Source organism: Streptomyces sp. NPDC031479 (assembly GCF_055581065.1).
The window spans coordinates 53,814-167,343 of the sequence record NZ_JBVIKC010000001.1; the positions used below are offsets into that span (position 1 = coordinate 53,814).

Annotated in this window: 98 protein-coding genes, 2 tRNA genes and 1 pseudogene; 52 read left to right on the forward strand and 49 right to left on the reverse strand. The window is 71.5% G+C overall.

What is annotated here, in order from left to right:
* Nucleotides 1-119: 119 nt before the first annotated feature.
* A tRNA-Ser gene (locus ACZ5D2_RS00310) sits at nt 120-210 on the reverse strand.
* A 177-nt stretch (nt 211-387) separates the two neighbouring features.
* Between ACZ5D2_RS00310 and ACZ5D2_RS00315 the strand changes: the two genes are divergently transcribed.
* The 3 genes from ACZ5D2_RS00315 (at nt 388) to ACZ5D2_RS00325 (ending at nt 4,935) form a co-directional block, all read left to right on the forward strand.
* Complete coding sequence (locus tag ACZ5D2_RS00315) at nt 388-813, forward strand: SSI family serine proteinase inhibitor (RefSeq protein ID WP_371677557.1); 426 nt, start codon at nt 388-390, stop codon at nt 811-813.
* Nucleotides 814-932: 119 nt separating this feature from the next.
* On the forward strand, nt 933-4,346 hold the full coding sequence (locus tag ACZ5D2_RS00320; RefSeq protein WP_468926120.1) for a response regulator: 3,414 nt from the start codon (nt 933-935) through the stop codon (nt 4,344-4,346).
* Nucleotides 4,347-4,359: 13 nt separating this feature from the next.
* Nucleotides 4,360-4,935 carry an antibiotic biosynthesis monooxygenase gene (locus ACZ5D2_RS00325; RefSeq protein ID WP_371677559.1) on the forward strand — a complete coding sequence of 192 codons (576 nt, stop codon included), beginning with the start codon at nt 4,360-4,362 and terminating at the stop codon, nt 4,933-4,935.
* On the opposite strand, the gene ACZ5D2_RS00330 is transcribed toward ACZ5D2_RS00325, so the two are convergent.
* From ACZ5D2_RS00330 to ACZ5D2_RS00400, 15 genes are all read right to left on the reverse strand, one after another.
* Entirely contained in the window at nt 4,936-6,585 is a 1,650-nt protein-coding gene (locus ACZ5D2_RS00330; RefSeq protein WP_468926124.1) for a long-chain fatty acid--CoA ligase, read from the reverse strand.
* Nucleotides 6,586-6,797: 212 nt separating this feature from the next.
* Entirely contained in the window at nt 6,798-7,331 is a 534-nt protein-coding gene (locus ACZ5D2_RS00335) for a SigE family RNA polymerase sigma factor (RefSeq protein ID WP_371677561.1), read from the reverse strand.
* A 134-nt stretch (nt 7,332-7,465) separates the two neighbouring features.
* Nucleotides 7,466-8,632, reverse strand: a complete 1,167-nt coding sequence (locus ACZ5D2_RS00340) for a lipid-transfer protein (protein WP_371677562.1) — start codon at nt 8,630-8,632, stop codon at nt 7,466-7,468.
* Entirely contained in the window at nt 8,629-9,018 is a 390-nt protein-coding gene (locus ACZ5D2_RS00345; protein WP_285538693.1) for a MaoC family dehydratase, read from the reverse strand. Before ACZ5D2_RS00345 ends, ACZ5D2_RS00340 begins: the two co-directional genes overlap by 4 nt.
* On the reverse strand, nt 9,015-10,055 hold the full coding sequence (locus ACZ5D2_RS00350) for an acyl-CoA dehydrogenase family protein (RefSeq protein WP_371677563.1): 1,041 nt from the start codon (nt 10,053-10,055) through the stop codon (nt 9,015-9,017). The genes ACZ5D2_RS00345 and ACZ5D2_RS00350 overlap by 4 nt, the downstream gene beginning before the upstream one ends.
* A gap of 1 nt (nt 10,056) precedes the next feature.
* The gene (locus tag ACZ5D2_RS00355) at nt 10,057-10,992 is read right to left on the reverse strand and encodes a bifunctional MaoC family dehydratase N-terminal/OB-fold nucleic acid binding domain-containing protein (protein WP_371677564.1); all 936 of its coding nucleotides are present in this window, start codon (nt 10,990-10,992) and stop codon (nt 10,057-10,059) included.
* On the reverse strand, nt 10,989-12,140 hold the full coding sequence (locus ACZ5D2_RS00360; RefSeq protein ID WP_468926677.1) for an acyl-CoA dehydrogenase family protein: 1,152 nt from the start codon (nt 12,138-12,140) through the stop codon (nt 10,989-10,991). Before ACZ5D2_RS00360 ends, ACZ5D2_RS00355 begins: the two co-directional genes overlap by 4 nt.
* Nucleotides 12,141-12,686: 546 nt before the next feature.
* Complete coding sequence (locus ACZ5D2_RS00365; protein ID WP_371677566.1) at nt 12,687-13,097, reverse strand: DUF6344 domain-containing protein; 411 nt, start codon at nt 13,095-13,097, stop codon at nt 12,687-12,689.
* Between the two features lie 257 nt (nt 13,098-13,354).
* Entirely contained in the window at nt 13,355-13,549 is a 195-nt protein-coding gene (locus ACZ5D2_RS00370; protein ID WP_468926129.1) for an antitoxin, read from the reverse strand.
* 144 nt (nt 13,550-13,693) lie between these two features.
* Nucleotides 13,694-13,778, reverse strand: a tRNA-Ser gene (locus ACZ5D2_RS00375).
* A 72-nt stretch (nt 13,779-13,850) separates the two neighbouring features.
* Entirely contained in the window at nt 13,851-14,795 is a 945-nt protein-coding gene (locus tag ACZ5D2_RS00380; RefSeq protein WP_371677571.1) for a trypsin-like serine peptidase, read from the reverse strand.
* 244 nt (nt 14,796-15,039) lie between these two features.
* Complete coding sequence (locus ACZ5D2_RS00385; RefSeq protein WP_371677572.1) at nt 15,040-16,098, reverse strand: YeiH family protein; 1,059 nt, start codon at nt 16,096-16,098, stop codon at nt 15,040-15,042.
* Complete coding sequence (locus ACZ5D2_RS00390; RefSeq protein WP_468926134.1) at nt 16,098-16,655, reverse strand: cysteine dioxygenase family protein; 558 nt, start codon at nt 16,653-16,655, stop codon at nt 16,098-16,100. The genes ACZ5D2_RS00385 and ACZ5D2_RS00390 overlap by 1 nt, the downstream gene beginning before the upstream one ends.
* A 99-nt stretch (nt 16,656-16,754) precedes the next feature.
* Nucleotides 16,755-17,660 (reverse strand): LysR family transcriptional regulator, encoded by a 906-nt coding sequence (locus ACZ5D2_RS00395; protein ID WP_356212117.1) that lies wholly within the window; start codon nt 17,658-17,660, stop codon nt 16,755-16,757.
* A gap of 82 nt (nt 17,661-17,742) precedes the next feature.
* Nucleotides 17,743-19,233 carry a S1C family serine protease gene (locus ACZ5D2_RS00400; RefSeq protein WP_468926138.1) on the reverse strand — a complete coding sequence of 497 codons (1,491 nt, stop codon included), beginning with the start codon at nt 19,231-19,233 and terminating at the stop codon, nt 17,743-17,745.
* A 270-nt stretch (nt 19,234-19,503) separates the two neighbouring features.
* On the opposite strand from ACZ5D2_RS00400, the gene ACZ5D2_RS00405 reads away from it, so the two are divergent.
* From ACZ5D2_RS00405 to ACZ5D2_RS00415, 3 genes are all read left to right on the forward strand, one after another.
* On the forward strand, nt 19,504-20,292 hold the full coding sequence (locus ACZ5D2_RS00405; RefSeq protein ID WP_371681211.1) for a glycerophosphodiester phosphodiesterase: 789 nt from the start codon (nt 19,504-19,506) through the stop codon (nt 20,290-20,292).
* Between the two features lie 85 nt (nt 20,293-20,377).
* The gene (locus ACZ5D2_RS00410; RefSeq protein WP_371677575.1) at nt 20,378-20,977 is read left to right on the forward strand and encodes an ATP-binding protein; all 600 of its coding nucleotides are present in this window, start codon (nt 20,378-20,380) and stop codon (nt 20,975-20,977) included.
* A 184-nt stretch (nt 20,978-21,161) separates the two neighbouring features.
* Nucleotides 21,162-22,136: a DUF5926 family protein gene (locus ACZ5D2_RS00415; RefSeq protein WP_371677576.1), complete on the forward strand. Its 975-nt coding sequence runs from the start codon at nt 21,162-21,164 to the stop codon at nt 22,134-22,136.
* A 182-nt stretch (nt 22,137-22,318) separates the two neighbouring features.
* Here the strand turns inward: ACZ5D2_RS00415 and ACZ5D2_RS00420 are convergent, their stop codons facing one another.
* Complete coding sequence (locus ACZ5D2_RS00420; protein ID WP_266840433.1) at nt 22,319-22,882, reverse strand: hypothetical protein; 564 nt, start codon at nt 22,880-22,882, stop codon at nt 22,319-22,321.
* A 91-nt stretch (nt 22,883-22,973) separates the two neighbouring features.
* A complete protein-coding gene (locus ACZ5D2_RS00425) occupies nt 22,974-23,693 on the reverse strand; it encodes a bifunctional DNA primase/polymerase (RefSeq protein ID WP_371677577.1) in 720 nt (239 codons plus the stop codon).
* A 419-nt stretch (nt 23,694-24,112) separates the two neighbouring features.
* On the opposite strand from ACZ5D2_RS00425, the gene ACZ5D2_RS00430 reads away from it, so the two are divergent.
* Together ACZ5D2_RS00430 and ACZ5D2_RS00435 are read left to right on the forward strand one after the other, a co-directional pair.
* Nucleotides 24,113-25,687 carry a PP2C family protein-serine/threonine phosphatase gene (locus ACZ5D2_RS00430; protein ID WP_468926143.1) on the forward strand — a complete coding sequence of 525 codons (1,575 nt, stop codon included), beginning with the start codon at nt 24,113-24,115 and terminating at the stop codon, nt 25,685-25,687.
* Nucleotides 25,688-25,856: 169 nt separating this feature from the next.
* Complete coding sequence (locus tag ACZ5D2_RS00435; protein ID WP_371677579.1) at nt 25,857-27,323, forward strand: aminopeptidase P family protein; 1,467 nt, start codon at nt 25,857-25,859, stop codon at nt 27,321-27,323.
* A gap of 181 nt (nt 27,324-27,504) precedes the next feature.
* Here ACZ5D2_RS00435 and ACZ5D2_RS00440 read toward each other — a convergent pair whose 3' ends face one another.
* Nucleotides 27,505-28,008 carry an ATP-binding protein gene (locus tag ACZ5D2_RS00440; protein WP_371677580.1) on the reverse strand — a complete coding sequence of 168 codons (504 nt, stop codon included), beginning with the start codon at nt 28,006-28,008 and terminating at the stop codon, nt 27,505-27,507.
* Between the two features lie 252 nt (nt 28,009-28,260).
* On the opposite strand from ACZ5D2_RS00440, the gene ACZ5D2_RS00445 reads away from it, so the two are divergent.
* The 9 genes from ACZ5D2_RS00445 (at nt 28,261) to ACZ5D2_RS00485 (ending at nt 38,117) form a co-directional block, all read left to right on the forward strand.
* The gene (locus ACZ5D2_RS00445) at nt 28,261-29,076 is read left to right on the forward strand and encodes a hypothetical protein (protein WP_371677581.1); all 816 of its coding nucleotides are present in this window, start codon (nt 28,261-28,263) and stop codon (nt 29,074-29,076) included.
* Nucleotides 29,077-29,185: 109 nt separating this feature from the next.
* Nucleotides 29,186-29,920 carry a YcnI family copper-binding membrane protein gene (locus ACZ5D2_RS00450; RefSeq protein WP_371677582.1) on the forward strand — a complete coding sequence of 245 codons (735 nt, stop codon included), beginning with the start codon at nt 29,186-29,188 and terminating at the stop codon, nt 29,918-29,920.
* A 69-nt stretch (nt 29,921-29,989) separates the two neighbouring features.
* Entirely contained in the window at nt 29,990-30,643 is a 654-nt protein-coding gene (locus ACZ5D2_RS00455) for an SCO family protein (RefSeq protein ID WP_468926149.1), read from the forward strand.
* Nucleotides 30,640-31,149: a copper chaperone PCu(A)C gene (locus ACZ5D2_RS00460; RefSeq protein WP_468926152.1), complete on the forward strand. Its 510-nt coding sequence runs from the start codon at nt 30,640-30,642 to the stop codon at nt 31,147-31,149. The genes ACZ5D2_RS00455 and ACZ5D2_RS00460 overlap by 4 nt, the downstream gene beginning before the upstream one ends.
* Before the next feature lie 22 nt (nt 31,150-31,171).
* Nucleotides 31,172-33,235 carry a copper resistance CopC/CopD family protein gene (locus tag ACZ5D2_RS00465; protein ID WP_468926154.1) on the forward strand — a complete coding sequence of 688 codons (2,064 nt, stop codon included), beginning with the start codon at nt 31,172-31,174 and terminating at the stop codon, nt 33,233-33,235.
* A 5-nt stretch (nt 33,236-33,240) separates the two neighbouring features.
* Nucleotides 33,241-34,524, forward strand: a complete 1,284-nt coding sequence (gene efeB / locus ACZ5D2_RS00470; RefSeq protein ID WP_371677586.1) for an iron uptake transporter deferrochelatase/peroxidase subunit — start codon at nt 33,241-33,243, stop codon at nt 34,522-34,524.
* Nucleotides 34,525-34,566: 42 nt separating this feature from the next.
* On the forward strand, nt 34,567-35,502 hold the full coding sequence (gene pheA / locus ACZ5D2_RS00475; RefSeq protein WP_371677587.1) for a prephenate dehydratase: 936 nt from the start codon (nt 34,567-34,569) through the stop codon (nt 35,500-35,502).
* A 528-nt stretch (nt 35,503-36,030) separates the two neighbouring features.
* Complete coding sequence (serS, locus tag ACZ5D2_RS00480; RefSeq protein ID WP_371677588.1) at nt 36,031-37,308, forward strand: serine--tRNA ligase; 1,278 nt, start codon at nt 36,031-36,033, stop codon at nt 37,306-37,308.
* Entirely contained in the window at nt 37,305-38,117 is an 813-nt protein-coding gene (locus ACZ5D2_RS00485; RefSeq protein WP_371677589.1) for an HAD family hydrolase, read from the forward strand. Before serS ends, ACZ5D2_RS00485 begins: the two co-directional genes overlap by 4 nt.
* A 199-nt stretch (nt 38,118-38,316) precedes the next feature.
* Here ACZ5D2_RS00485 and ACZ5D2_RS00490 read toward each other — a convergent pair whose 3' ends face one another.
* From ACZ5D2_RS00490 to ACZ5D2_RS00510, 5 genes are all read right to left on the reverse strand, one after another.
* Nucleotides 38,317-38,964 (reverse strand): rhomboid-like protein, encoded by a 648-nt coding sequence (locus ACZ5D2_RS00490; protein ID WP_371677590.1) that lies wholly within the window; start codon nt 38,962-38,964, stop codon nt 38,317-38,319.
* Nucleotides 38,965-39,046: 82 nt separating this feature from the next.
* Nucleotides 39,047-39,766 carry an ABC transporter permease gene (locus ACZ5D2_RS00495; RefSeq protein ID WP_468926160.1) on the reverse strand — a complete coding sequence of 240 codons (720 nt, stop codon included), beginning with the start codon at nt 39,764-39,766 and terminating at the stop codon, nt 39,047-39,049.
* Nucleotides 39,767-39,780: 14 nt separating this feature from the next.
* Nucleotides 39,781-40,692: an ABC transporter ATP-binding protein gene (locus ACZ5D2_RS00500; protein ID WP_356212177.1), complete on the reverse strand. Its 912-nt coding sequence runs from the start codon at nt 40,690-40,692 to the stop codon at nt 39,781-39,783.
* Complete coding sequence (locus ACZ5D2_RS00505; protein ID WP_371677592.1) at nt 40,689-41,576, reverse strand: ABC transporter permease subunit; 888 nt, start codon at nt 41,574-41,576, stop codon at nt 40,689-40,691. The genes ACZ5D2_RS00500 and ACZ5D2_RS00505 overlap by 4 nt, the downstream gene beginning before the upstream one ends.
* Complete coding sequence (locus ACZ5D2_RS00510; RefSeq protein ID WP_468926163.1) at nt 41,566-42,579, reverse strand: ABC transporter ATP-binding protein; 1,014 nt, start codon at nt 42,577-42,579, stop codon at nt 41,566-41,568. Before ACZ5D2_RS00510 ends, ACZ5D2_RS00505 begins: the two co-directional genes overlap by 11 nt.
* 254 nt (nt 42,580-42,833) lie before the next feature.
* Here ACZ5D2_RS00510 and ACZ5D2_RS00515 point away from each other — a divergent pair, with 254 nt between their 5' ends.
* From ACZ5D2_RS00515 to ACZ5D2_RS00530, 4 genes and pseudogenes are all read left to right on the forward strand, one after another.
* The gene (locus ACZ5D2_RS00515) at nt 42,834-43,703 is read left to right on the forward strand and encodes a M24 family metallopeptidase (protein ID WP_371677594.1); all 870 of its coding nucleotides are present in this window, start codon (nt 42,834-42,836) and stop codon (nt 43,701-43,703) included.
* Between the two features lie 5 nt (nt 43,704-43,708).
* Complete coding sequence (locus tag ACZ5D2_RS00520; protein WP_371681212.1) at nt 43,709-45,481, forward strand: SDR family oxidoreductase; 1,773 nt, start codon at nt 43,709-43,711, stop codon at nt 45,479-45,481.
* Between the two features lie 13 nt (nt 45,482-45,494).
* A pseudogene (locus ACZ5D2_RS00525) lies at nt 45,495-45,680 on the forward strand (metal-dependent hydrolase); the annotation flags it as partial.
* 10 nt (nt 45,681-45,690) lie between these two features.
* Nucleotides 45,691-46,605, forward strand: a complete 915-nt coding sequence (locus ACZ5D2_RS00530; protein WP_371677595.1) for a MerR family transcriptional regulator — start codon at nt 45,691-45,693, stop codon at nt 46,603-46,605.
* Between the two features lie 104 nt (nt 46,606-46,709).
* Here ACZ5D2_RS00530 and ACZ5D2_RS00535 read toward each other — a convergent pair whose 3' ends face one another.
* Nucleotides 46,710-47,513, reverse strand: a complete 804-nt coding sequence (locus ACZ5D2_RS00535) for an aquaporin (protein ID WP_468926166.1) — start codon at nt 47,511-47,513, stop codon at nt 46,710-46,712.
* 133 nt (nt 47,514-47,646) lie between these two features.
* On the opposite strand from ACZ5D2_RS00535, the gene ACZ5D2_RS00540 reads away from it, so the two are divergent.
* The 3 genes from ACZ5D2_RS00540 to ACZ5D2_RS00550 all read left to right on the forward strand — a co-directional run bounded on the left by ACZ5D2_RS00540 (nt 47,647) and on the right by ACZ5D2_RS00550 (nt 53,267).
* A complete protein-coding gene (locus ACZ5D2_RS00540) occupies nt 47,647-48,186 on the forward strand; it encodes an RNA 2'-phosphotransferase (RefSeq protein WP_468926169.1) in 540 nt (179 codons plus the stop codon).
* A 141-nt stretch (nt 48,187-48,327) separates the two neighbouring features.
* On the forward strand, nt 48,328-50,250 hold the full coding sequence (locus tag ACZ5D2_RS00545; protein ID WP_468926172.1) for an HSP90 family protein: 1,923 nt from the start codon (nt 48,328-48,330) through the stop codon (nt 50,248-50,250).
* Nucleotides 50,247-53,267, forward strand: a complete 3,021-nt coding sequence (locus ACZ5D2_RS00550) for a tetratricopeptide repeat protein (RefSeq protein WP_468926175.1) — start codon at nt 50,247-50,249, stop codon at nt 53,265-53,267. Before ACZ5D2_RS00545 ends, ACZ5D2_RS00550 begins: the two co-directional genes overlap by 4 nt.
* Before the next feature lie 63 nt (nt 53,268-53,330).
* On the opposite strand, the gene ACZ5D2_RS00555 is transcribed toward ACZ5D2_RS00550, so the two are convergent.
* Nucleotides 53,331-54,233 carry an LLM class flavin-dependent oxidoreductase gene (locus tag ACZ5D2_RS00555; RefSeq protein ID WP_371677600.1) on the reverse strand — a complete coding sequence of 301 codons (903 nt, stop codon included), beginning with the start codon at nt 54,231-54,233 and terminating at the stop codon, nt 53,331-53,333.
* Nucleotides 54,234-54,361: 128 nt separating this feature from the next.
* Between ACZ5D2_RS00555 and ACZ5D2_RS00560 the strand changes: the two genes are divergently transcribed.
* Complete coding sequence (locus tag ACZ5D2_RS00560) at nt 54,362-55,240, forward strand: Cof-type HAD-IIB family hydrolase (RefSeq protein ID WP_371677601.1); 879 nt, start codon at nt 54,362-54,364, stop codon at nt 55,238-55,240.
* Nucleotides 55,241-55,288: 48 nt separating this feature from the next.
* Here the strand turns inward: ACZ5D2_RS00560 and ACZ5D2_RS00565 are convergent, their stop codons facing one another.
* The 4 genes from ACZ5D2_RS00565 to ACZ5D2_RS00580 all read right to left on the reverse strand — a co-directional run bounded on the left by ACZ5D2_RS00565 (nt 55,289) and on the right by ACZ5D2_RS00580 (nt 63,208).
* Nucleotides 55,289-57,025 (reverse strand): sensor histidine kinase, encoded by a 1,737-nt coding sequence (locus ACZ5D2_RS00565; RefSeq protein ID WP_371677602.1) that lies wholly within the window; start codon nt 57,023-57,025, stop codon nt 55,289-55,291.
* Nucleotides 57,026-57,049: 24 nt separating this feature from the next.
* The gene (gene cydD / locus ACZ5D2_RS00570; RefSeq protein ID WP_468926180.1) at nt 57,050-60,595 is read right to left on the reverse strand and encodes a thiol reductant ABC exporter subunit CydD; all 3,546 of its coding nucleotides are present in this window, start codon (nt 60,593-60,595) and stop codon (nt 57,050-57,052) included.
* 87 nt (nt 60,596-60,682) lie between these two features.
* Entirely contained in the window at nt 60,683-61,684 is a 1,002-nt protein-coding gene (cydB, locus tag ACZ5D2_RS00575) for a cytochrome d ubiquinol oxidase subunit II (RefSeq protein ID WP_371677604.1), read from the reverse strand.
* Nucleotides 61,685-61,702: 18 nt separating this feature from the next.
* Entirely contained in the window at nt 61,703-63,208 is a 1,506-nt protein-coding gene (locus ACZ5D2_RS00580) for a cytochrome ubiquinol oxidase subunit I (RefSeq protein WP_468926183.1), read from the reverse strand.
* Between the two features lie 188 nt (nt 63,209-63,396).
* Between ACZ5D2_RS00580 and ACZ5D2_RS00585 the strand changes: the two genes are divergently transcribed.
* Nucleotides 63,397-63,765, forward strand: a complete 369-nt coding sequence (locus ACZ5D2_RS00585; RefSeq protein WP_371677606.1) for a cyclophilin-like fold protein — start codon at nt 63,397-63,399, stop codon at nt 63,763-63,765.
* A gap of 42 nt (nt 63,766-63,807) precedes the next feature.
* Here the strand turns inward: ACZ5D2_RS00585 and hisC are convergent, their stop codons facing one another.
* Nucleotides 63,808-64,890 (reverse strand): histidinol-phosphate transaminase, encoded by a 1,083-nt coding sequence (gene hisC, locus ACZ5D2_RS00590; protein WP_371677607.1) that lies wholly within the window; start codon nt 64,888-64,890, stop codon nt 63,808-63,810.
* A gap of 362 nt (nt 64,891-65,252) precedes the next feature.
* Between hisC and ACZ5D2_RS00595 the strand changes: the two genes are divergently transcribed.
* The 3 genes from ACZ5D2_RS00595 to ACZ5D2_RS00605 all read left to right on the forward strand — a co-directional run bounded on the left by ACZ5D2_RS00595 (nt 65,253) and on the right by ACZ5D2_RS00605 (nt 68,801).
* A complete protein-coding gene (locus tag ACZ5D2_RS00595) occupies nt 65,253-66,368 on the forward strand; it encodes a LacI family DNA-binding transcriptional regulator (protein ID WP_371677608.1) in 1,116 nt (371 codons plus the stop codon).
* Between the two features lie 215 nt (nt 66,369-66,583).
* A complete protein-coding gene (locus ACZ5D2_RS00600) occupies nt 66,584-67,840 on the forward strand; it encodes a metallophosphoesterase (RefSeq protein ID WP_371681213.1) in 1,257 nt (418 codons plus the stop codon).
* A gap of 148 nt (nt 67,841-67,988) precedes the next feature.
* Nucleotides 67,989-68,801: a hypothetical protein gene (locus tag ACZ5D2_RS00605; protein ID WP_468926188.1), complete on the forward strand. Its 813-nt coding sequence runs from the start codon at nt 67,989-67,991 to the stop codon at nt 68,799-68,801.
* Nucleotides 68,802-68,906: 105 nt separating this feature from the next.
* Here ACZ5D2_RS00605 and ACZ5D2_RS00610 read toward each other — a convergent pair whose 3' ends face one another.
* On the reverse strand, nt 68,907-69,956 hold the full coding sequence (locus tag ACZ5D2_RS00610; RefSeq protein ID WP_371681214.1) for an aldo/keto reductase: 1,050 nt from the start codon (nt 69,954-69,956) through the stop codon (nt 68,907-68,909).
* A 175-nt stretch (nt 69,957-70,131) separates the two neighbouring features.
* Nucleotides 70,132-71,919, reverse strand: a complete 1,788-nt coding sequence (thiC, locus tag ACZ5D2_RS00615) for a phosphomethylpyrimidine synthase ThiC (protein WP_468926191.1) — start codon at nt 71,917-71,919, stop codon at nt 70,132-70,134.
* Between the two features lie 211 nt (nt 71,920-72,130).
* On the opposite strand from thiC, the gene ACZ5D2_RS00620 reads away from it, so the two are divergent.
* On the forward strand, nt 72,131-73,534 hold the full coding sequence (locus ACZ5D2_RS00620; RefSeq protein WP_371677610.1) for a YibE/F family protein: 1,404 nt from the start codon (nt 72,131-72,133) through the stop codon (nt 73,532-73,534).
* Between the two features lie 12 nt (nt 73,535-73,546).
* Here ACZ5D2_RS00620 and ACZ5D2_RS00625 read toward each other — a convergent pair whose 3' ends face one another.
* From ACZ5D2_RS00625 to ACZ5D2_RS00640, 4 genes are all read right to left on the reverse strand, one after another.
* Nucleotides 73,547-73,996: an SsgA family sporulation/cell division regulator gene (locus ACZ5D2_RS00625; RefSeq protein WP_371677611.1), complete on the reverse strand. Its 450-nt coding sequence runs from the start codon at nt 73,994-73,996 to the stop codon at nt 73,547-73,549.
* Between the two features lie 96 nt (nt 73,997-74,092).
* Entirely contained in the window at nt 74,093-74,830 is a 738-nt protein-coding gene (locus ACZ5D2_RS00630) for an IclR family transcriptional regulator (protein WP_371681215.1), read from the reverse strand.
* Nucleotides 74,831-75,120: 290 nt separating this feature from the next.
* Complete coding sequence (locus ACZ5D2_RS00635; protein WP_371681216.1) at nt 75,121-75,339, reverse strand: DUF5326 family protein; 219 nt, start codon at nt 75,337-75,339, stop codon at nt 75,121-75,123.
* A gap of 171 nt (nt 75,340-75,510) precedes the next feature.
* Nucleotides 75,511-75,828 (reverse strand): cupin domain-containing protein, encoded by a 318-nt coding sequence (locus ACZ5D2_RS00640; RefSeq protein WP_468926195.1) that lies wholly within the window; start codon nt 75,826-75,828, stop codon nt 75,511-75,513.
* 93 nt (nt 75,829-75,921) lie between these two features.
* Here ACZ5D2_RS00640 and ACZ5D2_RS00645 point away from each other — a divergent pair, with 93 nt between their 5' ends.
* From ACZ5D2_RS00645 to ACZ5D2_RS00665, 5 genes are all read left to right on the forward strand, one after another.
* Nucleotides 75,922-76,302, forward strand: coding sequence for a phage holin family protein (locus ACZ5D2_RS00645; RefSeq protein WP_266840372.1), 381 nt, complete (start codon nt 75,922-75,924; stop codon nt 76,300-76,302).
* A gap of 11 nt (nt 76,303-76,313) precedes the next feature.
* On the forward strand, nt 76,314-76,823 hold the full coding sequence (locus ACZ5D2_RS00650; RefSeq protein WP_371677613.1) for a low molecular weight protein-tyrosine-phosphatase: 510 nt from the start codon (nt 76,314-76,316) through the stop codon (nt 76,821-76,823).
* A 77-nt stretch (nt 76,824-76,900) separates the two neighbouring features.
* Entirely contained in the window at nt 76,901-78,004 is a 1,104-nt protein-coding gene (locus ACZ5D2_RS00655) for a cystathionine gamma-lyase (RefSeq protein ID WP_468926685.1), read from the forward strand.
* A 176-nt stretch (nt 78,005-78,180) separates the two neighbouring features.
* Entirely contained in the window at nt 78,181-79,077 is an 897-nt protein-coding gene (locus ACZ5D2_RS00660; protein ID WP_371677615.1) for a LysR family transcriptional regulator, read from the forward strand.
* Nucleotides 79,078-79,137: 60 nt separating this feature from the next.
* On the forward strand, nt 79,138-79,617 hold the full coding sequence (locus ACZ5D2_RS00665; protein ID WP_266840365.1) for an NUDIX domain-containing protein: 480 nt from the start codon (nt 79,138-79,140) through the stop codon (nt 79,615-79,617).
* A 51-nt stretch (nt 79,618-79,668) separates the two neighbouring features.
* Here ACZ5D2_RS00665 and ACZ5D2_RS00670 read toward each other — a convergent pair whose 3' ends face one another.
* Nucleotides 79,669-80,769: a globin domain-containing protein gene (locus tag ACZ5D2_RS00670; protein WP_371677616.1), complete on the reverse strand. Its 1,101-nt coding sequence runs from the start codon at nt 80,767-80,769 to the stop codon at nt 79,669-79,671.
* A 225-nt stretch (nt 80,770-80,994) separates the two neighbouring features.
* Nucleotides 80,995-81,645, reverse strand: a complete 651-nt coding sequence (locus ACZ5D2_RS00675) for an HAD family hydrolase (RefSeq protein WP_468926202.1) — start codon at nt 81,643-81,645, stop codon at nt 80,995-80,997.
* Between the two features lie 214 nt (nt 81,646-81,859).
* Between ACZ5D2_RS00675 and ACZ5D2_RS00680 the strand changes: the two genes are divergently transcribed.
* From ACZ5D2_RS00680 to ACZ5D2_RS00690, 3 genes are read left to right on the forward strand one after another with little or no spacing between them, the layout of a single operon-like run.
* Complete coding sequence (locus tag ACZ5D2_RS00680; protein ID WP_371677618.1) at nt 81,860-82,741, forward strand: GNAT family N-acetyltransferase; 882 nt, start codon at nt 81,860-81,862, stop codon at nt 82,739-82,741.
* Nucleotides 82,742-82,759: 18 nt separating this feature from the next.
* A complete protein-coding gene (locus tag ACZ5D2_RS00685; RefSeq protein WP_371677619.1) occupies nt 82,760-83,221 on the forward strand; it encodes a GNAT family N-acetyltransferase in 462 nt (153 codons plus the stop codon).
* A 54-nt stretch (nt 83,222-83,275) separates the two neighbouring features.
* Nucleotides 83,276-84,451, forward strand: a complete 1,176-nt coding sequence (locus tag ACZ5D2_RS00690) for a winged helix DNA-binding domain-containing protein (protein WP_371677620.1) — start codon at nt 83,276-83,278, stop codon at nt 84,449-84,451.
* 5 nt (nt 84,452-84,456) lie between these two features.
* Here ACZ5D2_RS00690 and ACZ5D2_RS00695 read toward each other — a convergent pair whose 3' ends face one another.
* Together ACZ5D2_RS00695 and dnaB are read right to left on the reverse strand one after the other, a co-directional pair.
* Nucleotides 84,457-85,842: a serine hydrolase domain-containing protein gene (locus ACZ5D2_RS00695; protein ID WP_468926206.1), complete on the reverse strand. Its 1,386-nt coding sequence runs from the start codon at nt 85,840-85,842 to the stop codon at nt 84,457-84,459.
* Between the two features lie 9 nt (nt 85,843-85,851).
* A complete protein-coding gene (dnaB, locus tag ACZ5D2_RS00700; RefSeq protein ID WP_266841760.1) occupies nt 85,852-87,315 on the reverse strand; it encodes a replicative DNA helicase in 1,464 nt (487 codons plus the stop codon).
* 452 nt (nt 87,316-87,767) lie between these two features.
* Here dnaB and ACZ5D2_RS00705 point away from each other — a divergent pair, with 452 nt between their 5' ends.
* Nucleotides 87,768-89,105 (forward strand): MATE family efflux transporter, encoded by a 1,338-nt coding sequence (locus ACZ5D2_RS00705; protein ID WP_468926209.1) that lies wholly within the window; start codon nt 87,768-87,770, stop codon nt 89,103-89,105.
* Between the two features lie 171 nt (nt 89,106-89,276).
* Here ACZ5D2_RS00705 and rplI read toward each other — a convergent pair whose 3' ends face one another.
* From rplI to rpsF, 4 genes are all read right to left on the reverse strand, one after another.
* Nucleotides 89,277-89,723, reverse strand: coding sequence for a 50S ribosomal protein L9 (rplI, locus tag ACZ5D2_RS00710; RefSeq protein ID WP_371677623.1), 447 nt, complete (start codon nt 89,721-89,723; stop codon nt 89,277-89,279).
* A gap of 18 nt (nt 89,724-89,741) precedes the next feature.
* Nucleotides 89,742-89,978, reverse strand: a complete 237-nt coding sequence (gene rpsR / locus ACZ5D2_RS00715) for a 30S ribosomal protein S18 (protein WP_005315025.1) — start codon at nt 89,976-89,978, stop codon at nt 89,742-89,744.
* Nucleotides 89,979-90,021: 43 nt separating this feature from the next.
* Nucleotides 90,022-90,612 (reverse strand): single-stranded DNA-binding protein, encoded by a 591-nt coding sequence (locus ACZ5D2_RS00720; protein ID WP_030225236.1) that lies wholly within the window; start codon nt 90,610-90,612, stop codon nt 90,022-90,024.
* 72 nt (nt 90,613-90,684) lie between these two features.
* A complete protein-coding gene (gene rpsF / locus ACZ5D2_RS00725; protein ID WP_007265254.1) occupies nt 90,685-90,975 on the reverse strand; it encodes a 30S ribosomal protein S6 in 291 nt (96 codons plus the stop codon).
* Between the two features lie 252 nt (nt 90,976-91,227).
* Between rpsF and ACZ5D2_RS00730 the strand changes: the two genes are divergently transcribed.
* The 3 genes from ACZ5D2_RS00730 (at nt 91,228) to ACZ5D2_RS00740 (ending at nt 93,896) form a co-directional block, all read left to right on the forward strand.
* A complete protein-coding gene (locus tag ACZ5D2_RS00730) occupies nt 91,228-91,548 on the forward strand; it encodes a hypothetical protein (protein WP_468926213.1) in 321 nt (106 codons plus the stop codon).
* Between the two features lie 132 nt (nt 91,549-91,680).
* The gene (locus ACZ5D2_RS00735; RefSeq protein ID WP_266840346.1) at nt 91,681-92,799 is read left to right on the forward strand and encodes a lipid II:glycine glycyltransferase FemX; all 1,119 of its coding nucleotides are present in this window, start codon (nt 91,681-91,683) and stop codon (nt 92,797-92,799) included.
* 65 nt (nt 92,800-92,864) lie between these two features.
* Nucleotides 92,865-93,896 carry an alanine racemase gene (locus ACZ5D2_RS00740; RefSeq protein ID WP_266840345.1) on the forward strand — a complete coding sequence of 344 codons (1,032 nt, stop codon included), beginning with the start codon at nt 92,865-92,867 and terminating at the stop codon, nt 93,894-93,896.
* A gap of 37 nt (nt 93,897-93,933) precedes the next feature.
* Here the strand turns inward: ACZ5D2_RS00740 and ACZ5D2_RS00745 are convergent, their stop codons facing one another.
* Both ACZ5D2_RS00745 and ACZ5D2_RS00750 read right to left on the reverse strand, forming a co-directional pair.
* On the reverse strand, nt 93,934-95,418 hold the full coding sequence (locus ACZ5D2_RS00745) for a glycosyltransferase family 87 protein (RefSeq protein WP_371677624.1): 1,485 nt from the start codon (nt 95,416-95,418) through the stop codon (nt 93,934-93,936).
* Between the two features lie 87 nt (nt 95,419-95,505).
* Entirely contained in the window at nt 95,506-98,109 is a 2,604-nt protein-coding gene (locus ACZ5D2_RS00750; protein ID WP_371677625.1) for a transglycosylase domain-containing protein, read from the reverse strand.
* A 270-nt stretch (nt 98,110-98,379) separates the two neighbouring features.
* Here ACZ5D2_RS00750 and ACZ5D2_RS00755 point away from each other — a divergent pair, with 270 nt between their 5' ends.
* The 3 genes from ACZ5D2_RS00755 (at nt 98,380) to ACZ5D2_RS00765 (ending at nt 101,496) form a co-directional block, all read left to right on the forward strand.
* Entirely contained in the window at nt 98,380-98,982 is a 603-nt protein-coding gene (locus ACZ5D2_RS00755; RefSeq protein ID WP_266840339.1) for a PadR family transcriptional regulator, read from the forward strand.
* 50 nt (nt 98,983-99,032) lie between these two features.
* Nucleotides 99,033-100,115 carry an inositol-3-phosphate synthase gene (locus ACZ5D2_RS00760; RefSeq protein ID WP_266840337.1) on the forward strand — a complete coding sequence of 361 codons (1,083 nt, stop codon included), beginning with the start codon at nt 99,033-99,035 and terminating at the stop codon, nt 100,113-100,115.
* A 106-nt stretch (nt 100,116-100,221) separates the two neighbouring features.
* Entirely contained in the window at nt 100,222-101,496 is a 1,275-nt protein-coding gene (locus ACZ5D2_RS00765; RefSeq protein WP_468926221.1) for an MFS transporter, read from the forward strand.
* Between the two features lie 100 nt (nt 101,497-101,596).
* On the opposite strand, the gene ACZ5D2_RS00770 is transcribed toward ACZ5D2_RS00765, so the two are convergent.
* Nucleotides 101,597-103,057: a CCA tRNA nucleotidyltransferase gene (locus ACZ5D2_RS00770; protein WP_371677627.1), complete on the reverse strand. Its 1,461-nt coding sequence runs from the start codon at nt 103,055-103,057 to the stop codon at nt 101,597-101,599.
* 184 nt (nt 103,058-103,241) lie between these two features.
* Here ACZ5D2_RS00770 and ACZ5D2_RS00775 point away from each other — a divergent pair, with 184 nt between their 5' ends.
* The 7 genes from ACZ5D2_RS00775 to trxA all read left to right on the forward strand — a co-directional run bounded on the left by ACZ5D2_RS00775 (nt 103,242) and on the right by trxA (nt 112,774).
* A complete protein-coding gene (locus ACZ5D2_RS00775; RefSeq protein WP_371677628.1) occupies nt 103,242-105,509 on the forward strand; it encodes a DUF6049 family protein in 2,268 nt (755 codons plus the stop codon).
* A gap of 46 nt (nt 105,510-105,555) precedes the next feature.
* Nucleotides 105,556-107,730, forward strand: coding sequence for a murein biosynthesis integral membrane protein MurJ (gene murJ / locus ACZ5D2_RS00780; protein ID WP_468926225.1), 2,175 nt, complete (start codon nt 105,556-105,558; stop codon nt 107,728-107,730).
* A gap of 126 nt (nt 107,731-107,856) precedes the next feature.
* Nucleotides 107,857-109,581, forward strand: a complete 1,725-nt coding sequence (locus ACZ5D2_RS00785) for a protein kinase family protein (protein WP_468926228.1) — start codon at nt 107,857-107,859, stop codon at nt 109,579-109,581.
* Between the two features lie 26 nt (nt 109,582-109,607).
* The gene (gene sigM / locus ACZ5D2_RS00790; RefSeq protein WP_468926231.1) at nt 109,608-110,318 is read left to right on the forward strand and encodes an RNA polymerase sigma factor SigM; all 711 of its coding nucleotides are present in this window, start codon (nt 109,608-109,610) and stop codon (nt 110,316-110,318) included.
* Nucleotides 110,315-111,283: an anti-sigma factor gene (locus ACZ5D2_RS00795; RefSeq protein WP_468926234.1), complete on the forward strand. Its 969-nt coding sequence runs from the start codon at nt 110,315-110,317 to the stop codon at nt 111,281-111,283. The genes sigM and ACZ5D2_RS00795 overlap by 4 nt, the downstream gene beginning before the upstream one ends.
* Before the next feature lie 146 nt (nt 111,284-111,429).
* Nucleotides 111,430-112,389, forward strand: a complete 960-nt coding sequence (gene trxB / locus ACZ5D2_RS00800; protein WP_371677633.1) for a thioredoxin-disulfide reductase — start codon at nt 111,430-111,432, stop codon at nt 112,387-112,389.
* Between the two features lie 49 nt (nt 112,390-112,438).
* A complete protein-coding gene (gene trxA, locus ACZ5D2_RS00805) occupies nt 112,439-112,774 on the forward strand; it encodes a thioredoxin (RefSeq protein ID WP_371677634.1) in 336 nt (111 codons plus the stop codon).
* Between the two features lie 90 nt (nt 112,775-112,864).
* Here trxA and ACZ5D2_RS00810 read toward each other — a convergent pair whose 3' ends face one another.
* Nucleotides 112,865-113,488: a GNAT family N-acetyltransferase gene (locus ACZ5D2_RS00810; RefSeq protein WP_030225201.1), complete on the reverse strand. Its 624-nt coding sequence runs from the start codon at nt 113,486-113,488 to the stop codon at nt 112,865-112,867.
* Nucleotides 113,489-113,530: the final 42 nt, after the last annotated feature.

Here is a 113,530-nt window from a genome sequence, read left to right on the forward strand (position 1 = left end):
GGTTACCCACCGGGGGCCGTTCGAAACCCCCAAACCCGCGAGCCCGGCGGTACGGACCCCGCGTCCGACCCCTGAACGCACCGAAGCCCCGGTCCGTGAGGACCGGGGCTTCGTGAGTGCGGAGGCGGAGGGATTTGAACCCTCGATGGGGTGTAAGCCCCAAACCGCATTAGCAGTGCGGCGCCATAGACCGGACTAGGCGACGCCTCCAGCACACCCTCGCGTACGAAGGTGCGTGCAGATGATGACACAGCCGCAGGGCCGGTCACCAATCCGCTCCCACGGTACAAGGCGCCGGGCCCGCAGGGCAAAGCCTTAAGGCACGGAACGTCGGAGCGGGCGCGTCGTTGGTGAGACGTACGACGTACGGACGACCTGGAGTGCCCCATGCTGCGTCTCGCCGCCTTCGCCGTCACCTCCGCCCTGGCCGCCGCGGCCGTCGGCCCACTGCCACCGCTGCCCCTCGGACGGCTGCTGGCGTCCCCCGACCGCCTCACCGTCGCCGTGTCCGACACCGGCAACCGCCGGATCGACGGCGAATACCGGCTGGAATGCCGCCCGGTCGGCGGCGACCACCCCGAGGCCAAGGAGGCCTGCGCCCGCCTGGAGCAGCTCTCCAGGGAGGGCAAGGACCCCTTCGCCGCCGAACCCGGGCGCGGGCTGTGCACCTTCCAGGACGGCGGGCCGGCCAAGGCCCGCATCACGGGAACCTGGCACGGGCGGAAGGTCGACAGCACGTTCCACCGGAAGAACGGATGCGACATCGCCCGTTGGAACGACCTGGAACCTGTGCTTCCGAGTGCGCGTTCCTGACCTGGGAGGATGCGGCGGATGCGTGGTTTCCCCCGCACATCCGCCACCTCGCCGCGGGACGGTGCCCTTAGACTCCTCCCGTGACATGCCGGTAGTCGTGGTCAGGGAGGAAGCTCGTCGTGAGCAGCAGGCCATCCCGAGGCGCTGCTCGCCTCGCAGCAATACTCGACGCGCTTCCGGACGCGCTGTTGCTCGTCAACGCCAACGGCACGGTCGTCAACGCGAATTCGATCGCCCTTGAGGTCATGGAGAGCCCCGGCACGGGTCTCGTCGGCCGCGGGGTGCTCGACCTCCTGCCGGAGTTCGACTCCAAGCTGATCCCCGGTTCGATGCGCCGTCCCGGTGACGACGAGGACGGCCGCGCCCGGCCCAAGCGGATGACCGCGCGCCGCACCGACGGCAGCGAGTTCCCCGTCGAGGTCACCAGTGCCCACCTCGACGGCCGTGACGCCTACCGCGAGCCCCAGCCCGCCTACACCGGCGACGAACTGCTGATGCTCGTCGTACGGGACCTCTCCGAGACCGTGGACACCGAGGCCGAGCTGGCCCGCTCCCAGCGCCAGACCGAGATGATCCTGCGCGCCGCCGCCGAAGGCGTCGTGGGCACGGACACCGACGGCCGGGTCGTCCTGGTCAACCCCGCCGCCGCGCAGATCCTCGGGTACCGCGCCACCGACCTCGGTAACCGCGAGCTCCACGGGCTGATCCAGCACTCGCGCGCCGACGGCTCCCCCTTCCCCTTCGACGAGTCCCCGCTCGCCGACACCCTGCGCAGCGGGCGCAAGCACCGGGTCCGCGGCCAGGTGCTGTGGAACAAGGCCGGCCAGCCCGTCGCCGTCGACCTGACCACCTCGCCCGTACGGGACGGGGAGCTGCTCGTCGGCGCCGTCATGACCTTCACCGACCGGCGCCCCTACGACGCCCTCGCCGCGCGCCACGCCCAGCTGATCGCCGTCCTCGGCGAGTCGCTGCGCGGCCCGCTGGAGGAGCTGCGCGGGGAACTGGCCACCCTGGCCGCCGACGACGCGGGACAGCTGTGGCCCGAGGCCAACCAGCTGCTGCACCATCTGGCCGCCGGCTACTCGCGGATGACCACCCTGGTGGACAACGTGCTCGGCTACCAGCGGCTGGACGCGGGCGGCGACAAGCTCAAGAAGAAGAACGTCCTGATCAACACGGTCGTCGCGGCCGGTATCGACGGGGCCGTCGAGCTGATCGGCCCCGGGCGGGTGCAGTTCGCCGTCCACGCGCCGACCATCGAGGCCGAGGTGGACGCGCAGCGGATCTCCACCGCCCTCGCGCACCTGGTCGCGGACGTCGCGGGCGTGGACGCCACCGGCAAGACCCCCCAGGGCAGCGGCTACATGGACTCCACGATCGTGGTGGCCGCCGCGCAGCGCGGTGACGTCGTACGGATCGAGGTGCGCGGCCCCTACGAGGGCGGCGACCCCGTGCACGAACCGATCGTGCGGGGCATCGTCGCCGCGCACGGCGGGGTCCTGCAGACGGTGGAGGTGCCGGGCGCGCCCGGCGGGGCCTTCGTGCTGGAGCTGCCGCTGGGTTCGGGAGCCGGGACGGTGACCCTGCCCGAGCCCGAGCCCGAACCGGAACCGGAGCCGGACGCGGCCGACGGCCGCGGGGAGGCCTCCGGAGAGGGCGGACCCGGCCGGACCGGTGCTCCCACCGGCCCCGGCGCTCCTGCCGGGCGGCGGGCCCGGCGCGGGGTGGACGCCTTCCTGGAGGACGACGGGGACCGGGAGAAGCCCTCCGGAGCCCGTGAGGCCGGGGGCGCGCTGGCGCTGCCGTCCGGGCGGCGCCGCGCCGACGGCAGCCCCGCCGACGGCCCCTCCGGCCCCGCGGAACTCGCGCAGTCCCCGGTGAACCCGGCCGGGCTGGGCACCGGGCGCCGACGGGGCCGCGACGGCGACGGCAGCGAGGCCCCGGGCGGGCTCGAACTGCCGGGCGCGGGGCGTCCCGTACCGCCCCAGGGCACCGCCATGCCGGCGCTGCCGCCCGTGCCGGCGGTGCCCCCGGTTCCGGTGACCGAACATCCCGCCGGACGCCGCCGGGCGCTGGGTACCGCCGCCGCGTCGGCGCGGCCCGGCACCGGTCCGGTGCCGGCCTCCGGGCTCGGGGCCCCCGTCGCGCAGCGGCCGGTCGCTCCCGAGGGCGGCTTCGCGCTGCCCGCGGGTCCGGCTCCGGCCGGCCCTGCCGTCCCTCCCGCTTCCTCTTCCGCTTCCGCTTCCGCTACTCCCTCCGCTTCCGCCCCCGCGGCGGCGTCCCCCGGCTCCGGTGAGACCGACGGGGACTCCGACGGCCCGGGCGGGCGTCGGGGCCGGCGGGTGCTCGGCGCGCCCGGCGGCAGCGAGCCCCAGACCCCCGCCGCCACCACGGACGAGGGGGAGGCCGTACCTCCGACCGGGCGGCGGCGTGCGCTGCCCGCTCCCGCCGCGTGGCCCGTTCCGGCGGCCCGGACCGCCCCCGAGGACACCGACGGCGCCGGCCAGGCCGCGGCCGTTCCCGCCGCCCGGCAGGCCGCTGACGCCCCGGCGGGCGCGGGGCAGCCGATCAGCGTGCGCGCGCTCGGCACCCTGGGCCAGGGCATCTCCGTGGACCCCTCCGCCGCGGGCCCCGGTGGGTCCGGGTCCGGCCGTCGCCGCCGGCTCTCCGAACCGGCCCCCCAGGGACGCACCTTCGCCATAGGGGCCCCCGAGGCGGGCTCCGCCGAGGGTCCCGAGCCGCTGGACGGCCCCGGTGGCGCCGTCGAGGTGGTCAACCGTCCCGTTCCGGTTCCCGTGGACGACGAGCTGCCGCCCGAGCCGCTGGACAACCCGCGCCGGCTGCTGGTGTGGCCCGCGCCGGACGCCCAGACGCAGCAGGCGCTCAGCGACCGCGGCTACCGCCCGGTGATCGTGCACTCCCGCGAGGAAGTGGACGCGCAGATCGCGGCGTTCCCCGCCGCACTGTTCGTCGACCCGCTGACCGGGCCGATCACCCGGACCGCCCTGCAGTCCCTGCGCCAGGCCGCGGTGGCCGCCGAGGTGCCCGTACTCGTGACGGCCGGGCTGGGACACGCCACGCGGGAGGCCGCGTACGGCGCCGATCCGGCCGTGCTGCTGAAGGCCCTCGCGCCCCGCGACAGCGAGCAGCACCCGTCCCGGGTACTGCTCATCGAGGAGCACGAGGAGATCGCGACCGCGCTGACCGCCGCGCTGGAGCGGCGGGGCCTCCAGGTTGCGCGGGCCGGCGCGGACAACGACGCCGTGGAGCTGGCGACCCGGATGCGGCCCAACCTGGTGGTCATGGACCTGATGCAGGTGCGGCGGCGGCGGGCCGGGATCGTGGACTGGCTGCGCGCCAACGGGCTGCTGAACCGCACCCCGCTGGTCGTCTACACGGCCACCGGGATCGAGCCGGCCCAACTGCCGCGGCTGGCCTCCGGCGAGAGCGTGCTGTTCCTCGCCGAGCGGGCCACGACGGCCGACGTACAGGGCCGCATCGTGGACCTGCTGGCCAAGATCGGGACCAACTAGTCATCCTGGCCCGATGGCCATCACCAGCACGTCCGAGCAGACCGTACCCGCCGACAACGGAGAGGTGAACCTGCTCATCGCGCGGCAGGTGGAGCCCGGGCACGAGGAGGCCTTCGAGGCCTGGGCCCACGGGATCCTGGAGACCGCCGCCGGATTCCCGGACCACCTCGGGTACGGACTCTTCCGGCCGGCGGCGGAGGGCGGGCCCTGGTTCCTGGTGCACCGCTTCCGCAACCAGGCGGCGTTCCAACGCTGGCAGGACTCCCCGGAGCGGGCGCAGTGGTTCTCGAACTGCCTCGGCCACCACCACACCGAGATAGCCCGGCGCGAGCTGCAGGGGATGGAGACCTGGTTCGCCAAGCCGGGTACGACCCGGCCCGCGCCGCCGCGCTGGAAGATGGTGATCAGCTCGGGGCTGGCCATCTTCCCGATCTCGCTCGCGGGCAACGCGGTGCTCGGGCCGTACCTGGTGGACGTGAACTTCGTGCTGCGGACCGCCGCCTTCGCGGTGGTCTTCAGCACCCTGATGACCTACGTGGCCATGCCCGCGGTCAGCAGGCTGCTGCGGCCCTGGCTCACGCGCGGCTGATCAGGCCAGGGTGGTCACGTCGAGGTCGCCGTCGGCGTACTGCTTGCGGATCACCTTCTTGTCGAACTTGCCGACGCTCGTCTTCGGTACCGCCTCCACGACCGTCCAGCGCTCCGGCAGCTGCCACTTGGCGATCGACTCGGAGAGGAAGGCGCGCAGTCCCGCGTAGTCCACCGTGGCGCCCTCCTTGAGGACCACCGTGGCCAGCGGGCGCTCGCCCCACTTCTCGTCCGGGACCGCGACGACGGCGGCCTCGGCCACCTCGGGATGCGCCATCAGCGCGTTCTCCAGTTCCACGCTGGAGATCCACTCGCCGCCGGACTTGATGACGTCCTTGGCCCGGTCGGTCAGGGTGAGGTAGCCGTCGGGGCTGATCACGCCGACGTCCCCGGTCTTGAGCCAGCCGTCGGCGCTGAACTTGTCCTCCGGGCGCAGGGGTTCCCCGGCCGCGCCCCCGTAGTAGGCGCCCGCGATCCAGTTGCCGCGCACCTCCAGCTCGCCCGCGGCCTCCCCGTCCCAGGGCAGGCGGTCGCCGCCGGGTCCGATGAGGCGGGCTTCGACGCCCGCCGGGAAGCGGCCCTGGGTGACCCGGTACGGCCACTCCTCCTCGGCGCTCAGCCCGGCCGGCGGGTGCGCCATGGTGCCGAGCGGGGAGGTCTCCGTCATGCCCCAGGCGTGGCAGAGCCGGACGCCGAGCTTGTCGTAGGCCTCCATCAGGGAGGGCGGACAGGCCGCGCCGCCGATGGTGACCTGCTTCATCGAGGTCAGGTCGCGCGGGCGGGCGGTGACCTCGGCGAGCAGGCCCTGCCAGATGGTCGGGACGGCCGCGGCGTGCGTGGGCTTCTCGCGCTCGATCATCTCGGCGAGCGGGGCGGGCTGCAGGAACCGGTCCGGCATCAGCATGTTGATGCCGGTCATGAAGGTGGCGTGCGGCAGGCCCCAGGCGTTCACGTGGAACTGGGGAACCACGACGAGGCTGGTGTCCCGGTCGGTAAGGCCCATCGACTCGGCCATGTTCACCTGCATGGAGTGCAGGTAGATGGACCGGTGGGAGTAGAGGACGCCCTTGGGCTCCCCGGTGGTGCCGGATGTGTAGCACATGGCCGCGGCCTGGCGCTCGTCCAGCTCGGGCCAGTCGTAGTGGTCGGAGCGGCCCTCCAGGAGCTCCTCGTACTCGTGGACCCGTACGTCCAGTCCGTCGAGGACGGAGCGGTCGCCGATGCCCGTGACCACCACGTGCTCGACGGTCGGCAGGTGCGGCAGCAGGGGGGCAAGCAGCGGCAGCAGGGTGCCGTTGACCAGCACGACGCGGTCGGCGGCGTGGTTGACGATGAAGACCAGCTGCTCGGGCGGGAGCCGCAGGTTGAGCGTGTGCAGGACGGCGCCCATGGACGGGATCGCGAAGTACGCCTCCACGTGCTCCGCGTTGTTCCACATGAGGGTCGCGACCCGGTCGTCCTGCCGGACGCCGAGTTCGTCGCGGAGTGCGCCCGCGAGCCGGGTGGCGCGGGTACCGATCTCGGCGAAGCTGCGGCGGTGCGGCTCGGCCTCCCCGGTCCAGGTCGTGACCTGGGACTTCCCGTGGATCGTCATCCCGTGCTGCAGTATGCGGGTGACGAGGAGTGGTACGTCCTGCATGGTGCTCAGCAAAGCGTCCTCCCGGTGAGCGCTGCGGCGCTGCGGCGGCTGTCGGATGCTGCCGATTCTGTGCACATACCGGTCGGCATGTCACTACCCGGGAGTACAACAGCGGGGCGGATCACTGTCCGGAGCTGCGGGCGGGTCCGTGTTTCACGTGAAACGACACCGGTGTCCGGCGTCGGTGTTTCACGTGAAACATCGCGGGGCCGGGCGGGTCGGGGTCAGCGGACCGGGGTCAGTTCCGGGTCCTCGCGGAGCTTGACGAGCGCGCGGGAGACGGCGCTCTTGACCGTTCCGACCGAGACCCCGAGGAGCTCCGCGGTCTGGGCCTCGCTCAGGTCCTCGTAGTAGCGCAGGACGACCATGGCCCGCTGCCGGTCGGGCAGCCGCGTCACCGCGCGCCACATCGCGTCGCGCAGCGCCTGGGCCTCGGCGGGGTCGGCGGCCGGCGACTCCTCGACCTCCGGGATCTCGTCGCAGACGAACTCGTCGACCTTGCGCTTGCGCCACTGCGAGGTCCGGGTGTTGACCAGGGCCCGCCGGACGTAGCCGTCCAGAGCCCGGTGGTCCTCGATCCGGTCCCAGGCGACGTAGGTCTTGGCGAGGGCCGTCTGGAGCAGGTCCTCGGCATCGCAGGGATTGGCGGTGAGGGACCGCGCCGTGCGCATCAGGACCGTGCCCCGCGTCCGGACGTACGCCGAGAACGACGGGTACGGCGTCGGGTTCGAGGCGAGTGTGCACACAGGCGTGGTCATGACTCCACGCTAGGAGCGGACGGCGCCCGTGGGATCGGCCGCAGGTGCCGAAGGCGGGTCCATCTCAGGTTGTAGGGCCGGGCCGCGACCCACCTCCTGTAGGTGGAGGAGGCGGGCGCGGACCGGGACCGCGGTCAGACGTCGGCGCCCAGGATCAGCCCGGAGGTGGGCACCCCGGTTCCGGCCGTGACGAGCACGTGCCCGGCGCCGGTGACCTGGTTGACGGAGGTGCCGCGCAGCTGGCGGACGGCCTCGGCGATGCCGTTCATGCCGTGCAGGTACGCCTCCCCGAGCTGGCCGCCGTGGGTGTTGAGCGGGAGCGCGTCGGCGGCGACGAAGTCGGCGGCCTCGCCCGGTCCGCAGAAGCCGAACTCCTCCAGCTGCATGAGCACGAAGGGGGAGAAGTGGTCGTAGAGGACGGCCACGTCGATGTCCGCGGGGCCCAGGCCGCTGGTGCGCCACAGCTGGCGGGCGACCACGTCCATCTCCGGGAGCCCGGTGAGGTCGTCACGGTAGAAGGAGGTCATCGCCTCCTGGCGGCGGCCAGCCCCCTGCGCGGCCGCGGTGATCACGGCGGGTCGTTGGCGCAGGTCCCGGGCCCGCTCGGCGGTGGTGACGACGAGGGCCTGGCCTCCGTCCGTCTCCTGGCAGCAGTCCAGGAGCCGTAGGGGCTCCACGATCCAGCGGGAGGCGGCGTGGTCGGCGAGGGTGATGGGCTTGCCGTGGAAGTAGGCGGCGGGGTTGTTGGCCGCGTGCCGCCGCCCGGTGACCGCGACGTGGCCGAAGGCCTCGGGGGTCAGGTGGTACGCGTGCAGGTAGCGCTGGGCCGCCATGGCCACCCAGGAGGCCGGGGTGAGCAGGCCCCAGGGCAGGGCCCAGCCGAGGGCCGCGCCCTCCGCCGAGGGCTCGCGCTGCTGGACCCCGGAGCCGAAGCGGCGCCCGGAGCGCTCGTTGAAGGCGCGGTAGCAGACCACCACCTCGGCCACCCCCGTGGCGACGGCGAGGGCGGCCTGCTGGACGGTGGCGCAGGCGGCGCCACCGCCGTAGTGGATGCGGGAGAAGAAGGAGAGGTCCCCGATGCCGGCCGCCTGGGCCACCGTGATCTCGGGGCTGGTGTCCATCGTGAAGGTCACCATGCCGTCGACGTCGGCGGGGGTGAGGCCCGCGTCGTCGAGGGCGGCGTGGACCGCCTCTACCGCCAGCTTGAGCTCGCTGCGGCCGGAGTCCTTGGAGAACTCGGTCGCGCCGATGCCGGCGATGGCGGCCCGACCACCGAGGTCGTCCCGGGTACGGACGCTCATGCCCCGGCCCCCAGGGTGACGGTCACGGTGCCCGTGACGTGGTGGCCGATGCGGTTGGCGCCGACGACCCGGATCTCGGCCGTGTCCCCGTCGAGGGCGCTGACGGTACCGGTGAGGGTCATGGTGTCGCCGGGGTGGTTGGGGGCGCCCAGGCGGATGGCGACCTTGCGCAGGACGGCGTGCGGGCCGAGGTGGTCGGTGACGTAGCGGCCGACCAGGCCGTTGGTGGTCAGGATGTTCATGAAGATGTCCGGGGAGCCCTTCTCGCGGGCGAGTTCCGCGTCGTGGTGCACGTCCTGGTAGTCACGTGAGGCGATGGCGCCCGCGACGATCAGGGTGCGGGTGACCGGGATCTCCAGGGGCGGCAGTGCGTCGCCGACGTTCATGCGCTCTCCTCCTGCGTCACGGCGAGGGTGTCGCCCAGCTCTGCCAGCAGTGCGCTGCCGCACCCCAGGTAGGCGTCCAGCTGGCGCCCCCACAGGAAGTGCCGGTGGACGGGGTGGTCCAGATCGGCGCCCATGCCGCCGTGCAGGTGCTGGCCGGTGTGGACGACCCGCTTGCCCGCTTCCGAGGCCCACCAGGCCGCCGTGAGCGCGTGCTCGCGGGCCCCGAGCCCCTCGTCGATGCGCCAGGCCGCCTCGTACGCGGTGACCCTGATCGCCTCGGTGTCCATGTACGCGTCGGCGGCGCGGAGCATGACTCCCTGGTTCGTGGACAGCGGCCGGCCGAACTGCTCGCGGGTGGAGGTGTACTCGACCGCGCGGGCCAGCGAGCCGGCGCAGACACCCGCCTGGAGGCCGGCGAAGGCGGTGCGGGCGCCGGCGAGCACCCGGTCGTAGGCGTCCTCGCCGCCGAGCCGCTGCGCGACGGCGCCGGTCAGGGTCAGCCGGCCCGCCGACCAGGGGGCGGTCGTCTCCACCGGCGCCGTGGCCACGCCGGGCGCGTCCGTCCGTACGAACCACAGGGCCCGCTCCGCGTCGGGGACCAGTACGTGCGTGGCGTCGCGCAGCCAGGGGACAGCGGGCGCGGTGCCGGTGAGCCGGCCGTCGGGCGTGGCGGTGATCCGGCCGCGGTCCGGGAACGCGCCGGTGGCGACGGCCTCGCCGGAGCCGAGGGCGGGCAGCAGGGCGGCGCGCTGGGCGGGGCTGCCGTGGGCCGCGACCGGCAGGATGCCGTACGCGCAGGTCGCGGCGTACGGGACCTGCGCGGTGGTGCGGCCCTGTTCCTCCAGCAGCAGGACCAGGCCGAGGAGGCCGACCTCCTCGACGGCCGCGGTCAGTCCGGCGGTGGTGAGGGCCTTCCACAGCTCGGCGTCGCTGCCGGTGCCCGCCGCGGCGAGGCGTTCGTGGGTGGCCAGGTCGCGGAAGATGCGGGCCGCGAGTCCGGCCGCCGCGGTCTGTTCCTCTGTGGGGTGGAAGTCCACGTCAGCCCGCCTCTCCGCGGAAGACGGGGAGTTCGAGCGTGTCGTCGACGCGCAGGAACTCCAGCCGGACGGGCAGGCCGATGCGGACCTTGTCGTAGGGGACGCCGGTGATGTTGCCGATCACGCGCACGCCCTCGGCGAGCTCGACGAGGGCCACCGCGTACGGCGGGTCGAAGGCCGGGAAGGGCGGATGGTGCATGACGACGTAGCTGAAGACCGTGCCGGTGCCGACCGCCTCGACGGTGTCCCACGCGGGGGAGGCGCAGGCGTTGCAGCCGGGCAGCCAGGGGAAGCGCAGGGTGGCACAGGCGGTGCAGCGCTGGATCAGCAGCTTGTGCTCGCGCACGCCGTCCCAGAACCCCTGGTTGTCGCGGTTGATCACGGGACGGGGGCGCGGCGGCTTGGGCGGGGCCTGGGGGGGCGCGGCGGCCGGGGCGTACTTGAGGATGCGGAAGCGGTGCGTACCGGCGGGCTGGCCGTTGGCGTGGACGTCCATCCGGGTCGTCACGAAGTGCCCGGTGCCGAGTCTGGTCGTCTTGCGCGGGGAGACCGATTCGATGACGGCGTCGAAGGTCACCGTGTCCCCGGGCCGCAGCGGGCGCAGGTACTCCTGCTCGCAGTCGGTGGCGACGACGGAGGTGCAGCCGGCGGCGTCGAGGAGCGCGAGGAGCTCGTCGTAGGCGGAGGAGCGATCGGTGTGGCCGGAGAGCCCGCCCATGGTCCAGGCCTGGAGCATGGTGGGCGGGGCGATGGCGTCCGGGCCGGTGTAGGCCGGGTTGGTGTCTCCCATCGCCTCGCACCAGTGGCGGATCATCGGCTCGTTGACGGCGTCCTTGGCGCGGCCGGCGGTGGCGGCGGGGCGCCCTTCGAAGGTCTTGAGCAGGTGGTGGAACCGGCTGTCCCGCTCGGGGCTCCCGGTCGCCTCGTCCCCCGTCATCGCTTCCTTCCCTTCATCCCGAGCCGCATCATGGCGACGATCTCCCGCTGTACCTCGCTGACGCCTCCGCCGAAGGTGTTGATCTGGGCGGCCCGGTTCATCCGCTCCAGCTCGCCCCCGGCGAACGCGTCCGGGCCCCTGAGCAGGGCTTCCTCGCCCACCACCTCCTGGCAGATCCGGTACACCTCGACGGTGGACTCGGTGCCGAGGAACTTCACCCCGCTGGCGTCGCCGGGGGCCAGGCTGCCCGCGCCGACGTCCTGGACGAGGCGCCAGTTGAGGAGGCGTACGGCGGCCAGGCGGGCGTGGGCCTCGGCCAGCCGGGACCGTACCCAGGGCAGGTCGGCCGGGCGCTCGCCGGTGGCGGGGTCGGGGGTGCGGGCGTGGGCGAGCGCCCCCGCGTAGAAGTCCTCGGCCTGCATGCCGATGGCGGCGAGGGCGACGCGTTCGTGGTTGAGCTGGTTGGTGATCAGGCCCCAGCCGCCGTGTTCGGGGCCGACGAGGTGGCCCACGGGGACGCGGACGCCGTCGTAGTAGGTCGCCGTGGTGGTGAGGCCGCCGACCGTGTCGATGGGGGTCCAGGCGAAGCCGGGGCTGTCGGTGGGCACGAGGACGATGGAGATGCCCTTGTGCTTGGGCGCCTCGGGGGCGGTTCGGCAGGCCAGCCAGATCCAGTCCGCGTTCTGGGCGTTGGAGGTGAAGATCTTCTGCCCGTCGATCACCCAGTCCCCGCCGTCGCGGACGGCCCGGGTGCGCAGCGAGGCGAGGTCCGTGCCGGCCTCGGGCTCGGAGTAGCCGATGGCGAAGACGATCTCGCCCCGCAGGATCCGGGGGAGGAAGTAGTCCTTCTGCTCCGGGGTCCCGTACTTCATGAGGGTGGGGCCGACGGTGTTCAGGGTGACCATGGAGACGGGGGCGCCGGCCCGGTAGGCCTCGTCGAAGAAGACGAACTGTTCGTCGGGGCCGCGGCCCCGGCCCCCGTATTCGACGGGCCAGCCGAGGCCGAGCAGGCCGTCGGCGCCGATGCGGCGCAGGAGCGCGCGCTGGGCGTCCGGGTCCTCGGGCACCCCGTCCGACAGCAGGTTCCGGAAGTACTCCCGCAGTTCGGTGCGCAGCCTCAACTGGCCTTCGGACGGGGCGAGGTGCACGGCACTGGCCTCCCGGCATCGCATCGGACGAGTGGATCTGACTGTCCGTCAGATCCACCGCCGATGTCAAGGTCGGGAGGGGCCGGGACCGGCGCACGCGGAAGGCCGCCCGCACCACCGGACTCCAGCCGGTGAGGTCGTACGGGCGCCACAGAAGGCGAATCGTTCCGCCAAGTCGATCGGTCCCGGACATGCCGAAGAGGGCCGCGTCGTCCGGGAACCCCGCCGTCTCCCGGTCCTGCGGCCCTGCCGTACCAAGCTTCACGCCCCCGCACGCCCCCGGCGCCCGCCGGGGCCATTCCACCGTGCCCCACTCCCGGGGGCACTCCGCGGCGCGATCCACGGCCACGAAGACCGGGCTCCAGCGCCTGCGCACCTACGTCTCGTACGTTCCCTACCGTCTCGTACGTTTCCTACTCGTCCTACTCGTCCTACTTGCCCTACCTGCCCTGCCAGTCCTGCCAGTCCTGCCTGCCCTGCCTGCCCTGCCTGCCCTGCCTGCCCTGCCTGCCCTGCCTGCCCTGCCGGGCCACCACGGTCCCGCCACTACGCCGCGAGCGCCATCCGCCCCTGCTCCACGCCACCACCGCGCACACTCACCACATCCGCGCCCACACCCACACCCACGTCCGTACCACTCGCTCCCGCACCGCGCACCGCGTCGGCCGCGAGCGCTGCCGCGGTGGTGGAACGCCGGACGGAAGGGTTCTTGCCGTGCGCCTCGGCGCGGATCCGCTGCTTGATGGTCGGCGGGAGCGAACCGCCCCGCATCATCGCCCGCCACGTCCGTCGCGCAACCGGAACCGGCCGGCGCACGGCGGGGGCCATCGGAGTGGTGACGGTGGCGGCGGCCTCGACCGGAGCCGCCTTCCCGCCGAAACCGAGGGCGGTCAGGACCGCCACGAGTGCTGCGAGGAGGGTGGTCCAGATCGACGTGATGCTGCTGCGGTGGGTCATGACGAGCGCCTCGTTCCTCGATGTTCCGACGGGCGGATCTGCATACATTCGTCATGATGTGGCCGCAACCGCACCGCCCCCACCACGCGCGCCGTTCTTCCGACAAACACCACTCGTATGAACCAAAGCCGCGTTCCGGCCGCTGAAAGGATCATGCGAACAACCAGAGGGCGGGCCCGTAGGGGCCCGCCCTCTGACCTGGGGATCAACCGCCAGGGGAATCGGAAGGACGAAGGAACCGCGGGGGCGCCCCCGCGCTACGGCTGCGGCGGCTGACCCTCACCACCGGGGCGCCCCAGCTGGTCCTTGATCTTGTCCTGGGCCATGTCGACCTGGCCGGCGTACTTGCCCTGGGTCTTCCCGTCGGCGTAGTCACCGGCCTTGTCGACGGCCTGGCCGGTCTCTTTCTCGTGGCCCTTCAGCATCTGCTTGAGCTTGTCCATCATGGACATGGATGCTCCTTCCGCTGTGTTCCGTCCCTTCCAGGATCGCGGCCCACCCCGCACACCGCATCCGCGCGGCACCGCGCCCGACGACGTGCCCGGGAACGACGAACGGCCCCTGACCGGGTTTCCCGGTCAGGGGCCGTTCTTCTGCGGTGGGTGTGGGATTTGAACCCACGGTGACTCGCGCCACGACGGTTTTCAAGACCGTTCCCTTAGGCCGCTCGGGCAACCCACCTGGCCGGTACAGAGTACCGGGATGTGGGGGTGGGTGGGGTGGGTGTTTCCGGGGCGGCGGGGGTGGTCGGGATCAGGAGGTCTGGGCCTTGTCGTAGGCCGCTTTGGCCTCGTTGCCGAAGTAGGGGCCGAACATCCGGTTCGGCAGGAAGTTGTAGCCGAAGCTGTTCACCGAGACCTGCGTGCCCAGGCCGGTGGCCTCGTCGAAGTCCTGGAGCCAGGGGCCGCCGCTGGAGCCGCCCGTCATGTTGCAGCCCAGGCTGTGGTCCTTGGTGAGCAGGAAGTCCTTGCCCGTGGTGCCGCTGCAGTAGACGAGCCTGGTGCCGTCGTAGGGCGCGGCCGCCGGGAAGCCGAAGGAGTACATCTTCTTGGTGTAGCCGCCGTTGAAGAGGATGCCCTGGGCCCCGACGACCTCGCTGAGCTTCCGGCCGTTCAACGGGGCCACCACCGCCAGGCCGACGTCCATGTTCATGTCCTCGCTCGCCGCCCACTGGTCGGTCGCGAGGGTCTTGGTCGCCGGCCACTGGCCGTAGGGCGCGTTCCCGTTGTCGTAGGCGGGGACGAAGACCCAGTTGGTGTGCCAGGCGCCCTGGTACTTCACGCAGTGGCCGGCCGTGATGACGGTGCTGCCGTTGGCGCTCGTGATCGAGTCGCCCGAGCAGGATGCCGTCCGGTCGCCCATGGTGAAGAAGACCCGGCCCGACGTCCTCACGATCGCCCCGCCGCCGGTCCAGGCCCCGCCGGCCTGCGGGAACGAGGTGGGGGAGGCCGCCGTGGGGGCCACCCGGAGGGAGGGGCCGGCCGCGGGCCGGCTCGTACGGGCGGCGCCGGGGGCGGCCGTCACGTCCAGCGGGGTGGCCTGCCGCATCCGTTCCGGCGTCCAGAAGCCGGCCGTCTGCGAGGGCCGGAACGAGGCGGGCGGCTCCGCGGCGACCGAGGGGGAGGCCGCCGTCAGGGCCCCCGCGAACAGGGCGCCCGCGGCGAGGAGGACGGACAGCGCCGTGCGATGACGATTCACGCAGGACTCCTTCTGCCGTGCCCGGACCCGTGTGACCCGGGCAGGGTGGGGTGAAGAGCTGTCGGTGCGGATCGGCTGTGCGGCCGTACGGGTGAACTGCCGTACGGATGAGCGGCCGTACGGGTGAGCGGGTGAGCACGCGTGCGGGGGCACCGTCGCACGCGCGCTCCGAAATGTCAGCGGGCAGCCCGGACGTTCGGTCGGTTCCGGCCAGGAAATGGCCAACTCCCGCTGGAACAGGGGGTCATACGGTGAGCAGGACTCCGACGTACGAGACCCCGGCCACCATCACCCACGCCCCCAGCCCCAGCAGGGCCGCGCGCCCCCCGGTCCGGGCCAGGGTGGGGAGGTCGACCGCGCTGCCCAGCCCGAACAGGGCCGCCGCCAGCAGCAGTCCCTGTGCCGTGTGCGCCCACTCCAGGGCCACGTCGGGCAGCACACCCGTGGCGCGCAACGCGGACGCCGCCAGGAACCCCGCCACGAACAGGGGCACCGGAGCGGGCCTGCGCCCCGAGGAGGTACGCGCCCCGCGCCGCCGGGCGCGCATCGAGAAGGCCACGGCCGCCACCAGGGGAGCCAGGAGCGCCACCCGCATCAGCTTGACCAGCACCGCCTCGCCCAGCGCCCCGGGCCCGGCGGTCTGGGCCGTCGCCACGACCTGTCCGACGTCATGGACGCTGGCCCCCACCCATCGCCCGAAGCCGAGGTCGGAGAGCCCCAACGGGCCGTGGAGGAGAGGAAGTACGGCGATGGCGAGCGTCCCGCAGAGGGTCACCAGCGCCACCGAAGTGGCCACGTCCTCCTCGTCGCTGCCGGATACCTCGCTCACCGCGCCGATGGCCGAGGCGCCGCAGATCGAGTAGCCGGTGGCGATCAACAGCGGCTGGTCTCCGGGGAGTCCGAGGCGTCGGCCCAGCCAGACGGTGCCGAAGAAGGTGGCCGCGACGACTCCGCTCACCATCGCCACCGTCGCCCAGCCCAGCCGGACCACCTGGTCCAGCCCCAGGGCGAGGCCCAGCAGGACGATGCCGATGCGCATCAGGCGCCGGCCGGCCAGCGACAGACCCGGGCGGGCCGGGCCGCGCACCACGCCCCGTAGACCGGGAAGGTGGGCCGCTGCGATGCCGAGCACCACCGAAGCGGTCAGCATCGGTACCGCCGGGACCACCTCGTGCACGCACCACGCCACCAGGGTGCCGGCGGCGGCCAGGCCCAGTCCGGGCCAGGAGGTGGATGTTTCACGTGAAACACGGGGCAGTCGCGGCCGCACCGGTCGGTGGACAGTGCGGTTCAGGAGGGCCATCAGCCGGTCGGTTCCGGGTAGACGCGGCGGACGCTGCTGCCCAGACGGCCCACGTCGGCTCCGTAGACGTGCAGGGATATCGCCGTCGTACGACAGGAGTTGCGCACCTTGTGGATGTCACCGGGCGGGGCGAACCCGCAGACGTCCCCCTGGCCGTTGACCACCTCCTCGGTCGCCACGAGCCGCGCCGCACCACCGGGTGCCGTGGCGGGGGCCAGTCGGTAGCGGACCTCGCTCTCGGCGCCCTCGTGCACCCCGGCCACGCACCAGGAGACGTGGTCGTGGATGGAGGTCTCCTGGCCGGGCAGCCACACCAGGGCCACCACGGAGAAGCTCCCGTCGGGCTCGGTGTGCAGGATGTGCTGCCGGTACCGGTCGGGGTGCCCTTCGCGCTGTTCGGGAGTGAGCAGCTCGGGCTCCCCCAGGTGCGGCGCGAGGCGCTCGCCGACGAGGTAGGCGGTCAGGTCGGGGGCCAGCCCCCGGTCCACGACCTGGCGGATCTCACTGACGAGGGCGGCCATCCTCGCGGTCGTACGGGCCGGCGTGGTGGTGGTCATGGGAGCAGCGTCCGTCGCCGCATCCATCACGTCCAACGACAGTTCTTCCCTGAAATCCCAAGCTGAGCTTATGGATCGAGGGTGGGTGGAGCCGGAGGCTCAGCAGCCGATCCGGTTCGCGGCAACGCGCTTGAGCTCGTCCAGCACCACGGCGGTCGCCGGGATCCGCAGGTGGTCGCGGTAGACGTAGGCGGCGATGTGGCGGCGGGCCGCGGGCTCCAGCACCCGCCCGCAGACACGGCTGAGGGAGAGCGACGGCAGCACCAGCGCGGGCATCATCGCGACCCCCAGCCCCTGCGCGACGAGGCTCTGGACCACCAGGTTGTCGTCGGTGGCGAACCTGATGTCGGGGACGAAGCCCAGCTCGGCGCATTCGTGCAGCAGGTTGGCGCGACATCGGGGGCAGCCCGCGATCCAGCGTTCCTCGGCCAGGTCGGCCAGGTGCACGGCGCGGCGCCGGGCGAGCGGGTGGCCGGTCGGGAGCAGCACGGTCAGCTGGTCCTCCAGGAGCCTGACCTCGGCCACCTCCTCCGGGATCTCCTCGTGCAGCCCGGGATAGGTGAAGGCGAGGGTGATGTCGCACTCGCCGCGCTGGAGGCGGCGCAGGGACTCCGGGGGCTCGCCCTCCAGCAGCTCGACCTGGACGCCCGGGTGGTCCTTCGCCAGCCCGCTGAGGGCCTCGGGAACGAGGGTGACGTTGGCGCTGGGGAATCCGCAGACCCGGACCCGCCCGGTGCGCAGCCGGGTGTACGCCTTCAGCTGGGCCTCGGCCGCCGAGAGGGAGCCGAGGATGGACTCGGCGTGCCGGGCCAGGGACTCACCGGCCTCGGTGAGTTTCATCTTCCGGCCCACCCGGGTGAACAGCGGTGTGCCGACGGCGCGTTCGAGCGCCTTCATCTGCTGGGTGATCGCGGGCTGGGTGTAGCCCAGGACGCGAGCGGCCGCCGAGTACGAGCCCGCGGCGACCACTTCATGGAATGTCCGTATGTGCCGTGAATCGAACACGAGCGAAGCATAAGCAGATATTGGGAGGGGCCGTAGACGGAATCCCGCCCACGGCCCCTCCCATCAAGCCAGTGTCCAGCGGCTACTTGTCGCCGACCCGCGAGCCGAGGGTGATGTCGACCGTGTTGGGCTTGCCGTCCCGCAGGTAGGTCAGCTTCACGGTGTCACCCGGCTTGTACGTCCAGATGAGGCTGATCAGCGTCGGACCGCTGTCGACCTGCCGGCCGCCGAACTCGGTGATGACGTCGCCGGGCTTGAGGCCCGCCTTGCCGGCCGGGCCGTTGGGGTCGACCAGCTCGTTGGCGGCCGCGCCCTGCTCGGAGATCTTGGCGCCGTCGGTCTTGGCCTGGAGGTCGACGGAGACCGAGATCACCGGGTAGACCGGCTTGCCGGTCTTGATCAGGGAGTCGGCGACGTTCTTGGCCTGGTTGATCGGGATGGCGAAGCCGAGGCCGATCGAGCCGGCCTGTCCGCCGCCGAAGCCGCCGTTGCCCGCGGACTGGATCGCGGAGTTGATGCCGATGACCGCGCCGCGGCCGTCGAGGAGCGGACCGCCCGAGTTTCCGGGGTTGATGGAGGCGTCCGTCTGGAGGGCGCTCATGTAGGAGTTCTTGCCGCCGGAGCCGTCGCCGGAGGCCACCGGACGGTTCTTCGCGCTGACGATGCCGGTGGTGACCGTGTTGGACAGGCCGAACGGGGCGCCGATCGCGATGGTCGAGTCGCCGACCGCGACCTTGTCGGAGTCACCGAGGGCCAGCGGCTTGAGGCCCGCGGGAGGGTTCTTCAGCTTGAGCACGGCGACGTCGTAGCCCTGGGCGCGGCCGATCACCTCGGCGTCGTACTTCTTGCCGTTGGAGAAGGTCGCCGAGAGCTTGCCACCGTTGGCGGCGGAGGCCACCACGTGGTTGTTGGTGAGGATGTGGCCCTGCTCGTCGTAGACGAAGCCGGTGCCGGTGCCGCCCTCGCCGTCCCCGGCCGAGGCCTCGATGGTGACGACGCTGGGCAGCGCGGACGCGGCGAGGCCGGCGACGGAGCCGGGCTCGCGCTTGACGTCCTTGGGGGTGGCGGCGGTGATGGTGGTCGAGCCCGAGGCCTCGTCGCCGCGCTGGGCCGCCCAATAGCCGACGCCACCGCCGATGCCGCCCGCGAGGAGGGCCGCCGCCAGGACGGCGGCGACCAGGCCGCCCTTGCCCTTCGGCTTGGGCTGCGGCGCGCCGTCGGTGTGGAGCGGGGTGCCCCAGCCGCCTCCGTGGCCGCCCTGGCCGCCGTACGCGGGCACCGCGGGCGGCGGCGGGGGCCAGCCCTCGGCGCCGTACGCCGTCGGGGCGCCGGCCGGGGGCTCGGGCTGGGGCAGCGGCTGGGTGTGCCCGTAGACCGGGGGCTGGTCCTGCGGCTGGGCGTACGCAGGGGGGCCGGCCGGGGTGGGCGGCAGCTGCTGGGTCTGCTCGGCGCCGGGCACGGGCTGCGCGACGGACGGGGCCGGGTCGGGGGTGGAGGCGGCCACGGGCACGGGGGGTGCGGACGGGGCCGCGGGGGGTGTCGGGGCCGCGGTGCCCTCGTTCTCGGTGCTCACAGCGCTCTCTCCTCAGTCACACACGGCCTACACGGCTACTGTAAAACGGGCGATTCCGGGCTCTTCGCCGATCCGGCATCGGTCCGACTGAACGTTCGACGTGCCGCACAAGTTCCAGGACGAAGCCTTTCCCATGCCCCGTCAGAGCACTGTAAGCCGGACCTGTGCGTCTCCCCCCATCCTTTATCTCCGACATATCAGGCGCATCCTCAGGACTCACCCCGACGCAGGACGGCCCCTCGGTGGCACCATGACCGGGTGACCCACGCAATGCCGCGCCCCATCCAGGTCGTCGCCCACCGCGGCGCCTCGGAGGACGCCCCCGAGCACACCCTGGCCGCCTACCGCAAGGCCATCGAGGACGGCGCCGACGGCCTCGAATGCGACGTCCGGCTGACCGCCGACGGCCACCTGGTCCTGGTCCACGACCGCCGGGTGAACCGCACCTCGAACGGCCGCGGCGCCGTCTCCGCCCTGGAGCTGGCCGAACTCGCCGCCCTCGACTTCGGCTCCTGGAAGGACCGCGAGGAGTCCCCCGACTGGGACGCCGACCCCGAGCGCACCTCCGTGCTCACCCTGGAGCGGCTGCTGGAGCTGGTGTCCGACGCCGGGCGCCCCGTCCAGCTGGCGATCGAGACGAAGCACCCCACCCGCTGGGCCGGACAGGTGGAAGAACGCCTGCTCTTCCTCCTCAAGCGCTTCGGACTCGACGCCCCGCCCGCCGAGGGACCCCACCCCGTCCGGGTCATGAGCTTCTCCGCCCGGTCCTTGCACCGGGTACGGGCGGCCGCCCCCACCATCCCGACCGTGTACCTGATGCAGTTCATCTCGCCCCGGATGCGCGACGGGCGACTGCCGGCCGGCGTGCGGATCGCCGGGCCCGGCATGCGGATCGTGCGCAACCATCCGGGCTACGTCCGCAAGCTCCAGGCCTCCGGGCACTCCGTCCACGTATGGACCGTGAACGAACCCGAAGATGTTCAGCTATGCGCTGATCTGGGTGTAGAGGCGATCATCACGAACAGGCCACGCCAGGTTCTGTCACAGCTGGGACGCTGACGTCCCGTTTTGCGCACGCGTCACACACACCCCGTCCGTGACAGGGTGTGCCCCGGCGCATCCGCTCCGCGTTCACTGGTCATGAATGCGTCAGAGGTCCTCGTCAGGGCGGTTTCCGGTCCAGGCCAGTGGGGCATCCAGACCATGGCGTGGGGCTAAGGAGGTTCCGGGGGTGACGTTGGTGATGGCACAGGAAGTGCCCACGTCGTGCATGGACATTCGCCATGGGCCGGCGGGAGTGGGCGAGGCGAGACACCGCATGCGCGAACAGCTGCGCATCAGCGGCCTGTCCGAATCGGTCGTGGACGATGCCGTGCTGATCCTTTCCGAGCTGCTCAGCAACGCCTGCCGGCACGGCCGGCCGCTGGGCGCACGGGAGGTCGGCGACGGGGAGATACGCGCCGCCTGGCGCGTCGACAAGGCGGGGCGGCTGACGGTCGAGGTCACGGACGGTGGCGGTCCCACGCGCCCCGTCCCGGCCACGCCTTCGGTCACCGCGCGCGGCGGCCGGGGGCTGAACATCATCAGCGCCCTGGCCCAGGACTGGGGCGTCCGGGACGGAGCGGCGGGTGAGGTCACCGTGTGGGTGATCGTCGCCCACGGGCCCCGGCACGACGATTTCGCTACGCGCGTCACCGCCCCGGCGATCGACTTCGTATCGGCCTTCGACGACCTGGATCCCTGAAGCGGATCCCCGAAGCGGACCCCCGGACCGGAACCCGACCGCGGCACGGGTCATGCGTACGGGCGGCCGTCCGGGAGCGCACGCCGACCGCGCTCCCGGCCGCACCCCACCGGTTCCGGCGGTACGAACGGCTAGGCTCGCGCCAGAGACACCGCCGTACCGCCGCAACCGGGAGACACCCACGATGGCCAAGAAGCGCCCCGCCGCGAAGACCGCGAAGCCGCAGATCCAGAACGGGGAAATCCCGGTGGTGGGCGCCCGCGAGCCCTGCCCCTGCGGATCCGGGCGCCGCTACAAGGCCTGCCACGGCGCAGCCGCCTCGCACGCGGTGACCGAGCACGTCCGGCGCCCCTTCGAGGGACTGCCGGGCGAGTGCGACTGGGTGGCGTTGCGCGAGCTGGTGCCCGCGGCCACCATCCCCCTGACCCTCAAGGGCGGCCTGCCCGAGGGCGTCCCGTCCGTCACGCTGGTGACCGTACTGCCCATGGCCTGGCCGGCCCTGCGCCGCGAGGACGGCTCCGTCCTGATCGGCCTGCAGAACGACTCGTCGTCCGGGGACCTGGCCCGCGACATGGCCGACACCCTGGAGCGCGCGCTCGTCGCGGAGCCGGGCACCCCGGTTCCGGCCCGGCGGGTTCCCGCCGAGGGCAGCCGACTCCAGGACCTCCTGGACCTCGACGGCGTTTTCGAGCCGGTTGTGCACAGCGGCTTCGAATTCTGGATTCCGGAGTCGGAGAACGCCCAGAACGCCTCCCCGGAGATCGCCGCCTCGCTGGAGCGGGCCAACGCCGCCGCCATCCCCACCGTCAAGCTGGCCTCCGTGGACGCGGCCTACTGGTGCGAGACCCCGGACAAGAACCACCTGCGCTGGGTCATGCCGCACCCCGAGGAGAAGCTGCTCGACGCCCTCGCGCGGCTGCACGCCGCCGGTACCTCCTCGCTCGGCGAGGGCACGAAGCTCGTCGGCTCCTTCCGCGCGCACGGCCTGATGGTCCCCGTCTGGGACCTGCCCACGGGGGTCACCTCCGAGGACGTGGAGAAGCCCGCCGCGGAGTTCGCCGAGCGGCTGGCCGGGGCCCTCGCCACGGATGCCCCGCTGACCACGGAGGAGCGCCGGGCGCGCGGCGGTCTCACCAACCGCCAGGTGACGCTCAGCTGACGTCCGCACAGCCCGCGAGGCCGGTGACCGGAGTCACAACTCCCGCTAATCGCCTGCAAATCGATGTCTGAATATCAGAGATCGAATTTGCGAACAGGCGATCTCTTGTTACCGTTCTTGTAGCCCGGTCGCTGGTGCATCCCCCGTCGCCAGCGACCGGGCGCTTCCTTTTCAGGTGGTGCTCAACCCTCTCGCGGTGCCGGTGAGTTGCTCCCGGACCGCAGCAGCAGTCGCCCTTCATCATCCGGAACTGCAAACTCCGCAACAGCCGAGTAGCCGTCGGGCGCACCCACCGATTCACCCCGGGGCGTCTCGCACAACCCCGGCTCGTCCCCCGGACCGACGGCGCAGCGGATCTGCACCGTGCGGCCGGCCGGCCCCATGACGGTCAGTACGGCGTCCAGGGCCCGCCCGCTCGTGTTGCGGTAGTAACTGCGGCCCCAGGTCTGCCCGTCACCCTCCAGCACGCAGGTCTGCGCCTCCAGACCCTGCGGAGCGGTGAGCTCGGGTCCGCAGTGGGAGTCCGTGCGGGGCTGTTCGGCCGGCCCGGGGCTCGCGGCGCGGTCCGCGGCGCGCGCGGCCGCGTCCGGCGCACGGGAAGGGCCGGACAGGCCGAGCGAGGAGAGCAGCCCTCCGCCCTTCCCGTCACCCTGACCGGCGAAATCCGGCCCGGCGATCGCTCCGGCCAGGGGGAGCGACAGGATGGTCAGCACGCCGGCACCGATGGCGATCAGACGGAGATTCATTCGCCGAAGATAGCGACGCGGGAATGGGGCCCGGAGATCCCCGCGCCCAATTCCCTTGGAAACCCGTCGCGCCGACACCCGTACGAGTGACTCAGTAGGCGAGCCGACTGCCCCCGCCGGGAGCCCCGCTGCTCGCCTCGACGAGCGCGTCCACGACCGCCTCGACCTCCGGCAGCCACAGGCCGTCGCGTCCCGCCGCGGGCTCCCGCTCCCAGCGGACCTGACCGCCGCCGGAGGCCGCCGAGGGCGGCAGCAGCAGGTACCCGCCCTCGCCGTGGAAGCGCAACGAGGACGGGACGTGGTCCTTGGCGTAGAGGAGTTCGCCGAGCCGCTCCAGCGAGTACGGCGCCACCAGCAGGGACCAGCGGGTGGGCGTGGCGACGATCGGGCCGAGCCGCATGCCCAGCGCGTCCAGCCGTACGACGGCACGCGCGGCCGCCCCGGCCGGCAGGCTCACCGCGCACGGCGCGGTCCCGCCGGTGGCCAGCAGCACCGGGGCGGCGGGCCGCCGGGCCCACCACCAGGCCACCATCCGGGCGTCGGCCGTCGCCGCGAGCAGCCCGGGATCGAAGGGATGGGCTCCGGGCACCACGCAGTCGGGGTCGGGGCAGGCACAGCGGGCGCTGTCCGCACCGGCCCGGCCGACGCCGGGCAGTACGGGCCACTGCCAGAGGGTGGCGCAGGTCAGGGCGCCGTCGAGGAGGGACGGAACCGCCGGGTCCGCGGCTGCCGCGGTGGAGCGGGAGGCGGCGCGCGGGAATTTGAAGCGATCGCGGAGCCGCTGGAGACGCCTTCCGAGGATCTCGCGCATGAGCGCTCGTTCCTTTCCGTTGAACGCCGAGGGCCACATCACACCATGTAACCGGTGTCTCACCACACGTACACGTTTCGCGTCACTGTTCGCCGGAAGCAGGTTCACACGGTTCGTGCAGTTTTCTTATCGGGTCCGTCAAACGTCCGGCGGGGTCCGGCGCCAACCCCCCGGACGGCCCGCACCGGTACCGAGACCGGCTGCCGCCGCTAAGGACGACGGCCCACACCGGGCGGTTCCCGGCGGTGCCGGGAGGCGTCAACTGGCCCCGGCCACTGCCGATTACGTACCCGGAGTGCCCGTGACGCCCGTCCAGTCGATCGCAAAAACCGTCCGCTTCCCGCGTTTTCCGGCCAAGTTTTAGCCCTGGCTCGACCGTGAGTTGCCGTCCCACGGACACCAGGATTCCCGCCTGGGCAATGCTGGACATCGCTCCTCGTGTGCGTGTAGATGTGGATCCATCGATGGCGGCGCAGCACGATCTGGGGGTTTGCGATGCTATATGGCGAATCGCACCAGGTGGAAAGGCGGACGCCATGAGCGCCCCGCATCTGCCGAAAGTGGCTGGAATCGATCCAGCAGTTACAGCGTCAGCGCACACTCCGGCGCCCACGCCCGTTTCCACGTCACCCTCCACCCCGCCCCGAACCGCCCCCGCCCAGGCCGTACCGCCTGCCGCGAGCAGCGTCATCCAGGACCGGCTGGCGGGCATGGTCTCCGACCTCACCACCCTCCACGAGCTCACCGAGCGCCTCACCCGCGCCAGTGACCTCGCCTCCTCCCTCCAGGAGTTCCTGCGCGCCGGCGCCGCACTCGTCGGCGCCCGCCGAGGACTCGTCGTCCTGGAACCCTCCGACGGCCTCGGCCCCAGCACCACGATCGGCCTCGGCCTGGGCCGCGCGGACCTCGGCCACATCGAGACGGTGCCGCGCAGCGCCACCTCCTACGGCCGCATCCTCGACGGGCTCCCCGACGCCCACGGCGGCTCCGAGGTGCTCCCCGAACCCGGCGCCCCCGTGCCGTCCCCCTCGGCCGGCGGCCACGAACCCGCCGTCGACCCCCGCCAGCGCGAGGTCGCGGCCCGGCTCGGCTACGCCGCCAGCTACGCGCTGCCGCTGACCGCTGACGCCACAGGCCGGCTCGGCGCCGCCGTCTGGCTCTACGACGAACAGGCCGAGCCGGACGACCGCCAGCGCGACCTCGTCGGGCTCTACGTCCGGCACGCCGCCGAGCACCTGGCCCGGATGCTGGAGGTGGAGCGCTCCCGCGCCCGGCTCGCCACCGTCTCCGAGGAGCTGCTGCCCAGCCGGCTGCCCCGGATCCCCGGCGTCCAGCTCGCCGCCCGGCACCACACCGGGCCGCGGGGCGGTGGCGACTGGTACGACGCGCTCCCGCTGCCCGAGGGCGCCATGGGCCTGGCCGTCGGCTCCGTCACCGGCTCCGGGCCCAGCGCCGTCGCCGCGATGGGCCGGCTGCGGGCCTCGCTGCGCGCGTACGCCGTCATGGAGGGCGAGGACCCCGTCGCGGTCCTGTCCGACCTGGAGCTGCTGCTGCGCCTGACCGAGCCCGCGCGTTCGGCCACCGCGCTCTTCGCGTACTGCGAGCCCGCCGCCCGGAAGATCATCCTCGCCGGGGCCGGGCACACCCCGCCCCTGCTCATCGGCGAGCGGCGCACCGAGTACGTGGAGACCTCCCTCTCCGCGCCGCTGGGGATGCTGGCGTGCTGGGAGGCGCCGAGCGTGGAGATCGAGCCCGCGCCCGGAGAAACGGTGCTGCTGTACACGGACGGCCTGCTGCGGCGAACCGGCGACCCCATGGACCGGGCGTACGCCCGGCTGCACGCGGCGGCGGCGGGGGTGCCCCGTAGCGCCCGGGACGACCCGGCGGCCCTCTGCGACCACATCCTGCGCACCGTGCTGCCCGGGGAGGACCCGGACGCCGTGGCGGCCGACCCGGCCGAGGACATCGTGCTGCTCGCGGCCCGGTTCGACTGACGCGGGGCGCGCGCGATCGCCGCCGTCGGCCCCCGGCACCCGGCCGACGTAGGACCGTCGCCCGGTATGACTGATATGTCACAGACATCGCCGGGCGCCGCCTCCCCCCACATACGATGAACGGGGTCCGTACCCGGACCCTGCATGTCGTAGCGGCTGAGGAGAAGACGTGGCGGACGAGCTCACCCCGGAGACCCCGGCAGAAGAGCAGCCCCAGAAGAAGCACAAGCAGCGCAAGAACGGCCTGTACCCGGGCGTCAGCGAGGAACTCGCGGAGAACATGCGCACCGGCTGGGCGGACACCGAGCTGCGCGGTCTGGAGCCCGTCGCCCAGGCGGGGCACACCGCCGACCGCCGCGCCGCCCTTTCCGCACGCTTCCCCGGCGAGCGCCTGGTCATCCCGGCCGGCCGACTGAAGACCCGCTCGAACGACACGGAGTACCCCTTCCGCGCGTCGACCGAGTACGCCTACCTCACCGGTGACCAGACCGAGAACGGCGTGCTGGTCCTGGAGCCCGCGGGCCCGGCCGGCCACACCGCCACCATCTACCTGCTGCCCCGCTCCGACCGCGAGAACGGCGAGTTCTGGCTGTCCGGCCAGGGCGAGCTGTGGGTCGGCCGCCGCCACTCCCTGACCGAGGCCGAGCAGCTGCTCGGGATCCCCGCCAAGGACGTGCGCGAGCTGGCCGACGCCCTCACCGAGGCCGAGGGTCCGGTGCGCAACCTGCGCGGCCACGACGCCGTGGTCGACAAGGCGCTGACCGACAAGGTCACCGCCGAGCGCGACGAGGAACTGCGCGTCTACCTCTCCGAGACCCGCGCCGTGAAGGACGAGTTCGAGATCGGCGAGCTCCAGAAGGCCGTCGACTCCACCGTCCGCGGCTTCGAGGACGTCGTGAAGGTCCTCGACAAGGCCGAGGCCACCTCGGAGCGCTACATCGAGGGCACCTTCTTCCTGCGCGCCCGCGTCGAGGGCAACGACGTCGGCTACGGCTCCATCTGCGCCGCCGGCCCGCACGCCTGCACCCTGCACTGGGTCCGCAACGACGGCGACGTCCGCCCGGGCGACCTGCTGCTGCTCGACGCTGGCGTGGAGACCCACTCCCTCTACACCGCCGACGTCACGCGCACGCTGCCCATCAACGGCACGTACACCGACATCCAGCGCAAGATCTACGACGCGGTCTACGAGTCCCAGGAAGCCGGCATCGCCGCCGTCAAGCCGGGCGCGAAGTTCCGCGACTTCCACGACGCCTCCCAGCGCGTGCTCGCCGAAAAGCTCGTCGAGTGGGGCCTGGTCGAGGGCCCCGTCGAGCGCGTCCTCGAACTGGGCCTGCAGCGCCGCTGGACCCTGCACGGCACCGGCCACATGCTCGGCATGGACGTCCACGACTGCGCCGCCGCCCGTACCGAGGCCTACGTCGACGGGACGCTGGAGCCGGGCATGTGCCTGACCGTCGAGCCCGGTCTGTACTTCCAGGCCGACGACCTGACCGTGCCCGAGGAGTACCGCGGCATCGGGGTCCGGATCGAGGACGACATCCTCGTCACCGAGGACGGCAACCGGAACCTGTCGGCCGGTCTGCCCCGCACCTCGGTCGAGGTCGAGGCCTGGATGGCGCGGCTCAAGGGCTGACGCGTTCCTCATGTGACGGTGGGCGGGGACCGGACCGGTTCCCGCCCACCGGCGCGAGCGCTCCCGCGCGTGCGCCGCACGGGGCGTGCCGCGTGCCGACCACCGCGTGCGGTTTCGCCTGCCGCCTACCGCCTACCGCCTGCCGCCTGCCGCCTGCCGCCTGCCGCCTGCCGCCTGCCGCCTACGACACCTTCAGCAGCGCGTCGTCGCGCCACTTCAGCATCTTGTCGAAGCTCACCACCGCTCCCCGCCCCGGCCGGTTGCGGAGGCGGACGTGGTCGGAGAGCTCGGCGATCAGTCCCAGGCCCCGGCCGTGCTCGGCCAGGGGGGGTCTGCGGCGGGACACCGTGGCGGGCGGGAACCCGGGACCCGAATCGGTCACCTCGATGCGGCAGCGGTCCCCGTCCAGATAGGCCGTGACGTGGTACGCCTCGGTCCCGTCCGGGACACCGACGGCACGGGCACCCCCGCCGGAGGCCCCGCCGTGACCGCCGTGATCACGGCGGTGTCCGTGGCCACCACCGTGCTCCACCGCGTTCGCGCAGGCCTCGGTCAGGGCGACCGACAGGTCGAAGGAGATGTCCGGATCCACCCCCGCGGTCTCCATCGCCCCCAGCAGCAGTCGCCGTGCGAGCGGCACGCTCGCGGCTTCGCGCCTCAAGTGGAGAGACCACCAGATGCTCATACGGATACCTATTGCCGCCCGAGGGCGGGCGTAAGCCCCCGAGCGCCGGGAGAGCCCTCATTCGGCCGATGGCGACACTCCCGGAAGCCGGTGTATGCCCGGCCCGCACGACGTTTCCGGCCCGCCGCCGACTACGCACCGTGCCCGCGCCGACGGCACGCCGTGCGCGCGCTGACCTTGGACCGGAACCCTATGGTCCCTCCAGCACCTGCCGTATGCAGGGCCTAAGCGCAGTGCGATGATGGCCCGGCCATGACTACCACCCACACGACACGCGCCGGAGCAGGCCTCCGGACGACCCGGGCCGCGGTGTTCACCGCGGTCTGCGTCGCGCTGTCCGCAGCCGGCCACGCCGTGGCCTCCTGCGCGACCGTGCCGTGGTGGGCACTGGCCCTGGCCTTCGTCGCCGTCTTCGCGGTCGCGGCACCCCTCGCGGGGCGCCGCCGTCCGCTGCCGGGCATCGCCGCCGGGCTCGTCGTCGGCCAGCTCGGACTGCACGTGCTGTTCGGACTCGGCCAGCACGGCGCCACCGCCGCCCAGGCCCCGGCCCAGGGGGCCGACGCCTCGCTCGCGGCGCTCGCCGCCCGGCTGGTCTGCGGGGGCAACTCCGTACCCCTCAGCCCGGCCGACGCCCGGCAGATCCTGGAGACCGCCGGACTGGACCCGGCCGCCCTGGCCGGGGAGGCCGCCGCGCAGGCCCACATGGCCCACGCGCACATGGCCTCCGCCTCCGCGGAGCCCACGACCGGACTGTTCAGCCCGGCCATGCTGGCCGGCCACCTGCTGGCCGCGCTCGCGGCCGGCTGGCTGCTGGCCCGCGGTGACGCCGCGCTGTTCCGGCTGATCGAGCTGTCCCGGCTGTCCCGCGAGGCCGACCCGGTACGTCCGCTGCGCGCCGCGCTGGCCTTCGTACGCGCCCTCGCGGCCGGACTCCCCGACGCGCCCGCCCGCGGCCCCCGGGCCCGTCGCACCACAGCGGCACCCGCCGTCGCGACCGGATGCGACGCGCTCCTGCACACGGTCATCAGGCGCGGACCGCCCGCGGCTGCGTTCGCCCTCGCAGCCTGACGCGGCACCCCCACTCCCCGTACGCACAGCGGGAGCACCGGTGCCGCGACCTCCGCGCGCGCCTGTGCGCGGAGCCACCGTCACCCCTGCACCCTGGAGTGTTCCCGCCGTGAAGACCTCTCGCGTCTCCCTCGTCGCCGCCCTCGCCGCCGGCGCCGTCCTCGTCCTGTCCGGTCCCGCCTTCGCGCACGTCAGCGTGCAGCCCTCGGGCGAGGCGACCAAGGGCGGGTACGCGGTCATCAACTTCAAGGTGCCCAACGAGCGCGACAACGCCTCGACCACGCAGCTCGAAGTGAACTTCCCCGTGGACCAGCCGCTCACGTCGGTCATGCCGCAGGACATCCCCGGCTGGACCGTGACCGTCGAGAAGAGCAAGCTCGACAAGCCGCTGACCGTGCACGGCAAGCAGGTCAACGAGGCCGTCACCAAGGTGACCTGGACCGGCGGCAAGATCGAGCCCGGCAGGTTCCAGCAGTTCCCGGTCTCCGTCGGCAAGCTCCCCGACAACGCCGACCAGATGGTCTTCAAGGCCATCCAGACGTACGACAACAACGAGGTCGTGCGCTGGATCGAGGAGAGCAAGCCGGGCGCGGCCGAGCCGCAGACCCCGGCGCCCGTGCTGAAGCTGACCGCCGCCAAGGCGGCCGACGACCACCACGACGACGCGGCCGCCAAGCCCGCCGCCGGGGCCACCGCCACCGAAGGCGACAAGAAGGACGCGCACGACGAGGCCTCTGCCAAGAGCGACTCCGACACGACGGCCCGTGCCCTCGGCATCGCCGGCATCGTGATCGGCCTCGGTGGCGTCGCCTTCGGCATCGCCTCGCGCCGCCGCGCCTCCTGACACCGCGCGCCCACGGGCGCTGTCGTTACGAGTACGTCCGCATCATCCCCGATCCCAGGACACCCCTTCATGCGCACCACACGTGTGACGGTCGCCGCCCTCGCGGTGGCGACCGCCCTCTCCCTCACCGCCTGCGGCGGTGAGACGGCCAAGAACACCGGGACGGTCACGCAGATCTCCGGCCAGAAGAAGGCCGGAGCCGCCACCGTCCTCGACCGCCCCTTCGACAAGCCGGAGCTGGTCCTCACGGACACCACCGGCAAGCCGTGGAACCTGCGCGAGCAGACCAAGGGCCGCCCGACGCTCATCTACTTCGGCTACACGAACTGCCCGGACGTCTGCCCCCTGACGATGAGCAACATCGCCGTGGCCAAGAAGGCGCTCCCCCAGGCGGACCGGGACAAGCTCCAGGTCGTCTTCGTCACCACCGACCCCGAACGGGACACCCCCGACTCCCTCGGCGCGTGGCTCAGGGCCCAGGACCCGTCCTTCACCGGACTGACGGGGGACTTCGCCACCATCCAGGCCGCCGCACGCTCACTCGGCATCGGTATCGAGGCACCCAAGAAGGAGGCCGACGGCAGCGTCGTCTCCATGCACGGGGCCCAGGTCATCGCGTTCTCGCCCAAGACCGACGAGGGCTACGTCCTCTACGGCGAGGGCACCACCGTCGATGACTACACCAAGGACCTGCCGAAGATCGTCAAGGGGGAGAACCCGTGAACACCCGCACCACCCGCACCCTCGCCGTCGCCCTCTCCCTGACGGCGGCGCTCGCGATATCCGGCTGCTCGTCCTCCGACTCCTCCAGCTCCTCCGGCTCCTCGGACGCCGCCGGGGAATCGGCCAAGCCGAAGATGACGGTCAGCGGGGCCTTCATGCCCGAACCGGTCAACGACAAGATGGCCGGCGCTTTCATGGTCATCAAGAACGACTCGAAGACGGCCGACAAGCTGACCGCGGTCACGAGCCCGCTCTCGGACGATCTGCAGATCCACGAGACCAAAGACCAGAAGATGCAGCAGGTCCAGGCCATGGACGTGCCCGCGAACGGTGAGCTGAAGCTGGAGCGCGGCGGCAGCCACGTCATGTTCATGGGGCTCAAGAGCACGCCGAAGGTCGGCGACAAGATCACCATCGAGCTGCGTTTCGAGAAGGCCGACCCCGTCAAGGTCGAGCTGGACGTCAAGGAACGGACGTACAACGCGCAGAACTCCAATGCCCACTGACGGACCGAGGAACTGACACGCCATGACGGCCACCGCCCCCGCTCCTTCACCGGCCCGCGCCGCCCGTGCCACGGCATACCTGCCGCGGCTGGCGCTGGTCCTCGCAGCCCTGCTGGCATCCCTGTTCACCGCGGCCTCCCCGGCCACGGCACACGCCGCACTCACCGCGAGCGACCCCAAGGACGGGGCGGTGGTCGCCACGGCACCCGCCCAGGTCACCCTCTCCTTCTCGGAGCAGGTCGCCATGGGTGACGACTCCATCCGCGTCATGGACCCGCAGGGCAAGCGGGTCGATACCGGGGAACTGCGGGACATGTGCAGCGGATCGACCGTCCGCTACGGCACGGCCCTGCACACCGGCCTGCCGAACGGCACCTACACCGTCGCCTGGCAGGCCGTCTCCGCCGACAGCCACCCGGTCTCCGGCGCCTTCACCTTCTCCGTCGGCGCCCCGTCGGCCACCAGCGTCTCCCTCCCCGACCGGCAGGTGGGCGGCGGACCCGTCGGCGTCGTGTACGACATCGCCCGCTACGCCGCCTACGCCGGGTTCACCGTCCTCGTCGGCGGCGCCGCCTTCATCCTGCTGTGCTGGCGCCGGGGCTCCGCCGAACGGCCGCTGCAGAAGCTGGTGGTGCGCGGCTGGGTCACCCTCACGGCCGCCACCCTGGCGATGCTGGTGCTCCGGACCCCGTACACCGGCTCCGGGAAGTTCGCGGACGCCTTCGACCTCGACGGGCTGCAGGCGGTCCTGGAAACCAAGACCGGCGCCTCGTTCGTCTCCCGGCTGCTGCTCCTCGGGGCGGCCGCCCTGTTCATCGCCGTGCTCTTCGGGGCTTACGCCCGGCGCCAGAACGTTGCCGCCGAGACCGGATCCGAAGGCACCGACCGCACCCGCTCCGCCTCCACCGAAGCCGAAGCCGAAGCCGGAGCCGGAGCCGACGAGGCCACCGACGCCGAAGCCGCCGACGAGGCGAAGAAGGAGACGAGCGACCTCGCCTTCGGGCTCGCCATCGGCGGCACCGTCGTGGCCGGCGGCATCGCCGCCACCTGGGCGCTCGCCGAACACGCCTCCACCGGAATCCAGCCCGGCATCGCGATGCCGGTCGACATCCTGCACCTGCTCGCCGTGGCCACCTGGCTCGGTGGCCTGGTCGCGCTGCTGGTCGCGCTGCACAAGGTGCCGGACATCGAGCGGGAGGCCGTCCAGCGCTTCTCCAAGGTCGCCTTCATCAGCGTCCTGGTCCTCGCCGTGACCGGCGTGTACCAGTCCTGGCGCCAGCTCGGCAGCTGGTCGGCCCTGACCGACACGAGCTACGGCCGGCTCCTCATCATCAAGGTCTCGCTGGTCGCCGTCCTGGTCGCCATCGCCTATCTCTCGCGGAAGTGGACGGGGCGGCTCGGGGAGGTCCGTTCCACCGGGGGCGCCGAGGCCGGGGCACCCGTGGAAGAGCCCGCCGAGGTGCTCGCGGGGGCCGATGTTTCACGTGAAACATCGAGCGGCTCCGACGCCGACCCCCGACGGGCCGCACAGCTGGCACGTCAGCGCGCCGCCCGTGAGAAGGCCCGCGACAAGCAGGTCCGCGACGCCGATCCCGGCCGCGCCGGGCTGCGCCGCTCGGTACTCGCCGAGGCTGGTGTGGCCGTGGTCCTGTTGGCCGTGACCACGGTCCTGACCAGCACCGAACCCGGCCGCGCCGCACAGCTGGAGACGAACCGCAGCGCGGCCGGCCCGGCGGTGCCCAACCGGGCCGTCAAGATCACCCTGCCGTTCGACACCGGCGGCCAGAACGGCAAGGGCACCGTCCGGCTGGAGCTCGACCCGGGCCGGGTCGGCGCCAACACCCTGCACCTGTGGGCCGACGGCGAGGACGGCAAGCCCCTCGACCTCCCCGAGATCAAGATCGCATTCACCCTCCCGGCCAAGGAGATCGGCCCGCTGCCGGTCGCCCCGGACCGCGACGCTCCGGGACACTGGAGCGCGTCCGGGGTCCAGCTGCCGCTCGCGGGGGAATGGCGCATCGACGTGACCGTACGTACCTCCGACATCGACCAGACGACCGTCCAGAAGAACGTGAAGATCGGCTGAAGAGCGTGACCGAAAGCACCGGGAGCAACCCCGACATCGAGATCTCCCGGCGCCGGCTGCTGGGCACCGTCGGCGCCGCGGGCGCCGCCGGGCTCGCACTCGGCGCCACCGGCGGCGCCCTGGTGCATTCGGCGGTCTCCGACTCCCCGGCCGGCGCCTCGGGTGCCGCCGGATCCCCCGGCTCCCTCGGGGCCACCCGGGTCGCCTTCGAAGGGGACCACCAGGCGGGCATCACCACCCCGCTCCAGGCCAAGGGGCACGTACTCGCCTTCGACCTGGTCCCGGGCGCCGGGCGCAAGGAGGCCGCCGCGCTGATGCGCCGCTGGTCCGACACCGCACGGCGGCTCATGGCCGGCGAGACCGCCCCGACGTCGGACAGCGGGATCGCCCTCGACGCGGGGCCGTCCTCCCTGACCCTCACGTTCGGCTTCGGACACTCCTTCTTCGAGCGCACCGATCTCGTGGCGCGCCGCCCGGCCGCCCTCGACCCGCTGCCGGACTTCTCCTCCGACCGCCTCGACGCCCAGCGCAGCAACGGTGACCTGTGGGTGCAGATCGGCGCCGACGACGGGCTCGTCGCGTTCCACGCCCTGCGCGCCGTACAGAAGGACGCCGGGGAGGCCGCCCGGGTGCGGTGGCAGATGAACGGCTTCAACCGCTCTCCCGGTGCCACCAGCACCCCGATGACGGCACGGAACCTGATGGGCCAGGTCGACGGCACCGGGAACCCCAAGCCCGCCGATCCCGACTTCGACCGGCGGATCTTCGTCCAGGGCGCCGGCCCCGGGCCCGCCGAACACTCCTGGATGGCCGGCGGCTCGTACGCGGTCGTCCGCCGGATCCGGATGCTGCTCGACGACTGGGACAAGCGGTCCCTGGCGCAGCAGGAGCAGGTCATCGGCCGGACCAAGGCCACCGGGGCACCTCTGACCGGCGGCAGCGAGACCACGAAGCCCGCCCTGGACAAGCTCGGCCCCGACGGCAAGCCGCTCATCGCCTCCAACGCCCACGCCCGGATCTCCGCCCCGGAACAGAACGGCGGCGCCGCGATGCTGCGCCGGCCCTTCTCCTTCCACGACGGGATCGCCCCCGACGGAACGCCCGACGCCGGACTGCTCTTCATCTGCTGGCAGGCCGACCCGCTGCGCGGATTCGTGCCGGTCCAACGCAAGCTCGACCGTGGCGACGCGCTGTCGGAGTTCATCCGGCACGAGTCGAGCGGCCTGTACGCCGTTCCGCCCGCGCCGCGCAGCGGGGAGTACGTGGGGCAGCACCTGCTCGAAGGGTGAACAGCCCCACGGGGGCGGGTGTCCCGGCATTAGGCTGATCGCATGTCGGCCACCCGCTTCACCTATCTCGGTCCCGAGGGCACGTTCACCGAAGCCGCCCTGCGCACCCTGCCGGAAGCCGCCACCCGGGAGCTGGTCCCGATGGTGTCGGTCCCGGCCGCCCTGGACGCCGTGCGCAACGGCGAGGCCGCCGCGGCATTGGTGCCGATCGAGAACTCGGTGGAGGGCGGGGTCACCGCCACCCTCGACGAGCTGGCCTCGGGCGAGCCGCTGATGATCTACCGCGAGGTGCTGCTGCCGATCGCGTTCGCGCTGCTGGTGCGGCCCGGGACCAAGCTGTCGGACGTCAAGACCGTCACCGGGCACCCGGTGGCCCAGCCCCAGGTGCGCAACTGGCTGCGGACCCATCTGCCCGACGCGGTGTGGGAGTCGGCGGCGTCCAACGCCGACGGTGCACGGCTCGTGCAGGAGGGCCGCTTCGACGCCGCCTTCGCGGGCGAGTTCGCGGCCGCCACCTACGGGCTGGAGGCGCTGGTCACCGAGATCCACGACGCGCAGAACGCCGAGACCCGTTTCGTGCTCGTCGGCCGGCCCGCCCGGCCGGCGGCGCCCACCGGCGCCGACAAGACCTCCGTGGTCCTGTGGCTCGGCGACGACCACCCCGGTGCGCTGCTGGAGCTCCTCCAGGAGTTCGCCGTCCGCGGGGTGAACCTGATGCTGATCCAGTCCCGCCCGACCGGAGAGGGCATCGGCAACTACTGCTTCGCGGTCGACGCCGAGGGCCACATCTCCGACCGCCGGGTGAGCGAGGCGCTGATGGGCCTCAAGCGGACCTGCCCGCAGGTGCGTTTCCTGGGCTCCTATCCGCGGGCCGGGGTCGCTGTGAGTGAGGTGCGCGCCGCGCGGCCGGGAACCTCCGACAGCGACTTCACGGAGGCCTCCGACTGGCTGACTCGCTGCCTCGACGGCCGGGCGTAGGTCGCCGTCCACCTGTCCACAGAGTTATCCACAGGCTGAGATGGGGACCTGGGGACAAGTCGACAGAGCGGCGCGACAAGGTCGACAAATCGGCCGGGTGGCCCAGGTTTCGCGCTGGGGAGCGGTAGGTGAACGGCGTCACCCCTGTATCACCGATCAACTCTTTGGAGCGAGTCATTCCCACCCGAATGAGTGTGTGAGGGCGGTTTGAACCCTGATCGGCCCCGACCGCTCGCCGATCCCTATTGATCTAATTCCGTGTCCACAGAACCGGCGCACAGCCTGTGGATAAGACGGCTCCAGGGGGAATTCCTGTGGACAAGGAGGCCTCCGCGCGGCTGCTCAGACCCCGGCCACCGCCCGCCGTTGTGCCCCTTTTCGGGGAATGGGACCGGTTTTATCGACCGGCCCGCGGCGGCCGGATCCGGCCGCCGGGCGAGGGTTTTACATTCGCACCAATTGGGACATAGCGACACGCAGCGTGATATCGATGTGATCCCCGGAAGCCCAGCCCGGTAGCCTGGAGGGGTGATTGACCTTCGGCTGCTCCGTGAAGACCCTGACCGTGTCCGCGCCTCGCAGCGCGCCCGTGGAGAGGACGTCGAGCTCGTCGACGCACTGCTCTCCGCCGATGAGCGCCGCAGGTCCTCCGGCATGCGCTTCGACGAGCTGCGCAACGAGCAGAAGTCCCTCGGCAAGCTCATCCCCAAGGCCTCTCCGGAGGAGCGGGCCGAGCTGCTGACCAAGGCCGAGCAGCTCAAGCAGGACGTCAGGGCCGCCGAGGCCGAGCAGAACGAGGCTGACGAGGCTGCCAAGAGCCTCCTGCTCCGGCTCGGCAACATCGTCCACAGTGACGTCCCGGTCGGCGGCGAGGAGGACTTCACCGTCCTGGAGACGCACGGCACGATCCGCGACTTCGCCGCCGAGGGCTTCGAGGCCAAGGACCACCTGGAGCTGGGCGAGTCCCTGGGCGCCATCGACGTCGAGCGCGGCGCCAAGGTGTCGGGTTCGCGCTTCTACTACCTCACCGGTGTCGGCGCCCTGCTGGAGCTGGCCCTGGTCAACGCCGCGATCGCGCAGGCCACCGAGGCCGGCTTCATCCCGATGCTCACCCCCGCTCTGGTCCGCCCGCGCGCCATGGAGGGCACCGGCTTCCTCGGCCAGGCCGCGGAGAACGTCTACCACCTGGAGAAGGACGACTACTACCTGGTCGGCACCTCCGAGGTCCCGCTCGCGGCGTACCACATGGACGAGATCATCGACGCCGACAAGCTGCCCCTGCGGTACGCCGGCTTCTCGCCGTGCTTCCGCCGCGAGGCGGGTACGTACGGCAAGGACACCCGCGGCATCTTCCGCGTCCACCAGTTCGACAAGGTCGAGATGTTCTCGTACGTCGCGCCGGAGGAGGCCGAGGCCGAGCACCAGCGCCTCCTCGACTGGGAGAAGCAGTGGCTGACCAGCCTGGAGCTGCCCTTCCAGGTGATCGACGTCGCCACCGGCGACCTGGGCTCGTCCGCCTCCCGCAAGTTCGACTGCGAGGCCTGGATCCCGACCCAGGGCAAGTACCGCGAGCTGACCTCCGCCTCGAACTGTGACGGCTTCCAGGCCCGCCGCCTGTCGATCCGCTACCGCGAGGGCAAGAAGACCGCGCCCCTGTCCACGCTGAACGGCACCCTGTGCGCCGTCCCGCGCACCATCGTCGCCATCCTGGAGAACCACCAGCAGGCCGACGGCTCGGTGCGGGTCCCCCCGGTGCTCCGTCCGTACCTGGGCGGCCGCGAGGTGCTGGAGCCGATCGCCAAGTGAGCCCGGCCCCGTTCCCCTACAAGCTCGTCGCGACGGACCTCGACGGCACGCTGCTGCGTGACGACGACAGCGTCTCGGAACGCACCCGTGAAGCGCTCGCCGCGGCCACCGCGGCGGGCGCGGCGCACATCGTCGTCACCGGCCGGGCCGTGCCCTGGACCCGGCACGTGCTGGACGACCTCGGCTACAAGGGGATCGCCGTCTGCGGGCAGGGCGCTCAGGTCTACGACGCCGGGGCGCACCGGCTGCTGACCTCGGTGACGCTGGACCGGCAGCTGGCAGGGCTGGCGCTGTCGAAGATAGAGGCCGAGGTGGGTCCGCTGGCCCTGGCCGCCAGCCGGGACGGGGTGGACGGCGAGGTGCTGTTCGGCCCCGGCTACCAGGTGCAGGAGGGCCTCCCCGCGCAGTACCTGGAGGACACCGCGGCCGTCTGGACGGCACCGCTGAACAAGCTGTACATCCAGCACCCGGGAATGGGCGAGGACGAACTCGTCAAGGTGGCTCGGGCGACCGTGGGCAACCTGGTCGACATCGTGATGGCCGGTCCGGGGATAGTGGAGATCCTGCCGCTGGGCCTGAGCAAGGCCACGGGCCTCTCGCTCGCCGCCCGCCGGCTGGGCGTGAAGGCCGCCGAGACGATCGCCTTCGGCGACATGCCCAACGACATCCCGATGTTCGGCTGGGCCGCGCACGGCGTCGCGATGGCCAATGCCCACGCGGAGCTGAAGGCCGTGGCCGACGAGGTCACCACCTCCAACCAGGAGGACGGCATCGCGGTGGTGCTGGAGCGCCTGCTGGGCGCCGCGTAGCGCGACGCGTAGCGCGACGCGTAGAGGTACGAGAGGTCCGGGACAGCCCGCGCCGCGAGGCGCGCTCGAAGTGGCTGCCCCGGACCTTTTGTTGCTCCCCGCACCCCTCACTCTGCCGGGGGCGCAGGACCCGTACCAGCGAATTTCCCTGCGGCACGAAGGCCGGAGGCGATGTTTCACGTGAAACACAGGCCGGGGGTCAGGGGGCGGCGGCTGCCGGGTGGGGGTCCGGGTGCAGGGTCAGCGGCCAGGCGAGCAGCCCGACGGCGAGCGAGATGGCGTGGCCGAGATCGGTGAAGGTACCGCCGGTGAGCAGCGGGAGGCCGAAGAAGGCCACGGCGCCGGCGAGGTACAGCCATCTCCAGGGGCCCGGGAGCCGGTAGGTCAGAACGCCGACGGAGGCCGCGATGCCGTAGCTGACGCCGATGTCGACGACGTGGGTCATGCTGTGCGGCGCACGGTTGTCCTGGATGGCCATCAGGAGGAACTTCTGGGTGGCGAGGGTGGCGACGACGTGGGCGGTCGCGACGATCACGAGCCAGCGCAGGGTGCCGAGCCAGCGCTCGACGGTGGCGTGGAAGAGCTCGAAGAGCACGGCGTACAGGGCGAGGGAGGCCGGGTCCTCGATCCAGAAGGCACTGCTGATCAGGGCCCGTATCGGGTGCTTGACCAGCTCGTGGATGTTGCTGCTGTTGCGGTGGAGCAGGACGTGCTCGACCCGGTCGGGCGCGATCACGACGATGACACTGGTGACGGCGATGATGAGCAGCCAGATGTGGGTTCCGGGCGAGGCGCGTATCCAGGACCGCAGGGGCCTGGACGGCTCGGGCTCGGTGTGCTCGATCATGCACCGATGATGCCGTGTACGCCGGTGCCCCGCCCGGCCGGTGGGCCGGGCGGGGCACCGGTTGCGCGGTGGTGCGGGGGCCCTACTCCTCGCCGGCGAGGGTGAGGCGACGCAGCTTCTGGCCCGCGTAGGCGGTGGCGCCGACGGTGACCACGATCAGCAGGATCACGGCGGTGGACAGGCCGACGCTCGCGTCCACGTACCCCTGTCCGGCGACCTTCTCGGCCAGGGCGAGGGACCACTGCTGGACGCTGAGGGTCTTGGCCCCGGAGACCAGGCTGCCGAAGAGGGATTCCCAGATCAGGGCGTAGACCAGGCCGAAGACGACCGCGTGCCGGCTGACCGTGCCCAGCAGCAGGAACAGGGCGCTGTAGGCGATCGAGGCGACGAGCGCCGCGACCGTGTAGGCCACGGCGATCTGCTGGCCGTTGCCGTTGAGGATGAAGCCCGCGATCAGGGTCGGGATGGCGGAGAAGGCCATCGTGACGGCGATCGCGACGGTCAGCTTGGTCAGGATGATCGTCGGGCGCTTCACCGGCTTGGAGAGCAGGTAGACGATCGATCCGTCGTCGATCTCGGGGCCGATGGCTCCGGTGCCGGCGATGACGCCGATCAGCGGGACCATCGTCGCGAGGGCGAAGCCGCCGAGCAGGTCGGCCGCCACCTTGTCGTCCACGCCGGTGAAGGCACGGACGGCGACGGAGATGACGATCAGCAGGGCGGGCAGCGCGAAGAGGATCAGCGCGCGGCGGCGGCCGAGCAGGGCCCGGTAGGTGAGCCGGGCGACGGTGGGGTTGTACATGGGTGCCAGCTCCTTCAGGCCGCGACGAGGTAGGAGAAGACCGACTCGAGGGACTCGTCGGAGGGCGAGACCGTCAGCAGCCGGATGCCGTGCGCGCGGGCGACCTGCGGCAGCAGCTCGGTGAAGCGCCCGAAGTCGACGGCCTGGACGCGCAGGGCGCCTTCCTTCAGGTCGACCTCGATGCCGGCCGTGGACGGGTCGGCGATCAGGGCCGCGGCGAGGGCCCGGTCGTCGGAGGAGCGGATGAGGTAGCGGTGGGGGCGGTCCGTCATCAGACGGCGGATCTTGCGGAAGTCGCCGGAGGCCGCGTGCCGGCCGGCGACCACCACCTCGATGTGGGAGGCGAGCTGCTCGACCTCCTCCAGGATGTGGGAGGAGAACAGCACGGTGCGGCCCTCGTCGCCCATGCGCCGCAGCAGGTCCATGAGCTGCATGCGCTGGCGCGGGTCCATGCCGTTGAAGGGCTCGTCGAGGAGCAGGACCGAGGGATCGTGGACGAGCGCGGAGGCCATCTTCACGCGCTGCCGCATGCCCTTGGAGTACGTGGAGATCTTGCGGTCCTGCGCGTACTCCATCTCGACGGTGGCGAGCGCCCGCTGGGCGTCCGCGTCGTCGAGCCCGTGGAGCTCGGCGTTGGCGACGACGAACTCCCGGCCGGTGAGGAAGTCGTACATCGCCTCGCGCTCGGGGACGACGCCGATCTGCTTGTAGACCTGCTCGTTGCGCCAGATCGGCGCGCCGTCGAGGGTCACGGTGCCCGTGGAGGGGGCGAGGAAGCCGCCCATCATGTTGATGAGGGTGGACTTCCCGGCGCCGTTGGGGCCCAGCAGGCCGGTGACGCCGGGACCGATGCGCATGGTCACGTCGTTGACGGCGACGACGTTCCCGAACCAGCGGGAGGTGTGGTCGATGTCGATGATGGTCACAGCCCGGCCTTCCGGTAACGGGCCATCAGGGCGGCGTACGAGCCGACGATGAGGCCGAGGGCGACGAGCAGGTAGACGACGCCGACGCCGGCGGAGGGGCCCTCGCCACCGGGGAAGGCGGAGGTCGCGCCGAGGAAGGCGGTCTGCACGCCGTCGATCAGGGTGATGGGGGAGAACAGGCCCATCCAGTCGATGGCCGCGGTGTGGCCGGTGTTGTAGGCGACGCCCTGCACCGCCGTGACGGCGCCGTAGGGGATCAGGAGCAGGCCGATGACGGCGGCGACGCCGAACCCGCGGCGCGGGGTGAGCGCGGCCATGACCAGGCCGAGTCCCGCGAAGAGCAGCGACAGCAGCAGTACGGACACCAGTCCCTGCCCGAATCCCTTGGTCTGGTCGGCGAAGTCGAACTTCGCCAGCAACGAGCCGATCCACATGATCAGCAGTGGGGTGGCGGTGAGGATGAAGAGGGCCGAGGCCATGGCCGCGTACTTGGCCACGACGTAGTCGACCCGCTCGATCGGCCGCGAGAAGTACAGCGGCACGGTCTTGAAGCGCAGGTCCCGGGAGACGGACTGGGGTGCCTGGGACGCGAGGTAGAGGCCGATGATCACCTGGGTGGTCAGGGCGTACGTCGTGTACTTGATCGGCAGGTCGGTGGAGCCGGGGACGGCGATCGCCACCGCGACGATGATCAGCGCGGGGACGCACATCACCGCGAAGAGGATCATCGGCAGCACCTTGGACTTGGCGGAGCGGCCGAGTCCGTACGCGCCCCGGAGGGACTGCGAGAAGAGGGAGGTGCGGGCGTAGGCGCGTCCGAGGCGGGGGCCGTCGTAGGACCGGTAGCCGATGTTGTGGATCTGGGTCGAGGTGTCAGGCGCCATCGGAACCGGCTCCCTTCTGCTGGGTCTGGAACTGCGGAACGGGCGGGGCGGCCTGTGCGGCCCGGTCGCCATCGCGGAAGACCTCGGCGATGTGGTGGCGGCGCTGCTCCATGCGGACCAGGCCGAGCCCGAGGTCGGCGACGGTGTCGCGGACGGTGTCGTACGTATCCTCGCCGGTGGCCTCGACCAGGAGGATGTGGCCGGCACCCGGCAGGCCCTGCTCCTCGCCCGCGTGCAGGACGATGCCCGCCGCGGTGAGCGCCGCACGCACGGCGGCGGTGCCGTCCGGGTGCGCGTCGGAGTCGGTGACCTCGACGGCCAGGGTGGTGGTGGTCTGGGTGAAGTCGCTGGTGGAGCTGGAGCGCAGCAGCTTGCCGCCGTCGACGACGACCACGTGGTCGCAGGTCCGCTCCAGCTCGCCGAGGAGGTGGGAGGTCACCAGGACGGAGATGCCGAAGTCGGTGTGGATACGGCGGATCAGGCCGAGCATCTCGTCGCGGCCGACCGGGTCCAGGCCGTTGGTCGGCTCGTCGAGGAGGACCAGCTGCGGGTCGTGGACGAGTGCCTGGGCCAGTTTGACCCGCTGCTTCATGCCGGTGGAGTAGCCGCCGATGGGGCGGTAGCGCTCCTCGTACAGCCCGACGTGGCGCAGGGTGTCGGCGGTGCGCTCGCGGGCCGCGGTCGGCGACAGCCCGGACATGCGCGCCATGTGGACGACGAACTCCGTGGCGGAGACGTCGGGTGGCAGGCAGTCGTGTTCGGGCATGTAGCCGACGCGTTCACGGATGGCGCTGCCATGCGTGGCGACGTCGAGTCCGAGCACGGCGGCGCGGCCCTCGGTGGCGGGGGACAGTCCGAGCAGGATCTTGATCAGCGTGGACTTGCCGGCTCCGTTGGCGCCCACGAGCCCGGTCACTCCGGGCCCGATGTCCAGGGAGAGCCGGTCGAGGGCGGTCACTCGGGGGTACCGCTTGCTCAGGCTTTCGGTCGCGATGACAGTCACGCGTTCGACGTTAGTGCCGCGGGCGGGCCGGATCGTCAGACCTGGAGCGGGATCACGTATCCGCCTTGAGGACTACGGGCCCTGACCGAAGTCTGATGACGGCCGGCCGCCGACGGGCCCCGCGGAAGCTTTAGGCATGGCCCGGACAAGTTTGTCCACAGGTCCGTGCACGGGCCTTGACGTGATCTCCGGTCATTGTCACATTCATCAGTGTCAGGTTACGGGCGCGCACGCCTACAGGACGGACGGCTGGCATGGCTGGGGAAACCAAGCAACGCACCGCGCACGACCGGGCAGGGCTCTCCGCCGAACTGCGCGGGTTCAGAGAGGTCCAGCGCCTCGCCTACGCATGCGCCGAGACCGTGGCGGCCCAGCTCCGACCCGGCGTGACCGAGCGCGAGGCGGCCCGGATGCAGCGCGACTGGCTGCGCGAGCGCGGGGTGCGGGACTGGTTCCACCTGCCCTTCGCCTGGTTCGGCGACCGCACCGCCTTCGCGAACTTCAAGATCCCCCTCCAGTTCTTCCCGACGGGGCGCAAGCTGGAGCCGGGCATGCCGTTCATCCTCGACATGGCCCCCGTGTACCGGGGATACGCGGCCGACATCGGGTACTCCGGCAGCCTCGGCCTGCACCCCCTGCAGGACCGGCTGATGTCCGACCTGCGCCCGCACCGGGAGCTGATCCTGCAGCAGGTGCGCGAACGCCGCTCCCTCCGGGAGATCTACGAGAACGTCGAGCGGCTGATGACCCGCCAGGGGTACGCCAACCGCCACCGGGCCTACCCCTTCGGCGTCATCGCGCACAAGATCGACCGCGTCGCGGAGCGGCGCTGGTCCCCGACCGCGTTCGGGTTCGGTACGCAGTCCCTCAGGGGACTGGTCTCGGACGCCCTGCACGGGCACCGCGAGGGCTGGTCCCCGCTGTGGAGTCCGTACCGCTTCTCCGACCACCCGCCGCGACCCGGCCTGTGGGCGGTGGAGCCGCACCTGGGCTTCCGGGGGACGGGGGCGAAGTTCGAGGAGATCCTGGTGGTCACCGACTCCCGGGACCCCGAGGAGAGCGCGTTCTGGCTGGACGACGACCTGCCGCACGTGCGGCGCTGGGCTGAGGAGAAGGCGGCATGAGCGGGATGAGCGGTAGGGCACTGGCGGGCGCCCGGGAGCGCTGGGTGAGCACCGGCGGCATCGAGCTGTGCGTCGCGGAGCTCGGGGAGACGGACCATCCGACCGTGGTGCTGGTGCACGGCTACCCGGACAGCAAGGAGGTCTGGTCGGAGGTCGCGGAGCGGCTCGCGTCCCGCTTCCACGTGGTCCTGTACGACGTACGCGGCCACGGGCGCTCCTCTGCGCCGGTGCCGCTGCGCGGGGGCTTCACCCTGGAGAAGCTGACCGACGACTTCCTGGCCGTGGTGGACGCGGTCAGCCCGGACCGCCCGGTGCACCTGGTCGGCCACGACTGGGGGTCCGTACAGGGCTGGGAGTTCGCCACGGTCGCCCGCACCGAAGGGCGGATCGCCTCCTTCACCTCCATGTCGGGCCCCTCCCTCGACCACTTCGGGCACTGGATCAAGAAGCGGATGGCGCGGCCGACCCCGCGGCGGGCCGCACAGCTGCTGAACCAGGGCGTGAAGTCCTGGTACGTCGGCATGCTGCACACCCCGGTGCTGCCGGAGCTGGCCTGGCGCGGACCGCTCGGCAAGCGCTGGCCGAAGATCGTCCAGCGGGCGGAGAAGTTCCCGGACAGCTCCTACCCGACCGCCTCGCTCCCCGAGGACGCGGCACACGGGGCCTGGCTCTACCGCGACAACGTCCGGCCGCGGATGCGCCGGCCGCGCACCGACGCCTACGCGCACGTACCGGTTCAGCTGATCGTGCCGACCGGGGACGCGTTCCTCTCCGAGCGGCTCTACGACGACACGGAGCTGTGGGCCCCGGACCTGCTGCGGCGGACCCTGCCCGCCAAGCACTGGATCCCGCGGACCCGGCCGGACCAGGTGGCGTCGTGGATCTCCGAGTTCGTGACCGCACGGGAGGAACCGGCCGCGCGGGCCCCGCAGCAGAAGGCCCCCGGCCGCTACGCCGACCGGTTCGGCGGCCGGCTGGTGCTGGTCACGGGCGCCGCCAGCGGCATCGGACGGGCCACCGCGTTCGCGTTCGCCGAGGCCGGGGCCCGGATCGTGGCCGTGGACCGGGACGCCGAGGGCGCGGCGCGCACCGCCGGGATGGCCCGGCTGGTCGGTGCGGCCGAGGCCTGGGGAGAGTGCGTCGACGTCAGCGACGAGCAGGCGATGGAGAAGCTCGCGGCGAAGGTCGCCACCGAGTACGGGATCGTCGACGTCCTCGTGAACAACGCCGGTATCGGGCTGTCGGGCTCCTTCCTGGAGACCACCTCCGAGGACTGGAGAAAGGTCCTCGACGTCAACCTGTGGGGTGTCATCCACGGCTGCCGGATCTTCGGGAAGCAGATGGCCGAGCGCAACCAGGGGGGCCACATCGTCAACACCGCCTCCGCCGCCGCCTACCTGCCCTCCCGGACCCTGCCCGCCTACAGCACCTCCAAGGCGGCGGTGCTGATGCTGAGCGAGTGCCTGCGCGCGGAGCTCGCCGGGAAGTCGATCGGCGTCTCGGCGATCTGCCCGGGGATCGTCAACACCAACATCACCGCCACCTCGCGGTTCGCCGGGGTGGACGCGGCCGAGGAGAAGCGCCGCCAGGAACGCTCCTCGCGGCTGTACGGGCTGCGCAACTTCCCGCCGGAGAAGGTCGCCGACGCGATCCTGCTGGCCGTGGTGAAGAACCAGGCGGTGGTACCGGTGACCCCGGAGTCCAAGGGCGCCCTGTGGATGTCCCGCTTCGCGCCGCGCGCGCTGCGGCGGATCGCGAGGGTGGAGCCCCGGCTGTGAGCGGGACGGACGGAGCCGGGCCGTGACCCGGGGACGGGGGCCGGTGTGGAGAGAGCCGGGCACGGCCATACCCCGCTCCTTCCTGCGGTCGTACCATCCCTCGCAGGAGGGCTCGCTGCGCAGGGCGGTCGAGTGCCTGGCGGCGTCTCCTGCCGCCCGGACCGCGGCGGGCGCGGTCGGGCGAGCCGCCATGTCGTAGGGAGCCGGGATTGTCCGATCAGGCGGTAGCGGAGTACCGGATCGAGGATCTGGCCCACCACAGCGGAGCGACGGTACGCACGATCCGGGCGTACCAGGACCGCGGTCTGCTTCCGAAGCCGGAGCGCCGCGGCCGGTCCAACGTCTACCGGGACACGCATCTGGCGCGGCTGCGGCAGATCGCGGACCTGCTGGACCGGGGCTACACCCTGGCCTCCATCAAGGAGTTGCTGGAGGCCTGGGACGCGGGGCGCGGACTGGGCGGCGTACTCGGCCTGGTGGCCGAGGTGCACGGACCGTGGACCGACGAGGAGGCGGCCCGCATCAGCCGGGCCGACCTCAACGAGCGGTTCGGGGGCCGGCCCGACGACGACGCCGTGGACGAGGCCTGCGAGCTGGGGGTGCTGGAGAGGATCGCGGGGCGCCCGGACGAGTTCCTGGTGCCGTCACCGCAGGAGCTGGCGGTCGCGGCCGAGCTGTACGCGGCCGGGGTTCCGTTGGTGGCGATCACCGGACACCTGCGCGAGCTGCGCGGTCAGGTGGAGCACATCGCCTCGCGCTTCCTGGAGTTCACCACCGAGCACGTCTTCGCCCGCTACCTCGGCCAGGTGCCGCCGACCGACGCGGACGCGGCGGAGGCGGCGACGATGGTGCGCAGGTTGCGGCCCCTGGCCCAGCAGACGGTGGACGCCGAGCTGGCGCGGGCGATGCGGCTCTTCGCGACCCGGCACCTCCAGCGGCACCTGGGGGCCGCCGGCGGGGCGCAGCCCTCGGGCCCGGCGCCGGTGGCCCTGCCCGCCGAGACGGTGCGGGCGGTGCAGGAGCTGGTGGGGTCCGCGCACGTGGCGGAGTTCGTCCGGGCCGCGACGGAACGCGAGCTCCAGGCACGGACCATGAACGATCTGGTCAGCAAGGGCGGCCGATAGTGCTCGATCAGCAGTCCACAGGGCGAATCACACTCTTGTCACCGAAACCCACCGAAACGGCTGTGGACAACTCCCGTTCGGCTGTGGGGAACCCGACCTGATCCTCAGACCACGGCCTCGAAAGCGGGTCCGGTGCGGGTGATATCGGCCACCGGTTTCTCTTCGTCCGGAACCAGCGGTCCGGTCGGTCCGGCGGCTTGCACCCGCTCCTCCGACCGGGTGCCGCGGTCACGTCCGTAGAGGAGGGTGGCCAGGGCGAGGCCCACGCAACCGCCCAGCAGCTGGGCCGCGACGAAGCCGGGCAGCGACTGCGGGGCGATGCCGGTGAAGGAGTCGCTGAAGGCCCGGCCGACGGTGCCCGCGGGGTTGGCGAACGACCCCGAGGAGGTGAACCAGATCGCGGCGGCGATGTACGCGGCGACGGCGGACGGGATCAGCCGGGACCGTCCGATGCGGCCGAGCCCCTGGATGACCAGGACCAGGCCGGCGGTGGCGACGATCTCCCCGATCAGCAGGTGACCGCCGTCGCGGACCCGTGTGGAGAACTCCCCGGGGGTGCGGCCGAACATCACCTCGGCGAGGACGGCCCCGCCGATGGCCCCGGCGGTCTGGGCGGTGGCGTAGGCGAGGGCCTCCCGGACGTCGAGCCCCTCGCCGCCGGTGCGACGGGCCCACCACGCGGTCAGGGTGACGACCGGGTTGAGGTGGGCTCCGGACAGCGGCCCGAAGAGGGTGATGATCAGCCCGAGGCCGATGGCGGAAGCGAGCGAGTTGGCGACGAGGGCCACTCCCGTGTCGCGGCTGAGGGACGCGGCCTGGATGCCGGAACCGATCACCACCACGAGCAGGCTCGCGGTGCCGATGAGCTCAGCAGTCGCGCGCCGTAGTAGTGAAGCCTTATTTGTCATAGTTTCCCCCTGTGGGCAGCGGTTCAGCGGAAAATGTATTCCGTATCTTGGAAACGCGATAGAGGGAGTCCGCGTTCAACGGGGCGGTCAAAAATCGCTGCTCATGCCCGTCCCGACCCGGCAAGCTGGGGTCATGGACGACAGACGCACCGTGAAGGTGTCCAAATACGTCTCGAAACACCTGCGGCATCAGCCGGATCGAATCGGACTCGTGCTCGACACCCAGGGATGGGTGGAGATCGACGATCTTCTGCGCGCCGCCGCGGCCCACGGATTCCGCTTCACCCGGGCCGAACTCGACCACGTGGTCGCCTCCAACGACAAGCAGCGCTTCGCCGTCGACGGCACCCGCATCAGGGCCAGCCAGGGGCACACGGTGGCAGTGGATCTCGGCCTGCCGGAGGCCGAACCGCCCTCGCACCTCTACCACGGCACCGTCGCCGCCGCCCTGGACGCCATCCGCGCCGAAGGCCTGCGCCCCATGGCCCGCCACCACGTGCACCTGTCACCCGACCGCGAGACGGCGACGCGCGTGGGAGCGCGCCGGGGCCGGCCCGTGGTGCTGACGGTGGACGCCGGCGCGATGCGCGCGGCCGGGCACGTGTTCCGCATCAGCGCCAACGGGGTGTGGCTGGCGGACGCCGTGCCTCCGGAATTCCTGCGTTTCCGATAGGCCCGGACAAGTAGGAGCGGACGAACGGGAATTCACGGAAGACTGTCGGATCATCCCCCTAATCTGTTCTCGTTCCGGGATCAGTGAGGGGGGCACCTCGCGATCACCGACCATCCCTGTGACCACGCGAGGTGACACCCCATGACGTCCGACTCCCTTTCCTCACCGGACCTCCCCGGCGGCACGAAAGCCGCAGCGGCGACCGGAGCCGCGACCGGAGCCGAGGTCAACAACTTCCAGGTCGACCTGCGCGGCCTGGTCGACCTGCTCTCCCACCACCTCTACTCCAGCCCCCGCGTCTACGTCCGCGAACTCCTGCAGAACGCCGTCGACGCCGTCACCGCCCGCCACGCCCACGAACCCGGCGCCCTGGTCCGCATCCGCCTCTCCGCGTCCGCCGGCCGCGTCACCATCGAGGACTCCGGCATCGGCCTGACCGCCGCCGAGGCCCACTCCCTCCTCGCCACCATCGGCCGCAGCTCCAAACGCGTCGGCAACGGCACCGACCCCGACATCCGCGGCCTGGAGACCACCCGTCAGGAGTTCCTCGGCCAGTTCGGCATCGGCCTGCTCGCCTGCTTCGTCGTCGCCCGCCGGATCAGGGTCGTCACCCGCTCCGCCCGCAACCCCCTGGCCGCTCCCGTGGAATGGCTGGCCACGGACGACGGCTCGTACACCGTGCGCGAACTGCCCCACGAGGCACGCCCGGAGCCCGGCACCACCGTCCACCTGGAAGCCCGCCCCGGCGCCGAGGAGTGGACCGAACCCGCCAGGGTCGAGCGGCTCGCCCGCGACTACGGCTCCCTCCTTCCCCACGAGATCACCTTCGACGACGGACTCGGCGGCGCCCCGCGCCCCGTCACCGACCGGCCCGCCGTGTGGGACCGCCCCTTTCCCACGCCGGCCGCCCGCCGCGTCGCGCTCGCCGGACACTGCGCCGCGCTCTTCGGCTTCACCCCCCTCGACAGCATCGACCTCGACCTGCCGGTCGCCGGGATCCGCGGCGTCGCGTACGTCCTGCCCGAACCGACCAGCCCCGCCCACCGGGCCGGACACCGCGTCCACCTCAAGGGCATGCTGCTGACCGACCAGGCCGACAACCTGCTGCCCGACTGGGCGTTCTTCGTCCGCGTCGTCCTCGACACCGACACGCTGCGCCCCACCGCATCCCGCGAGAACCTCTACGACGACGAGACCCTGGCCGCCGTACGCGAAGCCCTGGGCGCCCGCGTCCGGGCCTGGCTGGCCGAGCTCGCCGTCGGCGAACCGGACCGGCTGGCAACCTTCCTGAGCGTCCACCACCTCGGCGTGAAGTCGCTGGCCAGGCACGACGCCGAGCTGCTCGCGCTGATGCTGCCCTGGCTGCCCTTCGAGACCAGCGACGGCTCGATGAGCCTGGAGGAGTTCGCGGCCGCCCACGCCGACATCCACTTCACCCGCACCGTCGAGGAGTTCCGCCAGATCGCCCCGATCGCGGCGGCCCACGGCCTGGGCGTCATCAACGCCGGCTACACCTACGACGCCGACCTGCTGGCGCTGCTGCCCTCCGTACGCCCGGACCTCAAGGTCACCGAGCTCGACGCGGGAGCCGTCACCGAACGCCTCGACCCCGTCGCCACCGAGGTCGAACTGGCCCTCGCCGGCTTCCTGGCCACCGCCCGCACCCGCCTGGAGTCCCACAGCTGCGACGTGGTGCTGCGTGCCTTCCAGCCCGTGGCCGTCCCCGCCCTCTACCTCGACGACCGCCAGGCCCGCCAGGAACGCGACCGCACGGCCGCGCTCGACAACGCCGATTCCCTGTGGAGCGGCATCCTCGGCTCCCTGCGCGGCTCCGGCCCCCGGGCCCGCCTGGTCCTCAACCACAACAACCCGCTGATCAGGCGCATCGCGGGCCTCCCCGACCCCACCCTGACCGGCACGGCGGTCGAATCCCTGTACGGGCAGGCCCTGCTGATGTCCCAGCGACCCCTGCGCCCGGCGGACTCCACCCTGCTCAACCGGGCCTTCCTCGGGCTCCTGGAATGGGCGACCCACCCCACCCAGGCCCAGGAGGACGACAAGTGACCGCCATGACCAACGAAGAGATCCGGCAGGGACTGCAGCAGAACCGCGGCCTGCCCCACGGCGCGGCCCGCAACGCGCAGGCCGAGGCCCTCACCGCCGCCGCCGAGGTCAGCGGGGACCCCGCGCTGTTCCGCCACGCGTTGATCACCCAGATCGACGCCTACGAGTACAGCGCCGAACGCACCCGCATGGTCATCCCGTTCGCCCGCCTCCTCCAGGAGTACGACCGCGACCCCACGGCCTTCGACAGCGGCCACGCCCACGCCCTGTTCTGGCGCTTCAAGTGGGTGGCCGGCCGGATCGTCGAATCCCCCGAGATCCCCATCGAGACGGTCACCCGCTGGCTCGACGACATGGAACGGCGCTACCGGATCGCCGGGTACAGCGAACGCGCCGTGCGCCAGTCCGAGTTCTACCTGGCCCACGCCACCGGCGACCGCGAGCGGGCCGAACGGGCCATCGCCCGTTGGCGGGCCGCCGACCGCGACGCCATGAGCGACTGCCGCGCCTGCGAGACCCACACCCAGGGCTGGTTCTGGGCCGACCGGGGCGAGGACGCGAAGGCGATCGAGGTCTGGGAGCCGGTCCTCGGCGGCGGCCAGACCTGCATGGAGGAGCCGCACCGGGTCCTCGCGCGCTCCCTGCTGCCCCTCGTACGGCTCGGCCGCGCCGACGAGGCCCGCTCCCACCACCTGCGGGGATACCGCCTGGCCCGGGGCAAGGAGAGCCTGCTGCGCTCCATCGGCGAGCACATCGAGTTCTGCGCCCTGACCGGCAACGAGGCCCGCGGTCTGGAGATCCTCTCCGAACACGCCGTCCACCTCGTCCCGCTCGCGGACGTCGACACCCAGATGGAGTTCTTCGGCGGGGCGCTCGTCCTGCTGCGCCGGCTGCACCGGCTCGGGCACGGCACGGACCTGTCCGTCCCCTACGAGGGCACCCCGCGCACCGTCGACGAGCTGTACGGGATCCTCCACGGCCAGGCCCTGGCGATCGCCGCCCGCTTCGACGCCCGCAACGGCAGCAGCCGGGTCTCGGACGAGCTGCGCGAGCGGATCGGGCGGGAACCGCTGCTCGACGTCCTCCCGCTGGGGGTGCGCAGCGCCGGACTGCCCCGGACCGTGCCGGTGACCCCCGCGCCGGCCGTGGCCCCGGCCCGGCCGCAGGCTCCCGGAGCCGGCCTCGACGCCCTCGTGGAGCGGGCCCGCACCGCACGCGACTCGGGCCACCCGGGGGCGGAAGCCCTGTGGGCGGAGGTGGCCGTACGGGTCTCGGCCCTCCCCGCCTCGGAGGCGGACCCGCTCGTCACCGCCGACGTGGCCGACCAGCGGGCCCTGGCCGCCGCGCGGGCCGGCGCGAAGGACGCGCCGCAACTGCTGGCGGACGTCCGCGACCGGTACCGGGCACTGGGACGGGCGGAGCGCGTGGCCCTCACCGAGCTCCGGCTGGCGACCGCCGCCGCCCAGTCCGGGGAAGAGCCGGAACGGGTCCGGGAACTGCTGGCGACCGCCCTGCGCGCCGCCGAGGCACTGGACCCGGCCGAACCGCTGCGGACCCGGCGGATCGCGCTCGCGGAGCTGTCCTCGATGCGCGTGGAGTCGTACCTGCGCACGGTCGAGGCCACGCGCACGCAGGACCACGGCCACGGCCACGGGGAGGAGCACGGCCACGAGGTGCTGGTGGCCGACCTCGGCGCGTTCGTCGCCGCCTACGGACCGGACCTCGCGGACCTGACCGCCGAGGCCGAGGAGATGCTGGGCCGGCTGGCACTCTCCGCGGGCGACACCGACCGGGCCCTCCCCCTGCTGGCATCCGCCGCTGCCCGGGTGATCGAGGCCGACCGTCCGTGGGAGGCCGTGGACCCGCTCGTACTGCGGGCCGGGGTACTGGTGTCCCTGGAGCGGACCGAGGAGGCCGAGGAAGCGGCGCGGTCCGCCCTGGAGCACGCCGCCGAGGTCGTCGACGCCGAGCAGCAGGGCATCGTACGGATCACCCTCGCGGACGTCCTGCTGCGCCGGGACTCGGCGGCGGAGGCCGCCGAGCACGCCCTGACGGCGGCGCACTGGTTCGACCAGGCCGGCCTGACCTCCGAGGGCGGCGCCCAGGCCCGGCTGCTGCTGGCCCGGGCCTACGCCGGTGAGGGCCGGACCGCCGACGCGGCGGAAGTGCTCCGGTCCACGCTGGCCGACCTGCTCCAGCACGGTGAGGGCCAGGCCGTCTCGGCGCGGGACTTCCTGGGCAACCTGCTGCGGGAGCTGCGCGATGCGCGGGGCGCCGCGGAGCAGTTCCTGCTGGCGGCGGAGCTGGTGCAGGGCTGGGAGGACCCGCGTCCGCAGGCGGGCTTCGCCCAGGCGGCCGCCGACTGCCTCTCCGACGCCGGCCTGGCCGAGGAGGCCGTCGCCGCCTACGAGCGTGCCCTGGAACTGCGTCGGCTGACCGGGGAGGCCGTCGTCTCCGAGGCCCGGATCCTGCGTTCGCTGGCCTGGCTGGGGCTGCGCGAGGCCGTCACGGACGTGACGACGGCCGCCGCCCGGACCCGGATGGACGAGGCGGCCGGGGTCCTGGAGGGCGCCCTGGCCCTGGACCCGGAGGACCCGGAGCTGCGGTCCGAGCTGGCCCAGACCTGGCACCAGCTGGCACAGGTACTGGACCGGCGGGTCAGTGCCGAACTCCCCGTCGAGGACGGGGACGAGGCCGAGGACGGCCGGGACGGAAGCGGTGGCTCCCCTGCACGGGGCACGCTGGGCGCGGCGGGCATCGAGGCGCTGCGGCTGGAGGAGGTCGGGCTCTGGGAGCGGGCGGCGGCGCTCTACTCCGCGCTCGGGTCCGCGTACCTCCAGGAACGCTTCCAGTGCCTGAACAACGCCGCCTGGACGGATCAGGAGCTGGGACGGCCGACGGCGGGCGCCGCCCGGATCGCCGCGCTGATCGAGGAGGTCGGGAAGCTGCCCGAGGGAACCGCTCCGGAGTGGCTGCTGCCGCAGGCGGAGCGGGTCCTCACCCACCTGACGGCCTGAGGACACGACCGGCCCGGCCGGGACCCGCCACGCGGCGGGTCCCGGCCGGGCCACCGGCTCTCGTCAGGCTTCGAGCTGGGCGAGCGCCTCGGTGGCGATCCGCTCGAAAACGGCCTCGTCGGCCGCGAAGTCGGAGTCCGGGATCGGGGCGTGGATGACGATCTCGGTGAAGCCCAGCTCGCGGTGACGGCCCGCGAAGTCGACGAACGCGTCCACCGACTCCAGCATGGTGCCGCGCTCCGGCGTGAAGCCGGTCAGCAGGACCTTCTCGATGGTGTCGGACTCGCGCCCGATCTCCGCCAGGGCCTTCTCCAGCTTGCCGACCTGGCCGCGCAGGGCCTCCAGCGACTGCTCGGGCGTCCCCTCGAAGACCTTCGGGTCACCGGCCGTCACCCAGGCCTGACCGTGGCTCGCGGCGAGCTTCACCCCGCGCGGGCCGGTCGCGGCCACCGCGAACGGCAGCCTCGGGCGCTGCACGCAGCCGGGGATGCTGCGGGCCTCCACGGCCGAGTAGAAGGTGCCGTGGTGGGTCAGGGCGCTCTCGGTCAGCAGCCGGTCGAGCAGCGGCACGAATTCGGCGAAGCGGTCCGCCCGCTCGCGCGGGCTCCACTCCTCCTGGCCCAGCGCCAACGCGTCGAAGCCGTTGCCGCCCGCGCCGATGCCGAGGGTGATGCGCCCGCCGGAGACGTCGTCCAGCGTCATCAGGTCCTTGGCCAGGGTCACCGGGTGCCGGAAGTTCGGCGAGGTCACCAGCGTGCCCAGCCGGAGCCGGTCGGTGACGGCGGCGGCAGCGGTCAGGGTGGGCACGGCCGCGTACCAGGGGCCGTCGCGGAAGGTCCGCCAGGTCAGGTGGTCGTAGGTGTAGGCGGTGTGGAACCCGAGCCGCTCGGCCCGCTCCCACTGGTCACGCCCGCCCTCGTGCCAAGGACGGACCGGGAGGATGACAGTGCTCAGACGCAGACTCATGCGTTCGAGCCTACGGGCGCCTCCGCACCAACCGCACATTCCGCACCACGCGCCCCGCCACTCCAGGCCCCCGCCGCCGTGTTTCACGTGAAACATCTGCCCACCGTCTGGCCTGGGCGCCCGGGACCATGGGCGAAGATGGAGCGGTGACCTCGGCTCCCCAGCGCCCGGACGGGCCAACCCCCGTGACCCGGCTCATCGCCACCGACCTCGACGGAACCCTGCTGCGCGACGACAAATCCGTCTCGCACCGCACCGTCGCCGCGCTCGCCGCCGCCGAGGAGGCCGGGATCGAGGTCTTCTTCGTCACCGGCCGCCCGGCCCGCTGGATGGACGTGGTCAGCGATCACGTCCAGGGCCACGGCCTGGCAATCTGCGCCAACGGCGCGGCCGTCGTCGACCTCCACGCCGACCGGGAGTTCGTGCAGGTCAGGGAGCTGCCCCGGGCCACCGCACTGACGGTCGTACAAAGCCTGCGGAAGGCCGCCCCCGGTACCTCCTTCGCGGTCGAGCGGACCACCGGCATCAACTACGAGCCGGCCTATCCGCCGTTCTTCGAGAGCCCGGGCGCCACGGTCGCCACTGCCGAGAAGCTGCTGCACGAGGAGCCCGAGGACACGGCGGCGCCCGTGCTGAAGCTGCTCGCCCACCACGCCGAACTGGCACCGGACGAGTTCCTCGCCCTGGCCCGCTCGGCCGCCGGCGCCTACGCCTCGATCACCCGCTCCAGCCCGACCGCCCTGCTGGAGATCAGCGGTCTCGGCGTGTCCAAGGCCAGCACCCTGGCCCGGTGCTGCGCCGAGCGCGGTATCTCGCCCGCCGAGGTGGTCGCGTTCGGGGACATGCCGAACGACGTGGAGATGCTCCGCTGGGCGGGCACCTCGTACGCGATGGGCAACGCCCACCCGGACGTGATCGCGGCCGCGTCGGGCCGTACGGTCGCCAACAACGAGGACGGGGTCGCCGTCGTCATCGAGCGCATCCTCGCCGAACGCTCCGCGGGGTGACCGGGTAGGGCTGGAGTCGCGGGCCGGGCGCGACTTCGACGGCAGGGCCTAGAGCGGGGCCTCCCACACCAGGGTCGTCCCGCCGCCGTCCTCGGCGATGCCGGGCCCGTAGAAGCTGGTGCCCCCCAGCGACTCGGCCCTGCGGCGCAGGTTGCGCAGGCCACTGCGGCGGCCGCCCTCCGCGATGCCCACCCCGTCGTCCGCGACCTCCAGCCGCACTCCGGGCCGGCCGTCGTCCAGGGTGACCGTGGAATCGAGCACCACCTCGATGTGGGAGGCCTCCGCGTGCCGGAAGGCGTTCGACAGGGCCTCGCGCAGGGCCGCGATCAGGTTCTTGCCAACCAGCTCGCCGACGACCGCGTCGATCGGGCCCAGGAAGCGGTGCGCGGGCTTGAAGCCCAGCGGCACGGCGGCCATGTTGATCTCCCTCAGCACCCGGGTGCGCAGCCCCGAGGGGGCCTCCGCCGGGCCCTGCTGGAGCGCGAAGATCGCGGTCCTGATCTCCTGGATCGTCACGTCCAGCTCGTCCACGGCCTTGCCCACCCCGTCACGGACCTCCGGAACGATGGACCGCCGCTGGGCTCCCTCCAGCATCATCCCCGTGGCGAACAGCCGCTGGATGACCAGATCGTGCAGGTCGCGGGCGATCCGGTCGCGGTCCTCGAACACCGCGAGCCGCTCCCGGTCGCGCTGTGCCTCGGCCATCATCAGCGCGAGCGCGGCCTGCGAGGCGAACTGCGTGGCCAGGGTCCGTTCGGCCTCGGTGAACGGCCTCTCGCCGCGGGCCCTGGGGGTGACCAGGGCGCCCAGGACCCGGCCACCGCTGTGCAGGGGGAGCATCATGCAGGGCCCGTACTGGCTGGTGAGCCGGCTGATCATGCGCGGGTCGCCGGCGGCGTCCTCCACGAACACGGGCTCACCGCGCAGCAGCCTGTCCACCACCGGGCTCTCCGCCGGGATGACCACGCCGAGCGAGGTGGCCGGGTTCTCGGCGGAGACGGCCACGATCTCCATCCCGCCCTCCTCCGTGGGCAGCATCACGATCCCCGCGGCGGAGTCGGCCAGTCGGCGGGCCTGTTCGGCGACCACCGCGAGGGCGTCGTCCGCGTCCCCGCCCGACAGCAGGGCCGTGGTAACGGCCACCGACCCGTCGATCCACCGCTCGCGCTGGGTGGCGGCCTCGTACAGCCTGGCGTTGCCGATGGCGATGCCCGCCTCGGTGGCCAGCACGCGGACCATGTGGACGTCGTAGTCGTTGAACTCGCCGCCGCCGTTCTTCTCGGCGAGGTAGAGGTTGCCGAAGATCTCGCCCTGGACCCGGATGGGCACCCCGAGGAAGGTCTTCATGGGCGGGTGGTGCGCGGGGAACCCGGCCGACCTCGGATCCTTCGCCAGATCGGCGAGGTGCACCGTGTCCGGATGGGAGATCAGCGCACCGAGCAGCCCCCGCCGCCCGTCCGGACGGTTCCCGATCTTCCGCGCCAGCTCGGCGCTGACGCCGTAGGTGACGAAGTCCGAAAGACCGCGGCCCTCGACGTCCACGACGCCGATCGCCGCGTAGCGGGCGTCGGCGAGCTCGGCGGCCGTCTCACAGATCCGGTCGAGCGTGGAGTGCAGTTCGAGCCCGGTACCGACCGAGCGCATGGCTTCCAGGAGTTGGGGGACCCGGGCGGTCAGCTCGGTGGACAGCCCCTGCAGACTCCGGGTGGCCCGGGTGGCGGCCTCCAACGGGTCCGGAGTTCCCCGTGTTGGGTCCGGTGGTTCCTGAGACTCCTGCGCTGACATGCCCTTGAGACTAGTTAGTCCCGTTTAGGAGGGAAAGTCAGCAAGGTGAAACTCGGCCAGCTCCCCGTCCGCCTCCCGTTCCCGTTCCAGGAGCTCGCGCAGCGGACCCTCGACCGCCGCCAGCTCGGCGTAGGCACCCCGCTGGACGACCGTGCCCCGGTCGAGGACGAGCACCTCGTCCACCGCCTCCAGCCCGGCCAGCCGGTGCGTGATCAGCACGGTGGTCCGGCCCTCGGTCGCCGCCAGCAGATCCGACGTCAGGGCGTCCGCGGTCGCCAGGTCCAGGTGTTCGGCCGGCTCGTCCAGCACCAGCACCGGGAAGTCCGCGAGCAGCGCCCGCGCCAGTGCGAGCCGTTGGCGCTGGCCCCCGGAGATCCGCTCCCCGTGCTCGCCGACCAGGGTGTCCAGCCCGTCCGGCAGCCCGTCCGCCCATTCCAGCAGCCGGGCCGCGGCGAGGGCCTCGCGCAGTTCCTCCTCGCTCGCCCCGGTCCGGGCCAGGCGCAGGTTCTCGCGGACCGAGCTGTCGAAGAGGTGCGCGTCCTGGGCGCACAGGCCCACGAAGCGGCGTACGTCGTCGCCGTCCAGGGTGCGCGCGTCGACACCGCCCAGGGTGTACCCGCCTTCGCGCTGGTCCAGGAACCGCAGCAGGACCTGGGCGAGGGTGGTCTTGCCCGAGCCCGATGGCCCGACCACCGCGATGCGCCGCCCCGCTTCCAGGGTCAGGTCCAGCCCGTGCAGCGCGTCCCGCTCCTGGCCCGGGTGGCGGGCGGCCAGTCCGGTCAGCCGCAGCGGGAAGGGCGAGGCCGCGGGCTCGGCCGGCTCCGCGGGCTCGGTGACCGGCACGGGCGCGTCGATGACCTCGTAGACCCGCTCCGCGCTACGGCGCACCCGCTGGCGGTACTGGACCGCCAGCGGCAGCCCGCTGACCGCCTCGAAGGCGGCGAGCGGGGTGAGCACCACCACCGCCATGGCCACTCCGGACAGCCGTCCGGAGGCGACGGCCCCCGCACCCGCGAGCGCCGCGCACACCACGGTGAGCCCGCACACCAGCGCCGACAGCCCGCTGCCGAGTCCGGTGGCGGCGGCCCCGCGCGAGGCGATCCGGGTCAACACGCCGTCGCTCTCCCGCGCCCGGCCCTTCCGGTCGGCCAGGGCTCCGGCGACGGTGAGCTCGGCGGTCCCGGTCAGCAGGTCGGCCACCCGGGTGGCGAGCTCGCCCCGCGCGGGTGCCAGTCGCCGCTCCGCGGCCCGCGAGCAGGCCCCGCTGACCAGTGGCACCACGATGCCGGCCAGGAGCAGCCCCACCGCGAGCACGGCCCCGGCCTCGGGCAGCAGCCAGGCGGTGAACGCCACCGACCCGGTGCCGACCAGTACCGCGGTGCCGACCGGCAGCAGCCAGCGCAGCCAGTAGTCCTGGAGGGCGTCGGCGTCCGCGACCAGCCGTGACAGCAGGTCCCCGCGCCGCTGCTCCCGCAGTCCGGCGGGCGCGATCCGCTCCAGGCGGCGGTACACCGCGACCCGCAGATCCGCGAGCATCCGCAGCACGGCGTCGTGCGACACGAGCCGCTCGGCGTAGCGGAAGACGGCCCGCCCGATACCGAAGGCACGCGTCGCCGTGACGGCCACCATCAGGTACATCACCGGCGGCTGCTGCGAGGCCCGGGAGATCAGCCATCCGGACACGGCCATCAGGCCGACGCTGCAGCCGACGGCCAGCGCCCCCAGCAGCAGCCCGCGCCGGAAGCGGCCCTGCCACGCCGACGCCACCGCCCGCACCCGGCGCAGCGGGTCACCGCTCCCGGTGTCGCCGCCCCCGGCGACCACGTCCCCCTCGGACGCCGCACCCAGGATCCACTGCCCGGGATCGGCCACCGCCGGACCTCGCGGGGCGCTCACCACCGCCGGTACCCGGTCCGCGGGCAGGACCGGAGCCCCCTCGCCCACCCGCACCACCCGGTCGGCCACGGCCAGCAGCGCCGGCCGGTGCACCACCAGCAGCACGGTCCGCCCGACCGCGAGACGGCGTACGGCCTCCACCACGGCGGCCTCGGTCCCACCATCCAGGGCGGCCGTCGGCTCGTCCAGCAGCAGCACCGGCCGGTCCGCGAGGAACGCCCGGGCCAGGGCCAGTCGCTGGCGCTGGCCGGCGGACAGGCCCACCCCGCCCTCACCGAGCGGAGTCCGCGCCCCGCCCGGCAGGGCCGACACGAACTCCCAGGCCCCGGCGTCGCGCAACGCGGCCTCCACGGCCTCGTCGGGAGCCCCGGGGCGAGCCAGCCGTACGTTCTCGGCGATCGTCCCCGCGAACAGGTGCGGGCGCTGCGGCACCCAGGCCACCCGCTCCCGCCACTGCTCAAGGGAGAGCGCGCCCAGGTCCGCGTCCCCGATCCGGACCCGCCCGCCGGTCGGCGTCACGAAGCCCAGCAGCACGTGGAGCAGGGTGGACTTGCCCGCCCCGCTGGGCCCGGTGAGGGCCACGCATTCGCCCGGCGCGACGGCGAACGACACCGGTCCGGGCGAGCTCGCGCTCCGCCCCTCGTAGCGGACCTCGACCGAGTCGAACTCGATCCGCAGCCCGTCGGCGGGCACCGGCGCCCCGCCGCCCGGCGCGGGGGCGGGGGTCTCCAGCACCTCGAAGATCTGCTCCGCGGCGGCCAGACCCTCGGCGGCCGCGTGGTACTGCGCCCCTACCTGCCGTAGCGGCAGGTAGGCCTCCGGAGCCAGGATCAGGATCACCAGGCCGGTGTACAGGTCGAGACCCCCGTGCACGAGCCGCATGCCGATGGTGACCGCGACCAGTGCGACCGAAAGGGTGGCGAGCAGCTCCAGCGCGAACGAGGAGAGGAAGGCGATGCGCAGCGTGCGCATCGTGGCCCGGCGGTAGTCGTCGGTGATCGAGCGGATCGACTCGGCCTGCGCCTTGGCCCGGCCGAAGACCTTGAGCGTCGGGAGGCCAGACACGACGTCCAGGAAGTGCCCCGAGAGCCGGGACAGCAGCCGCCACTGGCGGTCCATCCGGTTCTGGGTGGCCATACCGATCAAAATCATGAACAGCGGGATCAGCGGCAGGGTGACCACGATGATGGCCGCCGACACCCAGTCCTCGGTGACGATCCGGGCGAGGACGGCCACCGGGACCACCACCGCGAGCCCCAGTTGGGGCAGGTAGCGGGAGAAGTAGTCGTCGAGCGCGTCCACGCCCCGGGTGGCCAGCGCCACCAGCGATCCCGTGCGGTGACCGTCGAGCCGTCCCGGCCCGAGGTCCGCGGCCCGTTCCAGCAGCCGGCCCCGCAGCTCCGACTTGACCGCCGCACTGGCCCGGTGCGCGGCGAGCTCCGTGAGCCAGGCGACCAGCCCGCGCCCCAGCGCCACCGCCGCGAGCAGCAGCAGGGGCGTCCGCAGCCCCCCGCCGTCGAGCCCCTCCTCGAAGGCACCGACCACGATCTCGGCGATGAGCATGGCCTGACCGACCACCAGCCCGGCCCCGGCGAGCCCCAGGACGACCACCGCCCCGAGGAAGAGGCGGGTGGAGCGGGCGTACCGCAGCAGGCGCGGGTCGATCGGTTTCACGTGAAACATCCCCTCGGCAGGGTCAGGCATGAACCGGTGCCCCGGGCCGTCCGTCGGATACGGGCGACCCGGGGACCGGGCGCGGGGTCAGTGCGCGTCGGCGATGTGCTGCGTACCGATGCGCTTGCGGAACACCCAGTAGGTCCAGCCCTGGTAGAGCATGACGAGCGGGGTGGCGACGCCCGCGAGCCAGGTCATGATCTTCAGCGTGTACGGGGTGGCCGAGGCGTTGGTGACCGTGAGGTTCCAGGCATCGTTCAGCGAGGACGGCATGACGTTCGGGAACAGCGTCAGGAAGAGCATCGCGACGGCCGCCGCGATGGTGATCCCCGAGAAGGCGAACGACCAGCCCTCCCGGCCGGCCAGGTTGCAGCCGAGGGCCGCGACCAGCGCCACCACGGCGACGGCCATGGCGATCAGGCTCCAGCCGTCACCACGCGAGACCTGGGTCCAGATCAGGAAGGCGAGGGCCAGCACCGCCGCCACCACGCCCAGCCGGGTCGCCAGTGCGCGCGAGCGCTCCCGGATGTCCCCGAGCGTCTTCAGCGAGGCGAAGACCGCCCCGTGGAAGGTGAAGAGGGCGAGGGTGACCAGGCCGCCGAGGATCGAGTAGACGTTGAACAGGTCGAAGAGGCTGCCGACGTACTCCATGTCCTGGTCGATCTTGACTCCGCGCACCATGTTGGCGAAGATCACGCCCCACAGGAACGCCAGGATCAACGAGGTCCAGAAGATCGCGTGTTCCCAGTTGGTCTGCCACCTTTCCTCGGGCCGCTTGTGGCGGTACTCGAAGGAGACGCCCCGGACGATGAGGCAGATCAGGATGAGCAACATGGGCAGGTAGAAGCCGGAGAAGAGGGTGGCGTACCACTCCGGGAAGGCGGCGAAGGTGGCGCCGGCCGCCGTGAGCAGCCAGACCTCGTTGCCGTCCCAGACGGGTCCGATCGTGTTGATCAGGACCCGCCGCTCCTTGCGGTCGCGGGCGAGCAGTTTGGTCAGGACTCCGATTCCGAAGTCGAAGCCCTCCAGGAAGAAGTAGCCGGTCCACAGGACGGCGATCAGTACGAACCAGACGTCGTGAAGTTCCATGGTGTGGTCTCCTCAGCCTCAGTACGAGAAGGCCATCGGCCGGTCGGGGTTCTTGTCGTCCCCGCCGATCCTGGTGGGCGGGTTGAGGTCGTCCTCGGTGAGTTCCGGGGGACCGGCCTTGACGTACTTCACGAGCAGCCTGACCTCGATCACCGCGAGCACGGCGTAGAGCAGGGTGAAGCCGATCATCGAAGTGAGCACCTCGCCCTGGGAAACGCCCGGCGAGACCGCGTCCCGCGTGCGCAGGACGCCGTAGACCACCCACGGCTGGCGGCCCATCTCGGTGAAGATCCATCCCCAGGAGTTGGCGATGAGCGGGAAGCACATGGTCCAGAGCGCGACGAGCCAGTACATCCGTGCCCACCGGGGGCTGAGCGCCTTCTTGAAGAGGACGAGATGGGGGACCTCGTCCTCACCGGTGCGCAGGGCCTGCGGCAGCAGGAAGCGCTTGCGGGTCAGCCACAGCCCCAGCATGCCGATCCCGAGGGAGGCCATGCCGAAGCCGATCATCCAGCGGAAGGACCAGTAGGCGACGGGGATGTTGGGCCGGTAGTCGCCGGGGCCGTACTTCTCCTGCTCGGCCTTGTTGATGTCGTTGATGCCGGGGACGAAGGAGGTGAAGTCGTCGTTGGCGAGGAAGGACAGCAGACCCGGGATTTCGATGGCCACCTTGTTGTGGCCCTTCTCGACGTCGCCGTAGGCGAATACGGAGAAGGGGGCGGGCGCCTCGCCGTCCCAGAGGGCCTCGGCCGCGGCCATCTTCATGGGCTGCTGCTTGAACATGACCTTGCCGAGCAGGTCACCGCTGATGGCGGTGCCGAGACCGGCGATGATCATGACGACCAGGCCCAGCCGCAGCGAGCTGCGCATCGCGGGGATGTGCTTCTTGCGCGCGAGGTGGAAGGCGGCGATGCCCACCATGAACGCGCCCCCGACCAGGAAGGCGGCCGTGATGGTGTGGAAGAACTGGGTGAGCGCGGTGTTCTGCGTGAGGACCTGCCAGAAGTCCGTGAGCTCCGCCCGTCCCCGCTCCTCGTTGATCCGGTAGCCGACCGGGTGCTGCATCCAGGAATTCGCCGCCAGGATGAAGTACGCGGAGAGCACGGTGCCGAGCGAGACCATCCAGATGCAGGCGAGGTGGATCTTCTTCGGCAGCTTGTCCCAGCCGAAGATCCACAAGCCGATGAAGGTCGACTCGAAGAAGAAGGCGATCAGCGCCTCGAAGGCCAGCGGCGCGCCGAAGATGTCGCCGACGAATCGCGAGTAGTCGGACCAGTTCATCCCGAACTGGAACTCCTGGACGATGCCGGTGACGACACCCATCGCGATATTGATCAAGAAAAGCTTGCCCCAGAACTTCGTGGCCCTGAGGTACTTCTCCTTCTCCGTGCGCACCCAGGCGGTCTGCAGGCCGGCGGTCAGCGCAGCCAGCGAGATCGTGAGCGGAACGAAGAGGAAGTGGTAGACGGTGGTGATGCCGAACTGCCAGCGCGCCAATGTCTCAGGCGCCAAAGCTAGGTCCACGTCGTCTTCTCCTTGTCGTCGCCGTGGTCACAGCGGGCAGTCTGCCTGGCGGATTCCCCCATAACAGGAGGAAGCAGGACACGCTTGTGAACGCGTTCACATTCACAAGCATTATGGCGCACCTGTTTCGACGGCTTTCAGCCGGGGTCCCCCTAGCCAGAAAATTCAACAGATTGTTGAATGTGGCCATGCAGATTCGGATCTCATGGCCTGCGGGCCTGCTCATCGCCACCCTCGACGACACCCCGACCAGCAAGGCGCTGGCCTCGGCCCTCCCGATCTCCGCCTCCGCGAACATCTGGGGCGAAGAGGTCTACTTCGACACCGGGGTCTCCGTGGCCCTGGAGGACGACGCCCGGCAGGTCGTCGAGCCCGGCACGGTCGCGTTCTGGACCGAGGGCGACGCACTCGCGCTCCCCTACGGCCCCACGCCCATATCGCGCGGAGGCGAGAGCCGCCTGGCGAGCCCCTGCAACGTGCTCGGCTCGTTCGACGGCGACCCCCGCCTCCTGGCCACCGTCCGCGAGGGCGACCCCGTCCGCGTGGAACTGGTCTGAGGACCCCGGCTCCCCGCGGTCCCCCACCACTCCCGCCGTTCCCTACAGCTCCTTGAAGAACGCCGCCGCCGTGTGCAGGAAGAGGTCGTTCGCCTCGGTCTCACCGATCGTGACCCGCAGGCCCTCGCCCGCGAAGGGCCGGACCACCACACCGGCCTTCTCGCAGGCCGCCGCGAACTCGGCCGTCCGCTCACCCAGCCGCATCCACACGAAGTTGGCCTGCGTGTCCGGGACGACCGTCCAGCCCTGGGCCAGCAGCGTGGCGTGAACCCGCGCCCGCTCGCCCACCAGCGAACCGACCCGGCCCATCAGCTCGTCCTCCGCCCGCAGCGAGGCCACGGCCGCGTCCTGCGCGAGCTGGCTCACGCCGAAGGGCACCGCGGTCTTGCGCAGCGCGGCGGCCACCGGCTCGTGCGCCACCGCGAAGCCGACGCGCAGGCCGGCGAGGCCGTACGCCTTGGAGAACGTGCGCAGTACGGCGACATTGGGGCGGTCGCGGTAGAGCTCGATGCCGTCCGGAACATCGGTGTCGCGCACGAACTCGCGGTACGCCTCGTCCAGCACCACCAGGATGTCCGAGGGAACCCGGTCCAGGAACCGCTCCAGCTCGGCACGGCGCACCGCGGTACCGGTGGGGTTGTTGGGGTTGCAGACGAAAATAAGCCGGGTCCGGTCGGTGATCGCCGCGGCCATCGCGTCCAGGTCGTGCACATCGCCGTCGGTCAGCGGGACCTGTACGGACGTCGCGCCCGAGATCTGCGTGATGATCGGGTACGCCTCGAAGGACCGCCAGGCGTAGATGACCTCGTCGCCCGGGCCGGCCGTCGACTGGATCAGCGACTGGGCCACGCCCACGGAGCCGGTGCCCGTGGCGATGTGCTCGACCGGCACCCCGAAGCGCTCCGCCAGCTCGTTCACCAGACCGGTGCACGCCATGTCGGGGTAGCGGTTGAACCGGCCCGCGGCGGCGACCGCACTCTCCAGCACCCCCGGCAGGGGCGGGTACGGGTTCTCGTTCGAGGACAGCTTGAACGCGACGGCCCCGCCCCCGGCCGCGGGCTTGCCGGGCTTGTAGGTGGGAATGCCGTCCAGCTCGGCGCGCAGCTTCGGGCTCTTCTCGCTCACCGCAGGTCCTCCTCGACCGTCCCGCCGACCTCTCCGTCGACTCAATACTGCTCACCTTATGAGGATTCCGCCGATCCGAGAATGGCGGGCGCCAGGAACACTGGGGGAGCGCGCGCATATATGCGCGCGCCGGTGGCCCGCGCCGTGGCGCGCGTCCCTCGTGCAGGTGAGTTGAGAGCGGCCGGAAGCGGCTCCGTTTTGGCATGCTCCTACCCGCCGACAAGCCCCACCATCACCTTGAGCCACCAAAAACCTTCAATTCCAAGGTCATTGAGGGTGGCGAATCATGCAGAAACGTGCCTGTCAACGCGTGCATATGCACCCGGACCGCCCACCCCTCAGAGCCCTAATATCGGCTCGCCATGACAGCAGCAGGGAAGCATCAGGTGAGCCGGACCGAGAGCACCCGGCGCGTCGGCGGCCGACAGGGCCGGGCCGGCATCCGAGACGTGGCCGCCGCGGCGGGCGTCTCCATCACAACCGTCTCCGACGCGCTCAATGGCAAGGGGCGGCTGCCGGACGCCACCCGCCGCCACGTCCGCGAGGTCGCCGACCGGCTGGGCTACCGCCCCTCCGCGGCGGCCCGAACCCTCCGTACCGGCAAGTCCGGCCTCATCGGCCTGACCGTGACCACGTACGGGGATGAACCTTTCACCTTCACCGAATTCGCGTACTTCGCCGAGATGGCACGGGCCGCCACCTCCGCCGCGCTGGCCCGTGGCTACGCCCTCGTCATCCTCCCCGCCACCTCACGACACGACGTCTGGTCCAACGTGGCCCTCGACGGAACCGTCGTGATCGACCCCTCCGACCACGATCCGGTCGTCAGCGAGCTGGTCCGCCAGGGGCTTCCCGTGGTCTCCGACGGCCGCCCGGCAGGCACCCTCCCCGTCACCGCCTGGGTCGACAACGACCACGAGGCCGCCGTCCTGGGCCTGCTCGACCACCTCGCCGCCGCCGGCGCCCGCCGCATCGGGCTGCTGACCGGCACCACCACCGACACCTACACCCGGCTCTCCACGACCGCCTACCTGAACTGGTGCGAACGCGTCGGCCAGGATCCCGTCTACGAGTCCTACCCCGCCCACGACCCGTGCGCCGGCGCCGTAGCCGCCGACCGCCTGCTCGCCCGGCCCGACCGGCCCGACGCCGTCTACGGGCTGTTCGACCCCAACGGCACCGACCTGCTCGCCGCCGCCCGGCGCTACGGCCTGCGCGTGCCCGAGGACCTGCTCCTCGTGTGCTGCAGCGAATCGACCGTCTACGCCAACACCGAACCGCCCATCACGACCCTCTCCCTCAAACCCCGCCGGATCGGCACCGCCGTCGTGCAGCTGCTGATCGACGCGATCGAGGGGGTCGGCACCGGACGCCCCGTGGAACAGGTCGTCCCGACCGAGCTGATCATCCGCACCTCCTCGCAGCGCAGGACACCCCGGACCACCGTCAGCCCACCCCGCTCGCCGGCCCAGGACTGACCGCCACACCCACCCCCATGACGGAGCCGACGGCCCCGCCGAGGATTCAGCAACACCCATATCGGGAGAAAACAGCAGGAAGGATCGGCTCCGGACAGGATTCACCACCCCTGGTGCGTCACAGAGCGCGAGCCGCATTCCTATGATGGGCGCACGACATCACGGACCCTCCGCCCAGGAGGCAGGAGGGTCCGCAGGTGTACGGCAGCGCGACGGTGGTGGAGGGGTCGATGACTCAGGGGGCCGGTCAGGGACCCGCGATGCGGACGGACACGCTGCGGGACTTCCGGGTGCCGGTCTCCGAACCCGCACCGTACGCCGTGTCCGCCGTACTTCCCGGCGAAAGCCCGGTCTACGGCGAGTACCCCGCGTACTACGCCGAAGGCGCACCCGCGGACCAGCGGCCGGGGTACCCGCCGGAGCCCGCGGGGCCCCCGGCGGTCGGCCCCGTCGCCTACCCCGAGACGGAGACCGTCCCGCACCAGCGGCCCTCCGCCCACGCGGAGTTCCCCGACGCGGACGCCGCCGACGACGGCTACACGCCCACCCGGCGCGACCTGCCCGTCATCGGGCGAGGCGCCGTCTCCGGCGGGCCCGGTGACACCGTCCAGGTCCACTACGTCCCCCAGGACGCCCCGGCCGCCGGTCCCGGTCCCCTGTACGTCGTCGGCGACGTACACGGCTACCTCGACGAGCTCGTCACGGAACTGCGGGCCCAGGACCTGATCGACGCCGACCACCACTGGTCCGCCGGGAACGCCCGGCTCTGGTTCCTCGGCGACTTCACCGACCGCGGCCCCGACGGCATCGGCGTCATCGACCTCGTCATGCGGCTGTCCGCCGAGGCCGCCGCCGCCGGCGGCTACTGCAAGGCCCTGATGGGCAATCACGAACTCCTGCTCATCGGCGCCAAGCGGTTCGGCGACACCCCGATCCAGTCCGGCGCGGGCACCGCCACCTTCCAGGCCGCCTGGCTCCTCAACGGCGGCCAGCGCACCGACATGGACCGGCTGGAGGACGTGCACCTGCAGTGGATGTCCCGGCTCGACGCGGCCACCCTGGCGGACGGACACCTGCTGCTGCACTCCGACACCACCGCCTACCTCGACTACGGCGACTCCATCGAGGACGTCAACGACACCATCCACGAGCTGCTCAACCGCCATGACGCGGACATCACGTGGGACCTCTTCAGGAAGTTCACCAAGCGCTTCGCCTTCCGCGACGAGGAGACCGGCCCCGGAGCCGTACGGGAACTCCTCGGCACCTACGGCGGCGGACGCGTCGTCCACGGCCACAGCCCGATCCCCTACCTGCTCGGGGAGGTGGGCACCGAGGACGGCGACGAGTCCCACGGACCGGAGGCCGTCGACGGCCCGCACGTCTACGCGGACGGCCTGGCCATCGCGATGGACGGCGGCGTGACCATGGAGGGCAAGCTGCTCGTCGTTCAACTACCTCTGCGCGACTGAGCGTTCTCGGAGCGGGGTAATTCAGCAAAGCCCCTGTCACCGCGTGGCAGGGGCGCTCTACCATCGCTCTATCCGTAGCAGGCTCTCCTCCGTTTGTGCCGGCGCCCGGGTCTACGCGGGCATACCGGCTTGTACGGAGCACAGGGGGATGCACATGACCAGCGCTCCGCACCTGCTGACCGAAGACCGACCCGAGTTCGACCGGCTCCTCGACGAGGCGCTGCGCACGGCGGACGAACGGCCCGAACTCGCCACCCTCGGCGAACGGCTGAACGCCGAACAGTTGCGCACGATGGCGCTGAGTGCCAGCGCACTGCTCACCGCGGCTGCCGCCGCCGAGTACGACCACTACGTCAAGGTCCGCGAGGAACTGCGCGGAGAGGCCCTGACCGCCTCCGTGAGCAGCGTCGAGGACGACTCCGGCCAGGAGGACGGGGCCGGTGCGAGCGCCGTGATCGCCGTCCTCGCGCCCGTCCTGGCGGGCACCGCCATGCTGATCTTCCTGCTGGTGGGCTACAGCCTGAAGATGATCGACCCCGAACCGGCCTTCGCCAGGACGATGTTGACGGCAGGCTGGCTCTTCGGTGGGCTGACCGTGGCCGCCCTGCTCTTCGCGGTGATCGGGCTCCTCGTGACGGCGATACGCAACAGCTCGACGGAGGTGGCGGCCGAGGAGGCCGTTCCGATACCCGACGAGCTCTCCCGGGCCCGCGAGGCCTGGCGCAACGCTCTGCTGGAGCGGGGCATCATGCCGTTCCTGCGCGACGCGCTCGCCGACCCCAGTGCCGGGACCGGCTACCCCGTACCCCGCACGCCGGGGGCCGGGCGCATCCCCAACCTGGGATACACCCGGCCCGACTTCACCAGCCCGGGACCTCGCTCACAGGGCCCCCGGCCCGGCTACACCCCGCCGGACTTCACCAGCCCCGACTTCGGCGGCCCGGAGCACGAGCCGGAGTAGACCGGCCCCGGGGAACCGCACCGGCTGATGTTTCACGTGAAACCACGCTCCGGGCGCCGGGTACCCGGCGCCCGGCAACGGGTGTCCGATGGCGGACGCGCCCGGCTACGCCGCGGCCCGGTCGTGCAGCGTCCGTCGCCGCTGAGAAACGTCCGTCAGGGCCGGCGCGCGCCAGACACCGTCCGGGTGGTAGAGGTTCACGCCCGGTGCGACGATCTCGTCGATCCGGTCCAGCACCGCGTCGTCGAGCACCAGACCGGCCCCCTTCACCAGGGACTCCATCTGCTCCATGGTCCGCGGTCCGATGATCACCGAGGTGACCGCCGGGTGCGCGACGGGGAAGGCGACCGCCAGCTCCGGCAGGGTGCAGCCGATCTCCTCGGCCAGCGCGACGAGCTGTTCCACGGCCTCCAGCTTGGCGACGTTGACGGGGATCGCCGGATCGAAGCGCGCAGGATTCAGCGCCGCCCGCCCCGAGGTCAGGTCGACGGGCCGGCCGAGCCGTTGCTTCCCGCTCAGGAAGCCCGAGGCCAGCGGACTCCAGGTCAGCACGCCCATCCCGTAGCGCCGGGCGACCGGCAGGACGTCGGCCTCGATCCCCCTCGCCAGGATCGAGTACGGCGGCTGCTCGGTCCGGAAGCGCTGCAGCGCCCGCCGCTCGGCGACGTGATGGGCCTCGACCAGTTCCTCAGCCGGAAAGGTCGAGCACCCGAAGGAGCGGATCTTCCCCGCCGTGACGAGGTCACCGAGGACGGACAGCGTCTCCTCGACATCGGTCGTGTGGTCCGGGCGGTGCACCTGGTAGAGGTCGATCCAGTCGGTGTCCAGCCTCCGCAGGCTGTCCTCCACGGCCCGGACGATCCAGCGCCGTGAATTGCCGCTGCGATTGCGTCCCTCTCCCATCTGGAAGTGGACCTTCGTGGCCAGGACGACGTCGTCGCGCCGCCCCTTGAGCGCCTTGCCGACGATCACTTCGGACTCTCCGGCGGAGTACATGTCCGCGGTGTCGACGAAGTTGACGCCCAGGTCGAGCGCGGCATGGATGATCCGGCCGCACTCCTCGTGATCGGGGTTCCCCACTGCCCCGAACATCATCGTTCCGAGGCAGTGCGCACTCACCTCGATGCCGGTCCCGCCCAAGTTTCGGTATCGCATGGTCATGCGGCCGCACTCTAGGAGCTGGAGCCCACTCCAGGGCAAGACCATTCCACCGGTCAACCGCAGCCGGCTTTCGGGACACCCCCGCTCCCGGCCCCGCCGGACCGGGGCGGGACGGGCCCGCGACTCCCCCCATGGGTCGCGGGTCCGTCCGTGTCCGGGGTGCCCCGGGTCAGTCCGCCAGGGGGAGGTAGACCCGGTTGCCGGAGGCGGCGAACTCGGCGGACTTCTCCGCCATGCCCGCCTGGATCTCCTCGGCCTTCAGGTCACCGCCGTGCTCGCGGCGGATGTCCTGAGAGATCTTCATCGAACAGAACTTCGGACCGCACATGGAGCAGAAGTGCGCGGTCTTCGCGGGCTCGGCCGGAAGGGTCTCGTCATGGAACTCGCGGGCCGTGTCCGGGTCGAGGGCCAGGTTGAACTGGTCCTCCCAGCGGAACTCGAACCGCGCGTCCGACAGGGCGTCGTCCCATTCCTGGGCGCCCGGGTGGCCCTTGGCCAGGTCGGCGGCGTGAGCGGCGATCTTGTAGGTGATCACGCCGGTCTTCACGTCGTCCCGGTTCGGCAGGCCCAGGTGCTCCTTGGGCGTGACGTAGCAGAGCATCGCGGTGCCCCACCAGGCGATCATCGCGGCGCCGATGCCCGAGGTGATGTGGTCGTACGCGGGCGCGACGTCCGTGGTCAGGGGGCCGAGCGTGTAGAACGGCGCCTCCTCGCAGATCTCCTGCTGGAGGTCGATGTTCTCCTTGATCTTGTGCATCGGGACGTGGCCCGGGCCCTCGATCATGGTCTGCACGTTGTGCCGCTTGGCGATCGTGTTCAGCTCGCCCAGCGTCTTCAACTCGGCGAACTGCGCCGCGTCGTTGGCGTCCGCGATGGAGCCGGGGCGCAGGCCGTCACCGAGCGAGTAGGTGACGTCGTAGGCTGCGAGGATCTCGCAGAGCTCCTCGAAGTTCGTGTAGAGGAAGTTCTCCTTGTGGTGCGCCAGGCACCACGCGGCCATGATCGAGCCACCGCGCGAGACGATGCCCGTCTTGCGACGGGCGGTCAGGGGCACGTAGGGCAGCAGCACGCCGGCGTGGACCGTCATGTAGTCGACGCCCTGCTCGGCCTGCTCGATGACCGTGTCCTTGTAGATCTCCCAGGTCAGGTCCTCGGCACGGCCGTCGACCTTCTCCAGCGCCTGGTAGAGCGGCACGGTCCCGATCGGGACGGGGGAGTTGCGCAGGACCCACTCGCGCGTGGTGTGGATGTTGCGGCCGGTCGAGAGGTCCATGACCGTGTCGGCGCCCCACTTGGTCGCCCAGGTCATCTTGTCGACCTCCTCCTCGATGGAGGAGGTGACCGCGGAATTGCCGATGTTGGCGTTGACCTTCACCAGGAACCGCTTGCCGATGATCATCGGCTCGGTCTCCGGGTGGTTCACGTTGGCCGGAAGCACCGCGCGACCTGCGGCGATCTCCTCGCGGACGACCTCGGGGGAGACGTTCTCGCGGATCGCGACGTACTCCATCTCCGGGGTGATCTCGCCCCGGCGGGCGTACGCGAGCTGGGTGACGGCGGCGCCGCCACGGCCGCGGCGGGGCTGGCGGGGCCGACCCGGGAAGACGGCGTCGAGGTTCTTGAGTCCGCCGCGCGGCGAGGTGTGCTTGATGCCGTCGTCCTCGGGGCGCACGGGACGTCCCGCGTACTCCTCGGTGTCGCCGCGGCCGATGATCCAGTTTTCGCGCAGGGGCGGCAGGCCCCGGCGCACGTCGGTCTCGATCTGCGGGTCGGTGTACGGACCGGACGTGTCGTAGAGCGTGACGTCCTTGCCGTTGGTGAGGTGGACCTGGCGGACCGGCACCCGGATGTCCGGGCGGGAGCCCGCCAGGTATCCCTTGTGCCAGCCGGGCTGGCGCTCGGTCTGGCCGTCGGCGTCCTGGCTGACGGCAGGCGTGCGTGCGTCCTGAATGGTCATGAGACCTGATCTCCCTACGCCGGCATTACCCGGTAACAGGTTCGGCGGTCGACGCAGCCTCTTCCCGTACGCATTTTCATGCGCGTACGGTGATCAGCGCCCTCTCAGCCCGGTGCTCCGAGCTCCCGCGTTGTGCAAAGTAGCCCCCACGCTAGCGTCATCTGTGGCGTGCTGAACAGTGGGCCCCCTCATCTCTTGCGATGATCTGCCGGTGACGTCCTTGCCGCAGCCCCCCACCACGCCCACGGACCCCCACGGCCACACCGGTCACGATCACGCGTCCCACGGACATGCGACCGGTGCCTCCCACAGCGGGCACGGCGGCCACGGCCACAGCCATGGCCACGGGCCGGCGGCCCCGGTCTCCAAGCACCTGCGCAAGGTGATCGCCGCCGTGCTGATCCCTTTCGCCGCAGCCGTCTTCGTCGGCATGGCCGTGCTCTGGCCGGGCGGGGCCCCCGCCCACCAGCGCACCGGCGTGGGCTTCGACCGCCAGACCCAACAGGGCACGGTCGTCGCCTTGGCAAAGGTTGACTGCAAATCAGTGAACGCCTCCCAGGTGCCGCCCACCGGCGACACCTCCACCCCGGAGGGCCGTGAGGCGCAGGCCGCGCAGACCGGGGAGTGCAAGAAGGCGACGGTCGAGGTCGCCGGCGGACCGGACAAGGGCCGGGCGTTCTTCGAGATCGTCCAGCCCGGCGCCCCACGGCAGTTGGAGAAGGGCCAGGAGGTGGTGGTCGCGTACGCCCCCGACGCGCCGCGGGACCTCCAGTACTCCGTCGTCGACGTGAACCGCAAGCTGCCCCTGGCCCTGCTGGCCGGGATCTTCGCGCTCGCGGTCGTGGTGGTCGGGCGGATGCGCGGGGTGTTCGCGCTCGTCGCCCTGGTGGTGAGCTTCGCGATCCTGACGCTGTTCATCCTGCCGGCGATCCTCCAGGGCTCGAACCCCCTGCTCGTCGCCGTCATCGGAGCCAGCGCGATCATGCTGATCGCCCTCTACATGTGCCACGGCCTGACGGCCAGGACCTCGGTCGCCGTCCTCGGCACCCTCGTCTCGCTGCTGCTGATCGGGCTGCTGGGCTCGCTCTTCATCGACTGGGCCTTCCTGAGCGGCAACACGGACGACAACACCGGGCTGATCCACGGCCTCTACCCGCACATCGACATGAGCGGTTTGCTCCTCGCGGGCGTGATCATCGGCTCGCTCGGCGTCCTCGACGACGTCACCGTGACGCAGACCTCGGCGGTCTGGGAACTCCATCAGGCCGACCCGGGAATGGGACCGCGCGGCCTGTACCGGGCGGCCATCCGGATCGGCCGCGACCACATCGCCTCGGTCGTCAACACCCTGGTGCTGGCCTACGCGGGCGCCGCGCTGCCCCTGCTGCTGCTGTTCTCGATCGCGAACAGCAGCATGGGGTCGGTGGCCAACAGCGAGTTGGTCGCGGAGGAGATCATCCGCACCCTCGTGGGCTCCATCGGGCTCGTGGCCTCCGTCCCCGTCACCACCGCGCTCGCCGCCCTGGTGGTTTCCGCCGACCGGACGGGCTCGCCGGCCGCCGCCGCGGTACCGCAGCCCGCGCGCGGTGGCCGGGGCCGTCGGCGCAAGCGCTGAGGGGACGTCGGGTCAGCCCGCGTTCTGCCCGTTCTGGCGCGCCTCGGCGAGGATCTTGCCGAGCTCCTCGTCGAGGTTCTCCTCGAAGTCGCCGAGGTTGCGCTCCTGACCGAGCGGAACCAGCCGGTCCGTGCGGTCGAGGAAGGCGACGAGCGGCGCCGCACTCGCGCGGAACAGGGCCCGGTCACAGCCCACCTGGAGGCGGATGTGGACGTCGGACAGCTCCTCCGGGTGGGTGGGGGCGATGTGCACATCGCCGTCACCGCACGGCTTGTTGATGCCGTCGAGAAGCAGTTCCCGGCCGAACGCCCAGGTCACGGGGGCGTCTCCGGGAAGGTGGAAGGTCAGGCGTACCGCGTAGGGGTCACGAGCCTCGTATCCGAGTTCCACCGGGATCCGGAACGCGAGCTCCTCGGAAACGAGGAAGCTCATCATGACCTCTGCCTGTACCGACTCTCGCATTGCCTACCCCGCTGTAGTGGAAGTGGCCAGGAATGTCCCCCAGGGCCCTCTTGACAAGAGTGGTGTAAGCGATTGCAGATCACAAGGAGTGAGTTTTCAGATACTGATAGAGAACGAGAGGGTGCTCAACAGCGCGCCTACTTCACTCCGTAGCCGATCGACCGCAGAGAGCAATCGGTCCTGCTGGTGCAGGGGGAGAGAAATCGCCATGGTCGCGGCGGTGTCGCCGGCGGTGATCGGAATGGCCGCGCACACCGTGCCCAGGGAGTACTCCTGCCTCTCGGTCACGGGCTGCATCCGCTCCAGGGAGCCGATCCGTTCCTCCAGTGCGCTCATGTCCCGCACGGTGTAGGGCGTGATGCTCTCGACCGGATGGCGGTCGTAGTACTCCCTGCGCGTCTTCTCGTCGAGCTGGCCGAGCAGGCACTGCCCGATGGCGTGCGCGTGGCCGGTCTCGCGGAAGTCGGCCCACTCTTCGCAGGCCGGGCGCGCGGGAGTGTCCGATACGCCCACGACTTCGATCTCACCCTCACGGTAGACCGCGAAGTAGACGGGGGCCCCGACCACGTCACGGAAGTGCGCGAGCGAGTCGAGGATCATGCTGCGACGTTTCTGCTGAAGTCCACCGCCCGCCAGCCTGCCGGCCGCGGCGCCGAGGACGAACACACCGCCCTCCCGCCGCAGATAGCCCTCGTGGGTGAGCGTGCGCAACAGGTGGTACGCCGTGGGGAGCGGCAGCCCGGCTTCCCGCGCCAGTTGCTTCGCCGGGGCTCCCTCTCGATGGGATCCCGCCGCTTCCAGCAGCCTCAGCGCCCGCTGCACCGAACCGATCAGGGTCGGCACACCGACGTTGTGAACCGAAGCCAAAGCTCACCCCCAGGCGTGGCGGCGGGCTTCGGGGGAGCCCGCCTTGCGGGGGCCGCCCCCGCGTGCACCGTGACTCCTGGGGTTGTCGCCGGCGGCCGCTCGACGTGACCGCCTCTTCGAGCAGGGGTACGGGCTGCCCGTGCCCAGGAAACAGCACGGATTGTCACTCTAACCACCGGTTACCGGCGAGTGGGCGGTTTGCCCGGCACCGTTCCCCCGCCTGGGTCAATCGTGGTACCGCTCCCGGGTGGTGCGTCCTACCAGTCGCCCGCGGAGGACTTCGAACCGCTGCCCGTGAACTTCTTGACCATGAAGATCAGGCCACCGACGAGGGCGACGAAGAGCAGTGCCTTGAAGACGAAGGCGATCAGCGTGCCGATGATGGTGGTGATCACCCCGCCGAAGACGAAGATCGCCAGCAGCGGTACCGCGACCCACTTGACCCACCAGGGCATGCCCGCGAATGCCGCTCGGATGCCGTCCATGTCCCTACCTCTTCCTCGTCCGTGACTTCCTGCTCCGATGCTAGGAGCGCACGGCGCGGCGCGGGGGCCCGCGAGCCCTCGGAACCCCCTGATCCGCCCCCTAGGGGGACCGGGCCCGCGACCCTCAGCCGGCGGGCCGGTCAGCCCGCCGGTCCGGCGCCGTCAGGCCTCCGGCGGGGAGAAGACCACCATCACCTTCAACGGCTCGGTGATGTGGTGGAACCTGTGCGGCACCCCGGCCGGTACGTAGACGACGCTGCCGTTCGCGACCGTCGTGGTCTCCTCCCCCACCGTGATCGACGCCCGCCCGCTGACCACGAAGTAGACCTCGTCCTGCCGGTGCGGCTGCTGCGGATCGCTCTGGCCGGCGTCGAGGGCGTACAGCCCGACCGACATGTTGCGCTCCCGCAGGAACTGGAGGTACGCGCCGTCGTTGGCGGCCCGCTCCGCTTCGAGCTCGTCCAGCCTGAAGGCCTTCATCGTTGCCGTTCCCCTTGCCCTTGCTCGGTGGTGCCGTGGGATCCGCTGATCTGACGATGTCCCACCCGGTTCTTCTCTGCCACGATCAGACACATGACGAATTTCGTAGTCAAGACGCTGGCCAATGCGGCGGCCCTGGCGGTGGCCGTCTGGCTGCTCGCCGGGATCACCCTCGACGACGGCAGTTCCCTGGGGCGCCGCACGCTCTCGCTGATCCTGGTGGCCCTGGTCTTCGGCCTGGTCAACCTGATCGTCAAGCCCGTCGTGAAGCTGCTCTCGTTCCCGCTGTTCGTCCTCACGCTGGGCCTGTTCACCCTCGTCGTGAACGCGCTGATGCTGCTGCTGACCTCCTGGCTGGCGGACCTGCTCGACCTCAGTTTCCACGTCGACGGCTTCTGGACCGCCGTCGTCGGCGGGCTGATCATCTCCGTCGTCTCCTGGGCCGTGAACCTGGCCCTGCCCGACAAGAACTGACCGGGCCGCCCATGTACCGCGTCTGCTTCGTCTGCACCGGCAACATATGCCGATCCCCCATGGCCGAGTCGGTCTTCCGCTCCCACATCGCCGACGCCGGACTCGACTCCCTCGTCGAAGTGGACAGCGCCGGCACCGGAGGCTGGCACGAGGGCGACCGCGCCGATCCCCGCACCGTTGCCGTACTCGAAGCCGCCGGGTACGAACAGGACCACCGGGCACGGCAGTTCCGGTCCTCCTGGTTCGACCGCGTCGACCTGGTCATCGCCCTCGACGCCGGACACCTCCGCGACCTCCGCGACCTCGCGCCCACCCCGGAGGCCGCCGCCAAGGTCCGGCTGCTGCGCTCGTACGATCCCGCGGCCCCGGCCGCCCGGGACGGCGCGGCGGACGCGCTCGACGTGCCGGACCCCTACTACGGCTCCCTCGACGGCTTCGAGGAGTGCCTGGAACTGGTCGAGGCGGCGAGCCCGGGCCTGCTGGACGCCGTACGCGCGGCCGTGAAGGAGACCACCCCGTGAACACCCACCCCACCGGCTCGGACCACCCCGCCGACGCCGACGCCGACGCCGACCGGTACGCGGACGCCACCCGCGCCGTGCGCGCCGGGCTGCCCGAGCCCGTCAAGAACGAACCCACCCTCCCCGGACCCGTCTTCGCGGCGCACTTCCACCTCCCCGGCGAGGTGAGCGGCCCGTACACCTACGGCCGCGACACCAACCCCACCTGGACCCTGCTGGAACGGGCCATCGGCGAACTGGAGGCCCCCGGTCAGGACGGCGTGGACACCGTCGTCTTCGCCTCCGGCATGGCCGCCGTCTCCGCCGTCCTGCTCTCCCAGGCCCGCACCGGCGACACCGTCGTCCTGCCCGACGACGGCTACCAGGCCCTCCCCCTGGTCCGGGAGCAGCTCCAGGAGTACGGGATCCACGTGCGCACCGCCCCGACCGCCGAGGACGCGCAGCTCGCCGCCCTCGACGGCGCCCGGCTGCTGTGGATCGAGACCCCGTCCAACCCCGGGCTCGACGTGTGCGACGTACGCCGGCTCGTGGCGGCCGCGCACGCCGGCGGCACCCTGGTCGCCGTCGACAACACCCTGGCGACCCCCCTCGGCCAGCGCCCCCTGGAACTCGGCGCGGACTTCTCCGTCGCCAGCGGCACCAAGGGCCTCACCGGCCACGGCGACCTGCTCCTGGGCTACGTCGTCTGCCGTGACCCCGCACTGGCCGCGGGCATCCGCCGCTGGCGCAAGGTCGTCGGCGCGATCCCGGGCCCCATGGAGGCCTGGCTGGCCCACCGGTCCCTGGCCACCATCCAGTTGCGGGCCGAGCGCCAATGGGGCAACGCCCTGGCGGTCGCCGAGGCGCTGGCCGACCGTTCCGAGGTGACCGGGCTGCGCTACCCGGGCCTCCCCGCGGACCCGTCGCACAAGACGGCCGTCCGGCAGATGAGCGGCTTCGGCTCGGTCGTCTCCTTCACCCTGCCCGACCGCGCGTACGCGGAGCGCTTCATGAGCGCCCTGCGCCTGGTGGAGGACGCAACGAGTTTCGGCGGAGTACGGTCCACCGCGGAGCGGCGCGGACGCTGGGGCGGGGACGCCGTACCCGAGGGCTTCATCCGCTTCTCGGCGGGCGCCGAGGATCCCGGTGACCTGGTGGCCGATGTGCTCCGGGCCCTTGATTCCGCGGGTTCCGGGGGCTGACCGGACCGGGGAAAAGCGGTCCGAGCCTCCCCCCTGGTGGCTCGGACCGCCCGGGTTCCCTAGCAGAAGAACCACGCCATCAAGGCTAGTTGACTCAGCGTCAGAGTCCAATCACGGTAGCGACAGGGGCCTATCGGCATATTTATAGTTGAAGGCCCCCACCGAGAGGGGCCGACATGGACCTGGCCCTGCTGCGCACGTTCGTCGCCGTACACCGGGCCGGCTCGTTCACCCGGGCCGCCACGCTCCTCGGGCTGTCCCAGCCCGCCGTCACCTCACAGATCCGCACCCTCGAACGCCAGCTGGGCCGGCCCCTCTTCCACCGCCGGGCCCGCGGCGTCACGCCCACCGCCGTCGGTGACGAACTGGCCCACAAGGCGGCCCCGCACCTCGACGCCCTGTTGCGGATCACCGAGATCGAACGGGAGGCCACCGGCACCTCGCGCACCCTCCACCTGGCCGGTCCCCCCGAGTTCCTGTGCCTGCGGGTGCTCCCCGCCCTCGCGCCCCTGGTGGGGCAGGGGCAGAGCCTGCGCACCGCCCTCGCCCCCGACGCGCGGGAGACCCTCGACGGGCTGGCCTCCGGGCAGCACGACCTGGTCGTCACCCCCACCCGCCCGCGCGGCACGCTGTTCACCGCGAACGCCCTGTGCGACGAGGAACAGGTCCTGGTCGCGGCGCCCTACTGGGCCGCCCTCGTCGAGCGGGCCGAACTGCACGACACGGGGCCCGTCGCCCTCGACGGGATCCCGGTCGTCGAGGTCCACGAGAGCCTGCCGCTGGTCACCCGCTACTGGGCCGCCGTCTTCGACTCCGTCCCCGAGTGCGCCGCCACCGTGGTCGCGCCCGATCTGCGGGCCGTACTGGAATGCGTCCGGGCCGGCGCCGGTCTCGCCGTCCTGCCCCGCTACCTGTGCCAGGACGCCCTCGACCGCGGTGAGATCGTGGCGCTGCTGGAACCGGCCCTGCCGCCCCTGCGGACCTGGTTCCTCGTCGTACGGGCCGGCAGCCTGGCCCTCGCCCATCTCGCGCGCGCCCACGACCGCCTGCTGCGCGCGGCCTCGCACTGGTGAGCCGCCGGGTTTCGGACCGTGGCGCGTTTCAGGAGCCCGGTACTGGGCCACTCTTCTCCCATGACCGAACGCCCCGTGGTCAAACGCACCGCCCGCGCGATCCTGCTCGACGGTGACGACCTGATCCTCATCAAGCGCACCAAGCCCGGCGTCGACCCGTACTGGCTCACGCCGGGCGGGGGAGTGGAGTCCTCGGACGCCACCGTCGTCGACGCCCTCCACCGAGAGCTCCACGAAGAACTCGGCGCCAAGATCACCGATGTGGTGCCCTGTTTCGTCGACACCGTCGAGCACATCGCCTCCGGCGGGGTGACCGGCGTGAAGGTGCAGCACTTCTTCGTCTGCCACCTGGAGTCGATGGACCCGGGCCAACGGCACGGCCCCGAGATCGACGAGCCCGAGGGCGAGTACGAGATCGTCCGCGTGCCCTTCAGCCGGGTCGGCATCGCCGCGGTCCACCTGGTGCCGCTCTCGCTGCGCCACTACCTCGACGGCAACATCGAAGGGGTCCGCGCCATGCACGCCCCCGACCTGGGCTGACCTCGCCGGGGAAACGGGAAGGGGAGCGGGCGGGCGGGGGCCGCGACGGTGTCAGCCGGCCACGTCCGCCAGCTCCTCGACCGCGTCGTGGCGGATCCGCTCACCGGGGATCCCGATCCGCTTGAGCGCGTCCACACCACTGCGGATCATCGCGGGCGGTCCCGAGATGAAGGCGTCGTACGAGCTCCACGGCCCGTGTTCGCCGATGGCCTGCGGGAGCTGTCCCGCCAGCCCCTCGCCGATCACCGGGCGCACCGACAGCCACGGGTGGGAGCGCTGGAGACCCAGCAGGGTGTCCTTGTCGTAGAGGTCGTGGTCGCTGCGCGCCCCGAAGAAGACCTCCATCGGGCGCCGCTCACCGTGCCCGGCCACGTCCTCGATCAGAGCCTTGATCGGGGCGATGCCGGTTCCCCCGCCCAGGCACAGCATCCCGTTGTCGGTGCTGTGGTCCACCACCATCGACCCGGCCGGCGGCCCCAGCCGCAGGACGTCACCCGGCTGGGCATGGCGGACCAGGGCGTTGGAGACCCAGCCCGCCGGTACGGCCTTGACGTGGAAGGACAGCAGCCCGTCGGCTCGCGGGGCGGAGGCGAAGGAGTAGTGCCGCCACACCCGCGGCCACCACGGGGTCTCCAGGCTCGTGTACTGGCCCGCGAGGAAGGGGTACGGCTGGTCGGGGCGGACGGTCAGCACCGCGATGTCGGAGGTGCGCAGCTCGTGCGAAACCACCTCCGCGTGCCACCAGGCGGGCGCCTTGGTCTCGTCCTCGGCCGCCGCGTCGATCATGATCTGTGAGATGGCGGTGTAGGCGCGCACCCACGCCGCCTGTGTCTCCGGCCCCCATGTGCGTTCCGCGTACCGGGCCAGTGCCCCGATCAGGGCCTCTCCCACCGCCGGGTAGTGGCCGGCCATCGTGCCGTACTTGCGGTGCCCGGTGCCGAGCCGGCGCAGGTAGGGAGTCAGGACCGCCGGGTCGTCGATGTACTCGGCGGCGGTCAGCAGTGCCTTCAGCAGCCGGTCGCGCTGTACGTCCATGGCCGCGGGGAACATGCCCCGGACTTCCGGGTGCCCCGTGAACACCAGGGCGTAGAAGTACGAGGTCACCCGGTCGGCGACGGGTGCGATCTCGGTGAGGGTCCGGCGGATGAGCACGGCGTCCGGGGAGGGCTCGATCGCCCCGCCGCCCGAAGGTATCCGCCCCGTCGGTCTTGCCGATCTGGTGGGCGCAGCGTCCATGCGGTGCCTCGCTTCGAGCATCTCGGTCGGGTCTGCACGCGCCACGGCCTCGAATCCGTGGTTCCGGGTTTCACAGCGTGCCAGCCGACCGAGAGTGCGGCGGAGGAATGGGGAAAACCGCGTTCCGGGCCACTTTTCCCCTTAAGATGCATGGCCTCCGGGGCGCGTCGTCCCGAGGAGCCGGTATGCCTCGCGCAGGTCCCTGCCCTCGTAGACGTGGGTCGCCCGGCAGGCCAGGTGGGGCCTCGCGTTCACCGCCACCGACCGCGGGACGGCTTCGAAGAGGACCGCGTCGGTCATGGAATCCCCGTAGGCGACGCATTCGGCCCGGGTCACCCCGAAGCGCTCGCAGAGCCGGTCGGCGACGTCCACCTTGGCCTCTGGGGTCAGGATCCCGGTCACGTCGACGGGGCGGGTGAAGGGCACTTCCGGGTAGACCGATCCGTGAGCGGCGTGCGCACCCCACTCCAGCAGCAGCTCGACGAAGAACGAGGGGGACAGCGAGATCACCGCGCAGAGGTCGCCGCGCTCGGTGATCTCCTGCCAGACCTCCCGGATCCCCGAGATCCACGGGGACCCGTCGAAGGCCGCGCGGACGTGCGCGGGCGTCAGATCCGCCCACAGCCCGTGGGCGGCCACCGAGAACTCCTGCGGACCGATCTCCCGTGCCGAGAAAGCCCGCTCCAGCTCGGCGATCTCGGCCGACCTCCCGAGCTGGCGGGAGATCTCGACCGGTGCGGCCGATCCGTACATCAGCGTTCCGTCGAGATCAAAAAGGTGAAGCACCGTCATGGTCGTCGAGGCTAGCCGTTCCGTTCCCGCACCGGCTACCGCCGGGAGTCACCCCCGGTGAAACGCGGATCCGGCCGGCGGCGGGGGTGAATGTTTCACGTGAAACAGATCCTGGTTTCACGTGAAACATCGGCCTTGTTTCACGTGAAACATCGGCCCACCCGTCTCCTGAATCCCCTGGACTCCCCCCGAGTGGATGATCCACTCTGGGCCGGTGACACCACCACTCCTCACCGACCTGCCCATCCGTGCGCTCACCCCGGACGATCTCCGGCACTGCGCCGACCTGTCCGAGGACCGCGGCTGGCCCCGCGAAGACCACAAATGGGGACTGCTCCTCGCCGCCGGCAACGGATACGGCATCGACGCCCCCGACGGCCGCGGACTCGCCGCCGCCTGTGTCGTCACCCGCTACGGAGACACCCCGGCCAAGCCGGACCTCGCCGCGATCGGAATGGTGCTCGTCGCCGACCGGTACGCCCGCAAGGGCCTCGGGCGCCGGCTGATGGCCCACGTGTGCGACGACGTCCTCGTCGGTGTCCCGCTCACCCTGCACGCCACCCCCAACGGTCGCCCGCTCTACGAGGAGCTCGGCTTCGACACCACCGGACGGGCGGAGATGGTCCGGGGACCCTTCCGCCCCGAAGCCGGCGACCACGCCGCCGTCCCCGTCAGGCCGGCCACGGGCGAGGACCTCGCACGGATCGTCCGCCTGGACACCGAGGTGTTCGGCACCGACCGGACCCACATGATCGCGCGGCTGCCCGCCTTCGCCGACAAGGTTCTCGTCGCCGAGGACGGCGCCGGCGGCCTCATCGGCTACGCCGCCATCTGGCCCAACATGGACACGCATGTCATCGGCCCGCTGATCGCCCGCGACACCGCCACAGCCCGGGCCCTGGTCACCGCGCTGGCGGCCACCACCGAACGGCCCCTGCGCACGGACGTCGACGTGCGCCACGAGGAACTCCTCGCCTGGCTCAAGGAGCGCGGTCTGGAGTCCCTGGCCTTCAACGCCGTCATGACCCGGAACATCCCCGGCCTCCCCGGCGACTGGACCCGTCGCTGGGCCCCCCTCACCGTCGCCGCAGGCTGACGGAGAAAGGCTTCCACCATGACCGGAACCCCCGCGCTGACGATCCGACCCGCCACCGAGGAGGACCTGCCCGCCATCGTCGCCATGCTCGCCGACGACCCGCTGGGGGCCACCCGGGAGTCCCCGGAGGATCTGACCCCCTACGTCGCGGCCCTGAAGCAGCTGGCCGACGACGCCAACCAGCACGTCGTCGTCGCCGTCCGTGGCGAGCGGGTGGTGGGCACCCTCCAGCTGACGTTCGTCACCGGCCTGTCCCGCAAGGGCGCCACGCGCGCCATCGTCGAAGGGGTACGGGTCCACGCGGACGAACGCGGCAGCGGCCTCGGCACCCGGTTCATCGAATGGGCCATCGAGCGGTCGCGGCAGGAGAATTGCCAACTCGTCCAGCTCACCTCGGACGTGACGCGTACCGATGCGCACCGCTTCTACGAGCGGCTCGGCTTCACGGCCTCCCACGTGGGGTTCAAGCTCCAGCTCTGACCGGCTCCGGCAAAGGCCGGGCCGCTGTCGGCGGCCCGGCCTACGATCGGGAGGATGAGCACCGGCCTCCCCCTCGTCACCACCTCGGAACGTCGCCACCGGCTGGGTCGGCGGCATCGGCTGGCTCCATCGGCCCGAGCCGCCACCCCGAGCCAGGCGGCGGACGCCGTCGTCGCCCTGCACGCCACCGACGCCGCCACCGTCCACCTCTCCGCCCGCGCCCGCCTCACCGAAGGCGGACCCGCCGCGATCGAAGCCGCCCTGTACGAGGACGTCAGTCTCGTCCGGCTGCTCAGCATGAGGAACACCCTCTTCGCCGTCTCCACCGAACTCGCCCCCTACGTGGACGCGTCCTGCGCCCGGAGCATCGCGGCGAAGGAACGCCGGAACCTCCTCAAGCACCTCGCCGAGGACGGCCAGGGCCTCGGCGCCGACTGGCTGACCAGGACCGAGACCGCCGCCCTCGACGCCCTGGACACCCTGGGGCCCTCGACCGGCAGCCAGCTCTCCGCCGCCGTCCCCGCCCTCCGACAGAAGATCACCATCAACCGGGGCAAGAAGTACGAGGCCGAGACCGGGGTCGCCACCCGGGTGATCCGCGTGCTGGCCGCCGACGGCCGGATCCGCCGGGACCGGCCCCGCGGATCCTGGACCTCCAGCCAGTTCCGCTGGGTGCACACCCAGCCCTGGCCCGCCCTGCCCGCCGCCGAGGCCCGTGCCGAACTCGCCCGCCGCTGGCTGCACGCCTACGGACCGGCCACCGAGGCCGACCTCAAGTGGTGGACCGGCTGGACCCTCACCGACGTCCGCAAGGCCCTGGCGACCGTGGCCCCCGAGCAGGTCCGCCTGGACGACGGGGGCACGGCGCTCGTCCTGCCCGGCGACACCGCGGCCGAGCCCGAGCCGGAGGACTGGGTCGCGCTCCTGCCCGGTCTCGACCCCAGCGGCATGGGCTGGGCCGACCGGAGCTTCCACCTCGACCCCGCCCACCGTCCCGCCCTGTTCGACTACGCGGGCAACATCGGTCCGACCGTGTGGTGGAACGGGGAGATCGTCGGCGGCTGGGCCCAGCGGGCGGACGGGGAGATCGTCTGGCGGCTGCTGGCCGACCCCGGGCGGGAGGCCTCGGAGGCGATCACGGCCGAGGCCGCCCGGCTCGCCGAGTGGGTGGGCGACGCCCGCGTCACCCCACGGTTCCGCACCCCGCTGGAGCGCGAACTCACCGCCTGACCCCGTCAGGCGATGCCGCGCCAGCCCTGCGGGTCCACCCCGCCGGGCACCGGGGCCTCGGGGTCGTAGGGCTCTCGCGTGAACACGAACGACCCGAGGTCGAGGTGGCTCGGCGTACCGTCGTCCCGCCGGACGGCACGCAGGGTCTCCCCCGCGTAATAGCCCGTCAGGCCCGTCCAACTGCCGTCCGGTTCGCCGCGGAACCGGGCGGAGCGGCCGGTCACGCCGGCCGGGCCCAGCTCCAGCGAGCCGTCCGCACGCAGCCGCAGCACGTGCGCCGCGGTGCCCCAGTACCAGATTCCGGTCAGCTCCAGCGGCACCCGGTCCTCCTCCCGGAACGGCCTCCACGGCTCGGGGAAGCGCGGCTCCGCCTCCGCCACGATTCCGATCAGGTCCGTGGCCACCGTCGAAGCGGGCACCCCCGAGGTGCAGTTGGCCAGGACGACCGCCGTCAGGTCCTCCTCCTCGCTCAGCCACAACCCCGCCACGAATCCCGGCAGGGAACCACCGTGGCCGACGAGCCGGCGCCCGTCGCACACGTTCAGCTGGAGGCCCAGCCCGTAGCCGGCGTCGGCGCTGCCGGGGGCGGCGGGAGCAGCCGCGGCGCGCATCTCCCGTACGCTCTCCTCGCTCAGCACCCGCTCGTCACCCCGCAGCAGGAAGGCGGCGAACCGCGTGAGGTCCCCGGTCGTGGACCACAGCTGCCCGGCCGCGGCCATCACCCCGAGGTCCTCCGCGGGCTCGGGCATCATCAGGTCCGCCCACGGATGCACCGCCCAGCCGCCCGCGTGCGGGGCGCGCGCTTCGCCGCTCGTCCGGTCCAGCCCCAGCGGCTCCAGCACCTCGGCGCGCAGCACCTGCTCCCACGGCTTCCCGCGGAGCGCCTCGACGAGGGAACCCAGCAGCGTGTAACCGGGGTTCGAGTAGTGGAAGGCGCGTCCGGGGGCGTGCTTGAAGGGCTCCTCGCCGAGCACCTCGGCCAGCCCGGGCCGCAGTCCGGCGGACGAACGCTCCCACCACTGGCCGGGCGTCTCGGCCGCCAGTCCGCCGGTGTGGGCGAGCAGTTGGGCCACGGTCACCTCGTCGGCGCCGGTCCCGGGCAGGTGCCGGCCCAGCGGGTCCGAGAGGTCCAGCAGGCCCTCGTCACGCAGCCGCATCACCAGAACGGCCGTGAAGGTCTTGGTGATCGACCCGATCCGGTACTGCACGTCCCCGTCCGGGCCGTGGCCCTCGACCGAGGTCCGGGAGCCCTCCCAGACCACCTCTCCACCGCGCGAGACGGCCGCCACCAGGGACGGTGAGCGTCCCTCGCTCTGCGCGACGGCGAGCCGGTGCCTCAGCGCGCGCCGGGTGGAGGGGAGCAGTTCCAGATCTTCAGCAAGGGCGTCCATGGCCGGATGCTACGTGTTGGCCATGTCCACGAACCGCGAATAATGACCTTGGAAGGCCACCGTGATGGTGGCCGTCGGGCCGTTACGGTGCTTGGCCACGATCAGGTCCGCCTCGCCCGCGCGCGGGGACTCCTTCTCGTACGCGTCCTCACGGTGCAGCAGGATCACCATGTCGGCGTCCTGCTCGATGGAACCCGATTCACGCAGGTCGGAGACCATCGGCTTCTTGTCGGTGCGCTGTTCGGGACCACGGTTCAGCTGGGACAGCGCGATCACCGGCACCTCCAGCTCCTTGGCCAGCAGCTTGAGGTTTCGGGACATGTCCGAGACCTCCTGCTGGCGGCTCTCGGGCCGGCGGGAGCCGCCCGACTGCATCAGCTGGAGGTAGTCGATGACGACGAGCGAGAGGTCGTTGCGCTGCTTGAGCCGACGGCACTTGGCGCGGATCTCCATCATCGACAGGTTGGGCGAGTCGTCGATGTACAGCGGGGCGGCCGAGACGTCGGGCATCCGCCGGGCGAGCCGGGTCCAGTCGTCGTCGGTCATGGTGCCCGAGCGCATGTGGTGCAGCGCCACCCGGGCCTCGGCCGAGAGCAGGCGCATCGCGATCTCGTTGCGGCCCATTTCGAGGGAGAAGATGACGCTCGGCAGGTTGGCCTTGATGGAGCAGGCCCGCGCGAAGTCCAGCGCGAGCGTCGACTTGCCCATGGCGGGACGGGCGGCGATGACGATCATCTGGCCCGGGTGCAGGCCGTTGGTCAGGGAGTCGAGGTCGGTGAAGCCCGTGGGCACCCCGGACATCTGGCCGGAGCGCGAGCCGATCGCCTCGATCTCGTCGAGCGCGCCCTCCATGATGTCGCCGAGCGGGAGGTAGTCCTCGGAGGTCCGCTGCTCGGTGACGGCGTAGATCTCGGCCTGGGCGCTGTTGACGATCTCGTCGACGTCGCCGTCCGCCGCGTATCCCATCTGCGTGATCTTCGTACCGGCCGCGACCAGGCGGCGCAGGACGGCCCGCTCGTGGACGATCTCCGCGTAGTACTCGGCGTTCGCCGCGGTCGGCACCGACTGCACCAGGGTGTGCAGGTACGAGGCCCCGCCGACCTTGCTGATCTCTCCGCGCCGGGTGAGCTCCGCGCCGACCGTGATGGGGTCGGCCGGCTCGCCCTTGGCGTACAGGTCGAGGATGGCCTGGTAGATCGTCTCGTGCGAAGGGCGGTAGAAGTCGTGGCCCTTGAGGACCTCGACCACGTCGGCGATCGCGTCCTTGGAGAGCAGCATGCCACCGAGCACCGACTGCTCGGCGTCCAGGTCCTGCGGGGGGACGCGCTCGAAGCCGCCCCCGCCGCCGTCCCAGGAGCCGCCCTCGCGGCCCCGGTCCTGCTGTTCGTCCCCCCGGCCGCGGCCCTCGGCGTTACGGCGGGTACGGGCGGGCAGACGGTCACTGGGACCGCTGTCGGCCCAGGGGTCGTCCATGGGCTCGGGCATGCTCACCGGGCCGCCTCCTCCCGTCCGCTACGCGGACCTCGCCGTGTCACTCTTTCTACGACACGGCTCTGACATTTGGGACACCCGGATCGGCGTTCGGCGCGTCGGGCAACGCACAACGGTAGGGCCGCGGGCGGCGTCAGCCAATCTTGTTATCCACAGGCTGTGTGGATGAGATGTGGACGACGGAGCCAATGCTGTGGGTAACTCACCCGAAGCTGTGCACGGACCGGGGGACGGCGCTGTGGACAAAATCACCTGACCCACCCCTCCACCCCACCTGACCTGCATTTTCTCCTTCCGCAGGCTGTGGGGAAGAAAATTCTTGGCCACTGTCTCAAGATCGCCTCCAACGGGGTGTGAAGAACGCCCAAGTCAACGGGTTGGTAAGGATCCAAATAACCTTGCGTCCATTACCTGTGGAAGATTAGATTGAGCGCATGACACAGGCCCCCACCGCTGAGAAGGCTGCCCCGAGACGGCACGACCGCGAGATCCTCGCCCTCGCCGTCCCGGCCTTCGGCGCCCTCGTCGCCGAACCCCTCTTCGTGATGGCCGACAGTGCCATCGTGGGGCACCTCGGCACCCCCCAGCTGGCCGGCCTCGGCATCGCGGCCGCACTGCTCACCACGGCGGTGAGCGTCTTCGTCTTCCTCGCCTACGCCACCACCGCGGCCGTGGCCCGCAGGGTCGGCGCGGGCGACCTCCGGGCCGCCATCCGGCAGGGCATGGACGGCATCTGGCTCGCCCTGCTCCTCGGCGCGGCCGTGGTCGCCGCGGTCCTGCCCGGCGCACCCTGGCTCGTCTCGCTCTTCGGCGCCTCGGACACCGTCGCCCCGTACGCAGAAACGTATCTGCGCATATCCGCGCTCGGTATCCCCGCCATGCTCGTGGTGCTGGCCGCCACCGGCGTCATACGCGGCCTCCAGGACACCCGTACGCCCCTCTACGTGGCGATCGGCGGCTTCGCCCTCAACGGAGCCCTCAACGTGGCCCTGGTCTACGGCGCGGGCCTCGGCATCGGCGGCTCCGCATGGGGCACCGTCATCGCCCAGTGCGCCATGGCCGCCGCCTACCTCGTCGTGGTCGTCCGGGGCGCCCGCCGCCACCGGGCCTCACTGCGCCCCGACGCGGCCGGCATCCGCGCCTGCGCCCAGGCGGGCGTGCCGCTGCTGGTCCGCACCCTGTCCCTGCGCGCCATCCTGATGATCGCGACTGCCGTGGCGGCGCGGCTGGGGGACGCCGACATCGCCGCCCACCAGATCCTGCTGTCCCTGTGGAGCCTGCTCGCCTTCGCCCTGGACGCCATCGCGATCGCCGGGCAGGCCATCATCGGCCGCTACCTGGGCGCAGGGGACAGCGCGGGCGCCAAGGCCGTGTGCCGCCGCATGGTCCAGTGGGGCATCGGCGCGGGCCTCGTCCTGGGCCTGCTGGTCGTCCTGGCCCGCCCGGTGTTCATCCCGCTCTTCACCGGCGACCCCGCGGTCGAGGACGCCCTGCTGCCCGGCCTGCTCGTCGTGGCGCTGGCCCAACCGGTCTGCGGGATCGTCTTCGTCCTCGACGGGGTGCTGATGGGCGCCGGCGACGGCCGCTACCTCGCCGGGGCGATGCTGCTGACCCTCGCCGTCTTCGCGCCGGCCGCCCTGCTCGTCCCGGCCCTCGGTGGGGGCCTGACCGCCCTGTGGTGGGCCATGACCCTGATGATGCTGGTCCGGATGGTCACCCTCCAACTGCGTGCCCGCTCCGGCCGGTGGCTGGTCATCGGAGCCACCCGCTGACCGGAGGGCACTCCGTCACGGAGACCTACGCCGATGCCCAGCCGCCCCCTGGTCGTGTTTCACGTGAAACACGACCAGGGGGCGGCTCGTTTCACGTGAAACACCGCTACGGAGCCACCCGGACATGACGAAGGGCCGCACCCCGGAGGGTGCGGCCCTTCATTCGCTGCCTCAGGCGGCGACGACCTCGACGCCCACGTTCGCGACGACCTCAGCGTGCAGACGCACGGAGACCTGGTGCGAACCGAGGGTCTTGATCGGGGAGCCCAGCTCCACGCGACGCTTGTCGACCTTCGGGCCACCGGACGCCTCGATCGCCGTGGCGATGTCGGCCGGGGTGACGGAACCGAAGAGACGGCCGGCGTCACCCGCGCGGGTGGCCAGACGGACCTTCACGCCCTCGAGCTTGGCCTTGACCTCGTTGGCCTGCTCGATGGTCGCGATCTCGTGGATCTTGCGGGCGCGGCGGATCTGCGCCACGTCCTTCTCGCCACCCTTGGTCCAGCGGATCGCGAAGTTCCGCGGGACCAGGTAGTTGCGAGCGTAACCGTCCTTGACGTCGACGACATCGCCGGCGGCACCGAGGCCAGAAACCTCGTGGGTCAGGATGATCTTCATTAGTCGGTCACCCTTTCCTTATCGCGCGGTGGACGTGTAGGGCAGCAGCGCCATCTCACGGCTGTTCTTCACGGCCGTGGCGACGTCACGCTGGTGCTGCGTGCAGTTGCCGGTAACGCGGCGGGCACGGATCTTGCCGCGGTCGGAAATGAACTTCCGCAGCATGTTCGTGTCCTTGTAGTCCACGTACGCGGTCTTGTCCTTGCAGAACGCGCAGACCTTCTTCTTAGGCTTGCGCACAGGCGGCTTCGCCATTGTGTCTCTCCTGTGTGATCAAGAAGTGGGGATGGAGCTGCCCTTAGAAGGGCGGCTCGTCCGAGTAGCCACCGCCGGAGCCGCCGGAGCTTCCGCCCCAGCCGCCCCCGCCGCCGCCCTGCTGCTGGCCACCGGCCGGCGCGCTGGACGCCCACGGGTCGTCGGAGGGAGCTCCGCCGCCCTGCGGGGCGCCACCGCTGGGGGCTCCGCCCCAGCCGCCGCCACCCTGCTGCTGACCGCCGCCGCCGTATCCACCCTGGCCACCGCGACCGGTGGTCTTGGCGACCTTGGCCGTGGCGTTCTTCAGGCTGGGGCCGACTTCCTCGACGTCCAGCTCGTAGACCGTGCGCTTGACACCCTCACGGTCCTCGTACGACCGCTGCCTCAGCCGGCCCTGCACGATGACGCGCATGCCCCGCTGAAGGGACTCGGCGACGTTCTCGGCCGCCTGCCGCCACACCGAGCAGGTCAGGAACAGGCTCTCGCCGTCCTTCCACTCGTTGGTCTGACGGTCGAAGGTGCGGGGGGTGGACGCGACACGGAACTTCGCGACCGCCGCACCCGAGGGGGTGAAGCGCAGCTCGGGGTCGTCGACGAGATTGCCGACGACCGTGATGACGGTCTCGCCTGCCATGGATGAACCTCTCGGCGGGGATTGCTGCTGGGCTGCTGTGCTACTCGGTCCCGATTACCGCTGAACCGAAGTTCAGTGGGTCTCGGGGCGAAGGACCTTGGTCCGGAGAACCGACTCGTTCAGGTTCATCTGGCGGTCGAGCTCCTTGACGACCGCAGGCTCGGCCTGCAGGTCGAGGACCGAGTAGATGCCCTCGGGCTTCTTCTTGATCTCGTAAGCGAGACGACGACGGCCCCAGGTGTCGACCTTCTCGACCTTTCCGTTGCCCTCACGGACGACGGAGAGGAAGTTCTCGATCAGGGGGGCGACAGCGCGCTCCTCCAGATCGGGGTCGAGGATGACCATCACTTCGTAGTGACGCATGTGGAACCCACCTCCTTTGGACTCAGCGGCCACGGTCGTTCCGTGGCAGGAGGGTCGTGATGCGTGCCGCACGGTGTCCGAGAGCAGACACCGCGCAGACCGTACAGACTACCCCGTCGACTCCTTCCGGTTGAAATCCGGCAGGAGAGGTCCACAATCTGTAAGCACCGGGTGTGCACGGTGCTATGTCCTCCGGCTCCGCCGGGGGCGGCCCCGCAGCACCGCTCTGCTGCAGCCAGGAGGTGCCTTCCGATGGCACAGGCAATGCGACGCCAGTCCTCCCAGTCGATCTCCCTCTTCTCGACCGACGGCAAGCCCCACCCGCTCCAGGACACCCTGGTGGCGGTCACCCTGGTCCTCGGCGCCGTGGCGTTCGTCACTGCGTTCTTCCACAATCTGCACCTGCTCACCTCCTGGACCGGGCTGGTCGGGATCGCGACCGGGCTGTACGGACAGTTCATCTCCGCCACGACACGCGAGCGCTTCGCACTGATCATCGGCCTTGGCGCGTCTGCCATCGGCTTCTTCCTCGGCATGGCCCACGGGGGCCTCTTCGGCGGCTGGCTGGGCTGACCGGGGGACCTCCGCGACGGGGCGCCGGCCTCACGCCGGCCCGGGCTACGGCCCGTCCCCCAGATGGGTGGCGCCCCTGTCGCAGTAGGCTTCGCGCCATAGCCAGCGAAGCCGCCGGAGGAGACACCCCGCATGAGCCTGTCCCTGAGCACCATCAGCCGAGAGCAGCATCTGGCCTACCTCCAGAGCCTGCCCTCGGCTAGCCACTGCCAGGTCCCGGCATGGGCCGACGTCAAGAACGAGTGGCGCTCGGAGAACCTCGGATGGTTCGACAAGTCCGGTGAACTCGTCGGTGCCGCGCTGGTGTTGTACCGCCAGCTGCCCAAGGTGAAGCGGTACCTCGCGTACCTCCCCGAGGGCCCGGTCATCAACTGGTACGCACCGAATCTGGAGGAATGGCTCCAGCCGATGCTGGCGCACCTGAAGAACCAGGGCGCCTTCACGGTGAAGATGGGCCCTCCGGTCGTCATCCGCCGTTGGAACTCCGCCGCCATCAAGGCCGGAATCCAGGACCCGGACGTCAAGCGCCTGCGTGACGTGGAGGCCTCGGTCATCGAGCCCCGCGCCTTCGAGGTGTCCGACAAGCTGCGCCGCATGGGCTGGCAGCAGGCCGAGGACGGCGGCGCCGGCTTCGGTGACGTCCAGCCCCGCTACGTCTTCCAGGTGCCGCTGGCGAACCGTTCGCTGGACGATGTCCTCAAGGGCTTCAACCAGCTGTGGCGCCGCAACATCAAGAAGGCCGAGAAGGCCGGCGTCGAGGTCGTCCAGGGCGGCTACGAGGACCTGCCGACCTGGCAGTACCTCTACGAGATCACCGCCGAGCGCGACAAGTTCCGCCCGCGCCCGCTCAGTTACTTCCAGCGCCAGTGGACGGCCCTCAACTCCGAGGACCCCAACCGGATGCGGCTGTACATCGCCAAGCACGAGGGGGAGCCGCTGGCCGCCGCCACGATGCTCACCGTCGGCCAGCACGTCTGGTACTCGTACGGCGCCTCCGCCAACCACAAGCGTGAGGTCCGGCCCTCGAACGCGATGCAGTGGCGCATGCTGCGCGACTCGTACGCGCTCGGCGCGAGCATCTACGACCTGCGCGGCATCAGCGACACGCTGGACGAGAACGACCACCTGTTCGGCCTGATCCAGTTCAAGGTCGGCACGGGCGGCGAGGCCGTCGAGTACGTCGGCGAGTGGGACTTCCCGCTCAACAAGATGCTGCACAAGGCGCTCGACATCTACATGTCGCGCCGCTGACCCCGCCGCATCCACACACCGCACCCGCTGCACCACGCAGCTTTCCAGAGAGGCTCCGGACGGGCATGGCGCTCACGCTCTACGTCGACACCGCGCGCTGGCGTGCGCACCAGAAGCAGATCACCGATCAGTTCCCCGGGCTGATCCCCGTCTGCAAGGGCAACGGCTACGGCTTCGGCCACGAGCGGCTGTGCGAGGAGGCGACCCGCATGGGCGCCGACATCCTGGCCGTCGGAACGACGTACGAGGCCGCCAGCATCAAGGACCACTTCGGTGGCGACCTGCTCGTCCTCACCCCGTTCCGGCGGGGTGAGGAGCCTGTTCCGCTGCCGGACCGGGTGATCCGTTCGGTCTCCTCGGTGGACGGGGTCCGCGGTCTGGTCGGCGCCCGCGTGGTCATCGAGTGCATGAGCTCGATGCGCCGCCACGGCATCTCCGAGCAGGACCTGGGCCTGCTGCAGTCGGCGATCGAGGACGTCCGGCTGGAGGGCTTCGCCCTGCACCTGCCCCTGGACCGCCCCGACGGCTCGGACGCCGTCGAGGAGGTCATCGGCTGGATGGACCGGCTGCGCGCGGCCCGGCTGCCGCTGCACACCATGTTCGTCAGCCACCTGCGGGCCGAGGAGCTGGGGCGGCTCCAGCAGCAGTTCCCGCAGACCCGCTTCCGGGCCCGGATCGGCACCCGGCTCTGGCTGGGCGACCACGAGGCCACCCAGTACCGCGGCGCGGTCCTGGACGTCACGCGGGTGGCCAAGGGCGACCGGTTCGGCTACCGGCAGCAGAAGGCCGCATCCGACGGCTGGCTGGTCGTGGTCGCGGGCGGCACCTCGCACGGGGTGGGCCTGGAGGCCCCCAAGGCCCTGCACGGGATGATGCCGCGCGCCAAGGGCGTCGCCCGGGCCGGCCTGGCCACCGTCAACCGGAACCTTTCGCCCTTCGTGTGGGCGGGCAAGCAGCGCTGGTTCGCCGAGCCCCCGCACATGCAGGTGTCGATCCTGTTCGTGCCCTCGGACGCGACCGAGCCGAAGGTCGGCGACGAGCTGGTGGCGCACCTGCGGCACACCACGACGCAGTTCGACCGGGCGCTCGACGCCTGATCCGCGCTGAGCGGTCCGGCCGGTGCGGCCGGACCGCTCAGTGCCCGGGGTCCGCGCCCCAGTCGACCCGCTGTCCCTCGGAAGGCGCCGCGTACTGCGGCGCCTTCGCCCTGTCGGAGAGCACGAACGCGTCCTCGGCGCCGTCCAGGACGCCTCCGGAGGGGTCGTCCGAGCCGTCGCGCCGCACGACGTCCCGCTCGGGCAGCAGGATGTCCCGTACGACGACGGCGCACAGGTAGAGCGTGGCCAGCAGGTGGGCGACGATCGCCAGCTGGTACCCCTCCACCGGCAGGCCCTGGTGCTTGTCCCCACTGGTCGTGTAGGCCAGGTAGAACCAGATCCCGAGGAAGTACACGATCTCGCCGGCCTGCCAGATCAGGAAGTCCCGCCAGCGGGGCCGCGCCAGCGCGGCGAGCGGGATCAGCCACAGCACGTACTGCGGCGAGTAGACCTTGTTGGCCAGGACGAAGGCGGCGACGACCAGGAACGCCAGCTGGGCGAAGCGGGGCCGCCTGGGGGCCGTCAGGGTGAGCAGCCCGATCGCCAGGCACAGCAGCAGGGTCAGCCCGGTCGCGTAGGTGTTGGCCCCCTCCAGCGGGTTTCCGGTGCGCTGGGAGATCAGCAGCCACACGGAGCCGAAGTCGATGGGCCGTTCCTGGCTGAAGACGTAGAACCGCTTCCAGCCGTCCCAGGCGAAGTACATGACGGGGCCGTTCACCACGAGCCAGGAGACGACCGCGCCCAGGGCGGCGGCTCCGAAGGCGCGCCACTTCCCGGCGCGCCAGCACAGTACGAACAGCGCCCCGAGCAACAGCACCGGATAGAGCTTGGCCGCCGTCGCGAGGCCGATGAGGACACCGGCGAGCAACGGGCGGCTGCGCGACCACATCAGCATCGCGACGGCGGCCAGGGCGACGGCCGGCAGGTCCCAGTTGACGGTCGCGTTGAGGGCGAGCGCCGGGGCCAGGGCGACGAGCAGGGCGTCCCAGGGGCGGCGGCGGTGGGTGCGGGCGACGCACACGGCGATCACCGCCGCGCAGGCCATCAGCATGCCGGCGTTGACCATCCAGTACATCTGCTCGCGGTGCTGGACGGCTCCCGACGAGGGCGTCAGCCACGCGGCGACCTGCATGAAGGCACCGGTGAGCACCGGGTACTCCAGGTACTGCATGCCGCCGTACTTCGGGTCGACCGCGACGTCGGGGAAGCGGTCGAAGTAGGGCACGAGGCCGTCGGCGAAGCCGCGGGCCGAGTACAGGTGCGGGATGTCGGAGTAGCAGGCGTGCGTGTACTGCGAGCCCGCTCCCCGGAACCACGCCCAGTCGTAGCAGGGCAGCTTCTGCGCCATGCCGAGCGCGAACATGCCGATGACGACGAGGACCACCACGCGGACCGGTCCCAGCCAGTGGCCGCCGATCCGTGCGCGGCGGCCGATGGGGCCGCCGATGAGCTCGCTGCCGGCGGCGGCGACCTCGTCCTGCTGGGTGGGCAGTACGGGCCGGTCCTCGTGCACCTTGGTCATGCGCTCATCCTGCCGTACCGGGCTGGACGCGCGGGAGGGCCGCCGCACGGGGTGCGACGGCCCTCCCGGGTGGAGGCGGGTGCGGGATCAGCCTCCGCCACCGAAGGTGGAGCCCCAGTTGGTCACTCCGCCGGGCCGGCCGGGCCGGCCGGTGGTGGGTGTCGTGGGCTCTCCGGTGGTGCCGCCCGCGGGCTGGCCGCCGTTGGTGCCGCCGTTGGTGCCACCGTTGGTGTTCCCGCCGTTGCTTGTGCCGGCGGCCGTCTGCGGGTCGCAGTAGAGCTTCCACGGCTTGCAGGACGGCTTGCCACCGTCGGACGGCGACGGGGAGACCATCGACGGGGAGGGCGACGCGGAGGTCGAGGGCGAGGTCGAGGGCGAGGGGACCGCCGCCGGCGTGGGCGTCGGGGCGCCGGCCGCGTCCGCGACGACGCCGATGTCCTCGGCCTCCGGGAACTCCTTGGCCGGGGTGCCCTTGAGGGCCTCGCGCATGTACTCGGTCCAGATCACGGCCGGGATGTCACCACCGTGGATGGAGTCGACGCCACCCACGTGGTTCATGGACAGCAGCTTGCGGTCCTTGCCCTTGGCGTTCGGGTCGTTGCGGAAGAGCGTCACCGAAGTGGACAGCTGCGGGGTGTAGCCGACGAACCAGGCCGACTTGTTCTGGTCGGTCGTACCGGTCTTGCCGGCCGCGGGGCGGCCGAGCTTCTTCGCCTTGGTGCCGGTGCCGTTCTCGACGACGTTCTGGAGCACCTTGGTGATGTTGTTCGCGACGGCGTCGTCCATGGCGCGGGCCTCCTTGGGAGGCCCGAAGCCGGGAAGGGTCTTGCCGTCCTTCTGGACCGTCTGCACCGAGTAGGGCTCGCGGTGCGTGCCGGACGCGGCGAAGGTCGCGTACGAGTCGGCCATCCGGATGGCGCTGGGCGTCGAGGTGCCCAGGGCGAAGGAGGCGTTGTCGTTCGCGTCCATCGACTCCTCCAGGATGCCGGTGGACTTCGCGACGGAGCGGACCTTGCTGTGGCCGACGTCGAAGACGAGCTGGGCGAACGGCACGTTGATCGACTGCCGCATCGCCTCGTTGAGGGTCACGTAGCCGTGGGCCTCGGGGCTCTCGTTCTTCTGCCGGAACGGCTTGCCGTCCTTGTCGAGGAGCGGCTTGCCCTCACGGTTGTTGATCACCGTGAGGTCGTCGGCGTTGTACTTGCTGTCGATCGAGATGCCCGAGCCCTTGGAGTTCTGGGTGCCGTACTCCAGGGCCGCGGCCAGGACGTACGGCTTCCAGGTCGAGCCGACCGGGACGCCGGAGGTGTTGGCGTTGTTGGTGAAGTGCTTCTGGTCGAAGCCGGGACCGCCGTACAGGGCGACGATCGCGCCGGACTTCACGTCGACCGAGGCGGCGCCGAACTGCACGAACGTGTCGTACTCGGGGCGCGCCTTCTCGTCGAGGAAGTCGTTGCGGGTGTCCTCCACCGCCTTGACCAGCGCGTCCACCCTGGGCTTCTCGAAGGTGGTGCGGATCGTGTAGCCGCCGAGGGCCATCTTCTCGGCGCTGATGTCGCCGGTCTTCATGACGTACGACTTGGCGACGTCGACGAGGTAGCCGATCTGGCCGGTCAGGCCGCGGCCCTGCGCCAGGTCGACGCGCTCGGGGAAGTCCTTGTACTTGTCCCGCTCGGACTGTTCCATCCGCCCGACCGCGACCTCCCGGTCGAGGACCCAGGCCCAGCGCAGGCGCGCCCGCTTCTCGTTGGCCTCGGGGGTCGCCGCGGTGCCGACGCCGCCGTCCGGGTTGTAGAGGTTGGGGCCCTTGAGCATGGAGGCGAGGAAGGCGCTCTCGGACGGGTTGAGGTCCTTGGCGTCCTTGCCGAAGTAGGCCCGCGCCGCGGCCTGGATGCCGTAGGCGTCCCGGCCGTAGTAGGCGGTGTTGAGGTAGCCGGCGAGGACCTTGTCCTTCTCCTCGGACACACCCAGCTTGATCGAGATGAAGAGCTCGGTGACCTTGCGCTTCAGGGTCTGCTCGGAGTCCAGGTACATGTTCTTCACGTACTGCTGGGTGATCGTCGAGCCGCCCTGGGTGGAACCGCCGGTGGCCATGTTGACCACGGCACGGGCGATGCCCATCGGGTCGACGCCCTTGTCCGTCTCGAAGGACTCGTTCTCAGCGGCGATCACGGCATTCCGCATCGACACGGGAATCTGGTCGATCGGCACGATCTGGCGGTTCGTGGAGCCGCCCGTGGCGACCATCTGACTGCCGTCGGACCACTCGAAGACGTTGTTCTGCGCCTGGGCCGCCTTGTTCGGGTCGGGCGTGCCCACACTGGCGATCCCGATGCCGGCGCCGGCCACGATGACCGCGAAGAAGCCGAGGGCCGTGCCCCCGACCAGCTTCCAGGAGGGCACGAAACGCTTCCAGCCCTCCTTCTCGGCCCGCGGGTAGTTGATGAGCCGACCGCCCTTGCCCCCCTTGCCACCTGGGCGGCCGCGGCCCGCGGCTCCTCGCTGGGCGGCCCGGCGGGCGTCGGCGCGGCTGCCGGGCGGGGTGTGCCCCGCGGCCGGGCCGACGGACGAGGCGGTGGGCGCGTCCCGCCCGGGGCCGTAGCCCCGTCCGGGGTGCGGCTGGGCAGCCCGGCGGGGGGCGGCGCGGCCGCCACCTTGGGACTGCGGCGGTTTGCGGCGGTGCTCGCTCATCGAACGACTACTCCTCGGGCAGGCGAGTGGCCTGGAAGCGGCAGGTGATTCCGGTTCCCCCGGTGTCTTGCCGCACAGACTACGCACGGTCAAAACCCAACCAGTGCCGAAGTTCACCCCAAATCAGGCAACCTGCGTCGTACGAATTGGTGATGTGACGCCGGTCACCACGCCACCACTTGTAGCCGACGGCTGCCCGTTCTATCGTCTGGATGTATCGAGCCGATACATCAGCTCGGCATAAACTCAGAGGCAGAGAGGGGCAGGCGGATGAGCAGGCGCTCAGGCATCCTCGAATTCGCCGTCCTCGGCCTGCTTCGCGAATCCCCCATGCACGGGTACGAGCTGCGCAAGCGGCTCAACACCTCGCTGGGGGTCTTCAGGGCGTTCAGCTACGGGACTCTCTATCCCTGCCTCAAGACGCTGGTCGCCAACGGCTGGTTGATCGAGGAGCCGGGCAGCGCCCCGGAAGACGCCGTCGCCGCTTCACTCGCAGGGCGCCGCGCCAAGATCGTCTACCGGTTGACGGCCGCGGGTAAGCAGCACTTCGAAGAGCTCCTCTCCCACACCGGCCCGGACACCTGGGAGGACGAGTCCTTCGCCGCCCGCTTCGCCTTCTTCGGCCAGACCGAACGAGAAGTGCGGATGCGCGTGCTGGAGGGCCGCCGCAGCCGGCTGGAGGAGCGCCTGGAGAAGATGCGCGCCTCCCTCGCCCGGACACGGGAGCGCCTCGACGACTACACGCTTGAGCTGCAGCGCCACGGAATGGAATCCGTGGAGCGTGAAGTGCGCTGGCTGAACGAGCTCATCGAGAGCGAGCGGGCGGGACGGGACCAGAGACGGCCCGGTCCGCCCGACGAAACTGCAAAGTGAGGCCTGCATCTCGCAGGCCTCGTTCCGAGAACAAACAGGGAGCAACCGGAATGGGTTCGGTTCGCGTAGCCATCGTCGGCGTGGGCAACTGCGCCGCCTCGCTGGTGCAGGGCGTCGAGTACTACAAGGACGCCGACCCGGCGGCCAAGGTCCCCGGTCTGATGCACGTCCAGTTCGGCGACTACCACGTGCGTGACATCGAGTTCGTCGCCGCGTTCGACGTCGACGCGAAGAAGGTCGGCCTCGACCTCTCGGACGCCATCGGCGCCAGCGAGAACAACACCATCAAGATCTGCGACGTCCCGAACGCGGGCGTGACCGTGCAGCGCGGCCACACCCTGGACGGCCTGGGCAAGTACTACCGCCTGACCATCGAGGAGTCCGCCGAGGCTCCGGTCGACGTGGTCCAGATCCTCAAGGACCGTCAGGTCGACGTCCTGATCTGCTACCTCCCCGTCGGTTCCGAGGACGCGGCGAAGTTCTACGCCCAGTGCGCCATCGACGCCAAGGTCGCCTTCGTCAACGCCCTCCCGGTCTTCATCGCCGGCACCAAGGAGTGGGCGGACAAGTTCACCGAGGCCGGTGTCCCGATCGTCGGCGACGACATCAAGTCGCAGGTCGGCGCCACCATCACGCACCGCGTGATGGCCAAGCTGTTCGAGGACCGCGGTGTCCGTCTTGAGCGCACCATGCAGCTCAACGTCGGCGGCAACATGGACTTCAAGAACATGCTGGAGCGCGACCGCCTGGAGTCGAAGAAGATCTCCAAGACGCAGGCCGTCACCTCGCAGATCCCCGACCGTGAGCTCGGCGAGAAGAACGTCCACATCGGCCCGTCCGACTACGTCGCGTGGCTCGACGACCGCAAGTGGGCCTACGTCCGCCTCGAAGGCCGTGCCTTCGGCGACGTCCCGCTGAACCTCGAGTACAAGCTCGAGGTGTGGGACTCCCCGAACTCCGCCGGTGTCATCATCGACGCCCTGCGCGCCGCGAAGATCGCCAAGGACCGTGGCGTCGGTGGCCCCATCCTGTCGGCCTCCAGCTACTTCATGAAGTCCCCGCCGGTGCAGTACTTCGACGACGAGGCCTACGCGAACGTCGAGAAGTTCATCAAGGGCGAGGTCGAGCGCTAGCCGAACCCCAGGGTCCTGACGGACATCTGGTCTTCGACTGTTCTTCCGCCGAGGGTCCCTGGGCAAATGTGCCCGGGGACCCTCGGCGTGTGTGACCCTTGCCCTCATGCCTGTCGTAGGTGATCTGCGCGTACTCCTGCGCCTGAGGGACTTCCGCAACCTGCTGGCCGTACGGCTGCTCTCCCAGGCCGCCGACGGGGTCTTCCAGGTGGCCCTCGCCACCTACGTGGTCTTCTCCCCGGAGAAGCAGACCTCACCCGCGGCCATCGCCTCGGCCATGGCCGTACTGCTGCTGCCCTACTCCGTGATCGGCCCCTTCGCCGGCGTGCTGCTGGACCGGTGGCGCCGCCGGCAGGTGTTCCTCTACGGCAACCTGCTGCGGGCCCTCCTCGCCTGCGTGACCGGCCTGCTGATCGTGGTCCACGCACCCGACTGGCTGTTCTACGCCTCGGCCCTGTCGGTGACCGCCGTCAACCGCTTCGTCCTGGCCGGCCTCTCCGCCTCCCTGCCCAGGGTCGTCGGCCCCGGCCAGCTGGTCACCGCGAACGCCCTCTCTCCCACCGCCGGGACCCTGGCGGCGACCGCCGGCGGCGGGCTCGCCTTCCTCGTACGGCTGCTCGTCTCCGACTCGAACGCCCTCGTCGTCCTCCTCGGAGCCGCCCTTTACCTGTGCGCGGGCCTGGCCGCCCTGAGGCTGGCCATCGGCCTCCTCGGACCCGACCACCCTCCGGGCAGCGTCCACCCCTCGGTCGTCGAGGGGGTCGCCCTCACGGCGCGGGGCATGGTCGAGGGGCTCCGGCACCTGGCCGCCCGGCGCGAGGCCGCTCAAGCGCTCACCGCGATGACCCTGATGCGGTTCTGCTACGGGGCCCTGTTCGTGATGCTGCTCATGCTCTGCCGCTACGCCTGGTCGGACAACGAGGCCGACGGCCTGGCCCTGCTGGGCATGGCCATCGGGTTCTCCGGCGCGGGCTTCTTCGCCGCCGCCGTCGTCACCCCCTGGTCCGTCGGCCGGCTGGGCACCCGCAGATGGATGGCCGTGTGCGCCGCCGGGGCGGCCGTCCTGGTCCCCGCCCTCGGGCTGGCCTTCGCCCCCGGGCCGATGCTCGTCGCCGCGTTCGTCCTCGGCCTGGCCACCCAAGGAGTCAAGATCTCCACCGACACGGTCGTCCAGTCCCAGGTGGAGGACGGCTTCCGCGGGCGGGTCTTCTCCGTCTACGACGTCCTGGTCAACGTGGCCTTCGTCGGCGCGGCCGCCGTGGCCGCCCTGATGCTCCCGGCCGACGGCCGCTCCGCCGTGCTGGTCGTGAGCGTGGCCGTCCTCTACGCCCTCACGGCGCTGATGCTCCGGCGCCGGGTCGATGTTTCACGTGAAACATGAACCCGGACGCCCGGCCCGGCCCGGCCCGGCCCGCCGATGTTTCACGTGAAACATCGGCGTCGGCCACCACGGGAGACGCCCCCGGGTGGTGGACCGCAGATCAGCCCTGAGCGGCCGGGTCCGCCTGGGCGTCCCACCACTCCTTGAGGGCCACCACGGCGGCTTCGTGGCCCATCGGGCCGTTCTCCAGCCGCAGCTCCAGCAGGAACGCGTACGCCTTGCCCACCACCGGTCCCGGGCTGATCTCCAGCACCCGCTGGATCTCGTTGCCGTCCAGGTCCGGGCGGATCGCGTCGAGCTGCTCCTGCTCCTGGAGCTGCGCGATCCGCTCCTCCAGGCCGTCGTAGGTCCGGGACAGCGCGTTGGCCTTGCGCTTGTTGCGCGTGGTGCAGTCCGACCGGGTCAGCTTGTGCAGCCGGTCCAGCAGCGGGCCCGCGTCGCGCACGTAGCGGCGCACCGCCGAGTCCGTCCACTCCCCGTCCCCGTAGCCGTGGAAGCGCAGGTGCAGCTCCACGAGCCGGGACACGTCCTTGACCATGTCGTTGGAGTACTTCAGCGCGGTCATGCGCTTCTTGGTCATCTTCGCGCCCACCACCTCGTGGTGGTGGAAGGAAACACGGCCGTCGCTCTCGAAGCGGCGGGTCCGGGGCTTGCCGATGTCGTGGAGCAGGGCCGCCAGCCGCAGGACGAGGTCCGGACCGTCCTCCTCCAGCGCGATCGCCTGCTCCAGCACGATCAGCGAGTGGTCGTAGACGTCCTTGTGCCGGTGGTGCTCGTCCCTCTCCAGCCGCAGCGCGGGCAGCTCCGGGAGTACCCGGTCCGCGAGGCCGGTGTCCACGAGCAGGCCGAGGCCCTTGCGGGGGTGCGCGGACAGCAGCAGCTTGTTCAGCTCGCCCTGCACCCGTTCCGCCGAGACGATCTCGATCCGGTCGGACATCTCGCGCATGGCGGCCACCACCTCAGGGGCGACCTCGAAGTCCAGCTGCGCGGCGAACCGGGCAGCGCGCAGCATGCGCAGCGGATCGTCGGAGAAGGACTCCTCCGGGGTGCCCGGGGTCCGCAGCACGCCGGCGGCCAGGTCCTCCAGGCCTCCGTGCGGGTCGACGAACCGCTGCTCCGGCAGGGCCAGGGCCATGGCGTTGACGGTGAAGTCGCGTCGGACCAGGTCCTGCTCGATGGAGTCGCCGTAGGAGACCTCGGGCTTGCGCGAGGTGCGGTCGTACGCCTCGGAGCGGTACGTCGTCACCTCGATCTGGAAGCCGTCCTTCTGCGCGCCGACGGTGCCGAAGGCGATGCCGACGTCCCATACCGAGTCGGCCCACGGCCGGACGATCTTCAGTACGTCCTGGGGACGGGCGTCGGTGGTGAAGTCGAGATCGTTGCCGAGACGCCCGAGCAGCGCGTCGCGGACGGACCCGCCGACCAGGGCGAGACGGAAGCCCGCCTCCTGGAAACGGCGGCCGAGCTCGTCGGCGACAGGGGCGACCCGCAGCAGTTCGCTGACCGCGCGGCGCTGCACCTGACTCAGGGCACTGGGGTTGTCTTCATTGGCGTTCGGCACAACAGAAAAGGGTACGTGGCCCGCCCGGCAGGGGCTCCCTCGTTTCCCGGCGCCCCCGGTACCGGTGCCCCCGGCCCGTGGCGATCATGTGGAGCAAGGCGCGGCACTCGCGCACAGCGCACCTCGTTACCATTCGTGGACGCAGAAACGACGACCACTGACACTTCGAGGGACGGGCGAGCGCGTGGCCGAGGCGGCAGACATCCAAGGGGCGGCTCCCGCCCCTGCCCGGCGCCGGTGGCTGCGGCGGGCGGTCGTCCTGCTGACCGGGACGCCGGTGCTGGCCGCCCTGATCTACGCCCCGGCCCCGCCGGCGCAGGCCGCAGACGGGTCCGTCGACGTCCAGCTGACCGAGGTGTCCCCCAGCGCTCCCGTCAAGAGCGACACGCTCACCATCCAGGGCAGCGTGGTCAACAACGGCCGCGAGACGATCAAGGGTGCCCACGTCGGACTGCGGGTGGGCCCCATGCTCGGCGACCGCTCGTCCATCGGCGAGGTGGCCGACCGGAAGGGCTTCCGGCCCGGGGTGGACCCGGGCGAGATCGATTCCGCCTTCGCCGTGAAGATCGACTCCCTGCCCTCGAAGGTCGACCAGCAGTTCACGATCAAGGTCCCGGTCAACAAGCTCGACCTGGGCGCGGACGGCGTGTACCAGCTCGGCGTCTCCCTGTCCGGGATGACCGACAGCCGTCCGCACGAGCAGGTCCTGGGCATCCAGCGGACCTTCCTGCCCTGGCAGCCGGACCCCGCCGCGAAGCGCTCCTCCCTCACCTACGTGTGGCCGCTGATCTCCACCACGCACGTCACCGCCGAGACCGGCTCGGACGAGGTGCAGACCCCCGTCTTCCTCGACGACTCCCTCGCCGACGAGCTGCGGCCCGGCGGCCGCCTGGAGCGGATGGTCTCGCTCGGCAGGGACCTCCCGGTCACCTGGGTCATCGACCCCGACCTGCTCACCACCGTCGACGCCATGGCCAAGGGGTACCGGGTCCGCAGCCCCGACCCCGACGGCAAGCCCGTGCAGGGCAGGAACAAGGCGCTGGCCGAGCAGTGGCTGAGCTCCCTGGAGACCGCCGTACAGGGCAAGAAGGTCGTCGCACTGCCCTTCGCCGACCCCGACATCGCCTCGCTCGCCCACCACGGCAAGGACGTCTCCGGCACCCTGGGCCAGCTGCGGCCCGCCACCGACAAGGCGAAGCAGGCCGTCGAGACGGTGCTCCACGTCACACCGTCCACCGACTTCTCCTGGCCCGTGGACGGGGCCATCGACCCGTCGATCGTCAACGTCGCCACCTCGGCCGGCGCGCACAACGTCCTGACCCGCAGCGACAGCCTCCAGGAGACGGGAACCCTCGGCTACGCCCCGAGCGCCGCCCGCCCGATCGGCGCGGGCACCACCGCCGTCGTCGCCGACGCCGACCTGTCCACCGCCTTCGACGGCGACATGGCCCGCGCCGGGAATTCCACGCTGGCCGTCCAGCAGTTCCTCGCCCACAGCCTCGCCCTCAACCTGCAGAACAGCGAAGAGCCCCGCAGCTACGTGGTCGCGCCCACGCGCAGGCCCACCGCCAGCCAGGTGGAGTCGATGGCGACCGCCCTGCGCGGTCTCCAGGCGGCCCGCTGGACGCAGCCCTCCGACCTGGAGGCGGCCGCCGCGGCGAAGCCCGACCCCGGGGCCGCGACCCAGGTCCCCGGCGCGGGCCAGTACCCCGAGGCCCTGAGCAAGCAGGAACTGCCGGTGTCGGCGTTCGAGCAGATCCGTACGACGCAGAACACCCTCGACCACTTCAAGGTCATCCTCACCGCGCCGGACCGCGTCGAGATCCCCTTCGGAAACACCACCAACCGGGAGATGTCGACCTCCTGGCGCGGCCGCCCGGACGAGGGCCGTGTCTACCGGGACCAGGTCCAGGACTACCTGATCGGACTCACGGACAAGGTCAAGGTCGTCCCCAAGTCGGACGCCACCCTGTCCGGGCACAGCGCGACCATCCCGGTCAGCGTCCAGAACAGCCTCGTCCAGGACGTCCACAACCTCGTACTGCGGGTGAAGTCCGCGAATCCCACCCGTCTGACGATCGGCGACGGCGGTGAGGACGAGCAGGAGGTCTCCGTCCAAGGGGGCCACAGCCAGACGGTAAAGTTCACCGCCAACGCCACGGCGAGCGGCCCGGTCGAGGTCACTGCGCGGCTCTTCACCAAGGACGGCGTGCCGTACGGCAAGGAACGCAGGTTCACCGTCGACGCCACCGAGGTCACCCCCACCGTCATGCTCGTCATCGCGGGCGGTGTGCTCCTCCTGGTCCTGGCGGGCATCAAGATGTACGCCAGCCGCAAGCGCGTCGCCGCGCGCGCGGTCGCCGAGGAGAGCACGCAGCCGAGTGACGTGTCCACGGACACCGGACCGCAAAGCACCGAGGGGTCCGGGACGAGTGAGACAGTGGACCGTTGAGCGATGCCGTGGCCGGTCGGCCTGGGGACGATGAGGTGGGGTTGCGATGAACGCGCCGTACGACGGTGACCGCGCGCAGGGCACTGGTGGGCCAACGCCCCCCCAGGGCACTGCTCCGGGCGCTCCGGTGCCCGGGCAGGTTCCCGCACCCGCGCCCGCGCCGGACCACGACCCGTATGTCCAGGACGCCTACGACTACGACCCCTACCGGGGGCAGGACCTGTCGGCCCAGGATCCCGTCGCCGAGGTCCTCTACGACCGCGCCTCGCACCCCCCGCCGCCGCCGGGCACCTACCAGGAGCCGGGTCCGCTCTACGCCGCCCCGCAGGCCCCCTCGCACGGCCCCGACCCGCGCGTGTGGGCCCAGACCCCGCCGCCCGAGCCCGACGGCCCCTCACGCCACCTGCCGTACGGCGACCACGCGACGACGACGCAGTTCGTCGGGGTGGACTCGCTCATGACGGAGGCCGCGGAGGAGCAGCCGGCGGCCGACGCCTTCACCCACCTCTACCGCGACCAGCAGGCCGCTCCGGGCACCCCGGCCCAGGAGGCACCCGTCGCGGCCCCCGCGCCGACCAAGCCCGCCGGGCGGGCCTCCAGCCTGCTCAAGTCGAGCGCCCTCATGGCGGCCGGCACGATCGTCTCGCGCATCACCGGCTTCGCCCGCACCCTGGTCATCGCGGGCGCCATCGGCGTCGCCACCCTCAACGACTCCTACCAGGTCGCCAACACCCTGCCGACGATGATCTACGTCCTCGTCGGTGGCGGCGCCCTCAACGCCGTCTTCATCCCGCAGCTCGTGCGCGCCATGAAGAACGACGAGGACGGTGGCGAGGCCTACGCCAACCGCCTGCTCACCCTCGTCATCACCCTGCTCGGCGCGGTCACCACCGTCTGTGTCCTCGCGGCCCCGCTCTTCATCCGCATGATGTCGCCGACGATCGCCGACGACCCGAAGCGCCTCGACGTCGCCGTGGCCTTCGCCCACTACTGCCTGCCCACGATGTTCTTCATGGGCGTCCACGTGGTGCTCGGTCAGATCCTCAACGCCCGGGGCCGGTTCGGCGCGATGATGTGGACCCCGGTCCTCAACAACATCGTCGTCATCGCCACCTTCGGCGCCTTCATCTGGGCCTTCGGCGGGTTCACCGCCTCCGGCGTCTCGGAGGCGACCATCACCGCCGAGGGCGTCCGCCTCCTCGGCATCGGCACCCTGCTCGGCCTCGCGGTCCAGTCCCTCGCGATGCTGCCCTACCTGCGCGACGCCGGGTTCAAGCCGCGCCTGCGCTTCGACTGGAAGGGCCACGGCCTCGGCAAGGCGGCCGGCCTGGCCAAGTGGACGTTCTTCTTCGTCCTCGCCAACCAGATCGGCCTCGTCGTCGTCACCCAGCTCGCCACCGCGGCCGGCACGGCCGCCGAGAAGCAGGGACACGGCGGTACCGGCATCACCGCCTACAACTACGCGCTGCTGCTGTGGCAGATGCCGCAGGCCATCATCACCGTCTCCGTCATGACGGCCGTCCTGCCGCGCATCTCCCGCTCCGCCCACGACGGCGATGCCGCCGCGGTCCGCGACGACATCTCCTACGGCCTGCGCACCTCGGCCGTCGCCATCGTGCCCTGCGCCTTCGCGTTCCTCGCGCTCGGCGTCCCGATGGCCACCCTGCTCTACGCGAGCGCCGGCAAGGACGCCGTGAACATCGGCTACGTCCTGATGGCCTTCGGCCTCGGCCTGATCCCGTACTCCGTCCAGTACGTGGTCCTGCGCGGGTTCTACGCCTACGAGGACACCCGGACCCCCTTCTACAACACCGTCATCGTCGCGGCCGTCAACGCCGGTGTCTCCGTCCTCGCCTACTTCGTCCTGCCCGCCCGCTGGGCGGTCGTGGGCATGGCCGCCGCGTACGGCCTCGGCTACGTGGTCGGCGTCGGCGTGGCCTGGCGGCGCCTCAAGACCCGTCTCGGCGGCGACCTCGACGGCGCCCACGTGATGCGGACCTACACCCGGCTGATCGGCGCCTGCGTGCCGGCCGCCGCGGTGGCGGGCGGCGTCGCCTACGGCATCACCCACTGGCTGGGCAGCGGAGCCGCCGGTTCCCTCGTCTCCCTGATCGGCGGCGGCATCGCGCTCGGCGCGGTCTTCCTGATCGCCGCGAAGCGGATGAGGATCGAAGAGCTCAACTCCATGGTCGGAATGGTCCGCGGACGACTGGGCCGCTGATGCGAAGACCCGTTGACGGACCGGACCCCGATCGCGTGTCGTGCAGAGCGCCGGACTGTGGGCACAATTGGCATGGCTTCGCAGACTGGCCGACAGCGCGCAACGGATGGGGAGGCAGGGACGACGGTGGCGGAACGTAGCACGGCTGCCGTCGACGTGGCCGACAACAGCGGCGAAGAGCCGCTGACCGCACACGCGGTCAAGGCCACGGCCGACGGGGTGGACACCCAGAACGGACGAGCCGCGGACGGACCCATGCCCGAGAAGGACGGCGAACGCAGAAGTGCGGCCCCCACGGCCGCACCCGAACTCCACAGCGGCCACAAGCTGGCGAGGCGCTACCGGCTGGAGGAGTGCGTCACCCGTCTGGACGGATTCAGCAGCTGGCGGGCGATGGACGAGAAGCTCCGCCGCGCGGTGGGCGTCCACCTGCTCCCGGCCGACCACCCCCGGGCCCGCACGGTACTCGCCGCCGCCCGCTCCTCCGCCCTGCTCGGCGACCCCCGGTTCGTCCAGGTCCTCGACGCCGTGGAGGAGAACGACCTCGTCTACGTCGTCCACGAGTGGCTGCCCGACGCCACCGAGCTCACCGCCCTCCTCGCGGCCGGCCCGCTGGAGCCCCACGACGCCTACCAGCTGGTCAGCCAGGTCTCCCAGGCCATGGCCGCCGCCCACCGCGAGGGCCTGGCGCACCTGCGCCTGACGCCCAGCGCGATACTGCGCACCTCCACCGGTCAGTACCGCATCCGCGGCCTCGCCGTGAACGCCGCCCTGCGCGGCATCACCAGCGAGACCCCGCAGCGGGCCGACACCGAGGCCATCGGCGCACTGCTGTACGCCGCCCTCACCCAGCGCTGGCCGTACGAGGACGACGCGTACGGCCTGCGCGGCCTGCCCAAGGGCGTCGGCCTGCTCGCCCCCGACCAGGTCCGGGCCGGTGTCCACCGGGGTCTCGGCGAACTCGCCATGCGCGCCCTGGCCAACGACGGCGCCACCGCCTCCCGTCAGGAGCCCGCCTGCACCACGCCGGAGGAGCTCTCCAAGGCCGTCGCCGCGATGCCCCGCATCCGGCCGCCCGAGCCCGCCTTCACGGCCCCTCCGGAGTACCAGCACACCACCTACCAGCAGGGCAGCTACGGCCGCCCGGCGCCCATCGGCGCACCCACCACCCAGGTGGCCCCGGTCCTGCCGCCGCCGCCCCCGCTGCAGAGCCGCACCGGCCGCGCCCTCAAGTGGAGCGTCGCCGCCCTCCTGATCGCCGCCCTCGGCCTGGGCAGTTGGCAGCTCGCGGACGCGCTCCTGGGCCACGGGAAGCAAGGCACCGGCGAGACCACGCACACCCAGCAGCAGAAGACGGACGACAGCCCGGAGAAGAAGGACCCCGTCCCGCTCTCGATCAAGGGAGCCGCGGAGTACTACCCGGACGGCACCCCGCAGAACGCCGACGGGGTCTCCAAGACCCTCGACGGGGACAGCTCGACCTACTGGCGCACCAAGAGCTTCCGCGACGGCCCCGAGGTCAAGATCAAATCCGGTGTCGGGATCATCTACGACCTCGGTTCCGAGCGAGAGGTCAGTGCCGCCTCGATAGGGCTGAGGTTCGTGGGGGACCACACCACGCTGGCGCTGTACGCGACCGACTCCATGCACCCGGGCAAGTCGGTCAAGGACATGAAGAAAATCGCGGGCACGACGACCAGCGACACCACCACGGTGAACCTGACCACCGAGAACCCGGTCAAGACGCGTTACGTGCTCGTGTGGATCACCGCCATGCCACAGGCGCCCTACGACGACTACAGCAGCGCCGGGTTCAAGCAGGGCATCACGGACGTGAAGTTCAAGGGCTGACGCACGCCAGGGGAGGGGGCTCACCGTTGGACGAAGCCGCGACCGGCGACCGCAGCGACCAGGAACTCCTGGCGTCGCACGTCGACGGTGACCCCCACGCCTTCGGTGAGCTCGTACGCCGCCACCGCGACCGGTTGTGGGCCGTCGCGCTGCGCACCCTCGGCGACCGGGAGGAGGCCGCCGACGCCGTCCAGGACGCGCTCGTCTCCGCCTACCGGGCCGCCCACACCTTCCGCGGCGACTCGGCCGTGACCACCTGGCTGCACCGGATCACCGTCAACGCCTGCCTCGACCGTGCGCGCAAGGCCGCCTCCCGCCGCACCTCGCCGCTCGACGACACGGACCGGCTGGAGCGCCTCCTGGAGCCCCACGAGTCCGCCGAGGCCCCCGCGGAGCGCCAGGACCTCCACCGCCAGCTCCTGGCCGCCCTCAGCACCCTCCCGGCCGATCAGCGGGCCGCGCTCGTCCTCGTCGACATGCAGGGATACCCCGTCGCGGAGGCCGCCCGGGTCCTCGGCGTGCCCTCCGGCACCGTGAAGAGCCGGTGCGCGCGGGGCCGGGCGAAACTCCTCCCGATGCTCACTCATCTGCGCACGAATGCCGGGGATAACACCGCCACCGAGCGGGGAAGGAACCGGACGCCGGGGACACCCGTCCCACCTGCGGCAGACTCCAGGGATTCCGGGCCGAGGGATCCGGACCCAGACGTTGTGAAGGGCGGAGGTGGACGACCGTGACCCCGACGACCGGCACTGCCGGCACGATCCGGCACCCGGAGGTCTCCGAGATCTCCGACCTGACCGAAGGGCTGCTCTCCCCGTCCCGGACCGCCGAAGTGCGCCGGCACCTCGATGACTGCTCCCTGTGCGCCGACGTCCGTGCCTCCCTCGACGAGATCCGGTCCCTCCTCGGCACCCTCCCGGGGCCGCCCCGGATGCCTTCCGCCGTCGCCGGACGCATCGACGCCGCGCTGGCGGCCGAGGCTCTCCTGGATGCCACGGCTTCTCGCGCCGCCACTCCCGCATCCGCCCCCGAACCCCGAGCCGATGTCGAAGACGGGGCTGAGGCCGATACGGACGCCCGTGGCGATGTTTCACGTGAAACACCGGCACCCGCGTCCGGCCGGACCGGGGCCCTGCGGCCCTCCGGTCACCCGTCCGGCCCAACCGGTCCCGGCCGGCGCCGCGCACGCCGCCGGATCGCCGTCCTCGCGGGCCTGACGGGGGCGGCCGCCTGCGTACTCGGCATCTATCTCTTCGGCGGCCTCACCGGCACCGGCTCCCACGACAACGCCACCCACGCCACGGCCAGCGCCGCCGCCCGGTCCGCGGACACCGACGGATACACCGCTCAGGGGCTCCGTGGGAACGTCCAGAGGCTCCTCGCCACGGCGGCCGAGGGGCAGTCCAACAAGACCATGGGCCTGGACACCACCTCCCCGGAACAGGCCCCCTCCGACCGGCAGGCATCACCGGGGCCCGTGTCGGTCCCGCCGTGCGTCCAGCGGTCCACCGGCCGCACCGAAGTCCCGCTCGCCTCCGAGCGCGGCAGCTACCAGGGCACGCCCGTCTACCTCCTCGTGCTTCCGCATCCGGATGACCCGTCTCTGGCGGACGCCTACCTCGTGCCCGCGGGCTGCGCCGACGATCCGGCGCAGGCCCCCGAAAAGCCCCTTCTGACCAGCACCTATCCCCGGAGCTGATGGATTCGGGAGCCGAACCGGGCACGTTCGCGGCCGGAGGCGGATCTGAGGGGAATGCTCGCGCCGTAGGATCCGTTGGGTGGGGTGAGAGTCCGCACCGGCCCCCGGTAGGCACCCAGAAGTCCGCAGAGACGAGGAAAGAACCCGTGAGCGACGTACGAAACGTGATCATCATCGGCTCCGGGCCGGCCGGTTACACGGCCGCCCTGTACACCGCACGCGCTTCGCTCAACCCGCTGGTCTTCGAAGGCGCCGTCACCGCCGGTGGCGCGCTGATGAACACCACCGAGGTCGAGAACTTCCCCGGCTTCCAGGACGGGATCATGGGCCCGGACCTCATGGACAACATGCGCGGCCAGGCGGAGCGCTTCGGTGCCGAGCTCGTTCCGGACGACATCGTCTCCGTGGACCTCACCGGTGAGATCAAGACCGTCACCGACACCGCCGGCACGGTGCACCGCGCCAAGGCCGTCATCGTCACCACCGGTTCCCAGCACCGCAAGCTCGGTCTGCCCAACGAGGACACCCTTTCGGGCCGCGGTGTCTCCTGGTGCGCCACCTGCGACGGGTTCTTCTTCAAGGACCAGGACATCGCCGTGGTCGGCGGCGGCGACACCGCGATGGAGGAGGCGACCTTCCTCTCGCGCTTCGCGAAGTCGGTCACCATCGTCCACCGCCGCGACAGCCTGCGTGCCTCCAAGGCCATGCAGGACCGCGCCTTCGCCGACCCGAAGATCTCGTTCGCCTGGGACAGCGAAGTCGCCGAGATCCACGGCGAGCAGAAGCTCTCCGGCCTGACCCTGCGGAACACCAAGACCGGTGAGACCTCCGAGCTGCCCGTGACCGGCCTCTTCATCGCCGTCGGCCACGACCCGCGCACCGAGCTCTTCACCGGCCAGCTCGACCTGGACGACGAGGGCTACCTCAAGGTGGACGCGCCCTCCACGCGTACCAACATCACCGGTGTCTTCGGCGCCGGCGACGTCGTGGACCACACCTACCGTCAGGCGATCACGGCGGCCGGCACCGGCTGCTCCGCCGCTCTCGACGCCGAGCGGTTCCTCGCCGCCCTCGCGGACGCCGAGCACGCGACCGCGACCGTCTGACCCCCGCTTCATCCCCACACCCCACACCCCGTATCAAGAGGAGGCCGTTGTGGCTCTCAAGACCGTGACCGACGCCGACTTCGACGCTGAGGTCCTGGCCAGCGGCAAGCCCGTACTCGTGGACTTCTGGGCCGAGTGGTGCGGCCCGTGCCGCCAGATCGCGCCGTCCCTGGAAGCCATCGCGGCCGAGTACGGCGACGAGATCGAGATCGTCAAGCTCAACATCGACCAGAACCCGGGGACGGCCGCCCGCTACGGCGTCATGTCCATCCCGACCCTGAACGTCTACCAGGGCGGCGAGGTCGTCAAGACCATCGTCGGCGCCAAGCCGAAGGCCGCGATCCTGCGCGACCTCTCCGACTTCGTCACGGTCAAGAGCGTCTGACCCGCGCCGTGTTTCACGTGAAACGGGGCCGCCCCTCCAGGGGCGGCCCCGTTTCACGTATCCGGAGCCGTCCCGCCCCTCCGCTCCCGCTCACAGCGGACGCAGCACCGGTTCCTTCCGCGCCCGAGCGCCGCCGAGCAGTCGGTCCAGGGCCAGTTCCACGTCTTCCTTCCACGACAGCGTCGTGCGCAGCTCCAACCGCAACCGGGGATGGGCCGGATGGGGACGGACCGTCTTGAAGCCCACCGCCAGCAGGTGATCGGCCGGCAGTAGACACGCGGGCCTCTCCCAGTGCGCGTCACCGAAAGCCTCGATGGCCTTGAACCCCCGCCTCAGCAGGTCCTTGGCGACCGTCTGGACCATCACCCGCCCCAGGCCCTGGCCCTGGTATCCGGGCATGATCCACGCCGTGATCAGCTGGACCGCGTCCGAGGACACCGGGCTGGTCGGGAACGAGGCGGCACGCGGCACATAGGCCGGCGGTGCGTAGAGCACGAAGCCCACCGGGACCTCGTCCACATAGACCACCCGGCCGCAGGACCCCCAGTCCAGCAGGACGGCGGAGATCCACCCCTCCTTCTCCAGCTCTGGGGTGCCCGCCTTCACGGCGGCTTCCCCGCTGACGGGATCCAGCTCCCAGAACACGCAGCTCCGGCAACGCCGGGGAAGGTCCTGGAGGTTGTCGAGCGTGAGCGGTACCAACCGACGACCCATGACGGCATCGTAACCACTGCACCCTGCTTCTTCGAGTGTGGA

What these genes read in the sequence shown, in the direction of transcription:
- ACZ5D2_RS00315 (WP_371677557.1), top strand. Translation starts at nt 388, where the DNA reads ATGCTGCGTCTCGCCGCCTTCGCCGTCACCTCCGCCCTGGCCGCCGCG.
- ACZ5D2_RS00325 (WP_371677559.1), top strand. Translation starts at nt 4,360, where the DNA reads ATGGCCATCACCAGCACGTCCGAGCAGACCGTACCCGCCGACAACGGA.
- ACZ5D2_RS00335 (WP_371677561.1), bottom strand. Translation starts at nt 7,331, where the DNA reads ATGACCACGCCTGTGTGCACACTCGCCTCGAACCCGACGCCGTACCCG.
- ACZ5D2_RS00340 (WP_371677562.1), bottom strand. Translation starts at nt 8,632, where the DNA reads ATGAGCGTCCGTACCCGGGACGACCTCGGTGGTCGGGCCGCCATCGCC.
- ACZ5D2_RS00345 (WP_285538693.1), bottom strand. Translation starts at nt 9,018, where the DNA reads ATGAACGTCGGCGACGCACTGCCGCCCCTGGAGATCCCGGTCACCCGC.
- ACZ5D2_RS00355 (WP_371677564.1), bottom strand. Translation starts at nt 10,992, where the DNA reads ATGACGGGGGACGAGGCGACCGGGAGCCCCGAGCGGGACAGCCGGTTC.
- ACZ5D2_RS00365 (WP_371677566.1), bottom strand. Translation starts at nt 13,097, where the DNA reads ATGACCCACCGCAGCAGCATCACGTCGATCTGGACCACCCTCCTCGCA.
- ACZ5D2_RS00370 (WP_468926129.1), bottom strand. Translation starts at nt 13,549, where the DNA reads ATGTCCATGATGGACAAGCTCAAGCAGATGCTGAAGGGCCACGAGAAA.
- ACZ5D2_RS00385 (WP_371677572.1), bottom strand. Translation starts at nt 16,098, where the DNA reads ATGGCCCTCCTGAACCGCACTGTCCACCGACCGGTGCGGCCGCGACTG.
- ACZ5D2_RS00390 (WP_468926134.1), bottom strand. Translation starts at nt 16,655, where the DNA reads ATGACCACCACCACGCCGGCCCGTACGACCGCGAGGATGGCCGCCCTC.
- ACZ5D2_RS00405 (WP_371681211.1), top strand. Translation starts at nt 19,504, where the DNA reads ATGCCGCGCCCCATCCAGGTCGTCGCCCACCGCGGCGCCTCGGAGGAC.
- ACZ5D2_RS00410 (WP_371677575.1), top strand. Translation starts at nt 20,378, where the DNA reads ATGCGTCAGAGGTCCTCGTCAGGGCGGTTTCCGGTCCAGGCCAGTGGG.
- ACZ5D2_RS00415 (WP_371677576.1), top strand. Translation starts at nt 21,162, where the DNA reads ATGGCCAAGAAGCGCCCCGCCGCGAAGACCGCGAAGCCGCAGATCCAG.
- ACZ5D2_RS00420 (WP_266840433.1), bottom strand. Translation starts at nt 22,882, where the DNA reads ATGAATCTCCGTCTGATCGCCATCGGTGCCGGCGTGCTGACCATCCTG.
- ACZ5D2_RS00425 (WP_371677577.1), bottom strand. Translation starts at nt 23,693, where the DNA reads ATGCGCGAGATCCTCGGAAGGCGTCTCCAGCGGCTCCGCGATCGCTTC.
- ACZ5D2_RS00430 (WP_468926143.1), top strand. Translation starts at nt 24,113, where the DNA reads ATGCTGGACATCGCTCCTCGTGTGCGTGTAGATGTGGATCCATCGATG.
- ACZ5D2_RS00440 (WP_371677580.1), bottom strand. Translation starts at nt 28,008, where the DNA reads ATGAGCATCTGGTGGTCTCTCCACTTGAGGCGCGAAGCCGCGAGCGTG.
- ACZ5D2_RS00445 (WP_371677581.1), top strand. Translation starts at nt 28,261, where the DNA reads ATGACTACCACCCACACGACACGCGCCGGAGCAGGCCTCCGGACGACC.
- ACZ5D2_RS00455 (WP_468926149.1), top strand. Translation starts at nt 29,990, where the DNA reads ATGCGCACCACACGTGTGACGGTCGCCGCCCTCGCGGTGGCGACCGCC.
- ACZ5D2_RS00465 (WP_468926154.1), top strand. Translation starts at nt 31,172, where the DNA reads ATGACGGCCACCGCCCCCGCTCCTTCACCGGCCCGCGCCGCCCGTGCC.
- pheA (WP_371677587.1), top strand. Translation starts at nt 34,567, where the DNA reads ATGTCGGCCACCCGCTTCACCTATCTCGGTCCCGAGGGCACGTTCACC.
- ACZ5D2_RS00490 (WP_371677590.1), bottom strand. Translation starts at nt 38,964, where the DNA reads ATGATCGAGCACACCGAGCCCGAGCCGTCCAGGCCCCTGCGGTCCTGG.
- ACZ5D2_RS00495 (WP_468926160.1), bottom strand. Translation starts at nt 39,766, where the DNA reads ATGTACAACCCCACCGTCGCCCGGCTCACCTACCGGGCCCTGCTCGGC.
- ACZ5D2_RS00505 (WP_371677592.1), bottom strand. Translation starts at nt 41,576, where the DNA reads ATGGCGCCTGACACCTCGACCCAGATCCACAACATCGGCTACCGGTCC.
- ACZ5D2_RS00515 (WP_371677594.1), top strand. Translation starts at nt 42,834, where the DNA reads ATGGCTGGGGAAACCAAGCAACGCACCGCGCACGACCGGGCAGGGCTC.
- ACZ5D2_RS00520 (WP_371681212.1), top strand. Translation starts at nt 43,709, where the DNA reads ATGAGCGGTAGGGCACTGGCGGGCGCCCGGGAGCGCTGGGTGAGCACC.
- ACZ5D2_RS00535 (WP_468926166.1), bottom strand. Translation starts at nt 47,513, where the DNA reads ATGACAAATAAGGCTTCACTACTACGGCGCGCGACTGCTGAGCTCATC.
- ACZ5D2_RS00540 (WP_468926169.1), top strand. Translation starts at nt 47,647, where the DNA reads ATGGACGACAGACGCACCGTGAAGGTGTCCAAATACGTCTCGAAACAC.
- ACZ5D2_RS00545 (WP_468926172.1), top strand. Translation starts at nt 48,328, where the DNA reads ATGACGTCCGACTCCCTTTCCTCACCGGACCTCCCCGGCGGCACGAAA.
- ACZ5D2_RS00555 (WP_371677600.1), bottom strand. Translation starts at nt 54,233, where the DNA reads ATGAGTCTGCGTCTGAGCACTGTCATCCTCCCGGTCCGTCCTTGGCAC.
- ACZ5D2_RS00560 (WP_371677601.1), top strand. Translation starts at nt 54,362, where the DNA reads ATGGGCGAAGATGGAGCGGTGACCTCGGCTCCCCAGCGCCCGGACGGG.
- ACZ5D2_RS00565 (WP_371677602.1), bottom strand. Translation starts at nt 57,025, where the DNA reads ATGTCAGCGCAGGAGTCTCAGGAACCACCGGACCCAACACGGGGAACT.
- cydB (WP_371677604.1), bottom strand. Translation starts at nt 61,684, where the DNA reads ATGGAACTTCACGACGTCTGGTTCGTACTGATCGCCGTCCTGTGGACC.
- ACZ5D2_RS00585 (WP_371677606.1), top strand. Translation starts at nt 63,397, where the DNA reads ATGCAGATTCGGATCTCATGGCCTGCGGGCCTGCTCATCGCCACCCTC.
- ACZ5D2_RS00595 (WP_371677608.1), top strand. Translation starts at nt 65,253, where the DNA reads ATGACAGCAGCAGGGAAGCATCAGGTGAGCCGGACCGAGAGCACCCGG.
- ACZ5D2_RS00605 (WP_468926188.1), top strand. Translation starts at nt 67,989, where the DNA reads ATGCACATGACCAGCGCTCCGCACCTGCTGACCGAAGACCGACCCGAG.
- ACZ5D2_RS00610 (WP_371681214.1), bottom strand. Translation starts at nt 69,956, where the DNA reads ATGCGATACCGAAACTTGGGCGGGACCGGCATCGAGGTGAGTGCGCAC.
- thiC (WP_468926191.1), bottom strand. Translation starts at nt 71,919, where the DNA reads ATGACCATTCAGGACGCACGCACGCCTGCCGTCAGCCAGGACGCCGAC.
- ACZ5D2_RS00625 (WP_371677611.1), bottom strand. Translation starts at nt 73,996, where the DNA reads ATGCGAGAGTCGGTACAGGCAGAGGTCATGATGAGCTTCCTCGTTTCC.
- ACZ5D2_RS00640 (WP_468926195.1), bottom strand. Translation starts at nt 75,828, where the DNA reads ATGAAGGCCTTCAGGCTGGACGAGCTCGAAGCGGAGCGGGCCGCCAAC.
- ACZ5D2_RS00645 (WP_266840372.1), top strand. Translation starts at nt 75,922, where the DNA reads ATGACGAATTTCGTAGTCAAGACGCTGGCCAATGCGGCGGCCCTGGCG.
- ACZ5D2_RS00650 (WP_371677613.1), top strand. Translation starts at nt 76,314, where the DNA reads ATGTACCGCGTCTGCTTCGTCTGCACCGGCAACATATGCCGATCCCCC.
- ACZ5D2_RS00660 (WP_371677615.1), top strand. Translation starts at nt 78,181, where the DNA reads ATGGACCTGGCCCTGCTGCGCACGTTCGTCGCCGTACACCGGGCCGGC.
- ACZ5D2_RS00665 (WP_266840365.1), top strand. Translation starts at nt 79,138, where the DNA reads ATGACCGAACGCCCCGTGGTCAAACGCACCGCCCGCGCGATCCTGCTC.
- ACZ5D2_RS00675 (WP_468926202.1), bottom strand. Translation starts at nt 81,645, where the DNA reads ATGACGGTGCTTCACCTTTTTGATCTCGACGGAACGCTGATGTACGGA.
- ACZ5D2_RS00685 (WP_371677619.1), top strand. Translation starts at nt 82,760, where the DNA reads ATGACCGGAACCCCCGCGCTGACGATCCGACCCGCCACCGAGGAGGAC.
- ACZ5D2_RS00690 (WP_371677620.1), top strand. Translation starts at nt 83,276, where the DNA reads ATGAGCACCGGCCTCCCCCTCGTCACCACCTCGGAACGTCGCCACCGG.
- ACZ5D2_RS00695 (WP_468926206.1), bottom strand. Translation starts at nt 85,842, where the DNA reads ATGGACGCCCTTGCTGAAGATCTGGAACTGCTCCCCTCCACCCGGCGC.
- dnaB (WP_266841760.1), bottom strand. Translation starts at nt 87,315, where the DNA reads ATGGACGACCCCTGGGCCGACAGCGGTCCCAGTGACCGTCTGCCCGCC.
- ACZ5D2_RS00705 (WP_468926209.1), top strand. Translation starts at nt 87,768, where the DNA reads ATGACACAGGCCCCCACCGCTGAGAAGGCTGCCCCGAGACGGCACGAC.
- rplI (WP_371677623.1), bottom strand. Translation starts at nt 89,723, where the DNA reads ATGAAGATCATCCTGACCCACGAGGTTTCTGGCCTCGGTGCCGCCGGC.
- rpsR (WP_005315025.1), bottom strand. Translation starts at nt 89,978, where the DNA reads ATGGCGAAGCCGCCTGTGCGCAAGCCTAAGAAGAAGGTCTGCGCGTTC.
- ACZ5D2_RS00720 (WP_030225236.1), bottom strand. Translation starts at nt 90,612, where the DNA reads ATGGCAGGCGAGACCGTCATCACGGTCGTCGGCAATCTCGTCGACGAC.
- rpsF (WP_007265254.1), bottom strand. Translation starts at nt 90,975, where the DNA reads ATGCGTCACTACGAAGTGATGGTCATCCTCGACCCCGATCTGGAGGAG.
- ACZ5D2_RS00730 (WP_468926213.1), top strand. Translation starts at nt 91,228, where the DNA reads ATGGCACAGGCAATGCGACGCCAGTCCTCCCAGTCGATCTCCCTCTTC.
- ACZ5D2_RS00735 (WP_266840346.1), top strand. Translation starts at nt 91,681, where the DNA reads ATGAGCCTGTCCCTGAGCACCATCAGCCGAGAGCAGCATCTGGCCTAC.
- ACZ5D2_RS00740 (WP_266840345.1), top strand. Translation starts at nt 92,865, where the DNA reads ATGGCGCTCACGCTCTACGTCGACACCGCGCGCTGGCGTGCGCACCAG.
- ACZ5D2_RS00745 (WP_371677624.1), bottom strand. Translation starts at nt 95,418, where the DNA reads ATGACCAAGGTGCACGAGGACCGGCCCGTACTGCCCACCCAGCAGGAC.
- ACZ5D2_RS00750 (WP_371677625.1), bottom strand. Translation starts at nt 98,109, where the DNA reads ATGAGCGAGCACCGCCGCAAACCGCCGCAGTCCCAAGGTGGCGGCCGC.
- ACZ5D2_RS00755 (WP_266840339.1), top strand. Translation starts at nt 98,380, where the DNA reads ATGAGCAGGCGCTCAGGCATCCTCGAATTCGCCGTCCTCGGCCTGCTT.
- ACZ5D2_RS00760 (WP_266840337.1), top strand. Translation starts at nt 99,033, where the DNA reads ATGGGTTCGGTTCGCGTAGCCATCGTCGGCGTGGGCAACTGCGCCGCC.
- ACZ5D2_RS00765 (WP_468926221.1), top strand. Translation starts at nt 100,222, where the DNA reads ATGCCTGTCGTAGGTGATCTGCGCGTACTCCTGCGCCTGAGGGACTTC.
- murJ (WP_468926225.1), top strand. Translation starts at nt 105,556, where the DNA reads ATGAACGCGCCGTACGACGGTGACCGCGCGCAGGGCACTGGTGGGCCA.
- ACZ5D2_RS00810 (WP_030225201.1), bottom strand. Translation starts at nt 113,488, where the DNA reads ATGGGTCGTCGGTTGGTACCGCTCACGCTCGACAACCTCCAGGACCTT.